The 115,343-nt window shown below is 66.0% G+C and carries 93 protein-coding genes and 4 pseudogenes (2 of these 97 running past the window's edge); 49 read left to right on the top strand and 48 right to left on the bottom strand.

From position 1 onward, the window contains the following. Nucleotides 1-3, bottom strand: partial view of a hypothetical protein gene (locus tag ACFPCV_RS37705; protein ID WP_378062221.1) — the beginning only. It extends 153 nt beyond the left edge of the window; the window shows 3 of its 156 coding nt (coding positions 1-3); the start codon lies at nt 1-3; its stop codon lies off the left edge, out of view. Between the two features lie 122 nt (nt 4-125). Between ACFPCV_RS37705 and ACFPCV_RS37700 the strand changes: the two genes are divergently transcribed. The 23 genes from ACFPCV_RS37700 to ACFPCV_RS37595 all read left to right on the top strand — a co-directional run bounded on the left by ACFPCV_RS37700 (nt 126) and on the right by ACFPCV_RS37595 (nt 24,272). Then, nucleotides 126-1,007: a hypothetical protein gene (locus ACFPCV_RS37700; protein WP_378062220.1), complete on the top strand. Its 882-nt coding sequence runs from the start codon at nt 126-128 to the stop codon at nt 1,005-1,007. A gap of 239 nt (nt 1,008-1,246) precedes the next feature. Then, nucleotides 1,247-1,696, top strand: a complete 450-nt coding sequence (locus ACFPCV_RS39050; RefSeq protein WP_465251585.1) for a deazapurine DNA modification protein DpdA family protein — start codon at nt 1,247-1,249, stop codon at nt 1,694-1,696. 275 nt (nt 1,697-1,971) lie between these two features. After that, nucleotides 1,972-2,202, top strand: a complete 231-nt coding sequence (locus ACFPCV_RS37695; protein ID WP_378062219.1) for a hypothetical protein — start codon at nt 1,972-1,974, stop codon at nt 2,200-2,202. A 120-nt stretch (nt 2,203-2,322) separates the two neighbouring features. Further along, a complete protein-coding gene (locus tag ACFPCV_RS37690) occupies nt 2,323-2,772 on the top strand; it encodes a DUF7715 family protein (RefSeq protein ID WP_378062218.1) in 450 nt (149 codons plus the stop codon). A 56-nt stretch (nt 2,773-2,828) separates the two neighbouring features. Beyond that, on the top strand, nt 2,829-3,320 hold the full coding sequence (locus ACFPCV_RS37685; protein WP_378062216.1) for a hypothetical protein: 492 nt from the start codon (nt 2,829-2,831) through the stop codon (nt 3,318-3,320). 340 nt (nt 3,321-3,660) lie between these two features. Beyond that, nucleotides 3,661-4,707 (top strand): DUF932 domain-containing protein, encoded by a 1,047-nt coding sequence (locus ACFPCV_RS37680; RefSeq protein ID WP_378062215.1) that lies wholly within the window; start codon nt 3,661-3,663, stop codon nt 4,705-4,707. Between the two features lie 263 nt (nt 4,708-4,970). Further along, nucleotides 4,971-5,594, top strand: coding sequence for a hypothetical protein (locus ACFPCV_RS37675; protein ID WP_378062214.1), 624 nt, complete (start codon nt 4,971-4,973; stop codon nt 5,592-5,594). Nucleotides 5,595-5,693: 99 nt separating this feature from the next. After that, the gene (locus ACFPCV_RS37670; RefSeq protein ID WP_378062213.1) at nt 5,694-6,215 is read left to right on the top strand and encodes a hypothetical protein; all 522 of its coding nucleotides are present in this window, start codon (nt 5,694-5,696) and stop codon (nt 6,213-6,215) included. A gap of 287 nt (nt 6,216-6,502) precedes the next feature. Next, nucleotides 6,503-6,847, top strand: a complete 345-nt coding sequence (locus ACFPCV_RS37665; protein ID WP_378062212.1) for a hypothetical protein — start codon at nt 6,503-6,505, stop codon at nt 6,845-6,847. A gap of 213 nt (nt 6,848-7,060) precedes the next feature. After that, nucleotides 7,061-8,122 (top strand): DUF4192 domain-containing protein, encoded by a 1,062-nt coding sequence (locus ACFPCV_RS37660; RefSeq protein WP_378062211.1) that lies wholly within the window; start codon nt 7,061-7,063, stop codon nt 8,120-8,122. Between the two features lie 63 nt (nt 8,123-8,185). Next, on the top strand, nt 8,186-8,371 hold the full coding sequence (locus ACFPCV_RS37655) for a hypothetical protein (protein ID WP_378062210.1): 186 nt from the start codon (nt 8,186-8,188) through the stop codon (nt 8,369-8,371). 14 nt (nt 8,372-8,385) lie between these two features. Beyond that, nucleotides 8,386-9,258 carry a hypothetical protein gene (locus tag ACFPCV_RS37650; protein WP_378062208.1) on the top strand — a complete coding sequence of 291 codons (873 nt, stop codon included), beginning with the start codon at nt 8,386-8,388 and terminating at the stop codon, nt 9,256-9,258. Nucleotides 9,259-10,772: 1,514 nt separating this feature from the next. Beyond that, nucleotides 10,773-11,078 (top strand): hypothetical protein, encoded by a 306-nt coding sequence (locus ACFPCV_RS37645; RefSeq protein ID WP_378062206.1) that lies wholly within the window; start codon nt 10,773-10,775, stop codon nt 11,076-11,078. Nucleotides 11,079-11,401: 323 nt separating this feature from the next. Further along, complete coding sequence (locus tag ACFPCV_RS37640) at nt 11,402-11,941, top strand: hypothetical protein (protein WP_378062204.1); 540 nt, start codon at nt 11,402-11,404, stop codon at nt 11,939-11,941. A gap of 164 nt (nt 11,942-12,105) precedes the next feature. Continuing rightward, the gene (locus tag ACFPCV_RS37635; RefSeq protein ID WP_378062203.1) at nt 12,106-12,795 is read left to right on the top strand and encodes a hypothetical protein; all 690 of its coding nucleotides are present in this window, start codon (nt 12,106-12,108) and stop codon (nt 12,793-12,795) included. Nucleotides 12,796-13,152: 357 nt separating this feature from the next. Beyond that, entirely contained in the window at nt 13,153-13,524 is a 372-nt protein-coding gene (locus ACFPCV_RS37630; protein ID WP_378062201.1) for a hypothetical protein, read from the top strand. A 165-nt stretch (nt 13,525-13,689) separates the two neighbouring features. Further along, nucleotides 13,690-14,133 (top strand): single-stranded DNA-binding protein, encoded by a 444-nt coding sequence (locus tag ACFPCV_RS37625; RefSeq protein ID WP_378062199.1) that lies wholly within the window; start codon nt 13,690-13,692, stop codon nt 14,131-14,133. A gap of 203 nt (nt 14,134-14,336) precedes the next feature. Continuing rightward, nucleotides 14,337-14,663, top strand: a complete 327-nt coding sequence (locus tag ACFPCV_RS37620; protein ID WP_378062197.1) for a hypothetical protein — start codon at nt 14,337-14,339, stop codon at nt 14,661-14,663. A 243-nt stretch (nt 14,664-14,906) separates the two neighbouring features. Beyond that, nucleotides 14,907-15,227 (top strand): hypothetical protein, encoded by a 321-nt coding sequence (locus ACFPCV_RS37615; protein ID WP_378062195.1) that lies wholly within the window; start codon nt 14,907-14,909, stop codon nt 15,225-15,227. A 730-nt stretch (nt 15,228-15,957) separates the two neighbouring features. Then, entirely contained in the window at nt 15,958-17,100 is a 1,143-nt protein-coding gene (locus ACFPCV_RS37610) for a hypothetical protein (RefSeq protein ID WP_378062193.1), read from the top strand. A gap of 197 nt (nt 17,101-17,297) precedes the next feature. Then, nucleotides 17,298-23,081, top strand: a complete 5,784-nt coding sequence (gene mobF, locus ACFPCV_RS37605) for a MobF family relaxase (RefSeq protein WP_378062192.1) — start codon at nt 17,298-17,300, stop codon at nt 23,079-23,081. Nucleotides 23,082-23,321: 240 nt separating this feature from the next. Then, nucleotides 23,322-24,056 (top strand): SAVMC3_10250 family protein, encoded by a 735-nt coding sequence (locus ACFPCV_RS37600; RefSeq protein ID WP_378062190.1) that lies wholly within the window; start codon nt 23,322-23,324, stop codon nt 24,054-24,056. A 99-nt stretch (nt 24,057-24,155) separates the two neighbouring features. Next, nucleotides 24,156-24,272 (top strand): S26 family signal peptidase, encoded by a 117-nt coding sequence (locus ACFPCV_RS37595; protein WP_378062188.1) that lies wholly within the window; start codon nt 24,156-24,158, stop codon nt 24,270-24,272. On the opposite strand, the gene ACFPCV_RS37590 is transcribed toward ACFPCV_RS37595, so the two are convergent. Next, nucleotides 24,253-24,753, bottom strand: coding sequence for a tetratricopeptide repeat protein (locus ACFPCV_RS37590; RefSeq protein WP_378062186.1), 501 nt, complete (start codon nt 24,751-24,753; stop codon nt 24,253-24,255). The genes ACFPCV_RS37595 and ACFPCV_RS37590 overlap by 20 nt on opposite strands. Nucleotides 24,754-24,976: 223 nt before the next feature. Here ACFPCV_RS37590 and ACFPCV_RS37585 point away from each other — a divergent pair, with 223 nt between their 5' ends. Next, nucleotides 24,977-26,251 carry a condensation domain-containing protein gene (locus tag ACFPCV_RS37585; protein ID WP_378062184.1) on the top strand — a complete coding sequence of 425 codons (1,275 nt, stop codon included), beginning with the start codon at nt 24,977-24,979 and terminating at the stop codon, nt 26,249-26,251. Continuing rightward, nucleotides 26,248-26,508 carry a phosphopantetheine-binding protein gene (locus ACFPCV_RS37580; protein ID WP_378062183.1) on the top strand — a complete coding sequence of 87 codons (261 nt, stop codon included), beginning with the start codon at nt 26,248-26,250 and terminating at the stop codon, nt 26,506-26,508. The genes ACFPCV_RS37585 and ACFPCV_RS37580 overlap by 4 nt, the downstream gene beginning before the upstream one ends. 51 nt (nt 26,509-26,559) lie before the next feature. Here ACFPCV_RS37580 and ACFPCV_RS39045 read toward each other — a convergent pair. Beyond that, nucleotides 26,560-26,715: pseudogene (locus tag ACFPCV_RS39045) on the bottom strand (IS701 family transposase); the annotation flags it as partial. A gap of 113 nt (nt 26,716-26,828) precedes the next feature. After that, nucleotides 26,829-28,337, bottom strand: coding sequence for a class I adenylate-forming enzyme family protein (locus ACFPCV_RS37575; RefSeq protein WP_378062182.1), 1,509 nt, complete (start codon nt 28,335-28,337; stop codon nt 26,829-26,831). A gap of 160 nt (nt 28,338-28,497) precedes the next feature. On the opposite strand from ACFPCV_RS37575, the gene ACFPCV_RS37570 reads away from it, so the two are divergent. After that, the gene (locus tag ACFPCV_RS37570; RefSeq protein ID WP_378062181.1) at nt 28,498-29,118 is read left to right on the top strand and encodes a cyclodeaminase/cyclohydrolase family protein; all 621 of its coding nucleotides are present in this window, start codon (nt 28,498-28,500) and stop codon (nt 29,116-29,118) included. Beyond that, nucleotides 29,115-29,966, top strand: coding sequence for a bifunctional 5,10-methylenetetrahydrofolate dehydrogenase/5,10-methenyltetrahydrofolate cyclohydrolase (locus ACFPCV_RS37565; protein ID WP_378062180.1), 852 nt, complete (start codon nt 29,115-29,117; stop codon nt 29,964-29,966). The genes ACFPCV_RS37570 and ACFPCV_RS37565 overlap by 4 nt, the downstream gene beginning before the upstream one ends. Nucleotides 29,967-29,990: 24 nt before the next feature. Here ACFPCV_RS37565 and ACFPCV_RS37560 read toward each other — a convergent pair whose 3' ends face one another. The 9 genes from ACFPCV_RS37560 to ACFPCV_RS39040 form a co-directional block, all read right to left on the bottom strand. After that, nucleotides 29,991-30,662 (bottom strand): NAD-dependent epimerase/dehydratase family protein, encoded by a 672-nt coding sequence (locus ACFPCV_RS37560; RefSeq protein ID WP_378062179.1) that lies wholly within the window; start codon nt 30,660-30,662, stop codon nt 29,991-29,993. A gap of 248 nt (nt 30,663-30,910) precedes the next feature. Continuing rightward, nucleotides 30,911-31,807: a phytanoyl-CoA dioxygenase family protein gene (locus ACFPCV_RS37555; protein ID WP_378062178.1), complete on the bottom strand. Its 897-nt coding sequence runs from the start codon at nt 31,805-31,807 to the stop codon at nt 30,911-30,913. A 6-nt stretch (nt 31,808-31,813) separates the two neighbouring features. Then, on the bottom strand, nt 31,814-33,031 hold the full coding sequence (locus tag ACFPCV_RS37550; RefSeq protein WP_378062176.1) for a condensation domain-containing protein: 1,218 nt from the start codon (nt 33,029-33,031) through the stop codon (nt 31,814-31,816). 38 nt (nt 33,032-33,069) lie between these two features. Next, nucleotides 33,070-34,242, bottom strand: coding sequence for a cytochrome P450 (locus ACFPCV_RS37545; RefSeq protein WP_378062174.1), 1,173 nt, complete (start codon nt 34,240-34,242; stop codon nt 33,070-33,072). Next, complete coding sequence (locus ACFPCV_RS37540) at nt 34,224-34,952, bottom strand: thioesterase II family protein (RefSeq protein ID WP_378062172.1); 729 nt, start codon at nt 34,950-34,952, stop codon at nt 34,224-34,226. Before ACFPCV_RS37540 ends, ACFPCV_RS37545 begins: the two co-directional genes overlap by 19 nt. Further along, a complete protein-coding gene (locus ACFPCV_RS37535) occupies nt 34,952-41,089 on the bottom strand; it encodes an SDR family NAD(P)-dependent oxidoreductase (protein WP_378062170.1) in 6,138 nt (2,045 codons plus the stop codon). Before ACFPCV_RS37535 ends, ACFPCV_RS37540 begins: the two co-directional genes overlap by 1 nt. Continuing rightward, complete coding sequence (locus ACFPCV_RS37530) at nt 41,064-46,523, bottom strand: amino acid adenylation domain-containing protein (RefSeq protein ID WP_378062168.1); 5,460 nt, start codon at nt 46,521-46,523, stop codon at nt 41,064-41,066. Before ACFPCV_RS37530 ends, ACFPCV_RS37535 begins: the two co-directional genes overlap by 26 nt. After that, nucleotides 46,520-48,244, bottom strand: coding sequence for a carbamoyltransferase family protein (locus ACFPCV_RS37525; protein WP_378062295.1), 1,725 nt, complete (start codon nt 48,242-48,244; stop codon nt 46,520-46,522). The genes ACFPCV_RS37530 and ACFPCV_RS37525 overlap by 4 nt, the downstream gene beginning before the upstream one ends. Nucleotides 48,245-48,880: 636 nt before the next feature. Further along, entirely contained in the window at nt 48,881-49,408 is a 528-nt protein-coding gene (locus tag ACFPCV_RS39040; RefSeq protein WP_465251584.1) for a hypothetical protein, read from the bottom strand. 679 nt (nt 49,409-50,087) lie between these two features. Between ACFPCV_RS39040 and ACFPCV_RS37515 the strand changes: the two genes are divergently transcribed. Further along, complete coding sequence (locus ACFPCV_RS37515; protein ID WP_378062165.1) at nt 50,088-51,032, top strand: multinuclear nonheme iron-dependent oxidase; 945 nt, start codon at nt 50,088-50,090, stop codon at nt 51,030-51,032. A 503-nt stretch (nt 51,033-51,535) separates the two neighbouring features. Continuing rightward, nucleotides 51,536-52,579 (top strand): Lrp/AsnC family transcriptional regulator, encoded by a 1,044-nt coding sequence (locus ACFPCV_RS37510; protein ID WP_378062164.1) that lies wholly within the window; start codon nt 51,536-51,538, stop codon nt 52,577-52,579. 215 nt (nt 52,580-52,794) lie between these two features. Here ACFPCV_RS37510 and ACFPCV_RS37505 read toward each other — a convergent pair whose 3' ends face one another. Then, a complete protein-coding gene (locus ACFPCV_RS37505; protein WP_378062162.1) occupies nt 52,795-52,962 on the bottom strand; it encodes a hypothetical protein in 168 nt (55 codons plus the stop codon). Between the two features lie 55 nt (nt 52,963-53,017). On the opposite strand from ACFPCV_RS37505, the gene ACFPCV_RS37500 reads away from it, so the two are divergent. Beyond that, nucleotides 53,018-53,326, top strand: a complete 309-nt coding sequence (locus ACFPCV_RS37500) for a transposase (protein WP_378062160.1) — start codon at nt 53,018-53,020, stop codon at nt 53,324-53,326. A 37-nt stretch (nt 53,327-53,363) separates the two neighbouring features. Next, nucleotides 53,364-53,636, top strand: coding sequence for a hypothetical protein (locus tag ACFPCV_RS37495; RefSeq protein WP_378062159.1), 273 nt, complete (start codon nt 53,364-53,366; stop codon nt 53,634-53,636). A 46-nt stretch (nt 53,637-53,682) separates the two neighbouring features. Here ACFPCV_RS37495 and ACFPCV_RS37490 read toward each other — a convergent pair whose 3' ends face one another. The 3 genes and pseudogenes from ACFPCV_RS37490 to istA all read right to left on the bottom strand — a co-directional run bounded on the left by ACFPCV_RS37490 (nt 53,683) and on the right by istA (nt 55,547). Next, nucleotides 53,683-53,910 (bottom strand): ATP-binding protein, encoded by a 228-nt coding sequence (locus ACFPCV_RS37490; RefSeq protein WP_378062294.1) that lies wholly within the window; start codon nt 53,908-53,910, stop codon nt 53,683-53,685. Next, nucleotides 53,879-54,301, bottom strand: a complete 423-nt coding sequence (locus tag ACFPCV_RS37485) for an ATP-binding protein (protein WP_378062157.1) — start codon at nt 54,299-54,301, stop codon at nt 53,879-53,881. The genes ACFPCV_RS37490 and ACFPCV_RS37485 overlap by 32 nt, the downstream gene beginning before the upstream one ends. Then, a pseudogene (gene istA, locus ACFPCV_RS37480) lies at nt 54,301-55,547 on the bottom strand (IS21 family transposase). The gene ACFPCV_RS37485 and the pseudogene istA overlap by 1 nt, the downstream one beginning before the upstream one ends. Nucleotides 55,548-55,598: 51 nt before the next feature. On the opposite strand from istA, the pseudogene ACFPCV_RS37475 reads away from it, so the two are divergent. Continuing rightward, nucleotides 55,599-56,194 (top strand): annotated as a pseudogene (locus ACFPCV_RS37475) (IS3 family transposase); the annotation flags it as partial. A 130-nt stretch (nt 56,195-56,324) separates the two neighbouring features. On the opposite strand, the gene ACFPCV_RS37470 reads toward ACFPCV_RS37475, so the two are convergent. Continuing rightward, the gene (locus ACFPCV_RS37470; RefSeq protein ID WP_378062156.1) at nt 56,325-56,804 is read right to left on the bottom strand and encodes a hypothetical protein; all 480 of its coding nucleotides are present in this window, start codon (nt 56,802-56,804) and stop codon (nt 56,325-56,327) included. Nucleotides 56,805-56,906: 102 nt separating this feature from the next. Here ACFPCV_RS37470 and ACFPCV_RS37465 point away from each other — a divergent pair. After that, nucleotides 56,907-57,703, top strand: a protein-coding gene (locus ACFPCV_RS37465) for an IS5 family transposase (RefSeq protein ID WP_378062292.1) whose coding sequence is annotated in 2 segments (ribosomal slippage) — nt 56,907-57,243 and nt 57,243-57,703 — 798 coding nt in all. Because the reading frame shifts where the segments join, the coding sequence is not laid out codon by codon here. Here ACFPCV_RS37465 and ACFPCV_RS37460 read toward each other — a convergent pair. From ACFPCV_RS37460 to ACFPCV_RS37450, 3 genes are all read right to left on the bottom strand, one after another. Beyond that, nucleotides 57,687-57,875, bottom strand: a complete 189-nt coding sequence (locus ACFPCV_RS37460) for an SEFIR domain-containing protein (RefSeq protein ID WP_378062154.1) — start codon at nt 57,873-57,875, stop codon at nt 57,687-57,689. The two genes, ACFPCV_RS37465 and ACFPCV_RS37460, sit on opposite strands and share 17 nt — an antisense overlap. A 14-nt stretch (nt 57,876-57,889) precedes the next feature. After that, a complete protein-coding gene (locus ACFPCV_RS37455) occupies nt 57,890-58,225 on the bottom strand; it encodes a hypothetical protein (RefSeq protein WP_378062153.1) in 336 nt (111 codons plus the stop codon). 152 nt (nt 58,226-58,377) lie between these two features. After that, nucleotides 58,378-61,473, bottom strand: coding sequence for an AfsR/SARP family transcriptional regulator (locus ACFPCV_RS37450; protein WP_378062151.1), 3,096 nt, complete (start codon nt 61,471-61,473; stop codon nt 58,378-58,380). A gap of 500 nt (nt 61,474-61,973) precedes the next feature. Here ACFPCV_RS37450 and ACFPCV_RS37445 point away from each other — a divergent pair, with 500 nt between their 5' ends. Both ACFPCV_RS37445 and ACFPCV_RS37440 read left to right on the top strand, forming a co-directional pair. Beyond that, nucleotides 61,974-63,095, top strand: a complete 1,122-nt coding sequence (locus ACFPCV_RS37445) for a hypothetical protein (protein WP_378062150.1) — start codon at nt 61,974-61,976, stop codon at nt 63,093-63,095. A gap of 6 nt (nt 63,096-63,101) precedes the next feature. Then, a complete protein-coding gene (locus ACFPCV_RS37440; RefSeq protein WP_378062148.1) occupies nt 63,102-63,551 on the top strand; it encodes a hypothetical protein in 450 nt (149 codons plus the stop codon). On the opposite strand, the gene ACFPCV_RS37435 is transcribed toward ACFPCV_RS37440, so the two are convergent. The 10 genes from ACFPCV_RS37435 to ACFPCV_RS37390 form a co-directional block, all read right to left on the bottom strand. After that, on the bottom strand, nt 63,516-65,366 hold the full coding sequence (locus ACFPCV_RS37435) for a tetratricopeptide repeat protein (protein ID WP_465251583.1): 1,851 nt from the start codon (nt 65,364-65,366) through the stop codon (nt 63,516-63,518). The genes ACFPCV_RS37440 and ACFPCV_RS37435 overlap by 36 nt on opposite strands. Nucleotides 65,367-66,449: 1,083 nt before the next feature. Beyond that, entirely contained in the window at nt 66,450-66,968 is a 519-nt protein-coding gene (locus ACFPCV_RS37430) for a hypothetical protein (protein ID WP_378062145.1), read from the bottom strand. Between the two features lie 398 nt (nt 66,969-67,366). Further along, the gene (locus ACFPCV_RS37425; RefSeq protein WP_378062143.1) at nt 67,367-67,582 is read right to left on the bottom strand and encodes a hypothetical protein; all 216 of its coding nucleotides are present in this window, start codon (nt 67,580-67,582) and stop codon (nt 67,367-67,369) included. 115 nt (nt 67,583-67,697) lie between these two features. Then, entirely contained in the window at nt 67,698-70,526 is a 2,829-nt protein-coding gene (locus ACFPCV_RS37420; RefSeq protein WP_378062141.1) for a helicase associated domain-containing protein, read from the bottom strand. A gap of 74 nt (nt 70,527-70,600) precedes the next feature. Next, the gene (locus ACFPCV_RS37415; RefSeq protein ID WP_378062139.1) at nt 70,601-72,787 is read right to left on the bottom strand and encodes a DEAD/DEAH box helicase; all 2,187 of its coding nucleotides are present in this window, start codon (nt 72,785-72,787) and stop codon (nt 70,601-70,603) included. A 284-nt stretch (nt 72,788-73,071) separates the two neighbouring features. Next, nucleotides 73,072-73,290 carry a hypothetical protein gene (locus ACFPCV_RS37410; protein ID WP_378062137.1) on the bottom strand — a complete coding sequence of 73 codons (219 nt, stop codon included), beginning with the start codon at nt 73,288-73,290 and terminating at the stop codon, nt 73,072-73,074. 247 nt (nt 73,291-73,537) lie between these two features. Next, nucleotides 73,538-73,771, bottom strand: a complete 234-nt coding sequence (locus ACFPCV_RS37405) for a hypothetical protein (RefSeq protein ID WP_378062135.1) — start codon at nt 73,769-73,771, stop codon at nt 73,538-73,540. 756 nt (nt 73,772-74,527) lie between these two features. Beyond that, nucleotides 74,528-75,154: an AAA family ATPase gene (locus tag ACFPCV_RS37400; protein WP_378062134.1), complete on the bottom strand. Its 627-nt coding sequence runs from the start codon at nt 75,152-75,154 to the stop codon at nt 74,528-74,530. After that, nucleotides 75,151-75,786 (bottom strand): 3'-5' exonuclease, encoded by a 636-nt coding sequence (locus ACFPCV_RS37395; protein ID WP_378062133.1) that lies wholly within the window; start codon nt 75,784-75,786, stop codon nt 75,151-75,153. The genes ACFPCV_RS37400 and ACFPCV_RS37395 overlap by 4 nt, the downstream gene beginning before the upstream one ends. Then, entirely contained in the window at nt 75,783-77,063 is a 1,281-nt protein-coding gene (locus ACFPCV_RS37390; RefSeq protein WP_378062132.1) for a radical SAM protein, read from the bottom strand. Before ACFPCV_RS37390 ends, ACFPCV_RS37395 begins: the two co-directional genes overlap by 4 nt. A 111-nt stretch (nt 77,064-77,174) precedes the next feature. On the opposite strand from ACFPCV_RS37390, the gene ACFPCV_RS37385 reads away from it, so the two are divergent. The 5 genes from ACFPCV_RS37385 (at nt 77,175) to ACFPCV_RS37365 (ending at nt 80,922) form a co-directional block, all read left to right on the top strand. Further along, a complete protein-coding gene (locus ACFPCV_RS37385; RefSeq protein ID WP_378062130.1) occupies nt 77,175-78,533 on the top strand; it encodes a helix-turn-helix transcriptional regulator in 1,359 nt (452 codons plus the stop codon). Nucleotides 78,534-78,539: 6 nt separating this feature from the next. Further along, entirely contained in the window at nt 78,540-79,103 is a 564-nt protein-coding gene (locus ACFPCV_RS37380; RefSeq protein WP_378062128.1) for a GNAT family N-acetyltransferase, read from the top strand. A gap of 111 nt (nt 79,104-79,214) precedes the next feature. Further along, a complete protein-coding gene (locus ACFPCV_RS37375) occupies nt 79,215-80,000 on the top strand; it encodes a hypothetical protein (RefSeq protein ID WP_378062126.1) in 786 nt (261 codons plus the stop codon). Next, on the top strand, nt 79,997-80,653 hold the full coding sequence (locus tag ACFPCV_RS37370) for a hypothetical protein (protein WP_378062124.1): 657 nt from the start codon (nt 79,997-79,999) through the stop codon (nt 80,651-80,653). The genes ACFPCV_RS37375 and ACFPCV_RS37370 overlap by 4 nt, the downstream gene beginning before the upstream one ends. Continuing rightward, entirely contained in the window at nt 80,644-80,922 is a 279-nt protein-coding gene (locus ACFPCV_RS37365; protein WP_378062123.1) for a hypothetical protein, read from the top strand. Before ACFPCV_RS37370 ends, ACFPCV_RS37365 begins: the two co-directional genes overlap by 10 nt. A gap of 20 nt (nt 80,923-80,942) precedes the next feature. Here the strand turns inward: ACFPCV_RS37365 and ACFPCV_RS37360 are convergent, their stop codons facing one another. After that, the gene (locus ACFPCV_RS37360) at nt 80,943-82,250 is read right to left on the bottom strand and encodes a hypothetical protein (RefSeq protein WP_378062122.1); all 1,308 of its coding nucleotides are present in this window, start codon (nt 82,248-82,250) and stop codon (nt 80,943-80,945) included. A gap of 378 nt (nt 82,251-82,628) precedes the next feature. On the opposite strand from ACFPCV_RS37360, the gene ACFPCV_RS37355 reads away from it, so the two are divergent. The 3 genes and pseudogenes from ACFPCV_RS37355 to ACFPCV_RS39035 all read left to right on the top strand — a co-directional run. Beyond that, nucleotides 82,629-82,826, top strand: a complete 198-nt coding sequence (locus ACFPCV_RS37355) for a hypothetical protein (protein WP_378062121.1) — start codon at nt 82,629-82,631, stop codon at nt 82,824-82,826. Nucleotides 82,827-82,909: 83 nt separating this feature from the next. Then, the gene (locus ACFPCV_RS37350; RefSeq protein ID WP_378062120.1) at nt 82,910-87,895 is read left to right on the top strand and encodes a hypothetical protein; all 4,986 of its coding nucleotides are present in this window, start codon (nt 82,910-82,912) and stop codon (nt 87,893-87,895) included. Between the two features lie 44 nt (nt 87,896-87,939). Beyond that, nucleotides 87,940-88,215 (top strand): annotated as a pseudogene (locus ACFPCV_RS39035) (IS701 family transposase); the annotation flags it as partial. Nucleotides 88,216-88,390: 175 nt separating this feature from the next. Here the strand turns inward: ACFPCV_RS39035 and ACFPCV_RS37345 are convergent. Further along, nucleotides 88,391-89,323 carry a hypothetical protein gene (locus ACFPCV_RS37345; RefSeq protein ID WP_378062119.1) on the bottom strand — a complete coding sequence of 311 codons (933 nt, stop codon included), beginning with the start codon at nt 89,321-89,323 and terminating at the stop codon, nt 88,391-88,393. An 8-nt stretch (nt 89,324-89,331) separates the two neighbouring features. Continuing rightward, entirely contained in the window at nt 89,332-89,898 is a 567-nt protein-coding gene (locus ACFPCV_RS37340; protein WP_378062117.1) for a hypothetical protein, read from the bottom strand. A 773-nt stretch (nt 89,899-90,671) separates the two neighbouring features. Here ACFPCV_RS37340 and ACFPCV_RS37335 point away from each other — a divergent pair. Then, on the top strand, nt 90,672-91,451 hold the full coding sequence (locus tag ACFPCV_RS37335) for a transposase family protein (RefSeq protein WP_378062115.1): 780 nt from the start codon (nt 90,672-90,674) through the stop codon (nt 91,449-91,451). Between the two features lie 226 nt (nt 91,452-91,677). On the opposite strand, the gene ACFPCV_RS37330 is transcribed toward ACFPCV_RS37335, so the two are convergent. The 11 genes from ACFPCV_RS37330 to ACFPCV_RS37280 form a co-directional block, all read right to left on the bottom strand. Beyond that, complete coding sequence (locus ACFPCV_RS37330; protein WP_378062113.1) at nt 91,678-92,244, bottom strand: hypothetical protein; 567 nt, start codon at nt 92,242-92,244, stop codon at nt 91,678-91,680. After that, on the bottom strand, nt 92,241-94,331 hold the full coding sequence (locus tag ACFPCV_RS37325) for a type IV secretory system conjugative DNA transfer family protein (protein WP_378062112.1): 2,091 nt from the start codon (nt 94,329-94,331) through the stop codon (nt 92,241-92,243). The genes ACFPCV_RS37330 and ACFPCV_RS37325 overlap by 4 nt, the downstream gene beginning before the upstream one ends. Nucleotides 94,332-94,336: 5 nt before the next feature. Beyond that, nucleotides 94,337-95,389 carry a hypothetical protein gene (locus tag ACFPCV_RS37320; protein ID WP_378062110.1) on the bottom strand — a complete coding sequence of 351 codons (1,053 nt, stop codon included), beginning with the start codon at nt 95,387-95,389 and terminating at the stop codon, nt 94,337-94,339. Nucleotides 95,390-95,465: 76 nt separating this feature from the next. Then, the gene (locus ACFPCV_RS37315) at nt 95,466-96,629 is read right to left on the bottom strand and encodes a C40 family peptidase (RefSeq protein ID WP_378062108.1); all 1,164 of its coding nucleotides are present in this window, start codon (nt 96,627-96,629) and stop codon (nt 95,466-95,468) included. Between the two features lie 6 nt (nt 96,630-96,635). Then, on the bottom strand, nt 96,636-97,853 hold the full coding sequence (locus ACFPCV_RS37310; RefSeq protein WP_378062107.1) for a hypothetical protein: 1,218 nt from the start codon (nt 97,851-97,853) through the stop codon (nt 96,636-96,638). Continuing rightward, nucleotides 97,846-99,729 (bottom strand): hypothetical protein, encoded by a 1,884-nt coding sequence (locus ACFPCV_RS37305; protein ID WP_378062105.1) that lies wholly within the window; start codon nt 99,727-99,729, stop codon nt 97,846-97,848. The genes ACFPCV_RS37310 and ACFPCV_RS37305 overlap by 8 nt, the downstream gene beginning before the upstream one ends. A gap of 646 nt (nt 99,730-100,375) precedes the next feature. Further along, the gene (locus tag ACFPCV_RS37300; RefSeq protein ID WP_378062104.1) at nt 100,376-103,003 is read right to left on the bottom strand and encodes an ATP-binding protein; all 2,628 of its coding nucleotides are present in this window, start codon (nt 103,001-103,003) and stop codon (nt 100,376-100,378) included. After that, entirely contained in the window at nt 102,969-103,469 is a 501-nt protein-coding gene (locus ACFPCV_RS37295; RefSeq protein ID WP_378062103.1) for a hypothetical protein, read from the bottom strand. The genes ACFPCV_RS37300 and ACFPCV_RS37295 overlap by 35 nt, the downstream gene beginning before the upstream one ends. Continuing rightward, a complete protein-coding gene (locus ACFPCV_RS37290) occupies nt 103,469-103,753 on the bottom strand; it encodes a hypothetical protein (protein ID WP_378062101.1) in 285 nt (94 codons plus the stop codon). Before ACFPCV_RS37290 ends, ACFPCV_RS37295 begins: the two co-directional genes overlap by 1 nt. Then, a complete protein-coding gene (locus ACFPCV_RS37285) occupies nt 103,750-104,670 on the bottom strand; it encodes a hypothetical protein (RefSeq protein ID WP_378062100.1) in 921 nt (306 codons plus the stop codon). Before ACFPCV_RS37285 ends, ACFPCV_RS37290 begins: the two co-directional genes overlap by 4 nt. 1,043 nt (nt 104,671-105,713) lie before the next feature. Next, complete coding sequence (locus ACFPCV_RS37280; protein ID WP_378062099.1) at nt 105,714-106,826, bottom strand: 3-oxoacyl-[acyl-carrier-protein] synthase III C-terminal domain-containing protein; 1,113 nt, start codon at nt 106,824-106,826, stop codon at nt 105,714-105,716. A gap of 719 nt (nt 106,827-107,545) precedes the next feature. Here ACFPCV_RS37280 and ACFPCV_RS37275 point away from each other — a divergent pair. Both ACFPCV_RS37275 and ACFPCV_RS37270 read left to right on the top strand, forming a co-directional pair. Continuing rightward, complete coding sequence (locus ACFPCV_RS37275) at nt 107,546-107,935, top strand: hypothetical protein (protein ID WP_378062098.1); 390 nt, start codon at nt 107,546-107,548, stop codon at nt 107,933-107,935. 87 nt (nt 107,936-108,022) lie between these two features. Further along, the gene (locus ACFPCV_RS37270) at nt 108,023-108,529 is read left to right on the top strand and encodes a hypothetical protein (protein WP_378062096.1); all 507 of its coding nucleotides are present in this window, start codon (nt 108,023-108,025) and stop codon (nt 108,527-108,529) included. 75 nt (nt 108,530-108,604) lie between these two features. On the opposite strand, the gene ACFPCV_RS37265 is transcribed toward ACFPCV_RS37270, so the two are convergent. After that, on the bottom strand, nt 108,605-110,665 hold the full coding sequence (locus tag ACFPCV_RS37265) for a helix-turn-helix domain-containing protein (RefSeq protein WP_378062290.1): 2,061 nt from the start codon (nt 110,663-110,665) through the stop codon (nt 108,605-108,607). A 749-nt stretch (nt 110,666-111,414) separates the two neighbouring features. Here ACFPCV_RS37265 and ACFPCV_RS37260 point away from each other — a divergent pair. Further along, a complete protein-coding gene (locus ACFPCV_RS37260) occupies nt 111,415-112,473 on the top strand; it encodes a hypothetical protein (protein WP_378062094.1) in 1,059 nt (352 codons plus the stop codon). Between the two features lie 379 nt (nt 112,474-112,852). Here ACFPCV_RS37260 and ACFPCV_RS37255 read toward each other — a convergent pair whose 3' ends face one another. Further along, a complete protein-coding gene (locus ACFPCV_RS37255; RefSeq protein WP_378062093.1) occupies nt 112,853-113,350 on the bottom strand; it encodes a hypothetical protein in 498 nt (165 codons plus the stop codon). Between the two features lie 858 nt (nt 113,351-114,208). Next, nucleotides 114,209-114,694, bottom strand: coding sequence for a hypothetical protein (locus ACFPCV_RS37250; protein ID WP_378062091.1), 486 nt, complete (start codon nt 114,692-114,694; stop codon nt 114,209-114,211). Nucleotides 114,695-114,743: 49 nt separating this feature from the next. Here ACFPCV_RS37250 and ACFPCV_RS37245 point away from each other — a divergent pair, with 49 nt between their 5' ends. Continuing rightward, the gene (locus tag ACFPCV_RS37245) at nt 114,744-114,866 is read left to right on the top strand and encodes a hypothetical protein (RefSeq protein ID WP_378062090.1); all 123 of its coding nucleotides are present in this window, start codon (nt 114,744-114,746) and stop codon (nt 114,864-114,866) included. A gap of 331 nt (nt 114,867-115,197) precedes the next feature. Then, on the top strand, nt 115,198-115,343 hold the beginning of the coding sequence (locus tag ACFPCV_RS37240; protein ID WP_378062089.1) for a hypothetical protein. The gene runs 559 nt beyond the window's last position; 146 of the gene's 705 nt are visible here — the first part of the coding sequence; the start codon lies at nt 115,198-115,200; its stop codon lies off the right edge, out of view.

The raw sequence follows: 115,343 nt of genomic DNA, 5'->3' as shown, positions 1-115,343 counted from the left end.
CATGGCCATCACCTCCTCTCTTCATCCGCATTGACCGCTATCTCGTAACAGTGTTGCACGCCGTGAACGGCCTGCGCGAGGCGTGGCACACGCCAGATTGATGTAATCTCCATAGAGTGCTGAACGTGACCGAACCAGGAACGATCACCGACCTGGTGGCCGACGCCGAGCGCGTGGGCGAGAGCGTGACGCCCCGGCTGATCCGTGCCTGGACTGCGGCGGGACTGCTCGACGCGCCGACCCGGCGGCCGGCTGGGAAGGGCCACGGCTCGTTGCCGGCGCTCTACTCGCCCGCCCAACGGGAGCTGTTCGTCAGCCTGCTGCACCACCGGCACAACAACGGGATCAGAAGCCTGGCCAGAATCCCCGTCTTCGTGTGGATGTACTGGGGTGAGGGCTACGTCCCGCTCCGTCAGGTGCGGATCGCGTTGATGACCTGGCTTGGTGACGCCACGACGAGCCAGAAGGTCGCACGGCAGACCGCGCAAGAACTCCTTGCCCAACTGGCCCACCCACAAGCAACACACGCTGCGCGTACACGTCTACGAGACGTTCTCGCCCAGATGGCCTACACGGGAGGGCGCAACGCCGACCTTGACCAGCTCGAACAAGCGGTTCGCGCCGTGTTCGAGCCAGGCCACGGCCAGGTGCGCAGGGCCATCGGCCACCCCGAGGCCGCGCTCATGGCCGAGACCACGGTCCATCTTCTCCGCGCCCGGCTGACCGCCGTCACCCTCCTGCGCGACAACGCCATCACCGACGACGACTTCCGCGACGCCCGCCACGCACACCTGGTCACCTTCGCCGAATACGCGGCGAAGCAGCCAACGCTCGCCGCCGTCGCTCCCGAGGATCAGCCGGGCCTGTACGCACCGCTGACCCCAGACCTGGCACTCGTGCAGTGCTGCGGCAACCTGCTCACTACGCTCGGACTACAGGCCATGCACCCGGACGTCGCAAACCGCGTCCGCCGAGCTCCCGCCCCACCAACCCAACCATGGCTGTGACGGGCTGGTGGGCAGCAGCGACATGAGATTCAGCTCGTTTAGACCGCGCGCGGTTGCTGAAATCGCAACGCCACTTCTGCTGCCAGGAGTGCGCTCGCGGAGGCGTTGGAACAGCGTCTCGCCACACGGTCGATCCACCGCCGCACACGCTGCCGCCGAAGAAATGCCACGTAATTGAGACCGATCTTGAGTGACATCGGGTGAGACAGCTCGGAACCAGCAGGTCGCAGAAGATCAATATGCCACTCGCGGCGAGACCCTACAGAACCGGTAGTAGGGCTGGAAAGCGTTGCCGACGTGCTGGCACCCGCGCGGTGGACGAGATCATCACCGTGCTGCACGGCATGGGCATCCGCTTGCACGGTTTCGGTGTGCACCGCAGCGTGCTCGCGCGTTGCGGCTACCTTCTCCGTTCCGCGGACTCCATGGCCTGGTCCCGGTCGGCGTCCTGGCGGGCGCGCGCGATGCCAGGTTGCGACCACGAGTGCCCGTGCACGACTGCGCCCAGTTCGCCTCCCGCTGGTATCACACGACACAAGCGCTCGTGCAACGATCACAGCCGCGTACCTACCCACCACACGGCAGACCGACGCGCATCCCTCATGCGGCATAACCACCCTGCCACGGCGAACTCGGGCGGCCGGTCCGGCCATCTCCCAGATTCGTTTGTGGACGGAACAACCGCGTGATTCGTTGATATACAGAGGCCTCATCCACTGTGGTCGGTGTCGGCCGGGACAAACTGAGGCAGCGCTGCGAGTGTCCACCCAGCCGATCGCGAGGAGTGTGCCATGCCGGCCAGAGTGGTGCAGTTCAGCGGTGGCATAGCCAGCTGGTGCGTCGCCCAGCGTGTGGCTGCCCGTCACGGCACCGATGACCTCGTTCTCCTGTTCGCCAATACCCAGATCGAGGACGACGACCTCTGCGCCTCGGCATCACCGCGGTCGGCCATCTCGATGAGCTCGTGTACGAGGCGCTCAACGCCGACGCCTCCGTGCGGGTGGACGAACGCGAACTGTCCGATCTGGACAACGCCTATGTATTTGACGAGGAGCACGACGCGGCCGACCGTCATGCGAGCCGAATCAACAACCTGAACATCTGCGCCCAGCTCTGTGTCCTGCGCGACCATCACGGCGAGACGGCGCTCACCGCGCTCCTGCACGACCTCGCCGACCTCAGCGCCGTAGCCTGACCACCCACCCCGGTGCGGCGACGGAACTGCAACCGCCCCATGTCGTCCTGCTCTCTGCGGGACTGCCGATCTCGTGAACCCGTAGCCATCCATCGAGGACCGCATGCTTCTGGAGGTTCGATGCCCTCACTTGCTGTGCTCGTCGCAACCACACGCACGCAAGGGAAACACGGGAGCGACTTCGCCCACGTCCCCGACGGTGAACTCGTCGACCTCGCGCCCGCTTGCTGCTGCGGGGAGTACGAAGCCGATCTTGACGGCCCGTGCGGCAATGCCCGCGCGTTCCAAGGACTCGACTCCTACCGGCCCACGACAACGGCCGAGGTGGCCGTGCGGGCCCTTACCGTCGTGCAGTATCGGAACCTCTTTCACCGCAGCCTCATCACGGCTGGCTACGAGGACGATCAAGAGCTGTGGCGAGAAGCGCAGGAAGACGCGGACGAGATGCTGGACTACGCCGCGAGCTGGCCGCCTGGCACCGTACTCGAGCGCCGCGGCCGCGTTCTGGTCGTCCGCGCCCGCCCGACGGTGCTCACCGGGATCCGCCGCGACCGACAACCAACGCGGTGACCATCGACCCTGTCGCATACACCGGCTGATAACCCGTTCCGAGCCAGGGGTCGATGATGAGCGTGAGAAAGGACCGCAAGAACTCTGTCCACAAGTGGCAGATTCCCAGATGCGACTACTATGTCTTGTTCACGGAGCCCGGCCGCGACAACAACAACAGCCTGCGCCAGGGCATGGGATGCGGTCTGAGAGCCACCCACCAGGTCACCTACCACCGCGCGGCCGGGCCGTATACCGAACACGCCTGCCAGGCGCACGTTGGCATTCTGTTGGACCGGATCGCCCGGTACCGTACGTGGGCGCGACGCGACGGTCACGACCTACCTGAACCCACCGTCGTCGAACTCGACTTTGTCGCCGACGCACGCGCTGCAGCGTACGGCCGCAAACGTTTCCTCCGAACCGAACGCATCGTCACCGGCCCGATCACCCAGACGCTGATCCCGTCCCAACTGCCGATAGCACCACCTCCTCCGCGCCGGCGCCAGGCCGACAAGCCCTCGGGGGAATCAATCAAACGTGCCGCGATACAAGAAGAACTCTTCTGAGGCCGTAACAGACACTCCGCATTGTTCCGGTCACCAGACCACGAACCAGCGGCGCACGCGGCCACCAGACCCGCATTGAATCGCCACCGCAGTCTCCTGCGGCATCAGAGGTATCCGGAACCACGGGTGGGTGGCCCGGTTACCGCGATCAGACCACGCCCGGCGCACCACAGAAGCGGCGTGCCGGGGCCTACAGGGCTGGGATGCCTTCCGCTCCCCTCGGCACGGCCATCGAGGCAACACCGACGCCGTGGTGCTCAACCTCGCCCAGCCCAGATCGCCAGTGATGACCACGAGGCGATGGCCAACTCCATGAACGTACCGACAAGTGAGGTCCGGAATGTCCCGTGAAACATCCGAGTGGCTGAACCAGAACGTGCTCGTCGGCTACACCGACCAGCGCGGGACCGCCTGGCACTACCGCCGCTCCGCCCAAGGCGTCGAGCCCAACCACTACCCCGGTCCCATCCCGGTCGAGGACGTGAAACGCAGGCTGTTCGGGTGGCAGCCGGTGTCGATCCCGATGGGCGGCAACCTCCAGGAGCTACTCGGTGCCGACAACCCCGCGTGGAAGACCTACACCGACCACCAGCTGATCATCCGGTCGGACACCCTCGATCTGCTCGGCAAGTTCAAGGACGGGTTCACCATCCACCACTACGACGAGTGGCTGCTGACCAAGGTCGCGAACCTGCTCGACACCGACCTGCACATCGGCTCGGCCGGGCTGCTCAAGAACGGCGCGGTCGCGTGGGTGTCGATCGAGATGACCGAGACCATCACCGCGGCCGGCGTGCGGTTCCGGCCGCACCTGCTCGCGGCCACCTCGGTCGACGGATCCCTCTCGTCGACGTACAAGCCGGTCGTGCAGCTCGTGGTGTGCGACAACACCATGGACATCGCCCTCGGCGAGGGCGGCGCCGCGGTGAAGATCAAGCACTCACGTCACTCGAAGTTCAAGGTCGCCGAGGTGCGCGACGCCTTGGGCATCGTCCACCAGGCCGCCGACGAGTTCAGCGCCGAGGTCGAGCGGCTGACCCGGATCGAGGTGCCTGACCGTGTCTGGTCGGCGTTCCTCGACGAGTACACCCCGGTCCCCGCGCAGAAGGGCCGCGCCCGCACGATCGCCGAGAACACCCGCACCGAGCTGGAGCGGCTGTGGAACCACGACCAGCGCGTGGCGCCGTGGCAGGGCACCGCGTTCGGGGTGCACCAGGCCACCAACACCTACCTGCACCACTACGCCACGATCCGCAACGTCGGGCGCGCGGAGCGGAACATGGACAACGTCCTGTCCACCAAACTCGGCGAGGTCGAGACCGCCACCCAGCGCGCCCTCGACAAGGCGCTCAACAGGGCGTCGGACAGGGCACTGATCCGCCTGTGAACCGGCAGCCGGAGGGGAGGCGGCCCTGGCCGCCTCCCCGAACCGGCAGGGCTGCTCGTCGAACCGGGCTGTGTCACGCACGTCCTGCCGGCCGGAGCACGGTCTACCGCAGGATCCCGGCAGTACCAGCGCTGGGGGTGTCCAGCCGCGGCTACCACTCAACCGGAACATCCGTGCCGCCAGCGCCGAGGCCTGTCCGCCACCACGTGAACAGCCCATCTGACCGTGCACTGCGCGGGTAGCCGCCGGGAGGACGTGAGGTCATGCAAGAGATCACGATCCAGCTGTTCGACTTCGACGAGCTGTCCGAAGCGGCCCAAGAACGTGCCGTCGACGCGATCCGGGAGCAGCTCGCTGGGCCCTGGTGGGACTCCGGCGACATCGACGACATCACGGCCGTCATGACGTCCACCCTCGCGGAGAAACTCGGCACACCCGGCTGGGACAGCTACGGCGTGGCAGATTTCCCCGGCATTCCCGACGTGCGTGTGGTCGGCTGGGACATCAGCCGCGGCGGCTCGATCGCGGTCACTGGCATCCTCACCCGCGACAACGCGCCCGCTCTTCCCTGGGACGAGGGCATCGACCGGGTCGAGCTGGCCGGATACCGCTCGGACACCACCACGGTCACCCCGCACGACATGGTTCTGGACTGCACATGCACGCCAGGTCACTACCTGCTGGCCCACGACGAGGATTGCGCCGCGCTGTCTTGTGCTCCTGTCACCGACGAGCAGCGCGACGACCTTGAGCACGCCGTCCGGGACGCCCTACACGACGCGTGGAGCGCAGGCGGAACCGAGCACGACTACAAGACCGGTGAGCAGTGGGCGCGGGAAGTCGCGGCCAACCACCAGTTCACCGAAGATGGCGCCTTCTACCAGTGACCCATCGAGGCGAACCGTCCATAAAGGCTCGCGCACCAAGCGCTCGTCAATACCCGCAACGGACATCGGTCCTCACATCGGCAGGAGGCAACGCGCACAATGCTGATCCGCATCCAACCCGGCCCGCAGCCAGATGTGCCATCGCCAATCTCCTACCACATCCTGGACAACGGTGACGTCTACGACCAAGGCCTGTGGCGAGGTGATCCCGCCGCACTGGTTGGCTTCCAGAACCGGCCAGACGTGCAGCACGTCGACCTGCTCCACGCGGACTGGTGGCGTGAACCGCAGACCGCGGTCGGCAAGTACCCGGTATTCGTCACCGATCACGGCACCACCTGGGTCCTCACGATCGCTGTCGCTGAGGTCACCACGTTCGAGTCACCGCACGAGAGCGTCGCGGCCTGGACTGTGACCGCCCGAACCCAACGCGGCGACTACAACGCCGCTATGGCCACGAGTGTCGTATCCGAACAGGCCACCGGCCGCCATCTCGTCACAGCGAACGTGTTCATCAGCCCGGCCGACGGCGCCGTCGACATCGTCGACGCCTCTGCAGGTATCCCTCTGCGCGTGAACATCAACGACGACACCATTCACAACGACACGATCCCGAGCTGACCGCTCCAGCCCGGAATGGTTCGCCCCAAGAAGCGGCCAATCACAATCCTCAGACATGCACGGTGCCACCACGTCGTGCAGCGGCGCGCAGCATCGGCCGCCTGGCAGTAGCCCGCACGAGGTATACGACGAATCCGATCGGATGCCTCCCGCAACCCGTCGCTGTTCCACCGGCACGGCCGCTCGGGGCATCGACCCGGTTTCCCATGCCGCATCGATCAGTCGCCTTGCCCGCCACCCGTTCTCGGCCGCCGCACCACGTTCAGCCGAGCGCCCCGGACACCGGCATGCGATCAACTATCCACCTCGACAAGGAGAACACGTTGAGCCTCAAGCGACGTATCGCGATCTGCCTGGCTGGTGCTGGGCTGGTCTTCGGCCTCACCGCGTGCGCCGGTACACCCGATGGCGAGATCTCGGAGATCGAGGGCGCCATCAACGGTGAGGTGCTGGAGGTGTGGAGCCAGTCCGCCGGAGATCATGTCGAGATCGCCGTCGCCGCCGATCACGACTGTCAGCTGGGCGAGATCTACTACGAATGTCTGGAGCCCGGCGAGGTACTCGGTCGAACCGACGTCCCGCGCTACCGCGGCGAGGGCTTCGAGGAGGAGCCCACGGAGGACGAGTTCTGATCCCGTGATCGTTTCCGCGAATGGACACGACAGGTACGTCGTCGAACAACCCATTGAGGCGGTGAATCGCGACATCGTCACCGACCCGCCGCCACGGCGGGTCTGGGTTGACATCCGCGCCCCATGCCCCGTCGGCCGTGTCCCCTCATCTGACCGGCACGGCCCGGGTGCCTCACCCCTTCACTTCGGACGTCTCACGGGAGTCACGCACGTATGACCGGCCACGCCAACTTTCCGGATGCCCGCCGTCGCGCAGGCGTCATCACCAGCACCGGGGAACTGATCGGTCTCGTACCGCTCATGCTCGGGTTCCGCCCGGTCAACTCGCTCGTTCTGGTCGCTCACTCCGGGGTCACAGTGTCTGGGCTCATCCGTACGGACCTCCCCGGTTCCGACGGCGTGCACGAGTTCGTCGCCCAGCTGCGCGATGCCCTCGTCACCGGTGGCGCGCGGTCCGTCACCGTCCTCATGGTGCGCGGAGACACCACAGCTCAGCAGGCCCGGCACAACAGCGTGCCGGCGCGGGCACTCATCGACGCCCTCAACGCCGTACTGCCCAGCGCGGAGATCACCATCCGGCACTGCGTATCAGCGCCGACAACCGAAACGGGCGCACCGTGGCACTGCCATGACCTGTGCCAGTGCCACGGCACTGTTCCCGCTCTCGACAGCTCACCGGTGGCCGCAAGCCTGATCGCCTCCGGCGCGACCGCCAGCGGCAGCCGTGAACAGCTCGCCGCCACCCTGGCCGCCGACCCCGACGAGCACCTCCAGCGACGCATCGCGATGCTCAACTGCGCGCAGTCGCCCGCCGCGCGTATGTCCACGGCAAGCCCGGAACGCGGGTACCGCACCGTCCGCGAGGCGGTCGCTGCGGCAGCTACCCATCCCGCCCTTCCTACGTTCACCGACGAGCAGATCGTCGACCTCGCCCTGGCGCTGTCCCACCCCGGTGTTCGGGACCGCTGCCTCACCGCCTCCCTCCCCACAAGTGACGCGGGTGCCGAAGCTGAACGCGCCGACGCGGCGCAACGGCTGTGGACAGTGCTGACCCGCGCTGTGCCCGGCCCGGCACGAGCCGAACCGGCCACGCTGCTCGCCGCGCACGCCTATCTCCGCGGCGACGGAGTGCTGGCCAGCATCGCACTCGAGATCGCACAGGACGCCAACCCCGCCCATGCGCTGGCCCACCTGCTGAACCTCGCGATCCAGAAGGGCATTCCACCAACCCAGCTCCGCCGACTGCTCGTCAGCGCTGTCACCACGCACCCGTGACACCCCGGCCGAGGTCAGATCGCCGTACTCGGCTCGCCGATCCACGACAGAGGGAAAACATCCATGGTCGCCACCGACGAGGTGATCGACGCCATCGCCTCCAGCATCAACATCCACAGTCGCGACGAGGCCGCGCGACTGGTTCACACCGTCACCACGCACCACCACGCTGACCGGTTGACCTGGGCGGCGCCCGGCGGATCTCCGCCCGCGCCGCCGGTTGCCGTGCCGCCGCCTGCCCAGTGCTGACGAACGGATCACCCATGGCTGTCCTGAATCCCGACCTGTCCATCGACACGAGCGCCGACCCAGATACACCGCCCGCCACCGGCCTGATCTGTCTCGGGTACCTCACCAGCAGCGTCCACCAACTGCGCGACCAGCTCGGCCCGTCCCAGCTTGGGCCCGCCCCGGACGGCGTGACCGAGACCTGGGTCCTGCACACCCCGGCCGGGGCTGCCCACCTGTGGGCCGGCACCACCGCCGTCGCCCAGGAACTCGACGTCGAACACCGGTGGCTGATCCTCGCCACCACCGACGACCTCCTGCCCGGGGTCTACGGCGTCCTGCCCTGGGTATACAAGGCCGTCCACGGCTCGACCGCGGCGTTTCCCACCGCCGCTCTCCCGCACTTCACCGATACTGCCCTGCACGGCTTCGGCCACGCCTACCTCGACTACCTCTACCTGCGGATGGACGCCGAAACCGGGCGCCGCGACCAGCTCGACCGGACCGCGCCGGTCTTCCTCACCCACCTGCGCCGGCCCCGGCAGATCAACACGATGCTGCTCCAGCTCGCCGAGGTCCTGCACCACTACGAGTGGGCGCACGCCAGCGAGGCCGAACGCGAGGAATGGGCGCGTATGCAGCGCCCCACGCCCAGCGAGGGACTGCGGTACTGGAAGGCTCGCAACCGCTGGCTGTACCCGCCGGGCACGGGCCCGCACCACGGCGATCCCGATCTGCCCGGCATGCTGCGCGCCCTGGCCGACACTGCGCGGGACAACCGCGATTCGCTGCTGACGGTGGCGCCCGAGATGGACCTCGCCCTGCACGACGAGCACGAGCAGACACTGCGCGCCCTGGCCGACGTCACGCTTCCGGGCCTGGATGCCCTCCAGTTCCCCCGCGGCTGAACCTCACCCGCCCGACGAGCCGCCGACCAACCCGGCTCGACCACGAGCTTGAGGTGGTGGCATGGGTGGGCGATTGCCGCGTGTACCGACTTGGCCACACCGGTGGCCTGGAGCAGGTCACCACCGATCACACCAGAGGAGAGCAGCTACGCCGCCTCGGCTTGCTTGCCCACGGCTGTTCGACCCGGCCCGTCCGCTGCCTTGGGTGACCCACGTCTCGCGCCATGACCCGCTGATCTTCCTTTCCGTCCCGGAGCAAGTCGATAAGGAGTGATCCCTCCATTTCCACCGAGAAGCCCTCCGACAGGAAGCCGCCTTACGTGTGGAACGGCACGATCCAGGTTGGAGACCTGCCACCGAGTCCGTCCATCGCGCAAGTCGATGAGGTCATGCGCGTGGTCTCTGAGCATTCCGGACAACGATGGTACGCGGTCAAGCTGTCCGGCTGGTGGCGTATCATCTGCAAGGAAGCTGCCGTGGGGTGGGTGCCGCCCCTGGGCAACGCACTCGCGACTTCACGCGCGCCCTCGCCGAAGCGACCAAGATGCCCGTCGTGCGGTTCGTTCCGATAGATCGACGGTGAGGCTTGCCTCGCCCACGCACTGGAACCGGGCCTCGAGTTCGAGCAGTTCGGACGCCGCCTCCATCATCACGGCGAGGTAGGCGACTGACTTCGACTCTGATCACGCGAAAGGAACAGCGCTGGCGGGGACGATCACCCTGTACACCACAGGCACCGCGGACGGCAGATATTCCGGAGCGAGCACACCAAGAGTCCTGTGGCCCGGAGAACCTCGTTCGGCCATAAGTGAATCGAGACAACGTCATGCACGGCTTCGGGATCAACGCTAGCCACGGGGCTGGCATGGTGTGCGATTGCCGGACAGCACTGCGCGGATCTGACCGCCTGGCATGAGCACACCGTGCGCACCTACAACGACCCGGACGAGCGAGCGATACGGCTACGCGTGAGCCGGGTGCACTCGGTGATTCCGGTTGAGCCACACAGCCGTGCCAGCGTTCGCGTGTGCGTCAGGTCGCGTGCGCCGCGCACGGCAACGGCCGGGAGTGCCGGACGCTGACGATCACGGGCAGTCCCGCGTCGGACACAGGTTCTGTCTTCTCTGGGTTGCCGTCGCGGCAGCTCGCTGAAGATCTCGCGGCGCGCGGCGGTGTTGTATCAGCCACCTATCAGGTCTCGACCTGCTGACGACGTTTCCCAGATACCACAAGCGAAAGACGTCCACCCGCCGACGCACCAGACGGCCCACCGCCTCGCGTTCCACTTGACTTCCGGCCATGACAGACACAGGAGTTTGGACGTCACCGCTGCATGTGCCGCTCACCGTGGTCGCCACCGTGCTCGGCGATGACCCACGCGTGATGGCGGTCCACGATCCGGTGGGCCGAAGCATCGGCAGTAGCCCACCGATTCCGTACTCCTACACCGTTTGATTGCTCTTCGCCTCGTTGCCAGTCACGTCGCTCGACGACACTTCCTTGGGGTGAGCGGGGTGAGCAACGGACCCCGCCACGTGTTCGTGACGTCGCAGGCCGGGGCGATGTTCGGAGTGCAGTGCCGGCCGGGGCATGTTCCGACCAGCCCGCACCGTGACGGGCCGATGGGGGTGTTCACGGTGTGCGCGGATGGCCGTGGGTGGCGCAGCGCGCTGCGGCAGGCCGCCGCGAACCACTTCGGCACCACCTACGGCCGCGTGTTCCCGGTCACCAGTGAGCACGGCGTCAACCTCGACGGCGTCCTTATGCGACGGACATGGTGGCTGAAACGGGTGCCTCCCAAGAAGATGAGCCGAGCATGATCAGCCAACCGAGGTCATGTCCGATGAGGTTGTGGTGTTCATCGCGAGCCGGCACACCACCACGCCCTAACAGCGGGTGCTGTGGCGGGCGTCCCGACCCGACGTCATGACGATCTGCAACAACCCGCGTACCGGCAACGCGCGGCACATGTTGGCTTGGACCGCGCGGGGCTTACGACTCGACGGCCACCGGTTCAGCGAGTTGCAGACCCGACGCGACCGTGCCGCCGGCGACAGGCGGCCGAAGCGCCACGCACCAACGGAACGACCCGCGTCCAGCACGTGACCGATACGGCGACACCCGGCGATTGATGGGAGCCGACATGAGCACCAGCAACAGCTTTCTCGCCCACCGCCGCACCGAGATCGGCGACGACGAGGCATTCATCCAGCGCTGCCTTGACGGCACCTACCGCGGCACCGTCCTGGACACCGCCGACGATGTCATCGCCCGCGAGCACAGCGGCGTTCCCGACGAACCCACCGCAGCCGACATCGCCGCGGCGATCATCGCCGAGTTCGACGAGCCCGAACCCGACCACCCCACCTATGGGGTCTTCCACGTCGTCCGAACCGTCCGTGATGGACAGCCGCTGCACCACCACCCCGCCGCCGCGCGCATCGACGCAACACTGTCCGACCACGACTCAGCTCTCCACCTCGCCACGGCGCTGCGTCTCACCCGGTACCGCGACGACACAACTGGGCAGGAACGGATCCTGTCCACCCAGCAGGTGCAGGGATGTGCGGAGGACAACCGGCCCCTGTACCTGTGGCTGCGCCGGGCGACACGCCTCGCCACCGTGTCGGACGCCACGGTCGTGGCAGACGCCGACCTGCACCGCGTCGTCCCGCCAGCGTAGGCGAAGCGGGTGACCGACACCGTGCCCCGTCGGAACGCACGTCCCATCCGGACCTCCGACCCGAGAGCGCCGCGCCGACACACGAGTCAGTCACTCACGCGTTCTCCCAGCGGCCACGCCGCATTCCGATCAACTTCCGTTACCCACACACAGAAGAGACGCGCATGACCACGACGGTTCGGGTGTTCCACAACAACAACCCGCGAGACGCGATGGTGTTCGGGTTCCAGCCAGCGCCCTACCAGGTCGGCGACACCGAGCAGCCCGCGCACACCGTGACCGAGGTGTTCTCGTACACGGCGCTGCCCGACGACCCATATCCGGTCCAGTTTGCTTACGACCTGTGCAACATCGGCGACGACCCCACGTTCTTCGACCGGCCGGACCCGCGCGCGGTCGAGTACCGCGACCGCGCGAACCGGTCACTGAGCGTCGGTGACGTCGTGGCCGTGCACGACAACCGCGGCGAGCGCGGTACCCGCTGGTACGCCTGCGCTCATGCCGGATTCGACCTTCTCGACCAGGGCCCGGTCATCGAGAACGCCGAACAGCATGGCACCACACCGATCGACGCGCCGCTGGTCGGATACGTCGTCACGTTCGCCAGCCCCCGCGAACTCGAACGCGAGCGTTGGGTCATCGAGGCCTACGCCCACAACCAGCTCACCCGCCGCATCCAGCAGCGGCTCATGACCCAGCTGAAGGTGGAGCGGGTGCGGCTACGGTTCACCAGCATCCACACCGGGTTCGCCCTCAGCGCAGCGGGTGCCGAGGTCGCCGAGTTCACCGCCGTGCCCGTGCCAGGCACAGCCGAGTTCCCCCGGTACAAAGCCGGGACGGAGCCCCTTTCGTGACGAGCGGGGGTACGAGCTGTTACCTCTCGCGCAGACCACGCCGACCAGCAGGCAACCACCACGACCGAGGTCTGCGTCACGAAACAAGCGACCCGGCGAACCACCCATCTACTAGCCCACGTGCCGCGCTCGCCGCGCAGTTCTCCCGGCCACACCGAACGGATCGAGACGGACGGCTCTCTCCGTCGAAGCACGCGGCCCACGCCTTCTCTTATACCGCCCCCCTTTACGCCGGGATCGGGTGCTGCTCACTCCGTTCCTACATACCGAGGCGACGTGATGACTACAGACTCACGGACCGAGCCGACTGCGCGACCCCGGATGTTCGGTCAGCGCGCCTATACGCTGCCGGACAGCTTGCGGACCAACATCCCCCGCGAGCACTACGACGGCACTCCCGGGCTGTGGGCCTACGCCCGCGGTCTGCTCATCGAGACCTGCTACGCCCTGCCCTGGACGCCACTCGCGCTGTTCGTAGGTGTCGAAACCGACAACGACGACAACACGACCGCGGTCGTGCTCACCATCGTCGCCAAGGACGAGAACACCGACCACAACAACGACATCGTCACCGTGGTCTGGCGGCAAGACCGAGACCCGGGAGACCGGGGGCACGACGTCTGGCAACTCACCATCAACGGCGCCGTGCGCCGCCACCCGGGCTCCACACACGTCCGTCCCTCACCACCGATCCTCGCGGGCATCATCCGCGACGCCATCAACGGCTAAGGCCGGACGGGACGACCCGAAAGACCCGCACCATCCCGCCCGGCACTCCGGGCGCGTCAGCACCTGGGCACGGCAAGCCGGTCACGGACACGTCGTGATCGACAGCCGGCGGCCGGCGAGGACCTCACCCCCGCGTGATCAGCAATCAATCCGAAGGAGACAATCATGGCTGGAGACACCATCATTACGGTCATTGGCAACCTCACCGCCGACCCCGAACTCAGGTTCGTCCCGAGCGGCGCAGCGGTCGCCAACTTCACCGTGGCCTCGACACCCCGCTACCTCGACCGCCAGAGTGGTGAGTGGAAGGACGGCGAAGCCACCTTCCTGCGCTGCAACATCTGGCGGCAGGCCGCGGAGAACGTGGCAGAGTCGCTCACCCGGGGCGCGCGGGTGATCGTCTCTGGTCGGCTCAAGCAGCGCACCTTCGAGACCCGCGAGGGTGAGAAGCGCACCGTCATGGAGCTGGACGTGGACGAGATCGGCCCGTCGCTGCGCTTCACCACCGCCAAGATCACGAAGGTCAAGCGTAGCGGCACCACCACCAAGACCGACGACCCCTGGTCCAACGCCGAGCCCGCCGCCACCATGGCCGACCTCGCCGCCTAATGGCTCGGTCCAAGACGATGGGCCCTGTCCCGGCTCGATGACCGCAGAGTCTCACGGGACCGGGCCCATCGTGTCGGCACCATCGCCTGGCGTTCTGCGGCCCCCACCACCGCTGGGCCATGCCCGGAGCCGGTCGGCCGTGTGGTGGCCCCGCACCGGGTTCGCAAACACACCAGCAACCTTTCTGCACCTATGGAGACCACATGTCCACATGCGACCAGGCCGTGTCCCTGCCATTCGCTGCGAGCACCCCGGTGCCGTTCGGCACCTTCTCGGGTGCCCTGGTGACTGTTCCGGTCAGCTCGACCGGTCTCAACGGTCAAGTGCCCGAAACCGAAGATGTGGCGTTCTGCCGGTCCGCGGCCGAGGACTGGGCAGCCGAGAGCGGTCTAACGATGCAGGAGTTCCAACGCACGTATGTCGAACAGCGTGTGGCCGAACTGATGGACCAGCACCCGGCTCTGCAGCGTCTCGACGCCGAGAGTCTCGCGCTCACCGAGACACCGTGGCTCGACGATCACGCAGCCTAGCCGACCGGTCTGCGGCCTGGTCTCGTCTGCGCTCCCGCTGCCCGAGACTCCCCCCGCCGATCCCGGTGCGGTCACACAGAACATGGCCTGCCGCGCGTCCCGCCCTGCCCGAGCGACGATCCGGCCGGTCCGGCCAACAACAGCGCGCAGGTACCCGCCTACCCGGACGGCCCGGCAACCCGAACCAACAACGGCCACGGCGGCGGAAAGCAGCCAGAGCAGCTACCGAGAAAGGGGACGCAGATGGACGCCGATGTTCGGCAGCAGATCAAGGAGGCGGCAGCGTCCGCGGCACGGGCGGTGTGGGACACCGCGCAGGCCCCCGATGGTCATTCCGGCGCAGTGTTCCTCGACCTGGACAGGGTCGAGGAACTCGCCCGCGAGAAGTACTGGCAAACCCTTCGGGACACGTGCGCCGAGTTCGGCGTCGACGAGCGTGACTACTGGCTGGCCAACCCCGTGGAGGCCATCACCTCCGAACCGGAGTGCCTCGCCGACGACCTACCGCGCATCGCCGAGGACCTCGCCTCCACGGCCAGCCTCTACACCGAACCGCCGTACTGACCGAGGGGTAGACACGGCGAGGGGTGCGCCCATCCCGAAGGCCGGACACACCCCTCGTGTCACGCGCGACAGCCCTCGAGGGGCAACCACCGAGATGGCCCAACCACGTATCGCGCGGACGTGCGCCAACACTCACGGGGCCACAAACAGCCCTTGCACGCCGACGCACACGCCAGTGTAGCCAGGGACCTGTGCCCCCGGATCCCTCTGGCCCTACTGGCCGATCGCGCTACCAGGTCACCGTCAACCGTGTCGAGGTCAACCGGTCGAGCGGTGCGACCAGTACCAGCCGGGGGCAGTACGCCTCGCCTTCGGCGTCGGCACTCATCGGGGGCCCTCAACCCGACGCCCGATCCTTGAACAGGGGCGCTGCCGCGTCAAGGCACGCTTCGCTCTTCGGCCTTGACCCGTCATCACCCCTGCTCAAGACGGCTTTGTGTCGGGAAGAGGGAGGTGAGGCAGTGCCCCGACCGGCACGGTCAGCCATCACCGGAAACGTAGAAATAATCTCGACATTCGACCGCCGCGCGACCGTGTGCACGCCAATTCGCGACCGTAAAACCGCAGGTCAGCAGCTGTGCACATTGCCCACAATTCACGATAAATCAGCATCGAAAACCCCACTTAAACCTTGCCTCCCGACCCCGAATCACGCTAAGATAAGCGTGCAAGAAACACCGGGAACAACCACCCCGGTACTCACAAAGATACAAACCACGAGGTTTATTTCATGCTGACCGCCGAAGCGTTGGAAGTCCTGTCCATCCTGGTTGACCTGCAAGAACTTGACTCGGCCAAGGAGGCAGCGCGCGGACTCCTCAACACCGCACCCATTTCCGACCTGTGGACGATCGCGCGATGCGCTGACATTCTCGACACCAACAACCGCGCCGTTGCTGTCGCCAAGCTGGACCAGTTCGCCCGCGAGCTGACCGACGAGCACCGCGCCGCCCTGGTCCACTTCTGCCGTGACGAGACCGGCGACCGGCCCCGCCTCACCGCAACCGACACCCCCGCCCAGCCGGACACCCTGTCCGTGTACTTCGACACCCGCCCCGGCTACGACGAGGAAGGCCCCCAGCCCGCAGGGCTCACCGTGCACCCCGCACCCTGGGAGCAGGCCAGGGCACGCCGCATGGCGGAGCTGTCGCGCCAGTTGCGCACCGCCAAGAACCAGCTCCCCGCGCACGTCCGTTCCGAGATGCGCGCCGTCCGCAGCACTGACCCGACATGCCGCCGCCCGGTCAAGTCCCGCGCCCAGCACAAGGCCGAACGACTCACGGACGACTACATGCGCACGCGGTTGGGCATCGAGGACCACAGCGCCCCACCGAACGCGCGACGCACCGTGTTCGACATCGACGACGACCAGCCCACCACCCCGGCCAGCGACCAGCCCGACGCCTACGCGCTGGACTACGACCGCGCCGCCCGCCCGCAACTGTGGGCCACCCCGTGCGTGTGGTGCTTTGTCGAGCGCCGCCCCCAGGACGACCGCGCCACCCGCAGCGCCACGAGGCATGACGACGGGTTGTGTGTCGAGTGCCGAGACGCCAACCGTCCCGGACTCCCACTCCGCACGCAGCCCACCCGCCGCCCGGTGCGCGCAGCGCGCACGGTGGCCTACATCAACCCGCAGGCCCGCGCCATCGCGGCCCGTTCCGCCGAGATCACCGCCCCGTGTGCCGCCGTGGCCGAGCACCTACCGCCCGCCGCCGCCCTGGTCTGGATGCGCGCCTACTACCGCATGTCCCCCGAAGCCCACCACCCGATCATCGAGCAGTGGGTGACCGCGTGGCGCGACGCGCAGCGCCCGCAGCCCCCGACCCCGATCACACCCGCCGCGCCCGTTCCCGCACTGGCCGCCGCCTAGCGCCAGCACCGCACGTAGCCCCCGGGGAGATCCCCGGGGGCTACGTCCGCGTGCCGCCACGCCCCACCCGCCGACGCCCGCGCCGCACCCGCCACACGAGACCCGCGCACGCGACCCGCCGCGCCCGTGCGTGGCGAGCGCGCGTTCAGGGCGGTCACACCTCTGGCATTGCAATGTACGGATGCAAACGAACACGTGTGCGAGGTATTCTGGAGGTCTGGGGGGAGGAGGATCACCGTGGCAACGCGGTGACGATGACGTGCCATGTGCTGCACGCCGGCGACGGGTATACGTACCTGACCCGGCAGGTGGCCAGCGGGGATACGACGCGTCCGGCGGGTGATCCGCTCGTCGACTACTACCAGGTCGCAGGTAATCCGTCTGGGCGCTGGGTGGGGTCCGGTTGCGCTGATCTCGAGGTGTCGGGTGAGGTCAGCGAAGATCAGATGCTCGCCTTGTTCGGCGAGGGTCTGCATCCGAACGCGAACGCGATCGTCGCCGAGCGGATGGCCCGCGGCGACAGCTACGACCAGGCCCTCGCCGCCGCGCGGCTGGGCCGCAAGTTCTACCAGTTCGACGCTGCGGTGCCGCTCGTCGCGGACTTGCGCACGGCGTACGTCAAGTTCGCGAAGCGGCACGGACGCCGCGCGACTGTCGCGGAGCGACGCGGAATCAAGCGGCACGTCGCCGCCGAACACCTGGCCGCAGCCAGCCACGGGACGACTCGTTTCCAGCAAACAAGCCAACACCACGCGGTTCTTGACGCGACGCCGGATCTCACGAGCTCGGCGAATCCCGCAGACGTCGACCAGTATCTCGTCGACCAGCTCGGCAAGGCACGCCAGCCCGTCGCTGGCTTCGATCTGGTGTTCTCGCCACCGAAATCGGTGTCCGTGCTGTGGGCGCTCGGTGGGCCCGAGGTCCGCCACATCGTGGAAGCGGTGCATGAACGAGCATGGCGTGGCGCGCTCGCGTATGGCGAGCGCGAGGCCGCGTTCACCCGCCTCGGCGCCTCGGGGATCGCGTTCGCACCCACGTCTGGGTTCGTCGCGACCGCGTTCCAGCACCGCGACTCCCGTGCCGGGGATCCGGATCTGCACACCCACGTCGCGGTCGCCAACCGCGTGCTCGCTGAGGACGGGAAGTGGCGCACGCTCGACTCCCGTCAGATGCACAAGGTCGCGGTCAGCATGTCCGAGACCTACAACTCGTTGACCGAACTGGGGTTGATCGACGAGCTCGGCGTGCGCTACACCGAAGTGCTCGCAGGCGCGGGGAAACGGCCGGTTCGGGAGATCGACGGCATCCCCCGGGAATGGACTATCGGGTTCTCCCGCCGCCGTACGCAGGTGGAGACGCACTACGACCGGTTGGTCGCCGGGTACGTGCGCGACCATGGGCACAGCCCGCCGCGCTCGGTGCAGCACAAGCTCGCGCAGCAGGCCGCTCTCACCGACCGGCCGGAGAAGATTGGGCTGCGGACGTTGGCCGCGCAGGTGGCGGACTGGACGAGTCGTGCCCAGGAGTTGTTGCCCGGGATGGACATTCGCGCCCGGATTCACTCCTGTCTACACCGGACAGTCCCGGGTGCCGGGCCTGATCTGGCTGAGGTCGCGGCGCGGGTGGTCGAGCGGATCGCGGACGACCGGGCGACGTGGGTGGTGTATCACGTGCGGGCGGAAGCCCATCGCCAGCTTCGACCAAACGCCGCGTTCTTCACCGGCCAGCACGCCGAGATGGACGGGGATGAGCGGCTGTTGGGGGCCGTGGAAACAGTCACTGCGCTGGCGTTGGACCGGCACTCGCTACGTCTCGGTGCTGTGGCGGGCGAGCCGCGGGAGAAGCTGCCGCGGGCGTTGCGGATGCCGGATGGCGAGTCGGTGTTCGTGCGGCGCGGGTCGGCCGTCTACACCAGCGAGAACATTCTGGCCGCCGAGCAGCGGCTGGTCGATGACGCCCACACCGTTCGCGGGCCGGTCGTTCCGGACGCCGTGCGCAACGTCGCGCTGTCCGCGTGGCAGCACGCCGATCCGGACCGGGTACGGCGGCTCGATGCCGGACAACGCGCGCTGGTTGAGCATTTCGTGTCCTGCGGGAAAGCCCTCGCTGTCGGTATCGGCCCACCAGGCGCAGGCAAGTCCACTGTCATGGCCGCTGTGCGCGCGGCATGGGAAACCACCGGCGGCCGGGTTCACGGCTACGCCCCGAGCGCGGCTGCCGCGAGTGTGCTCGGCGATGACCTCGGTGTCCGCGCGGACACCCTGCACAGCCTCCTCGAGGCCCGCCGCCACGGCGCCACGATCGATGTCCGGGCCGGGGACATGCTGCTCGTCGACGAGGCAGGTATGGCCGGCACCCGGCTGCTCGACGAGGTACGCGCGCTGGCCGCCGAACGCGGCGCCGTGGTGCGGCTCGTCGGCGACTACCGCCAGCTCTCCGCCGTCGAAGCCGGTGGCGTGCTGCGGTTGATCCACCACGACGCGGGCGGGGTGGAACTGTCCGAACTGCACCGCTTCACGCATCGCGCCGAAGCTCAGGCGATCCTGCGGTTCCGGGTCGGCGACGACCGCGCGATCGACTTCTACGCCGACAACGACCGCCTGGTCGGCGGGGTCGGGCCCGCGGTCCTGGACCGGCTGTACGCGGACTGGAAAGCCGACATCGACGCCGGTGCCACCGCGATCATGATCGGCGACACCGGCGAGGTCGCCCGCGAACTGTCCAGCCGCGCGCAGACCGAACGCCGCGCCACCGGCCTCGTCGAGAACGACGGCGTGCGGCTGCACGACGGCAGCATCGCCGGGGTCGGCGACCGGATCGTGACCCGCCTCAACCGCCGTGACCTCGCCCTGTTCGGCGGCCGCGACTACGTCAAAAACGGTGATCTCTGGGAAGTCGAGGCCCGCCACGACGACGGCCGACTGCGGGTGCGCCATGTTCGCCACGGCGGCACCGTGCTGCTGTCCGCCCAGTACGTCGCCCGGTTCGTCGAGCTCGGTTACGCCGCCACCATCCACCGCTCGCAAGGGCTCACAGTCGACGTGTCTCGTGCGTTCCTGTCCACCGCCGCCGCGCGAGAAGCCGCCCTCGTCGCTCTCTCACGGGGACGGGAGGCGAACTATGCCTACCTCGACACCCAAGAGATCGTGCACCCGGACGAACCCCCGGTGCTGCCGGGTGATCTGTTCTACCGGTACCGAGAACGCAGCCGCACCGAGGAAGCGCTTCGCGCGATCCTGCGGCGCGAGAGTGCCGAGCTGTCGGCGACCGAACAACTCCGCAACGCGATGGAGGAACCGCACCGGCTGTCCACACTGGTGCCGCAGTACCTCTACGCCCGTCACATCTACCGGGACCCCGGCGGGCAACAGGCCGAACAGTGGGTCCGCGAAGCGCTGCCCGACCATGCCGACGACATCGTCACCGACAACGCCTGGCCCGAACTCGCCCGCGTCCTGCACGAGGTCAACGACGCCCACCACGACCCCATCGACGTGCTCCGCCGCCGCGCCGCGCAACGACCACTCGACGACGACCCCATCGACCCGGCTGACTCGGTCGCGGAAGTGCTGCACTGGCGCATCACCAAGCACATGCCCACCCCGCCCTCCGACCGGGACCGCCCGGACTGGCTACCCGGCTGGGTTCCCACGCCACCGCACCCGGACGAAGACATCACGACCCCGGGCAACCTCGCCGACATCGCCGAACTCGGCACCTGGCTCCGCACCCACGTCGAGCAGATCGCCGACCGCACCCGCGAACTCGGCGAACGGGTCGCGCAGAAACCGCCCGCATGGGCCGCCGACCTCGGACCGGTGCCCGACGAACCGATCACGCGCGACCTGTGGATCCGCCGCGCAGGCCACGTCACCGCCTACCGAGAACGGTGGCAGATTCCCGACACCGTCACCGACCTCCTACCGTCACACGACCGCGGCGAACAAGGCAGAGCCCGCGCCTGGGTCGCCACCTATCTCCGCGCACATCCCCTCGACCGGGCCACCGAACTCCATCGCGCCCGTCAGACCCGAGAGCGAGACCGCTGGTGCCAGCACAACGCCCGCGTCACCGACCGCATCAGCACTCAACGCCGAGACCACGAGGACGCACAGCGGCGCCGTGACACGATCGCCGCGCTCCTGCGCGCAACATGGCGGCATGAACCGACCCTCGTCGAGGCAATCATCGCCTCCCGCGCGTTCGACACGGTCGCCCGACGACTACACGGGGCCAGCCAGGCCGGCTACGACCTCCACGGTGTGCTCGCCGAGCTCCCCCTCGACGCGATCGACGCACCGCACATCGAGGACCCCGCCGCCTACACCGCGGCCATGGTCGATGTCGCGGTCGAACGCATCCGCACCGGCGAAGCCGACCGCGACGCCGATCAGCGCGCCGAACAACGGCGGTTCGCCCAGATGCATGACCAGGCAGCCGACCTGCTGCGAGAAGCCTGGGCCACCCGACCCCAGCTCGCAGAAACCGTCATCCACTCCCCCGCGTTCGACGCCCTCGTTCGCGCACTGGACCGGCACACCGACACCGGACTCAACGCCCACGACCTTCTCGCCGCGATTCCCCTCGCCAAACTCGACGCACCTCACATCCGCCACAAGGACCGATACGCCGTCTACCTCACCGACCAAGTCGCCGAACGACAACTCGACGCCCTCGAACACACCCGCCGCGCCGCCAGCGAACGCGCCGAACGTCACGAACAGCGACAAGCAGCCGCCCAAATCCTCCGCCATGCCTGGGCTACCCACCCGGACCTCGCCGACCGCGTCGTCACCGGGCCGGCGTTCCGGTTCCTCGCCGAGCGAATGGCCGCCGCGGAGCAATCCGGCCATAACGTTCACGGCATCATCTGTGGGCTCGACCCGGTCGCGCTCACCGCGCCGCACGTTCGCAATCCCTCCGGCGTGACCACCTACGCCTTCGCCCGAGCACTCGAACAGCACGCCCTCGACACCCGCCCTGCACCCCCGGTCGCCGCTGCGGCCAGCGCGCCAGCGGCCGTGCCTGAGCAGCGTGCGACTGCCACGACACACTGGACCCGACGACCGCACGGCGCACTCACCGACGCCACACTCCGCGCCCGCATCACCGCCGCACAACACACCGCCGACCAGATCGGCCTCGCCCGTGACAATGCCCAACACAAGGCCCGACAAGCCTCCGCCGCCGCGAGCGCTGGACACGGCCCGAACGTACGCGCACTCGACAACACCCTCGCTCACCTACGCACCCAAACCGCCCTCATCCGTGAAACGGATCAACTCGAACAACGGTGGCACGCACTGCTCGAACGCGCAGCCGACGCCGCCGAACAGCGCGCACACGCCGAGCACGACCTGGACCGGCTCGGCCGGCTCGCCCGCACCCGACGTGCCGAACTCGCCGAACGCATCGAGCAACTACGCGGCGTCGAGCACGACGCCACCCGGGAAGCCGACACCCTCGCCGACCAGGCCGCCCAGCTCCGCCAACAGGCTGGACCGCGGGAACAACGCGAGCAGCTGACCGCACAGGCGATTCGGACCGAAGCTGAGTACCCCCTAGCCCGGGAAACCGCATACGCCCGCGATCTCGCCGCGGCCAACACCGCAGAACGCCACGCCGCCGACCTCACCGCACAACACAACAACCACATGCGCGAACTCGATCAACTCCGTTCCGAACACGAACTCCGTGACCAGCTCCCCACCGACGACCGGCAACGCGAAGACCTCGAACGCGGTCTTGCACAGGCCACGGCTGCCGACGCAGATCGACAGCCTCCAACCCCAGATCCACACATCACCGCACCCAGTTCTCCCGGCCTAGCCGTCCCGGTACTCACGCCGAACGAACTGAACAATTCGGCGGCAACGGAGCCACAGTTGGCTACGCCCGATGCCTTCATCTCAACCAATACAGAGGAACCCGGCATCGAGCAAACCGTCCCACCACCTGATCCCGACGACCTCGAACGCTGATCGGTCAACCGCGGCTGCGGCCCGCCCAGGTACACCGGCGACAGCACCAGTCGGAGGTACTGCCCAGGGCCGCCGCACGACTACGGCGCGGGCACGACCACACCGATCCGCACGTCCGCGAACTCATACGCGGGCAGACCGCCCTGGGCGAGGGGCGAGTTCGCCTCGACGTACACGCAAGACTGGGACTGGATGCAAAGAAGGCAGGGACCGCAGCCGGGCCGACCACGGGCATCATCAGTGCATGAGCGATCTGGTTTATCTGTCAACAGGAAAGCTCCGCCACTCAACATCGGTCGGCGACGCGGCTTCCTCGGCACAGTAAAAGCGACCGTCAACCTGCTCAACATCGGCAGCTTTTCCGGTGAGATAGGGACGCAGCGGAATATCGGCCTCGAATTGAACAGGGCGGTTGAGAACCTTGAGACGGTGTGGTTCACCGAGCAGGTTCGAGCGTATGAATGGGTCGAATTCGAAGCGCTAATGAGTTACACGACCATCGGCTCCGCGGTCGTGTTTCTCGATGTCGCCGGGTCGACTGGCGGTTGCCCGTCAGGAGGCGAGAGCCGGTTGCTGCTGCACGGTTCTTCCGGGAACCTTGTCGATGAGGGGCCTCACTCAAGCGTCACTGCGGAGGAGTTGAGTGAACTGGCGGCGGCTCGATCTGTCTACCATCCGGACGTGCTAGCGTCGGTCGTCAATCATTTCGTAGACCTCATCGAATACAGATCCGACGAGAGTTCCGATCAGACAGACACCGGCCCGGGAATACACGGGTCGTGGTTCAACAACCACATCGGCGGGGCAGGCTTGCACCACGTCGTTCCCGCGTTGGCTGATCGGCTGCGGTTGCCGTACACAGCGGGATGGGTGCGCGGTCACGCACGCGTCACCGGCGTCGCTCCGGCTACAGCAGAGCATCCATACACGCTGTTCGCGTCACCGTTGTATGTCCAGTTGGGCCGGCCGGAATAGTGTATCTACTGAGCGACGTCCACTCTGACCAGCGCGTTGTGGTCGGGATCGGCCGCTGTCGCGCTATTGACTCGTCCCTGTGCTGCCGGGCTGGCGACCGTGCCCGCCGGGTACGTGGCGGTCATCGGGGACAACCTGCGCTCACAGGACTCGCGTCAGCTCGACCTTGTCGCCTGCCACGACATCGTCGGAAGGGCTACTTTACGTCGGCGATGAGGGGGGCAACGCGGCTCCGCAGCGCGTCGATACGGGATGCAAGTTCGTCGGTCGGTCCGAGCTCGGAGAAAGCGCCGATCATGGCGCCTGCCTGCTCAGCGTACCGGGCCGCAGTCGCGTGTTCTCCGAGTTCAGCGGTCGCTTCACCCAGTCCGACCAGGGCCCACGTTGTGGTCAGAACGTCGCCGACAGACCCGCCGGTGTCTACCGCTGCTCGATAGTGCCCAATGGCGTTGGTGGGCCGTGCTAGCTGCTGGTAGACCTCGCCGATATCATAGTGGATCTTGGCGGCGACGGGCCGTTCGTCGATCTCTTCGCACAGGGTCAGCGCCTGGCCGTGGACCGCCAGCGCGTGGTCGGCCCGGTGTGCACACAGCAGCGCCTTGCGGACGTTGTTGAGGCAGAAATCTGGGCTTCTGCTACCAGTGGTCGAGCCGCTACAGCCCACTGCCAAGCCGATGCGGTGCAGCAGCGGGCACATGGACCACCACCTGTCGTCTGGCCAGCCCAACAACGCACCGGCGAGGCGTTGAACGCACGCAAAGGAGCGCTCGGCCGGCCAGGGCGACGCGTTCGCGTCGCTGTGCGGTCGAACACCCGCTGATGCCACCTGCCCCAAGCCCCTCCTGACTTCCGCGTGGTTTCGGAACAAGGTCGTCTCAGCTACCCTTTTGCACAGAGGACAGTCGCATCTAGGGAGCATCGTGGCAATCCGCTCGGGTCCACTCACCTTCGGTCAGCAGGGGTATTTTTTATATCACGAAATTGACGAGAAGACGCACCGTCGACGGTGGAATTTACATTGGGAATGGCCGGTGCCGCCAGGTGTAGAATTGAGTACCCTCGAGAACGTCATTCGCGTTCTCATAGCGCGACATGAGGCCCTTCGCACCACCTATTCTTACGATGAGAACGGTACGCCGACACAATATGTACAACCACCGGAAGCGTTGCCGACCGTGCTGTCACTCGACCGTGCAGGCGGAGCGCTCACTCAACACGCGCGAGCCGAATTCGACCTGGCCTCTGTGCCCCCCGTCCGGTTCGTCATCGTTGCAGAGGGGAACGCTGTTCGCAAGGTCGTCTGCACCGCTCACCACGTGGCGCTGGACGGCTGGTCAATCTCCGTGCTGTCCAGCGAATACGAATCGCTTGTCGCCGCCGCCAGCGAGGCCGCAGCGCCAGCACTCTCACCCGTCAGGAGACAACCTCTGGACATTGTCGTTGAGCAACTGGAACCAAAGGCTGTCCGCCGGAGTACGCGCGCTCTCGACTACTGGCAGGAAATCGTCAGTTCCACACAGTGCGCCCTCCCGGCCTCCGACAGTAGCTGGCGTACCCACTTCAGAGTCTCGCTCACCACCGGATCAGCTCTCCGTGCAACGCAGTTACTCGCGGAGCGCTGGAATCTCCCGGCCTCGGCAGTGGTGTTGGCTGCCTTCGGTATGCAGGTCCGCCGGTACACCACCCTTTCGCGTTTTGTCGTGTTGTCACCATGCGCGAACCGCTTCTCTCCGGCAGACGAGTCCCTGGTGACGTGCCTGCACCAGGTCGCTGCCATTCGCCTTGACACGTCCAAGTCGCCCACGCTTCCAGAGTTCGCCGCCCAGGCGGCCCGGGCGGCGATGGTCGCCGGTCTGCACGCCAGTTATGACTGCTTCGAGTGGTATCGGCTGCTGGCATCCCACGGCTACCTCGACAAGTTCCGGATCGACAGCTGGCTGGCGTACAACTACCTCTCGCACAAGATCCCGCGGACGGCTGCGTACGACGAATCCATACGGGAATGGCATTATCACGAGTTGAGAACGAGCGACCCGAAGCCATATCTGGGCCTGTATCTCCTTGTCACCTCAGGAAGGGGCGGATTGCAGCTGACGTTGAGCAGCAACAGCGCCATACTCAATCCCGCGGATGCCGAGCCATTTCTTACCGCCATCGAAAATCTGCTGAAACAGGCAGCAAAGGACAACACATGACCATCGAACCGTGGGACCCACACTTCGAAGCCATCCTCAGAACGTATCTGCCCGAGCTGCCACCTGCGGATCCCCTGCCAGAAAACGTCCGACTGGCCAATCTCGGACTGGACTCGTTGCGAACACTCGGATTGATCCTCGATATACAGGAGCAGTACCAGGTGACCTTTACCGATGACGAGCTCAACCCCGACACGTTCGCAACGAGTGCATCCCTCTGGGGCGCACTCGCGAAGCTGACGGCAGAGCCTCGATAGCTGGACCAGGGTGCGGTCGTCGGCAAGTCCTAGTAAGCCTCTATTAGTTCGTCACGGTGCTTTTGGGCTGGTGAGGCGGAGTTCGACGAGGAAGCGGGGGCGGCGGTGACCAGGGTCATGTGGCGGCGCCAGCCGAGCCAGCTGCGGGCCTTCGAAGTTGATGAGTCCGAGGCTGGTCTTGGGTTCGCGGTGGTCGTGCTCGATCCGCTAGCGACTGGCGCCGCCAGCATCAAGCACGTTCACGCTGGTTCCACAAACGCACCAGACTCGCTCGCAACATCGAGAACACCCAGGTCAGCTAGCGGATGACTGCTGCCGTACTAGGTCAAATCCTGAGAGTACGTCTTTCGCAGCACGTGCTTGAGCACCTTGCCCGTAGGCCCCGTGGGCATTGCTTCAAGGTGGACGAACCTGCTCGGTACCGCGTACGGGCTGAGTCGTTCCCGGCAGTGAACCATTAGTTCACGCTGGATATCTTCGGCATTCGCTGACCAGGATTGGTCAACCACGACCGCGGCGACCACCCTTTCGCCGAGAAGGCGGGAGGGTGTACCGAAGACGGCAGCCTCCACCACCAGTTCGTGGGCGCGCAAACACGTCTCGATCTCGATGCTGGCGATCTTCTGCCCGACACTGTTAATAATGTCCCTGGCGCGATCCACAAGGTACACATAACCGTCCGAGTCGACCCAGGCGATGTCTCCGGTGCGAACCCAATCGCCGCGGAACACCGCCGCGGTCGCAGCAGGATCGCCGACATAGAACCGGGCCTGGCCGCCGAGTCGACTGATCCAGAGATCACCCTTGTGCCCGCACGGCACTGGCGCACCGTCATCACCCCTGATGCTGACGCGGGTACCGGGCTCCGGGGTGCCCAGAGCCCCCGGGGGATTCGGATGGACACCTCGGATCCGCGCAGCTCCAGCCTCGGTCAGACCGTACATGTTCATCACTTGCGCGTTGGGGAAGACTTCGGTGAGCGAGTTGAGCACATCGTCGTCAGCAGGAGATGATCCCACGCTGACCCATTCGACGGATGGCAGAGCCGCGTTTGCACCGGTGCACGCTCGAACCAGACGCCGTGCCGTGAATGGAACCAGACCCACGAACGTGGCCGAGTATTTCTCGACCGCGGAACGAATAGCGTTCGGACTCGTGTTCGGCAGATAGACGTTCGTGAGTCGGCTGGCCCGCAGGGCTTCCCACAACACGCGCTGGGCCGCCTGTGTGCCCAGCGGGATGTGGTGCACCAGAACAGACCGGCGCGGCGAGTTCGAGACCGGGGAGCGGACTTCCTGCCGAAGGCCATCGACGAAGTCCGCTCGGGGGCAACCCACCGCCATCCGTCTTCCGGTGGTGCCCGACGTGAACAGGAGCTCCACGACCTCGGGGAGTTCGGCCTCCTCGGTCATCGCGGTACCGGAAACCGCCGTCCCGGTCACCGTGTCGGTCAACTCGAGGCGCCTACTGAGGCCCGACGTGACCTCGCGAGCACGCGCTCCGCTGAACACACACAGAGACGTGGCTGTCAGTTCCGCGGACCTCTCGAGCGAGGCCCGCCCCTCCTCAGGACGCGCGGTCACGACGGTCGCCCCAGCGGCCAGCACGGCGACATAGGCGATGGCGTACTCAAGCCACATCTCACGATCGACCACGATCATCACGCGGTCGTTCAACCGGACTCCACATTGCTCCCTCAGCACCCCGGCCAGCGCGCGCGACGAGCGCGCCCACTCCTCGTAACTGAGCGACTTGCCCGTCACGGACCGGAAAGGGATGTCGCCGGGTGTCCCCTCCGCACGGTCACAAAGGACATTCAGCACGGCCACTCCGGCGGTAGGATAACGATGGTCATCACAAACATATGCGGCGTGATGAGCGGTGTCAACGGTACACGGTCCCGATATGTTGATTAGATTTCCTTCATTCCATTTGACTCATTCGAAGAGTCGGAAATCGTTGCCGAAATGACCATGTTAGACTGCGCGCATGGATGATCTGTCAATCATTTCCTGGCTGGACTCGCTCGCCGAGCGAACTCCCGCCCCTGGTGGCGGCGCTGCCGCCGCGGTGAACGCGGCGATGTCCGCGGCCCTCATTGGCATGGTAGCCAGCTACACCACTGGCAAGAAGTGGGCCGATCGGGAAACGCGGATGCGCGAGTTGAATCAGGAAGCGGAGCAGCTGCGGAAGGAGGCGCTCCGGCTCGCCGAGGAAGACCAGCATGCATTCGCCAAAGTCGGCGCGGCGTATGGAATGCCGAGGGAGACCGACGAGCAGAAGAGCGACCGCCGCGAGGCTATCCAATCGGCGCTCATCGGGGCGGCCGAGCCGCCTGTCGCGATCGCGGTCCTCAGCAGGAGGCTGGTCGAGCTGGCGGGCGAACTGGTCGATGGCGGCAACCCCAACGTGGTCTCGGACGTCGCCGTGGCCGCGAGCAACGCCCACGCGGCGCTTCAGGCCGCCGTGGTGAACATCGAGATCAACGCGGCGAGCATCAAGGACGAGGACGTGGTGCGAGGGCTGCGGTCAACGGTGGAGGGATGCACGGCGACGTTCGCCGCCGCCGAGGACGTGGTGCGACGGGTGCGTGCGGTGATCAGCGCATGACCGAGACCAGGACGCTCAGCGGCAAGGATCTGGCCGCCGACATTCGCAGTCAGGTGGCCGCGGATGTCAAGGCGCTTCGCGAGCACGGCGTCGAGCCCACACTGGCGATCGTCTTCGCCACCAGCGATGGCGGGACCCGTTGGTACGTCAGCTCGATCGTTAAGGCGGCGGAGAAGGCCGGCCTCAGGGCCATCGAGCGGCAACTCCCAGACGACAGCACCACGGCGGATATCGCGGCAGAACTGCAGCGACTCGCCAACGACGACACCGTGCACGGCATCATCCTGCAGACGCCCCTGCCCGTCGGTGTCGACGGTGGTGCCCTCGCCGCCCTCATTCCTTTCGGCAAAGACATCGACGGCATCAACCCGCTCAGCGCGGGGCGCCTGGTGATCGGGGAAAGTGGTTTCGCACCCGCGACTGCGGCCGCCGTAATGGAACTGCTGCGCTTCCACCAAGTGCCGCTGGTTGGTCGGCACGCGGTGGTTGTCGGCCGCAGTGCCGTGGTCGGCAAGCCAGTGGCACAGCTCCTGCTCCGTGAGGACGCTACGGTGACGGTCTGCCACTCCAAGACCGCAGACCTTCCCGAGGTCACGAGAGAGGCCGACGTCCTGGTCGTGGCAATTGGGCGTGCGCGGTTCATCACCGGTCGCCACGTCGGTGCGGCCACCACGGTCATCGATGTCGGCACCAACACCGACGACGCGGGGAACCTCGTCGGTGACGTGGATGCCGGGAGCGTCGTCGGCGTGGCAGCGGCCTTGACACCGGTACCTGGCGGGGTCGGTCCGGTGACGACGGCGTTGCTGCTCCAGCACGTCATAGCAGCGGCTCGTGCCGTCGGGTGAGCCGGGTAAGCCGGGTAAGCCCGGTCATGCGCCGGCGAGCGCAGCCACCTGCGCGGGTGACAGCCAACCGCGTTGTTCCACGGCCGCGACGGCGCTCGGGCGGGTCAGCCAGTCCCAGGTATCTGCCGCGGTCTGCAGCCCGGTCCTACCGAGTCCCTCGGGTACCACGTCACCTTCTTGGGCGTAGATGTCGAAATCCATCCCGTTCTCCGGGATCCACAACGGAATGTCCGTCCATGGCGTGCAGTGCGGATGCAACACGTCGTCCGCCACCCAGGTGATCGGCCGGGAGCACCCCACTGCGGAAGCGCCCGCAGCCAACAACGCCCCGAAGGTGGCCGAGCCCGCAGGGGTGGAGGTGAGCGACCGGGTCCCCAAGCAGTCCTGGGCCGCCAGAGCCAGGATCGTCTCGGCCGCGTCCCGGACATCCACGTAGCGGATCGGCCGACCCGGTCGCCCCGGCGCCACGACCGGTAGCCCCGATGCCAGGTTCTGGAGCCAGTAGGGCAGGCGGCCGCAGTACTCGCGGGGGCCCAGTACGAGCCCCAGCCGGACGACCAGTCCTCGCTGCCCGCAACGGTGGACAAACCGCTCCGCGTCCCGCTTGCGCGCCGCGTAGTGGTCCCCGTCGCCGGTGGCGGTGCTTGCCACCACAGTGGAGACGTAGCAGTACCGACCGATGGCGTTGCCCAGCACTGACACGCTCCGTTCGACCACGGCCGGGTTTCCGGCCCACGTGTCGAGTACGAGGTCCCAATGCTCGTCAGCCAGTCCCTGGACATCGCGGTCCCGCTCGCGATCACCTCGGCGCCAGGCGACACCGGGAACATCCGGAGCCGCCGGATCTCGGTTGAAGACCGTGACTCGCCAACCAAGGCCCGAAGCCGTGCACACTAGGTGATGTCCGACGAACCTCCCACCGCCCAGGACCAACACACGCACCGTCATCCCGCTCCCCTGGCCGCCACCGGCCACGTCAACGGGCACAACCTGGCGTCGGTGTAGTCGGGGACGCCGTCTCGGCGGCGGACGAAGGCGTCATGCACGTACTCGTCGGTCGCCGACCGCTGCTCGTATCGGTTGTCACCCGGCTGGAGGTGGATGCTGATGCCATCCCGGGTCCGAGCGGACGTGTTGGCTCCGCTGCCATGCAGGGTCAGGCAGTGGTGGAAGGTGACCTGTCCGGCACGGATCGCGCCGGTGACAGGATCGTCGTGGATCCCGGACGCGGCCAACCACCGCCGCATTCGCTCCTGCCCGGTGGCCGTGAAGTTCTGCTCGTCGCGCAGGGCGCGGACCTCGGGATGGTCCGGCCAGCGATGGCTGGCGCTGTAGTAGCGGATCGGCCCCATGTCCACAGAGGTGTCCTGCAACGGCACCCACGCCGTCAACATCTGGCGGCTCGAGCATGTCCGCCAGTAGGCGGCGTCGCAGTGCACGCCCACAGTCGCATAGCGGGAGTGATCGCCTGGTGACTTCCTGATCATCGCCGTGTTGAAGATGCGCAGTGTCCGCGCTCCGCTCAGTTCGGCCGCGATCTCGTGAATGCGTGGCGTCATCACCAGGTCGTACACCGCCTGGTACTGGAGGGCGAAGTACTGGTTCAGGCGGGGTGGGCGCGGGAGTGAGCCGTCCCAGGCCAGGAACTCCCTCAGGACGTCTGGAAAGGGCCCGTCCCGCTCCGCGGTGTCCAACTGGTCGCACAGGCTCCGCACACGCCGCAATGCGTCCGGCGGCACGATGATGTCAGAGACCCACCAGCCGAAGCGCTGGTAGTGCTCGGCGGGTGTCGAGCCGTCGAGGGGGCGTAGGTAGTGGTCACCGTCGTGGTGCGTTGACAACGGCAGTCATCCCTTCGGTCCATCAACGAAGTCACTGGCAAAGCGCTCGATGAGGGCGCGCACGGGCCGCCGGGGCAAGGCCGCCGCGTTGAACTGCAGGTATCCGGTGCCGTCCAGCAGGTCGTCTACGACCAGCGAGGGCACGATCTGTCCGGACAGGACGCGGCGCTGTTCGGAGTCGGTCACTGGTAGCCGGTGACCCGGCGTGAGCGGGAGGACCGCAGTCCGCGTCCCGGGAAAGACCTCGGCCAGACCGGGGACACCGGCGAAGACGGGTCCCCGCGCCCATACGTCGTAAAGCTCCTGGGGACAAGTCATCGGGCCGACGAGGTCGGCCATCTCCGACCAGGACAGGGCCGGCGCGACAGGACACAGCGGAGAACGGTTCCCGGCGTCCGGCCGGTTGCTGGCGATGGCGAGCGACAGGTCGGAGAAGTAGCCGAGGGTGTCGTCTGTTGGCCGCAGGTCGAGGCGGCTGGTGGCGAAGGCGGTGATCAGCTGCGTCCGTCCGAACTGCGCCGCGGCGGCCGTGAGGTATGCCTCCAGGAATCGGAGGAACGGAGTCGACCCGTCCGAAGGCGCTCGCTGCCGCCAGCGGTCCATGGCGTCGCGGCCGATGACGAACGGTATGCACCGCGGGTCCAGCGCGGTCATTTCCGGCTCGAGTGTCTGCCGGGTGCGTACGGCGTCGGCCACCGCGGTCCGGATAGAGGGGGCCCAGGACACACCGCACCGGCTGGCGCGTTCGGCACGAGCCGCCTCGACGAATTCGATGTACTGGCCGGGGGGTCCGGTGCTCCCGGGTTCGGCGTACTCGCGCGCAAGCAGACTCAGGAACGTGCGCATCGACACGCCGTCCCAGATCAGGTGAGAGAAGGCGAAGGAAATGATGTGCGCGTCGGGACCCAGCGCGACCACGGAGACCCGCCACAGGGGCGCGCGGCCAAGGTCGAAGTGCTGCCATTCCTGCACTGTTAGGAGTGCATCCGGGTCGGGGCACCGCGGCACGAGATCGAGCGGTAGGTCAAGGTCGTCGCGCACGCGCATCGAGGCGGTCGTCGTAGTGTCCAGCTCAGCGCGGAGCACTCCATGCCGCTGGACGAGCAGGGCGAGGGCGGCGGCGAACCGGTCGATCTCGAACGGACCGTCCACCCGCAGTGCCAGGAACGGGTTGCGGAACGGCACCGCCCGGTCTGCGGTCTGAAACGCCAGGTTCGCGAGCATGTACTCCTGCTGCGGTGCCAGCGGCCATCGGGTTGTGGTCATACCAGCCTGACCGGTAACGCGTGCACGCCGTAGATCAGCACCTTTGTCCGGTACTCCATCTCGTCGTCGCCTGCCGCCAAGGACAGCTGCGGGAACGTGCGGACCAAGTGATCAAACGCCACCCGCATCTCCAGTTGCGCAAGTGCGGCGCCCAGGCACAGGTGCGGACCGTGTCCGAATGCGAGGTGCGGCCGCCGGGGACGCTCCATGTCGAACTCATTGGGCCGTTCGAAGATCCGCTCATCACGGTTGGCCACGGTGAGCAGCACCATCACCCCATCACCGGCGCGGATGTGGGCTCCGGCGAGATCAATGTCCACGGTGGCAACCCGGGACATCGTCTGCGCAACGGTGAGGAACCGCAATAGCTCCTCGACGGCGCGGTTGACGAGTTGTGGCCGTCGACAGAGCAGCTCCCACTGAGCCGGGTGCTTAAGCAGCGAGTACAGCCCGATGCCGATCGCGTTCACCGTGGTGACGTGACCGGCCACCAGCAGCAGCCGGCACAGGTCGACCAACGTCTCGGGGTCCATACCGTGGCTCTGGCTCGCCATGGCCAACCGGCCCACCACCGAGTCGGACGGCCGGCGCAGTTCTCGTTCGACGACCAACCGCATGTAGCTGCCGAGGTCATCAACGGCCGCGTCCACCTCGGCGTCGCTGGCCGTGGCGCTCAACGTGCGCGCGCCCATCGATTGCAGCAACTCGTGGTCCTCGTCAGGAACGGCCAGCAGACGGCAGATCACAGTCGATGGCAGCGGCATGGCGAAGGTCGACATGAACTCAGCAGTGCACTCACGCTCCATGGCGCCGCTGAGATCGCGGACGATCTGCTCCACGACCGGCCGCAGGCGCGCGATCGCCCTGCCACGGAACTCCTCGGCCAGAAAACGCCGTAGGAAGGTGTGCCGGGGCGGGTCATCGCGAATCAGCGAACTCGGCGAGCGGCGCACGGGGAAACCGGGTTTCCTGGCGTCTGAGCTGAACCGTGTGTCTGCCAGGACTCTCCTGGCCTCGTCGTACCTGGTGACGAGCCAGACCTGCCGACCGTCGGCGAGGCCCGCCCGGACGATCGGCCCCTCCTGCGCCATGGCGAAGTAGTCCGACGGTGGATGCAGGGGGTGTTCTCGTGTACCGGGGTAGGTGTAGGTCATGTCGAGCCACTGCATTCAGGGAGAAGGTCGAGATCCTTAAACCAGGTGAGCAGGTCACCGGCAACCTCGGTGACGGAGTCGGAGATCAGAAAGTGGCCGCCGTCCAGCCTGCGTACGACAACTGGCCGGGTGCTGTGGGCGGTCCATGCGAGCAGGTCGGCGTAGCGGACCGAGCGGTCCTGGAGTCCGCCCAGGACCAGCATGGGAACATCCACGGTACCGGGCGCCCGGTCACCGTAGTCCTCGAACGCCTCGATGTCAGCTCGTAGGACGGGGAGCACGAATTCACGCACCTCCGGATCGGTTGCCAGCGCGGACACCTGACCCGGATACCGCTCTCGCAAGGCAGTGGAGAACTCGTCGTCGGCCAGATGCGCGAACCTGCCGACGGATGCGATCCGGTTCGGCGCGGCCGCTGACAGGACAACCAGCGCGCTGGGTCGCCGGCCGATCGCGCTGGCCTGCCGGGAGAACTCAAAGGCCACCAACGCGCCGAGGCTCGCACCGAGCACGACGTATCCCGGTCGCAGTGCACACCCGATCCGGTACAGGCTCTCTCCGGCCAGATCGGGCACCGTGTTCAGCAGTGGCTCGCCAGACCGCAGGTGATGCCCTGGGTAGTCGACGAGCATCGGGTCCAAGCCCCGAAGCAGCGGAACGAGAGGAGTGAAGGCGTGCGAACTCCCGCCCGCGAAGGGAAACAGCACCATCTGCCGCGGCGGCATCAGTCCATCGCCCGCGCGGTACCGGCTTCCAGGGTCCTGGCCAGTTCGGCGAGAGTGGCGGTGCCCAGGACGACCGCGGGCGCGATTCGCTGACCGAACTCCTTGGAGACGCGGCCTACCACCTGGGTCGCGTACAGCGAGTCGCCGCCGAGGCCGACGAAGGTGTCGTCACGAGAAACAGTGTCCAAACGCAGCACGTTCGCCCAGATCTGTCCCAGGCGCCGTTCAACGTCTCCCTCTAGGCCGACAAGTTCGAGGGTCGCCGGTTGTCCGGGGTCCGTTTGTTCGTCGTCGAGCACATGGCCAGCGACGACGAGTCCCGTGCGGGCTTCCCGGACATCACGCGCCGTCACGAGAACGCACGGTTCGCCAAGTTGGACGGCCCGTTTGAGTGCCGACACCGCGAGGTCGTCGGTTATCCCACCGTCATCTACGGGATATCCGTCAGAGCAGGACCGCTCCTGGCTACCGTCCTTGACCACGACCACCTTGCCGATGTGCTCGGCACGGGACATGTACAGAAACGCCTCGGTAACCGACTCCTCCGGAAAGGTCCGGTACGGCAGTGGCCGGATCGCTGACTCACGCAACAGGTCACTCACCTCGTCCAAGGTGGACTCATAGCGAGGCGATTCGACGTCCGGGTAGTACGCGGCGAACGTGGTACCCCGGCTGAACAACTCCATGTCGAGCGGTCGGCCGGACAGGATGTCCCGCCGACCCATCTCCACGAACCGTCCGCCAGCACGCAGGCAACGCAGGCCCGCTTCGATGAACTCGCCACCCAACGAGTTGAGGACGATGTCCACGCCGCCTCGGTCGATCACCTCGCGTTCGAAGTCGAGGCTGCGGGAGTCGAAGACCTCTGCCACACCCATCGCTAGCGCGAGTTCTCGTTTCTCCGGCGTGCTCGCGGTTCCGAAGACCGTGAGGCCGAGGTGGCGGGCTATCTGCGCTGCTGCCGAACCCACGCCGCCGGTGACGGCGTGGACGAGGACAGTCTCCCCCGGGCGGGCTCTGGCCAGATCCACCATGCAGTCGTACGCGGTGGTGAAGGCGACCGGGATCGTGGCCGACTGCTCGAAGTTGAGCCCGCGCGGGATCTGCCGGACCAACCGCGCCGGCATAGTGACGAAGTCGTCGAAGCATGCCTCACCGAGTCCGAAGACGGCATCACCGACACGGAGCGACTCGACCTGTGCGCCCACCACGACCACGACGCCCGCGCATTCGAGGCCGAACCGATATCCTTCAGGATGGTCAAGTAGGCCCGCAGCGATGAGGGCCTCCTTGAAGTTCAGGCCGGTCGCCCGGACCTCGACGATCACTTCGCCGGGGGCGCACGTCGGCTGAGGCGCTGCCTCGAACCTCAGCGAGTTCACATCACCGGGGATCCGCTGGCGCAGGGTCCGGGACCGGCCGCCTGGCACGGCCGGGCCAGCAAGTCGGCCGGGCTCGATCCGTCGCAGTTGGTAACCCCGCACCTCGAGGAGCGGTTCTCCGATCGGCGTAAGGCACTCGACGTCCAGGCTGATTACGTCCGCCGCCGGGCTCCTCGTGCTGATGAGGCTGCGCACGTCACGGGGCAGTGGCCGCCACACGACTATGCGTTCATAGGACATCGGCACGTACTGGTCGTCGAGATCGGTGAGGCTGGCACCGAGGGCGTTGTCGAGCAGCGCTGGATGCAGCGGATGGGCCGGCAAATCCGCATCGAACGCCTCGGCGAGCACGGAGCGGGCCTCGATCCGGCCATCCTGTGCCGGTCGCGTGCCACCGGCGCAGTCCCAGCGCGGCCCGAACCGTACCAGCCGCGTGCCGGACGCGGTCGGCTCGTCCTGGCGGGCTTCATCGCCGTCCGGCCACGGAGATGGCGGTTGCCGCTCGACGGAGGCCAGTGGTTCCGCCATGGCGACAGTGCACGTCGCGGTCGTCAGGGGGGCCGAGCCGGCTTCTGCGCAGCGCACCGTCACCGCCCAGTCCGGCTTCCTGGCCACGAACTCGATGTCAATGGCGAGTTCCGCGTCCGCAGAACCACCGGTGGGGCGGAGCAGGTCGAGTCCGCGAAGTTCCACGAACTCCAGACCGAGGAGCTCCCGCGCCGCGCGGTAGACCAATTCGATGATCCCGGTGCCGGGCAGGATCGGCTGCCCGTCGACGACGTGCTCCTGTCGGCGCCAGTCGGCGGCGGGCATCGACGTGTGCCAGACCCTGAGCGAGCCGTCGTCAGTCGGCTTCGCCTTGCGCGCCGCGTTGACTGCCATGCCTGATTCGGTGAGCGCGTCGTAGCCGAGACTGACGACCCGCGGACCCCGGGCGGTCGCCTGCTCCGCCCAAGCGTCGAGGTAAGCGTTGGCCGAACTGTAGTCGGCGTGCCCTATTCCGCCGATCCGGGATGACATGGACGAGCACAGCGCAATCCAGCGGGTGGCGTCATCGGCGACAACGTGCTTCAACACTTGAGTTCCGTCCACCTTCGGGGACACGACCGAGGTCACGTGATCGGTGTCCAGTGCCGAGACAAGCATGCCGCTCGCGACACCGGCCGCGTGCACGATTCCGTCGAAGGGGCCGAAGCGGTCACGGAGTTCACGCATCCCGGCTTCGTCTCGAACATCCACGTCGACCACCTCCACCACCAGTCCCTGCCGGCGCAGCCTCCGCAATCGCTGCTCGAGCATGTCGTCGTCGCGTACGGAGCCTGCCGGTCGCGGTCGTCGCGTCAGCACCAGCCGGACTGCGGACGTGGCAGCCATGGCGTCGGCCAGGGCCAGTCCGATGCCCCCCGTGCCGCCGGTGATCAGGTATGTGCTCCCGCTGCGCCACGGCTCAGGACCGAGAGGAGCCTCGATCCGTTCGTAGGTTCGGCGGCAACGACGGCCGTTGACGTAGGCGATGTCCCCGTCGGCCTCGAACGCGCCCAACTCGTCCTCGACCAGTGACGCCGACGGTTCCCCGCGTACCAGGGAGACTTCCAGGTCCGGGTACTCCTGGGGCAGGACACGACAAGGGCCCACGACCAACTCCAGCTCCGGATCCGTCGTGCCCTCCTCCGCAGGCATGACAACCAGTAGCGGTGTGTGCCGCCCCGCCCGCATCTCGGCGACCGCGGCACCGGCCCGCAGCAACGGCCAGAAGTTGTCGGTCAGCACTGTCTCGGTTGGCCGGGAACCGGCGGGTACAGCACGCGCGACGAAGACCACCGCGTCGGCGGTCCGCACGGCGTCTTCTGCTGCTGTAAGCCGCTCTCTGACGGTGGCATCGTCGCAGGTGGGCACGTTGATTACCGTCACCTCGGCATCGAGGTCTTCCGCCCACGCGGCGGATCCCGTCGTGATCACCACGCACTTTTCCGGTGTGTTCGCGGTGGCTGTGACGGGTGCGACGGCCCAGCGCGGCGCCCATATCCAAGGCTGCTCGACCAGCCGCGGTAACGCGGGCTCGGGCGAGCGGCCGGTGGTGGTCCAGGGGGTGCTGCGCTGGTGCTTGCGCCCTGGCAGTCGTACCGATCTCGGGGACAGGGACGAGAGGCCGTGGCCCCAGTGCACCCGTGCTCCCAGTTCCCAGGCATGACCGACCACCTCGGCGATGCTGGCTGGCTCTGGATGTCCCTTGCGCCACAACGCCAGCACCGGCAAGTTGATCCCGTCGTCCAACTGGCGGAACATGCCTGTCGTGGCCCGGCCGGGGCCGACCTCCAAGACGACGGCGCGTCCCTGCGCGAGCACCGCCTCGGCCGCGGCCATGAACCGGACCGGCTGCCGCAAGTGTGCCGTCCAATACCCGGGCTCGGTGAGCGCATCCGAGCACTCGAAGGCGCCCAGCAGGGTGGACGCCATCGGGATAGTGGGCCGACCGAACCGAAGTCGTTCGACGACGGCGGTGAACTCGCCCAGGACACCGTCCACCAGCCGCGAGTGTGCGGCGACGGACGTACCCAGCACCCGGTTGAGCAGGTCGTCGGAGACGAGCTTCTCTTCGAACCGGGCGATCGCATCCACGGTTCCCGACACCACACACTGGCCCGGTGCGTTGATGGCGGCGAGGTCGAGGTCATCCGGGAGAACAGCGATCAGTTCTTCTTCGGCCAGTCCGACCGCCATCATCGCGCCGGCGGGAACCTCGTGCTCCATCAACCGTCCGCGGGTGGCCACCAGTCGACTCGCGTCGGCAAGGCTGAGGATGCCGGAGAGCACGGCGGCGGGGTACTCCCCCGCGCTGTGGCCGATCATGGCCGATGGCGACAGTCCCGCCTCGATCAGGGCGCGGCCGAGGCTGTACTCGAACACAAATAGGGCTTCCTGGGCACGTTGTGCCCGGTGGATGCGTGCGGCAGCCACTGGTAGCTCCCCGGGCGCCGGGAACATCACGGTTCTGATGTCGAACCCCGTGATGTCCTGGAGAGTCGCCGCACACTCGTCAACAGCGCCAGCGAAGACGGGGTCATTGTGGTAAAGGGCCTCCCCCGCTCCGGCGTACTGGTCACCCTGACCGGGAAAGGCCAGCACCACGGGTAGGTCCGGCGACTCCGGCAGCACGTCCTCCGCGCGGCTGTGCCGTAGCTGTGTGCTCAGATCGGCGACATCGGCGGCTGCCCAGGACGCGCGCAACCGCTCCGACACCCGGCCGAGGTTCAACGTGCGCGATACGTCCTCGATCCGCAGGGACGGGTTGCGGTCCAGATGGTCGGCGAGGCGACGCCGCAGCTCCCGCAGGCGTGCCGAGGTCTGCGCCGACAGCACCACGGGAAGCGGGCGGTCGGCAGCCTTGGCCGTCCGTTCCACCGTCGGCGCTTGCTCCAGCACAGCGTGCACGTTGGTGCCACCGACACCGAAGGCACTGACACCGGCACGGCGATGCCCCACCCAGGGGGTGTTCACCGTCGGCACGTAGAACGGCCCGTCGTGCCAGGAGATCCGAGAACTGGGCACCTCGAAGTTGACACACCGGGGGATCACGGCACGCTCGACGACCAGGGCGGCCCTGATTAGGCCGATGATCCCCGCGGCAGGTCCGAGGTGCCCGATCTGGGACTTCGCGGTGCCGAGCGCGCACGTGCGAGACCCACCGGGCAAGTTGAACGCCTGGTTCAGGGCCTGGATCTCGATCGGGTCGCCCAGCGGCGTGCCGGTGCCGTGTGCCTCCACGTATCCGATCGACGCAGGGTCGACGTCGGCTAGGTGCAGGGCGTCGGCGATCGCGGCGGCCTGCCCGGAAACACTCGGCGCGGTGTACGACACCTTGTCGTTGCCATCGTTGTTGCATGCCGTCGACCGGATGATCGCGATGATCCGGTCGCCGTCACGCGCCGCGGCATTGAGCGACTTGAGCAGCACCGCGCCGCCGCCATTGCCGAACACCGACCCATCGGCCCGCTCGTCGAACGGACGCAGCCGTCCCGCAGCGGAGCAGATCGATCCTTCCTCGTAGTGGTAACCACTCACCTGCGGGGTGTGCACGTTGACCGCCCCGGCGAGCGCGACCTCGACCTCGCCGGCCGCGATACCGCGGCATGCCAGGTGCACCGCCATGAGGCCGGTGGAACAGGCGGTCTGCACGTTCAAGCTCGGTCCGGTCAACCCAAGTCGGTAGGACACCCGGGTAGCCAGGAAGTCGCCGTAGTTGCCGATGTCCGACTGCAGTCCGTGGATGGAACCGTCGAGCCAATCCTCGTCCGCGAAGCCGCTTTCGACATAGCGCAGATAGCCGTGCCTGCCACCGCCGCCGAGGACCGCGATGTGTCCACCAGCGGCTTGGGGTGTGATGCCTGCGTCCTCCATCGCCGCCCAGCACAGCTCCAGGAAGACCCTGTGCTGCGGGTCCATCGCCGCAGCCTCGCTGGGTGAGATCCCGAAGAACTCGGCGTCAATGCCGCCTGGACAGTCCACGAGACTGGTCACGGGCCGATAGGAAGCCTGCCGGGCCAGCCCTTCGGGAACGCCGGCCAGCTTGAGGTCGGCCGGAAGCAGCCGGGTGAGCAGCTCATAACCACCGAGCATGTCCTGCCAGTGCGTGTCATAATCGTTTGCGCCGGGTAGACGGCACGCCATGCCGACGATGGCTACGGCACTTGTCCCTAGCCGGTTGGCTCTGTTCGGGGTCTGCTTGGCGTTAGTGGGCACTTCGGTCGATATCAACGGCGGTCCCTCCGGGACGGTTCAGCGAGCGGACGAACCCGGTGAACGAGGAGACGGTCGGGTACTGGAGCAGGTGGCGGAGATCGAACGGGACGGCGATCGACCCCCGCAGCTTGAGGAACAGGTCCAGCAGCAGCAGCGACGATCCACCCGCCGCGAAGAACGTCATGTCGACCGCGGTCTGGCGCCGGCCGAGAACCTCCGACCACGCCTGGAGCACCGTCCGCTCCAGCGGCGAGCGCCCGGCTGCGGATCGGCTGCGCACGGGCCGGACCGAGTTACCAGGACTGCTCGCCTTGCCGCGCCGGTCCGCCGCAATAGCCGGAACGATCTCGACAATGGCCGGGATCGCATACGCCGGCAGGTGGTTCGCGAGGTGGGCGCGAACCACCTGCTCGGCCAGCAGCGCGCCTGCCCGAGGTTGCACCACAGCGCGCAGCTGAATCCCTTGGTCGCCTTCGGCTGCGTGCACGACGCAATCGGCCACCGCGTCGAGGGCCCGGACCGCGCGTTCAATCTCCACCATGTCCACGCGGAATCCACGGACCTTAATCTGTGCATCGCCCCTGCCGTGGAACTCGATCCCGTCCACATGCAAACGGGCCAGGTCCCCCGTCCGGTACGTACGGATTCCATCCGCCGCCGTGAATCCATCGCTCGTCGTCACCTGAGTCGAACCGGGGTCAAGGTAGCCGAGTGCGACCGCCGGACCGAAGACGAGAAGCTCGCCCGCCGTGTCAGCGGACCGCGACGTTGACACGACCCGGACTGTGACGTTGTCAATGGGCAGGCCGATCCCGGGGGTGTCTGGCCACCGGTGTGGGTCGTCCCCGAGATCCGCCTCCGTCACCACGTGCGTCTCCGTGGGTCCGTATTGGTTGACAAGCCGGAAACCGGCCGCGGACCCGAACGCGCGAAGCGTGTCGTCCACGAGCAGCCGTTCACCGGCCGCGATGATCCACCGCAGCGCGGGGATCTCACCCAGTTCCCGCGAAGCCCGAGCGAGCTGCCGGAGGATCAGCGGTGGGGTGAACAGCACGTCGACGGACCGCATGCGCAGCAGCCGCAGCGTGGCCTGCGGATCCACTTTGACCTCCGAGGGCACGACCACCAGGCAACCGCCGCTGACCAGGCACGACAGGAACTCCTGCAGGGACACGTCAAAGCCGACGGCCGCGAACAGAGCCGTCCGACCGGATCCGTCCGGACCGAAGCGCCGCACCTGCCAGGCCACCAGGTTGGCGACGGCCTCGAAAGGCATCGCCACGCCCTTCGGGACTCCCGTGGTTCCCGAGGTGAACAACAGGTACGCTTCGCCGTGCGGATCGAGGCGGTCCGCAGCGCCTGGCGTCGAGCCACGTTTGGCGATGCGCGCCGGAGTCACGGTCACGTCGGTCCCGTTCACGGCGACGTGGGCGGTCGGCGCGGCAAGCTCAGACAGGAGATTCCTGCGTCGCGACGGCAGATCGGCGTCGACGGGCACGATGCTCGCGCCGCGCAGCCACGTAGCCAGTGCCACGGTGACCATGCCGATCCCCCGGTGGCACTCGACCACTACCCGCGTTCCCCGGCCAACGCCGACGTCAGCCAGACGGGCTGCCAGTTCGGTCGCTTCGTTCCAGAGCTGGGCGTAAGTCCGGCAGTCCGCGCCCTCGAGCACCGCCGCCCTGTCAGGATCGCGCTCGACGTGGTCGCGGATCGCGGCTAGGAGCGCATCCCAGTCGACCGACCGTCGTGCACCGCTCAGCTCGGTGACCGCGACCGGGGCCGGTGCGGTGCGCACCGCCTGCACGTCGACGCGCGCGTCAGCCGATGCACACAACGACCCGCACAGTGCGGTGAAGGCATGGGCGTACCGGTGCTCCAGCCCGTCCTCGACACCCGCCCGTGCCACCAGGACGAGTTCGGCGGCACCGTGCCCGACCTCGCGGTTGACCGTGACGAGGAGGGGAAACTCCGTTTGCTCTTCGTACCAGGCGCTCTGGACCGACACCCCGATCGATTCCAGCTCCGTGTAGGACCGGAAGTGGGTGTAGTTGAACGCGATGTCGACGATGTGGCCCCCCGCCAACGCATGCAGCTCCGAAATGGGGAACCTACGAAAGGGCGCAGTGACCGTCTCGTCGTCGAACGTGCGCTGGATCGCCTCGCGCCACGTCAGGCCGTCGAGATCGAGCCGTGCCGGCAGCGTGTTGAGAAACAGTCCCAGGGCCTCGGTACCACCCGGCACCTCGGGCCGGCCTCCGACAACCAGCCCGCTGATCGGCGTTCCCGGCACGGCGGCACGGGCCGCGGCGTGGTGCACCGCGGTGAACACCGAGCGAGTCGGCACGCCCAACTCCTTGGCGCAGCGTTCGAGGGCCGCGCAGATCGACCGGGACAGGGGTACGCCGAGGACCCGGGATCTCCCACCAGGGCCGGTGAGATCTGGCATTACTGGTCGCCCCAGTTCGGCCAGCCGCTGGGTCCAGAAGGTCCGTGTCCCCGGATCCCTAGCGGCCTGATCAACGAGCCGCTGGTATTCCCGCAGGACCATGTCGTCCCGTAGAGCCGGCCAGGGAACCGAGCGCCTGTCCGCCCACGTCGTCAGGAGTTCGGTCACGAACAGCGACGCACTCCACCCATCGAGGATGGCGTGGTGCACGGAGACCGACAGGACGCTCGCATCGCGGTCCACCCGGTGGACGGCGACCCTGGCCAGACCTGCGACCGCGACGTCGAACCCGCGGGCTCGTTCCCGCTCACCCCACTCTCGCAGCCGCTGCTCGAGACCATCCGCGTCGGAGCTGCCCGTGCGGGCGTCGTGGAAGGTCAACTCGAGCTGAGCCGTGTCGGCGATCCGTTGTTCCAGGCCACCCCCCGGAGCCGGCTCGAAGGCCGAGCGCAACGCCGGGTGGCGAGCGGTCACTACGTCGAGAGCAGCCCGGAGGCTCTCGTCGAGAACCGCGTCGACGCGGTAGTGCAACAAGTCGTGATAGTAGGCAGGCCCGTCCAGGAGATTGTGGTAGATCATCGCCTGCTGGAGCGGTGTGGCGGGAAGCCATGCCGGTTCTGGCGCCGGGTGCGGCGTCGTCGTGCGCATGCTCGCGACGTCGGCCAACGCCGACGCTGTCCGGTGCCGGTAAACGTCGGCCAAGGTGAGTTCGATGCCGTCGTCGCGCAGTGCTCCCACCAACCGGACGGCCGAGATCGAGTCGCCGCCGACGCGGAAGAAGTTGGCGTCGGGCGCGAGGCCATCGACAGCCAGTACGGTCGCCATCGCCCGGACGATCTCCCAGCACGTGTCGGACACCGGCTCCGTCGTCGCGGCTACGCGGGTGATCTCCCGCTGGTGGAGGTGCAGCAGTGCGTTCGTGTCGAGCTTGCCGTTCACCGTGGCGGGAAAGGCGTCGACCACGACGACGATGGCGGGAAGCATGTATTCGGGAAGCAGGGTGGTGAGGTACTTGGTCACCGAAGAGGGATCGACCCGTCCGGCTGACGCCCGCACGCAAAGGCACAGCATCGCGGAATTGTCAGGACCAGTCCGTGCGGTGCCGTCATCGCGCTGCCGTACCCACACCCTCGCAGCGTCGACCCCAGGGCACCGCAATGCCGCCGCCTCCACATCGGCCGCTTCGATCCGGTGACCACGAACCTTCAGTTGCCGGTCACGGCGGCCGAGGTACTCGAGCGTGCCGTCGCCAAGCCGCCGAGCCATGTCACCGGACCGATAGAGCCGACCGGCCGGGTTCGTACCGAACTGGTCGGGAACGAACCGCTTCTCCAGCGTCGCCCGATCCGGTCCCACGTAGCCCAACGCGACCCCATCACCACCGACCAGCAGTTCGCCCGGTACGCCGTCCGGCACCGGCCGGAGCCGGTCATCGACAACAAAGATCGGCGTGTCCGGCAACCCGGCCCCGATCCGGATCCGGTGTTCGCTCGTCATAGGACGCAGTCGCTCAACCGTGCTGTGAACGGTGCACTCGGTGATGCCGTACATGTTCAGCAAGGTGGGCTGTTCAGCGCCCCAACGCTCGAACCAGTTCTCCACCGAGGGCACGCTGAGCGGCTCGGCGCAGAGAATGATCCGGTTCAACCGCGGCACCACGGCCGGGCGGTCGGCCACCGCCCGGCCGAATCCCTCAAACGCCGTGGGCGAGATGGTGAGCGACGTGACGCGGTGACGTCCCATCAGGGCGACCTGCTGGGCAGGATCGCGCCGCTCCTCCTCGGAGGCGATGACCAACGTGCCCGCGTAGCAGAGGCAGCCGTAGATCTCCCAGACCGAAGCGTCGAAGGCGAAGCTGTGGATGGAGATCCAGACCTCATGCTCCGTCCGGTCTATCACCGTCTCCGTGGCCGCGAGCAGCGAGGAGAGACCACGCCGGGAAACCGCAACGCCCTTGGGATTCCCGGACGAGCCGGAGGTGAACAGCACGTAGCACGCCCGGTCGAGACCGGATCCGTTCAAGCCGGGGATATCGGCCGGCCCGGTGGCGGTCGCGGCCATCGCGTGCGCGATGACGCGGGATCCTTGCCGGACAAGATCGGCTGAGGGCCGTACCTGGTCGATGATCGCCCGCCGACGGAGAGCTGGCAGGCGATCATCGATCGGGACGTAGCAGACGCCCGATCCGAGCGCGGCCAGCATCGCCACCACCGTCCAGCGGTCAGGCGCGACCGGCACGGTCACCACGTCATCGGCTCCGACGCCGGCACCGATCATGCTGGCCACGGTCGAATCAATCTCGCGCATCAGTTCCCGGTAAGTCAGTTCGCCCGCAGCGTCGACGAGAGCGATCCGGTCCGGGTCGGACTGCGCGGCTCGACGGATCATGTCCGACGGGTCCGGCAGATCGCGAAGCCTTGGCCGGCGGTCCCGCGCGAGCATCCTCCGGCGCTCCTTCTCGGAGAGGATGTTCAGGTCGCGCACGAGCACTACGGCATCGCGGTGAAGATGGCCGGCCGCCAGCACGACCTGATCGAGCAACCGGGCGGCAGTGGGCTGATCGTAGAAGTCCGTGCTGTAGTCGAGGCGGACCTGGCCATGGCCCAGTACGAACCGGCACTCGATCGGCTGGACACCGGCCCCGCCACCGAACTCACCGACAACGACAACGGCTGGTTCCGGGACGCCTGCCTGATCGAGCAGGACCGCTGTCCATTTCCGGAAATCTTCCACCGTGGCATACGGGTCCGGCAGTAGGGTCACCGGGAGGGTTCGGTCGTGCGGCACCGTGGCCACGCCGATCCGCACCGGTCCGCTGTCGTTGTGCCGGCTGAGCACGAGGGCGACGGCCCCGACCAAGTCCACAGCGCCGACGGCGTTGACCTCACTGGTGACTGTGGCCCGCCGGAAGCTGGGAAACTCGACGCGTCGGCGAAGCGGGAACGAGGACACGACCTCTTCTTCGGTCTGAGCCGTCGAGCGGCTGACGTCCTCGCTCACCGTTCGGTCCGCTCGCGCCGGGTGAGCAGATTCCGCCCCATCACGACGGCGTCCAGTTCGGCCCGTCGAAATGTCTCCGCTGCCTCGGCCGGTGTGCACACGATCGGCTGCCCGGCCACGTTGAAAGAGGTGTTCAGCAAGATCGGGTAGCCACTCGCGCGTCCCATGGCGGCGAGCAATCGCCAGAAGCGTGGGTTCTCGTCCTCGAAGACCGTCTGCACCCGAGCGGTGCCGTCCACGTGCGTCACGGCCGGCAGTGCGGTGCGGTAATTGTCGCGGACGTGCGCTACCAGCAGCATCTCACGGAACTGACGTTCCACACCAGTCGGCACTTCGAAGAACTGGCCAGCCTGTTGGGCGAGTACCGCCGGCGCAAACGGCCGGAAGCTCTCCCGCTTTTTCACCAGCCGATTGATACGCTCACGCATGTCCGATCGTCGCGGGTCGGCAAGGATCGACCGGTTGCCTAACGCCCGCGGTCCGAACTCCATCCGCCCGTTGAACCATCCCACTACCGCTCCGGCGAGGATCAGGCGCACCACCTCATCGATGAGCACGGCCTCGTCAAGGTCCACCTCCGCCACGATGTCGTCCGCCACCGCGGCGCGCGCCGCAACGCGACACTCCTCGTCATCGAATTCGGGGCCCAGCAGCGCGGTCGAGTCCGGTGTCGGGCGTCCATAAGTGCGCTCGAACGCCACCAGTGCCGCGCCAAGGGCGGCACCATCGTCACCGGACGCCGGCTGGACATACACCTGCTCGAACAGCCCAGTGCGCAGCAGAGTTCCGTTGAACGCGCAGTTGAGCGCAACGCCACCGGCCATCGCGATGGCCCGCGAACCGGTCAGTTCGCGGAAGTGGGACAGGACATGCAGCTGCACTAGCTGTAGCACAGCCTGGACGCCCGCAGCGACGTCCCGGTGGCGCTGCTCAATCGGGTCCGCAGGCAGCCGTCGGGGGCCGAAGACCTCCTCTATCGCCGTGATCGTGCCACGGTGGCTTTCCTTCTCCAGTGCTGTCACATCGTGCAGCAGCAACGGAATCCGGTACTCGCCCTCTGGCTCCAACTCGACGAACCGGTCCATGATCTGCCTCGCTGTGCGGCTCGGGTCCCCCCATGGGGCCAAACCCATCACCTTGTACTCACCATCGGCGAAGCGAAAGCCGAGGTACATGGTGAAGATGCCGTACAGCAGACCGACCGAGTTGATCGCGCGGACCTCTCGGAGCCGGTCCGCCGTGCCGTCCTCGCTCCAGTGCCAGATGGTCGCGGAGTTGCGCTCACCGAGTCCATCCGATACCACGACCAGCGAATCCCGATGTCCACTCGGGTAGTACGCGCTCGCGGCGTGCGCCAAGTGATGCTCGACCGGGAGATACCTGCCTCCGAAGTCATCCCCCAGCACGCGTTCTGCCTCGCGTCGATTCACCTCGGGCGACAGCGCCTCGGTGTAGAACTTCTCGTAGAAGTCGTCGTCTTCAAAGGTGGCGCGAAGGTCTCCATAGGAAAAGGCGTGCGCGACGGTAGCCACATCCGCCATCGACGCACGAGCAGCTTGTAGACAGAACCTCACCGCGTCCAACGGAAAAGCACTCGAGTGCTTGACTCTGTCAAATCGCTCCTGCGCCGCCGCAGCCACCACTTGTCCACCACGAACCAAGGCCGCAGCGGCGTCAGCCCCCTGCGTCGCCGAATACTCGAATTCAGTTAACCCAGGCATAAGTCTGCGCTTTACCGGTTGCGCCAAAGAAATCCCACTATACCCCAGGAAGTATTGGTGCTTCATTCCCGAGTCACTCGCCAAAAGGCACCTCCGAAACTCCGGCAACTACTCGCAGATGACCGTCACCGACATCGGCAACACGAAGCCCTCGACGAGGTCCACCGGCGACCCGAGTTCGGTCATCTCGTTGACGAGCGCTTCGGCGAGGCCACCGATCCGGCTCGCAGACGGTTGATCCGCCTCACGGTGAAGGCGTGCGTCAACAACCCACGCAACCTGGCGTGCTCCGGTGGATCCATGGCCAGGATGCCTGTCGACATGTTCGCCGGACGCACCCGGCACGCCTCACGCTCGGCAGCCTTCGCGCAGCTGAACCGCGGGTCAACGAGCACCATGCAAGCATCGGTATAGCGGGTGACCAGCCATGCCGTTTTCCCTTACGGTAGTCGCCGCACTCTGATCATCCCGATGTCATCGCAGATCTTCGCAAAGAGGTGATTCAGTTGAACGTCTTCGGGTGCATTGACCACGCAGACGAGGTGTTCCGATCTGGACTTCGGCAGTTTCGCCTTCACGGCTACCTGCTCGCGCTGATCGCTCATGCCGACACTCCGAATCACAATTCCGTTGGAGTCATGCGGCGCCACCCTGCCGGGCGGCCGTCTTCATTTTCCGCCTACCCAACCGAATTCTTCTAATGTGCATATCCACAAGCCAAGGCAGGTGGACGCCGACCAACAGGTAGGACGGCCTTCGGATACGCGCGACAAGCATCTTGGGACGCCTGCGGACTACCTTGTCACCATTCGTTATTCCATAGCGCAGATCGAAGGCCATGGCCTGAACCTTCGCCGCGTCTGGCAGCCGCTTCAGACCGTCGAGGTACGTGGCGAAGAACCGCCCATCCACAAGCGATCCACCGACCGGCGGGTACGGTCGAACCTGAGCGTACTGCCTGAAAAGGACCGTGAAGTCGGCTGCCCCAAGGCCACGCGCGATACTCGCCCAAGCAAGCGAGCACGCCCAAGCCCGCTTCCTGAGCAGTGCGTCATGAGCCACGCCGACCCACTCGGTCACGAGCTGCGGACTGCCGGTTTGCGCGACGATCCCCCGGAGAGCCTTCGTTTGGTTCGCTGACACGCGTTCTCTTGCTGATGCCATTTAACCGTCCCCGTCGCCGTCATCGCCCTCTCAACGGGCGAATGAGGATCATGACACAGCGCGAAGGCGGTCGTACGCGACACTTCATGTGGGGTATGGAAATCCGACAATGATAGGAATTCTGTTTCCCCTAGATCATCTACGTTGAGTCGGCCGGCGCCGGCTGATCGACTACCGCGTGATCGTGCACCACTTGGAGCGGCGCGTACGACCAGATACTAGGGTCGCCTACACCTTCAGAGCTGCTTGGAACGCATCCTCCGTCACTTCGACTTCCGCTGGGGTGGACTCGGGCGCCTGAGGCCCGGACACGAGGCAGGTCTCGTGTGCCGTCACCCAGCTCCGCTCTTCTGCCATGTCAACACCATCCCTTACAGTTAACAACTCGTCACGCCGAGTAGGCGCACAACCGACGATAGCCCGAGTCGAGCGGCTTAGCAATCGTCGATCCGCTTGCGGCGCCTGCAGCTTGTACAGCATCGAGGCGGACGTTGACGGGCGAGCCGCAGTGGCGCGAGGCATCGAACTTGTTGACATGGCGCACAGATAGCTTGCTAAGTTGTCTACGGGCGGTCGATGACGACCGTCACACCGCAGCGTTCTCGGGCGTGTAGCGAGGCTCCACGATTCCCATCCCGAGGGGGACGCAGCGCGATGCCGCTTGCTGGCCCATGAGGCCATGTCCAGCATCGTCGTCACCGCGGCCGGACACAGCCGGTCGCGCACAGGCATTGCCGGAGGGGTAACGAGATTGCCATCAATGACCGGCCAGGGCAGTGTATCGATGTCCCACCGACCTCTGGTGGGGGCACTTTGGCGAGAGCACTCCGCTGAATACATCGAGCGGGTTTCCGACGTAACGTGCGTCGAAGTTATGTTCGAGGATCTAGCGGATCTCAACCAGCTTCCACACTCTTTGAAGCGGTTGAAGGCCAGGGGTGTCGAGATCCTTGTGCACGGAGCCACCTTGTCACTCGGCAGTGCCGAGCGTCCAGACCCTCGTCGGTTGGCCCGCATGGCTCGGGTGGCCGACCTCGTCGATGCTCCTCTCGTGAGCGAGCACGTCGCCTTCGTACGAGCGTCCGAGGTGGACTCCTGGCACGTGCTCCCTTTGCATCGGACACGCGACACGTTGGAGGTCTTTCTCGAAAACCTCGCCGAGGCAAAAGAGCTCATTGGCAGGCCGTTCGCAGTGGAGAACGTGGCGCATCTGTTCGACTGGTCTGATCACGAGATGGATCAAGGCACGTTCTTGCGAGAGGTACTAGTGCAGGGTGACGTCCAACTCCTGCTCGACGTGGAGAACCTACGCATAGACGAGGTCAATCTCGGCATGGACGCCACCCACGTCATCGACGCGATCCCATTGGAGCGTCTCGCCTACGTACACATGGCAGGCGGCGCAGAGAAGGACGGTGTCGCTTTCGATACTCATTCGGCACCGATATCCCGGGAGACGTACCACCTGCTCGAGTCGCTGGCAGAGCGGGTGGACGTCCCCCGCGTGACAATCGAGCGCGATGTCCAACTGACCAGCGCGGAGGAACTTCGAACCGAGCTGAACGGGATCAACGAGGCCCTCGCCCGCGGAACCGCTCGTCGGTTGGAGCGCGCGCCTGGGTAAGCCCAGCATGCCCTCCGGCTGAGTGCCGGGTGTAGGCCAGCAGCATCGCTGTCACGGTGGCGGGGCATAGGGCAACCAGCCTCGTTCGTAGTGCGCAGCCCTACCGCAGAACACGGTCGAATCCCACTGCCGGCCTTCGGGCATCTGCTCTCCATGAAATCATGGTTGGCTGCCCGCAACCTTCCCGTCCTGTCAGTTTTCGGCTGCCGCTGACGTTGCCATGGTCTACCTAGGAACGATATCGTCCAGCGTTCTTGGGCGACATTCCCGTTCGACAGGATGCGCCAATCGCGCTATTCAGCGATGAATCGATAGCTCCCGCACGGAGCGCTTGCCAGCTCCCGCCTGCTGCCACACTGCGGGCAGTCTGCCGGCCATCAGCCCGGACCTGCTTCGGACGTAGGCCTGGACATGAAGCGTTAAGATCCAATCGTCACGAGCGGCCACAGATCGCGGCACCGCTGACGACGATGGCAGTCTCACGATGAACGAGGAGCCGCGACTTGGGTAGCAGGAAACCGGCGGACGGTCAGCCGGACACGACAGCGTTCGCACCGGTCGACGACCTGAGTCGCCGGATCCTCGCCGTGCTCCAGGATGACGGACGTGCCGACCTGACAGCAGTCGCGAAGGCATGTGGAACGTCGTTACCCACAGTCGCGCGACGGGTCGAACGCCTGATCGCCGACGACTTGCTGAGAGTCGCCGTGATTCCCGAGCTGGGCAGCCACGGACCTGTTGAGACACTTATGGCTCAGATTGTCTGTCAACCCGGGACGCAGGTGTCGGTCGCACAGAAGCTCGTCGTCCGGCAAGACGTCCGGTTCGCGGCACTGGTCGCCGGTTCCTATGACATTGTCCTCGAGCTGGTGGTGGAGGCCGAATTGTCTGGCTATCCGCGGGCGATGCTCGAGATCCAGTCGATACCAGGAATAGAACGCTGGCACAGCGACCTGGTCCTGCACGTCTACAAGATCTCCCACCACTGGAAGAAGCCCGATCGAGGAACAACCGACGACGCGGATTATCCGTTCGCACGCACGATGTGCGACCCGTCCCATCTTGACGGTACCGACTTGGCGATCCTCGACGTTCTTCAGAAGGATGGCCGCGCCAGCTTCAAGTCGATCGCCGCGGGGCTTGGCGTCAACGAAAGCACTGTGCGGCGTCGGTTCGAACGGATGACGAACAACGGCTGCGCTCTCGTGGTCACCATCGTGCCACCCGCAGCTCTCGGCCTCAGGGCCCTCACTTTGATGACCGTCAACGTGGAGCCCCGCAAGCTCGACGATGTCGCGGGTACCCTGGCCAGGCACCCATCCGTGCGCTATCTGGCGGCGACGCTGGGCGGCAGCACCCTGATGTGCGAGGTTGTCGCGGAGTCGACGAAAGGCTTGTTCGAGTTCTCGAAGTCGACCCTGGCAACACTCGACGGCGTTGTCGACTGGGCTGGGTCACTCGAGCTGGTGACATTGAAACGTGCATTCGTTGAGACACCCTGGTGGCGAACCCGACTAGCCACGAGCAAGGCACCGCTGACACCATGACGTCCAGGACGGGTTGAGGCTCACCACCGGTTGGCAGCAGGAGATCGGCAAAGCTCGCTGTCTAGCCCGGACCGGCAAAGGTCCCGGCGGCCGACCCCGACTTCCGCAGTTGGTAGTCACACGTGCTCGCGGATTTGTGGTCTGAGCTTAGGAAACGTGTGCAGGGGCGGAAGAGGGCGTGTGTCTACGCCCGTGCGGTGTTCGCTGGGCTCGGTTCAGCTCGGGTCGAACGCGGAGATCCGGGGCGGCGGCTGGATCGATAGTGCCTGGTAGATGGCCTGCTGGTCGGCGCGCAGCGGGGTGGTCTGGGTGATCGTGCCGGCCTGGCCGGCGAGGGTGACCTGCTTGAGACGGGCGGTTTCGCGGCGGAGGGTCTGCTGCACCGATAGGTGACATCTGAGATGGCTTGCCCGGGTGGTGAGCTGGGAGGATGTGGCTGTGCCCAAGCCCTATCCCCGTGAGTTCCGCGACGATGTCGTGCGGGTGGCCCGCGACCGTGAGCCTGGTGTGACGGTCGAGCAGATCGCGAAGGACTTCGGGGTCCATCCGATGACGTTGTTCAAGTGGCTGCGCCAGGCCGCCGTCGAGGAAGGCGTCAAGCCTGGTGTGAGCGGCAGTGACTCGGCCGAGCTGCGTGAGGCGCGTAAGCGGATCAAGTTGCTGGAGCAGGAGAACGAGGTCCTGCGCCGAGCTGCGGCGTATCTGTCGCAGGCGAACCTGCCGGGAAAAGGCTCTACCCGCTCGTGAACGAGCTGGCCGCCGACGGCATCCCCGTCGCGGTGACGTGCGGGTCCTGGACATCGCTCGACAGCCCTACTACCGGTGGCTTGCCTGTCCGGTCACCAACACCGAACTGGTCGATGGGTATCGGGCGGACGCGTTGTACAACGCCCACCGCGACGACCCGGAGTTCGGTTACCGGTTCCTGGCCGACGAGGCCCATGCCGCCGGAGAACCGATGACCGAGCGCACCGCCTGGAAGATCTGTTCCGGCATGGGCTGGTGGAGCGCGTTCAGCAAGAACAAGCGTCGGGTGTCAACGGCGCGCGAATTTTGACCCTCAGGCGACGGTTGAACGCGGACCCCCTGGTGGCTGTTGATCTCTAGTCGTTGGTCTTCGTCGCCGGTGGGACTCGGCCGAGGTCGCGGTCTTTGAGGCGGTAGCTGTCTCCCTTCATGGAGATGACCTCGGCGTGGTGGACGAGGCGGTCGATCATCGCTGCGGCGACGACGTCGTCGCCGAAGACCTCGCCCCAGCGGCCGAAGGGCTTGTTGCTGGTGACGATCAGGCTGGCCCGCTCATAGCGGGACGAGACGAGTTGGAAGAACAGGTTCGCGGCCTCGGCCTCGAACGGGATGTAGCCGACGAGGGCCGAGAAAGACCACGTTCTCTATGCCCGCAATGAAGTCCAGCGTGCCGAGGTGCGTGATGGCGTCGCGCTTGAGCGAGCGCTGGTGGTCGAAGTCAAACTCCTCCAACGACTTGCGCGACGGGAACCGGGCGCCGCGGATGCGTCCCTCGCCGCCGTGGGACTCGCGGGCGGCGACCTCGCGCTGCAAGCAGGCCGCCAGGAACTCCTCGTGCGTCCAGGACTCCGAGCGGGCCCGCTCGGCCAGCCGCTCGACCGCGCCGGCCAGCGAGGGTGCTTTGAGTGCCCGGGTGAGGTAGGCGATCTCGCTGGAAACGTTGCTGCCCTTGGTGTTTGTGGTCTTGGCGGTCATCAGGCGATCTCCTCGCTGCCAGGCAGGATCTCGTTGCCGAGGTCGAACATGCGGTCGTAGTCGGCCAGGCTGCGGTGCTCGACGTCGGTGTCGATGGCCGGGACCGCGACCAGACGACGTGCCTGCCGCAGCTCGCTGGCGGCGGCCGCGTGGGCCGGGTCGGTGGTGCTTTGGTGATCGGCCCAGCAGCGCTCGTGCCGAGCCACCTCATTGCCCTGCAAGGTCACGACCACCTGCTCGAGATCAGCGACGATCTCGACTCGGCGGCCAACCGCGGCCGGGTGCACCGAGTAGTCGTTGGAGTCGAGCCGAACGTAGTGATCGCGCGGCAGCCGAGTGGTTGACCGCCAGCCGGTCACCGGGGCGACCGGCGGCAGCTTGAGCATCGCAGCCTTGTCCGCTTCCCACCGCTCGATCGGACGGCAGCCGAGCCGTCGGTGCTGACGCTGGTTGGCGCGGACCAGCCACTCGGTGAGCTGGGCGTTGAAGTCGGCCGGGCTGGTGAAACTGCGGCCGGGCAGGAACGAGGTCTCCAGATAGCCGTTGGCCCGCTCGACCAGGCCCTTGGCCTCCGGATCGGCCGGGGGGCACTGGATGACCTTGATACCGAGCATTCCGCGGAAGGCGTTCATCGCCTCGGTCAGCTGCGGCCGACCGGCCCGCCACTGCCCGACCGCGGACTCGTTGTCCCACACGAGTGCCCGCGGCACCCGGCCCCAGCCGCTGATCAGCGCCCAATGTCCGGCAGCAGATCCGGGCTCTGACGTGACGGGATCATTCGCGCGGTGATCACCCGCGAGTAGCCCGACACCATGACCAGCACCGGTGGCCGCCCGGCCTGCTCGAAACCGAGCGGAACGTCGACCGGCGGGAACCACAGGTCGCACTGCGCAAGCTCACCGAGCTGGTAGTCGGTCCGGCTGGCCGGGTCTGGCGGGGTGAACAGCGGCCGCAGCTCCCGCACCCGGTCCTTGAGCACGGTCACCGACCTGGACCAGCCGATCCGTTCCGCGATCACCGTCGTGGGCATGGTCGGCCACTGCGCCAGCAGCGCCCGGATCTGCGGCTCGGCCGCGTCCACGATCGAGCCCTTGGCCGGCCGCTGATACTGCGGCGGCGCATCGGCGGCCAGCGCCCGCCGCACGGTGTTCCTGCTGATACCGAGCTGACGGACGATCGCCTTGATCGGCATCCCCTCAGCCCGGTGAAGACGGCGGATCTCCGCCCAGTCCTCCACGTTGAGCACTCCCTACTGTCAACGGGGGTCCGTTTTCACCCGCCGGCAGGGGGTCAGTTTTCACGCGTCGCCGACAGTCGGGGCAAGGGCGGCAAAGTCGGACCGCCGGTGTACGACGATCTGGTGCGCCGCACTTTCAGTGCCGATGGCCCGAACCGGTTGTGGCTGGCCGATATCACCGAACATCGCACCGGCGAGGGCAAGCTTTATCTGTGCGCGATCAAGGACGCCTGGTCGAGGCGGATCGTCGGCTACTCCATCGACTCGAGAATGAAATCGCGGCTGGCGGTCAACGCCCTGCGCAACGCCGTCGCCCGGCGCGGTGACGTGGCAGGCTGCGTTCTGCACACCCGACCGCGGGTCGCAATTTCGATCAAGAAAGTTCGTTCGCTCCCTGAACCAGCACCACCTGGTCGGATCGATGGGCAGAGTCGGCGCCGCCGACGACAACGCCGCCATGGAGTCCTTCTTCGGCCTGCTGCAGAACAACGTCCTCGACCGCCGAACCTGGCCCACCCGCCAACACCTGAGAACCGCGATCGTGACCCGGATCGAACGGACCTACCACCGCCGCCGACGCCAACGATCCCCTGTCCCGATTGACCCCAATCGAGTACGAGACCATCATGACCCCACCGGCCAGCCAGGCCGCGTGACTACAACTGTCACCTATCGGTGCAGCAGACCCGTCTGTTGAGTGGTCGGGTTGGTAGGGGCTTGGCTAACGACCTCGCGATGGGCGGTTGTGGAGGTTGTCACCCGGTTGGCTCATTGTGGTCGGGTTGTTCAGAGCGTGATGTTGCCGTTGATGGTGTCGGCCTGGACGACGGTGCCGGTGACGGTGCCGTTGACCTGGTTGATCACACGGTCTCGTGATGTTGTTGCCTGACCGGTTGTCTGGTGGCTAGGTCCGTCGGCGTGGGGCGGGAACCGCGGGCGCTCGGTGTTGACGTCAGGTGCGATATAGCTCGGCTGGCGGAGAACCACTCTGAGTAGCTCGTGGGCGCCGGTCATGTCGAAGGATGTCACGGGATAGTGGCTCGCTGTGTGCGGCTGCAGGAACAGAGGGACGTGGTTGGTGGTGTGGCCGGGCAGTAAGACGGGGAGGACCTTGGGAAGCCATGCAGCCCGGTCGGTGTAGACGAGCTCCCGGAGGAGCGAGGCTTCGGACTGGACGCCGCGGTTCTCGGTGTTCGAACCGTTGCCGTCGCCGGTGACCCGATACCGCTTGGAAGCCACGACGAGGACAAAGTCGGCGTCGGTCATCTCTCTAAGAGTTCCTAACAAAGTTGATCTTGGCGTCTTCCGTCCCGTGTGGATGTTGATCTACGATGTTCGGTCGTGAGGCGTGGTGAGCAGCCGCCGTGGATCGTGCCGGACGGGTTGTGGCAGCGCATTGAACCGTTGCTGCCGAAGCCTGCGCCGCGTAATCCGCGGTATCCAGGGCGGAAGAGGATCCCGGATCGGCAGGTGTTGTGTGGAATCTTGTTCGTGCTGCATACCGGGATCCAGTGGGAGTTCCTGCCCCAGGAGTTGGGGTTCGGGTCGGGTATGACCTGCTGGCGGCGTCTGGAGGAGTGGAACCGGGCCGGGGTCTGGCAGCGATTGCACGAGGTGTTGCTGGCCGAGTTGCACGGGGCCGGGAAGCTGAACTGGTCCCGGGCGGCCATCGACTCCTCGCACGTGAGGGCCGCCAGACGCGGCCCAAAAGCGGTCCGAGCCCGGTTGACCGCGCCCGCCCGGGCTCGAAACACCACGTCCTGACCGAGGGCGCCGGAATCCCGCTGTCGGCCTCGTTGACCGGCGGCAACCGCAACGACGTCACCGAACTCGAAGCGTTGATCGACGCGATACCACCGGTTCGAGGCCGGCGTGGCCGACCACGCCGACGACCCGACGAACTCTACGGCGACCGCGCCTACGACCACGACAAGTACCGCAAGAAGGTCCGCGCCAAAGGCATCCGCCCGCGCATCGCCCGCCGCGGCCACCCCCACGGCTCCGGCCTGGGCAAACACCGGTGGGTGGTCGAGCGCACCATCGCCTGGTACCACGGCATGAAACGACTACGCATCCGCTGGGAACGCCGCGACGACATCCACGAAGCCCTCCTCGGCCTCGCCACCTGCATCATCACCTGGCCACACGTCACACGACTTTGTTAGGACCTCTAAGGATCCAGGAGTACCAGTCCTGCCTGGCGTCTGTGAACCACAGGTCAAGTACGGCGTCGATGCCGACCTGTCGGAGGAATGTGGCAAACGCGAGCACCTGCTCCTTGTGTTCGTCGGACTCGTGCGCGTACGTGACGAACACCCTTGGTACGTCGACTGCCATGCTCACCACACCGTTCAGAACTTGACATCGCCGTCGATGTCGCGTGCCTGCACGACCTTGCCGGACACGTTGCCGGTGATCTGATTGACCACGCCACCGTGACTTGCTGTGGTCTGCTGCCACGTGTGTCGCAGCTCCTCACCGAACTCAGGATCGTTGGTCTTCTCGATCTCGAGTTGAGCGGCGAGGTCCGCCACCTCGGGGGAGCCCGGCGACGCGCCGCCGGCGGCTTCGAGCGCAGCCGCCGCTTCCTCGCGGCTGGCGAACTTCCCCTTCACCAATTCGTAGAGTGACGTCGCCGTCTTCGCTGCGAGCGCGGCGGCGATGGACACCAAGATCGGTTCGGGCACGGCATCATCCTTTCCAGGGCACAGCCTACGAGAGATGAAGCGGTTCGGCGACGGAACACGGTGTCCGCGTCGACTTCGTCTCGGGCGCCGAGCGCCTCCCAACCTCAGCAGGACGAGTCACATCTGTGAGCGGGAGCGAGGATGCGACGAGTTCAGATCTCGGACGACTCGGGGTGTGGCTGGCTGATGTCTCGTTGGTGGGCTAGGTCGTCATTCGACGCGATCACGTCTGGGGGTTGACCTCCACCGTTGTCCATGGTCGTGGTGTCGAGGTGTTCGCGCGGTCGCGTCGTCGGGAGGGTGATGTGTTGAGAGGCGTGAGTGTTGGCCTTATTCAGAGTTTGGTCGCCACGGTGCCTGTTGCCCGTGCGGTGATAGAGGGCCGCCGCTGTGTGCCAGTGGGGGATCGCTTGGTCGATTCTGCCGTCGGCGTGGAGCGCGGTTGCCATTGTGCTGTGCGCACGTGCTTCGGTGGTGGTGTTGTGGGTGCGTTCGCAGATCTCCAGCGCGTGCTCGATATGGGTGATGGCCCGAGGGTTGTCGCGGGTAGCGAGACTGATGTCGGCGAGGTCGAGATGGATGGCTGCGGTGACGGCGAGGTCGGGGACGGACTGGGCGAGTTGGAGGGCTTGCGTGCAGTAGGTGGTGGCGGTGTCAGGGTTGCCGCGGTCGAGATAGATTCCAGCGAGTCCCGCCAGGCTGCAGGCGTGGGCGGAGCGGTCGTCGATGGATTCGGCCTGCGCGGCGGCCCGGTGAAGGTGGATCATTGCTGTGTCGGGTTGGTCGAGGATGCGAAGGACGTGCCCGATCCGGCAGTCGGTCCACGTCTGGATCTCGACGTCCTTGTTGCGGACGGCGATGTCGAGGCTGCGCCGGTATAGGCGCAGTGCCGCGCTGTTGTTGTCTTGCAGCGCCTCGAGGCGGCCGAGTTGGTGCAGGACTGCTGCCTGGCCACGGTCGTCATCGTGCTGTTCGACCAGTCGTAGGGCGGTGGTGAAGTTGTCGCGAGCCTGGGGGTGGTCGGCTGTGATCATGTGGCTTATGCCGAGGCCGATGAGGGTTGATGCTTCGGCGAGGGCGTGGTTGTCGCGCCGCGCGGATGTCACGGCGTGTTCGCGGACGGTGCGGCTGTCGTGGAGATAGCCGCAGCGGTCGAAGTCAGTGGCGATGGGGTCAGCGAGGCGCCAGGCGATGGGGTGGTGGTCGTATTCGGTGGCCATGGTGACTGCGGCAACGAGTGAGGTGCGTTCTAGGTTGAACCATTGCCGGGCCTGGTCACGGTTAGTGAGTAGTGCTGGGAGGATGTTGTCGGGCTGTTCGGGTTCGTTGGTGAGGGGTGGCGCTGCGGGCACGCTGGGGTAGAGGAGTTGAGCCGCGTGTAGCGCGGTGCGTAGGTAGAAGGTGAGGATTCGTCGTTCGGTGTCGCGGCGGGATATCTCGGTCTCATCGGTGTCGACTCGATGCGCGGCGAACTCCGCTAGTAGGTCGTGGTAGTGGTAGCGACCATTGTGGTCAGGCCCGTCGAGCAGGTGAGCACCGACGAGGATGCCGAGGCTACGCTCGGTTTCATCGGGAGTGCGGCCGTCGCAGGCACAGGTTGTCGCGGCGTGGAAATCGGGGCCAGGGCAGAGAGCGAGGAGTCTGAACAGCCGTCGTTCCGGTGGTGCAAGAGCTAGGTAGGACTGGTGGAACAGAGCTGCGGCGGTGTCTGCTCCGTCGCCGGTCTCTCCGATGTTCGTGATGAGTCGGTGCCGATTGATGTGGTCGAGAACGCTGGCGGGGTCCTGATCAGCGTGTCGCGTGAGATGGTCGGCGAGGAGCCGCAGGGCGAGCGGCAGGCCAGCACTCAAGGTGTGCATGCGGTGGGCGGTGGGTGCGTCGAGCATGTCGGGTGCGAAATGGTGCGCGAGGAGTGCGGCCGATTCCGTTGGCTCCATCGGCGTGACGTGCAGACGCCGTGCACCGGTCATCGTGGCAAGTTTGGTCAGTTGTTGGCGGCTTGTCACAACTACGAACGAGTCCGCGAACGAGAGCAGAAGGTCCTGCACCTGGCTGGTGTTGCGTGCGTTGTCCAACACCACCAGAGTTCGGCGGTTGGCCAGTAGTTTGCTGAGTTGCATTTGACGGTGCCGGAAGCTGCTGTCGACGTGCGGCGGCCGGTCGAGTGCGATCAAGAAGTCGTCGACCACTGTCGCTGGGCTGACCGGGTCCCGGTTGGAGAAGCCATCGAGGTTGACGTAGAGGGCGCCGTCGGGGAATCGGTCGCGGACGCGGTGACCCCAGCGGAGGACCAACGCGGTCTTGCCGACACCAGCCATGCCGTCCATGCTGACGATGCCGCGGATCGGGTGGTCATTACCTGTAGTGGCCATGTCCACTGCGGTGTCGAGTTCGTCCAGAAGCCGCTCCCGGCCGGCGAAGCCAGCGATGGCGGGCGGTAACAGGCGCGGTGGAGTGGAGGCACTGTTGGTCCAGGTCCCTGTTGCCGCCGGAGGCGTCAGTGTCGCGGCGAGCGTGTCCTGGTGCCGGCGGAGGAACAAGGCCCCGTGTTCATCGCCGTCGGCACGAAGCCGGCGTGCTGTACCGAGGTACAGATCGGTTGCTTCGTCGCCACGTCCCAGGCCATGAAGAGCTGACATTCGCAGCGCGGTCAGCCGCATCTCCTGGGGATGGTTATCTCGAAGATTGTCGAGAAGAGACAGAGCTTGGTCAAATTCACGGTCACGGAGGTGGTTTTCGATCAACAAAATATTCGCTGGAAGCCAGTCATTGTGCACGAGGCTGATGCGCCATGCATTTGCACGTTCGGATGCAGCATCAGCTAGCGGCTCTCCGCGCCACAGGTCGAGTGCTGTTGCGCACGTGGCAGCGGCCTTTCGGTGATCACCGAGTCGGCTGAGTTCCCGAACCTGGCTCATCAACGTGCGAAACATGTAGTAATCGATCGCGTCCTTGTCGACCACGAGCCGGTAGGAGCCGTTGTGGGCCTGCAGGTCCGCGTCGACGGCGAGCCCGTTGAGCGCTCCGCGGATCCGTGACACGTATGTTGCCAGTGTCGCGCCAGGATGTTGAGGCAGGTCGTCCTCATCCCACACCCAGTCGGCGAGTTCCCCGCTCGAGATCGGCGTGTTGGGGCGGGCGAGCATCGCCGCAAGAACCGTCCGCTCCCTGCGGCGGCCCCATCTGTGGACTGCGTGACCTTCCACGAATATCTCGGTGGAGCCCAGAATTCCGAAGTATGTGTCCACCAGCTTTCACCCCCAGCTGGACACCCCCGACTTGGGGTGCGTGTGAGCTTCTCCCTCATCGGATAGTACGGAGAAGCGGCTGCTGAGGATATCTCGTGGCTGACTCGTTACCCACATGACAGCGGTGCGAGGATGCGGTGACATTGCCCTGAAAACCCCATGATGCGCCAATCTGCGATATATACATGGCCAGTTTGAAGACGTTGGTTCTGTATGCCCGAGATTCGTCCTAGCTGTTGCATGCAGCAGGTTGCAGACACGGCCGTGACAAATAGTTGACAAGCCTTTGCCGAACGGGTGGCGGACGCTCGGTCTGCCGGTTCTACACGGGGAAGGACCCTGATGCGGAGTTGATTTGCAAGTCACCGGTACACACGGAGGCGACGATGATTGGCTCAGGACACACCGGAGGGCTGTGGGTGCGGGGGCCTGTTGGCCGCAGGGCGGCATCGATTGTCACTCGCGCGGGTTGTCGGACGGTTCTGTTGATGGTCCCGACCATGGCTGCGGGAGCCCGGCTTCTCGACCTTGTCCCGCTCCTAGAGGCCGACTGCCGAGTCCAGGTGGTGGTCACCGTTCCGCATGAGGGACAAGCGTGGCATGGCCTCGAGGAGTTCGTGCGTGCGTCCGGGATACTCGCCATGCCGTGGCAGCAGGCAGTTCACCACGACTGGGATCTCGTTCTCACGGCGAGCCACCGCCACATCGACCAGGTCCACGGGAAGGTGCTTGTCCTGCCACACGGTGCCGGCGCGGCGCGGTCGCGAACCTTGAGCCGGAAGGGTGGAGCGGTCAGGCCTACCACGGGACTCGACCGGGACCTGCTCACCTACCGCGGGCGGCTCATCCCCAGCGTGCTGGCTCTCAGCCACCACGCTGAACTGGACATCCTGCGCCAAACATGCCCGGAGGCCGAGGCAGTCGCCGTCATCGCTGGAGACATCTGCCTGGACCGCATGATGCAGAGCCTCCGATTCCGTGATCAGTACCGCGCGGCTCTCGGGCTCGAGGACGGTCAACAGCTCGTCACCGTTAGCTCAACCTGGTCCACCGACTCGACCTTCGGGACACACACCGGTCTCTATACCCGGCTTCTCGACGAGATCGCCCAGCGCGAGACAGTAGGTCCCTCAGGCGATCGCGTGGCCGCCGTCATCCATCCTGCGGTATGGGCCGCACACGGCAGATGGCAGGTAAGGTCCTGGCTAGCCCCCGCCAGACGTGCCGGACTACTGCTCGTGCCACCCGATGCGGGATGGCGCGCCGTTATGATCGCCTCTGATGTGGTGGTCGGCGATCACGGTTCGACCACCGCCTACGCCGCGGCGATTGGCCGCCCTGTCTGCCTGGCGGCTGTTCCGCACGATGTTCTCCGGCCCAATAGCATCGCTGACACGTTGGCAGGTCGGGCGCCACGCCTCGATCACAGTCAGCCCTTGCTGCCGCAGCTACGCGATGCGGTCCACTGCGCCGCCGAGGTGAGCAGTGCGATTTCCAGCCGAATGGGGTACGCCGCGGACGAGCTCCGCGCTGCCATGTACCGGTTGCTCGAACTCGATCTCCCACCGTGGCCGCCTCACACCGCACCCGTTCCGCTGCCTCGGCCGAGTGAATGGCGGTGACGGTGGATGTCAACGACGGTATTCACCACGGCGATTCTCGAGACTGGCGTCATCAAGTTCACGTGGCGGGACGCGCATGGATGTGGCGACGGACTGCTCGTCGACGCCGACACTGCGCCCTCACAGTGGCGAGATATGGCGGACATTCTATTGTGTACCGCTTCTGTCGGCCCGACCACGCGTGCAGAGAGAACCGCAGGACCGCATGCCCTGCTTGCTGAGATCGTGCGGAAATCGGCCGGTTCGCTCCATATTAACCTTTACCTCACCGCGGCGCCCACAGGGCTGCCGGCGGAGGCGCAGCGCCTGGGCCACACGCAAGTGACCGTGGGCCCGGCGGCGTTGGTGGCAATGCTGCTCGGGCACTATCGAGAACTCGTGGCGCGCATGGCGGCGGTGCGACCCGACCGGAGAGCCACCTCACCCCTGCTGCTGGGCGCACGCTTCGCTGAGTAAGTCCGCACGAGACCGCATCAGGTCGGCGTGTGGATCCTCCACAAGCTCGTAGAGTTCTTCGGCCTTCCGGTAGGCATCGCGCGCGATAGCGCGGTCTCCACGCTGTTCTGCCATCTCACCGACCTGGGCTAACACCTCGGCACGGTAGTAGGGCGAGTCGAGCTCGGCAACAACGGTCCAAGCCTCCTGCACCGCCGCGTCGGCGAGATCATGGCGGCCAGCAAGTTGATGCGCCGTACCGAGAAACTGGAGACTCCGCACGTACTGGTGCTGGTCACCCAGCGAGGACATCGCATCAGCCGATGCCCGCAACTCGACGACGGCAGCGTCCAGGTCGCCCATCCTCGTCAGGACGTTGCCGATGCGTCGACGGTTGAGCGCGACTCCTCGTGGTCTGCCCAGTTCTTCATGAACGTCCCGCGCCTGTTGGAAGTACCGGAGCGCATCAGGCAGCTGTTGGGTGCCCAGTGCCGCCCTGCCGAGCTGGGACAGAGCGGTGGCCCGGCCCTGGTTGTCGCCGATGGCGTCAGCGAGCTCCAGAGCGCGCATGTTCTCGGCGACAGCTTCGTCGTACCGGGACAGTTTCGCGTAGGCGAAGCCCAGTTGGGACCGCAATCGCGCTTCGGCACGCTGATTGCCGCATCGCTCAGCACTGGCAATACCGATGGTCTGCATTGCGATCCAGTCGCTGTAGCGCCGCGTACGCAGGAACAGACCCCACAGCGCTTCACACATCTGCCAGGCGAGGTCATACAGCGCGTGTTCCCATGCGTGATCCACGACAGCACGCAAGTTGGCACGTTCCCGTTCCAGCCAGAACATCGCATCCTGCTCATTGGAGAACACAGCGTCACGTTGGTGGTCGGCTGCATAGAGCGGGCCGACATGCGGACGTAGCGGATGGATGACCAGGTCTGCGGCCACAGCACGCGTCACATACCAGTTCACCATCCGGACCGTCGCGTCGACTGATGTCAGCCCTACGGTCTGCATATCGGCGTGATGGCGGGCGTGCACGCGCACCAAGTCGTGGTAGGAGTAGCGCTGGTCGTCGACCTCTATCACCAGGTTCAGATCCGCGAGTTCGGCGAGCGCATCACTCGTCCGCGTCTCGTCCCAGCCGAGCGTCGCAGCCAACACCGGGGCTCCGAACTCCCTGCCGGGGTGGACTGCGCCTACCCGATAGAGCAGCCGCGTCCGTTCGGCAAGCCCGGCGTAGGCGGCGGCCAGTATCGCGCCAACAGACTTCTCGCCTCCAGCGACGTTCAACGTCAGGACTCTTGTCCTGTCGACAAGCGTTGCGGCTTCATCAGCTATACGTCTGTGAGGACGCGATGCGAGCCTCGCGCCCACAATGGACACCACCAACGGAAGTCCACCGCACAAGTCCACGAGTCGATGGGCGGCATCGCGCTCAGCAGAAACCCTGGCCGTGCCGACCATGTCCCGCAGCACCACCAACGCCTCCGTCGTTGACATTGGGGCGATCTCAAGAAACAGGGCGCCATCCAAGGCGAGGCCGGACAGGTGAGAGCGGCTTGTCACGATGACGATGTTGCCTGGCCCCGCAGGCAACAGGCTGCGGACCTGTGCAGCGGATACCGCGTTGTCAAGAAAGATCGCGAGCTGACGATCGGCAGTCACTGACCGGAAGAGCGCGGCGCGCTGCCCGGTGTCGGCGGGAATCTGTTTGCCGGGCACGCCCAGGGATTCCAGAAGCCAGGCCAAGGCTTGCCCTGGCGGAACCGGCACGCTGTCGCCGCCGAGGTCTACGAACAATCGTCCATGAGGGAACTCCTCGCTGATCTCGTGCAACCAACGAATGGCGAGCGCTGTCTTACCGACGCCCCCGGTCCCGCTCAAAACCACAACCATCGGCCTGTCAGCCCGTTCACCATGCCACTGCCGCAATGTCGCCAACTCACGCTCTCGGCCAGCGAAACGTGGCGGCCTCATGGGGAGTTGCTCAGGTACCTCAGCGTGGCGGTCTCGTCGATGTGTCCCAGGCAGGTGCAAATGCACCTGGCCGATCGACCCAGCTTGCACCGCTTGACCTGAGACCGCCCCGGCAAGCACATTCCTCGCAGGCCCTGCCTCTGGTGCCAGCCTGCCTCTCTCTGCTCCATCCATGACCGCCCCCGTCCGCACCACGCTTCTATCTCTGTATAGTCGCCAGGGGTGACAACGAGGTAACGCTAGGCTACTTGCGGTACCCCCCTTAGCACTGCTTACGCCAGGTGGCTGAGTTCTACGCCGAGCGACCAGAGGTCATGGCGCTTCACCTTATTCACGGTGCGTTGAATTCAAGATCGCCCATGTGCTTGGACCTGCGCAAAGGTTCGGTCCCGGCTATGCCAGGGACCTCAACACCGTGCGCACCCCCGGATGCGATGCCTGCTGGATGCGGCGCCGTTCAATCGGGTGAACTTGACATCGATCGAGTGAACGCGACTCTCGAGGCGGCTGTCCTGTGGCGCATCCGCCCACAGTGTGCACGAGGTTGACCAGCGCCTACAGGCCAGCGCGAGGGCTCCTCGCGAGTAGTCCATATCCCCTCGTACAGGTGTCCAGATCGTTGACTAGGGTGGCGGCGATGGATGAAAGTGGTGCCCTGCGCGGACCGGCGACCCCAGCACGCGCTGCACTGCCAGATCTGCCCGGGGGAGTTGAGACTCAATGCACTCGAAAGGATTCACCCCCAAGTGAAAACCCGCGCGAAGGCGGTTCTCGCCGCCGCCGCAGTCGGTGTCGCTCTGGGCGGCTGTGCCGCCCCGGCCGACCACACCGACGCTCGGTTGAGCAACGCCGCGCACGTGAATTTCGTGCCATCGGTGAGCGAGATTGCGTCAACACGCCAGGTGTTCGTGGTAGCGCTGAGTTCCACGAGCTCGACCATCGTTAGGCAGGAGTGGATGCCCGTCCACTGACCTGCGCAAAGGACGCCGTGTTCTCCAGGTGTTGCACTAGATCGGGGAGCTGCACTCTGAGCAGAACCGCCCACTCCCTGATCACCGAGTGGTGAACCCGCACCACGCTACCTGAACTCTGTTTGGTCGAGAGCTTGTTCTCCGCCCACGTGCGTAGAACCTCATACCGCGGATTCGCGTCCTCACGCAGTCGGCGGAGATCAAGCTCGACCACCAGTGACTGGATCGACTCGATACGTTCCACGGCGCCGCTGAGGAGATCAGGTGCGCTTCGATGCAACGTCCGGCCTATTTCGACCAATTTGGCGTAAGAAATGGCTCGTTTGCCGGTTTCCCAGTTCATCAGCGTTTGCGTGGTTGTGGCAAAAGGAAGTTGATCTACCAGGTCCGGACGCGTGAGTCCGGCAGCTTCACGCGCTGCGCGCACCTCGGCGCCGAGCGCGGCGTTGACCTCCGCATCCGTGAGAAGCCAGTCGGCGTTACCGTCCATGTCGCTGCACCCCAGTGGCATCGCGACAACATGTGGTGGTCAAGTTTCCCCAGTGTCGCATTGGCCCCACCCCTCCGCGTTCACTCCCGAGTCGCACCACTCGGCTTCCATGCCTACCTAGCCAACGTCGTATGGGCAAGCTCACGTTGAGGGCTGCCTTCTGCCTACGTCGCCCAGGAACACCATCATCCGAACAGGCACATCCGTTACCGATGCGATGAGCTATGCCTGCTGAGCAGGCAATATCGCGGGACCCGGCGTTGGAACGGACCGTCCGAGAGCTCTCGCGGAGCTCCGTCTCCTCTAGCGAACCGAGTACAAAACGAGACTTAAGCAACTTTGAGTGTCTCCTCACTCACCTGACCTGGTGCATACGGGTCAGATCTTCGCGTCGGTAATCACTTCGGGTAGCGATGTCCGCGCCACCGGTATTCGTCGGAACGTGTCGTGGTCCATGTGACGTACTGGGCTACAAGTCCTGTCGAACGCCTGATCTGGTGAGCGATGTACTGGAGCGTGACGCCGGCCTCGTACCGCTCGGCCGGCAGCGTCGCCAGCGTGCGGCGCGCAGCGAGGATTCGCTCAGTGCGAGCAGGTTTGATCATCAACTCCATGCTCGGGTCCGTAGGAGAGGTCGGTCCGGCTTGTCGGAGCGGACGCGGTGTGCGATGTGGGCACAGGTAGAGCCCCTTCGTGTATGCCTCTGTGCGTGAACAGGCAGCCAGCTCGTCATTTCTGTTCGTCTACTTGAGCGTGGGCGAGGTATGGTTCGGGGACATCGATCCCGATGGCGGTCAATTTTGCTCGTCGATCTTTCCGGAGTGTTCCGCGTCGGGCATAGACGAGTTGATCGTTGAGCCAGGCTGCGACCTTCTTCAGTTCCGCACGCTCCACGTCGTCTGTGATCCGGGCCAGGTGTGCGTACATGTGGGTGTGTCCGTGGGTGCGGCGGTAGGTGTCGACCTGCTGTAGCAGGTGGTCCCAGTGGTGTTCGCGGCCGGGGCGCTCAACCCACGGCATACCGAGGCGGTTGAGCAATTCGACGCGCGTGTCGGTGAGGCGCCGCGCGGCCCGCAGCCTGACCTGGGCGCGCAGCCAGGTGAGCAACGGTGTCCATTCGTGGTTCTTACGGGTGTGCGGTTTGGTGACGGCGAGGTGGCCGTGCTCCTGGTGAAACCGGCTAGCAAGCCGGTACTTCGCCATCCATTCCGCCTCTTCGGCATTCCAGATGAACCCGACCGAGTCCAGCCTGTTCTTCTGTTCATTGGTAGTCCGGCCCGCTTCTAGGCGAGGCCGTTGGTTGTTCAGCCAGGGGCGAACTAGCGTGCCTGGACCGCCCCCCGGCGGCACTGCGCGCAGATCGTCGGGGACGTCGAGGTGGCCGTGCTGGCCATGGAACTGCTTGACGACCGCGAACACCACATCCCAGTCGGTGAACCGCGGCCCGGTGTCACGTCCGGCCGGCAGACCGGTCCGCACCGTCGCATTTCCTGTGGACACCTGTTGTGGTCGGGGCACTGGTTGCGCGCTCACGGGCTTGCCGGTGGGGTGCGTCAGCCGGGGTTCTGGTCGAGTCGACTGGGTGCGTATGGTGCCCCACAAGGGATCCAGCGCGGTAAGGCTGGCCGCCCGGTCAGGGGCGAACGACCGTCCCCACAGGCGAACCCGGCAGGTTCGCAGGATCGTGCACAGGCACTCCCCTGCCGCCGTGTGCACGGTGCCAGGGGCGACATCGAGATCGCCGTGGAGTTCGTGATGCCGACGGGCTGTGGTGATCAGGTCCTGCCACCATGCCTCGTCTGGGTCGAAGACGAAACCCGCCTCCTGCAGGACGCGTCGCACGTCCGGGTCGAGCGTGTCCAGGCGGTGTTCGTCCCGGAACACGTTCACCCAGGGCGCCAGCCGGGTGTGCTCGCCGCGGACTTGCACCACGCAGCCGTCGGGGATGTGCAGGTTGCCGTGGCGAGCACCGTAGTCGGCGAAGGCGGCCGCGACGGCCTTGCGGCGGAGCAGCAGCGGTGAGTCCCACAGCATTCCCAGTGCATCAAGCCTGGCGCGCTCAGCATCGGTCACCGGCCAGTGGCCACGGCGGACGTTCGACACCCAGGCTCGAAACTCCTTCGGGGCTTCGGTGCTGGGCAGGTCGACATCGAGATGGCCGTACCGTGCGTGGAACGCGGTGGCGGTGGCGATGTGCCGCTCCCACCGGCGTTGCCGCTCAAGGTCATGCTGAGTGCCAGTCGTTGCCCCCAACGCGCGGAACGCGTTGTATCGGGCCAGAGGCAGCCCCTCGTGCGCGTACGTGGTGCGGGTGGTCACGAGCCACGACCCCAGCGGATAGCCATCGACTTCGTGTTTGATCGGGACGATCGCGGTGCCGGTTCGGGCGTGGTGGGCGGCGAGGTGGCCGTACCCGACCCACCAGTCGTCGGCTCCGGCCGCCGCCAGGGCGGCCAGCACATCCTCGACGCCTGAGCCGGGTGTGGGCGGCTCGATGTCGATCCAGTGCAACAGCACTTTATGGTGGTCGGCCCCGTGGGAGCGGGCCGCGTCAAGCGCATGGCCGAACGCGGGGTCCCATTCGCGCAGGGCACGCAGGACGTGCCCCACACCAGCGTGCGTCCGCAGGGCATCCACCCAGTCGTCCTCAATCACCGCGGACACCCACCCGGATGCGATCGTGATCGTGATGGCACTGTCCGGATCGGACACCACAGGGAGGGCGACCGTGACCGTGACCCCGTCGGTGCAGTCGCTGCGGCACGACAGCTCGTCACCAGCCAGTGCGCTGCCGCCAGGCATCAGTGCCTCACCGGTCGCTGCCGCGGCGGTCATCGCCGCGGCGAGGCTGACCTTGATGGTGCGCCGAGACCGGTGGACGCAGAAGACTCGACCGCTAACCGGTTCCCCTGCTGAGCGGGTGATCCGAAGGCGGAAGGCGGCCGCGACGCCGTCGGTCAGCGCCTGCTCGGCTGAGTACTCGTGCAGGACCGATCCGAACACCGCTTCTTCGTCCATGCTCAGCGCGACCCCGTCCGGGTCGGTGGACGGGACCTCAGCTCTGCGAAAGACGCGGGGACTGGCTGTGGTGTAGAGGCGGGCAGCTGCAGGCAGCATCCTGTCGTCGTGTACGGCCGCGCGACGCTTGGCAGGTCCTGCGGTGTGCTGTGCGTCGTGAACAATCACCAGGTCGGCCCACCCGCCGGCCTTCAACAAGCCTTCCCCGACAAGGTCGGCATGTCGGTGCTGGCTCACGAGCACCCGTAGCCCCGCCGTGTCCGCAGCTGCCCACGCGGCGATGACATCCGGACTGGAGGCGTACAGCACCGAGCGAGGAAGGTTGCCCGATCGGCGGCCGGTCACCAGGTAGGCCGCATCGGGGTGCGTCCGGTTCCACCCAGCGACGACGTGATCAACGAGGTCCTGGTTGCCGGTCAGCACCACGATCAGGCCGCTGCGCAGTAGACGGCCGACCACATCGATGGCCACGGTGATCTCGCTGATGCAACGAGGCAGCCGCAGTTGACCACGGTCCACGTGGATCAGGCCGGTGGCCACTGCCTCGACTGCGGACTCGTGCTGTGCGCGGCGGAGGTCGGCGGCAGGTGTGCGTGCCACAGCATTCACAACAGTCACTGGGCTTCCTGTGCGGCGAACCTCCGCACCGGTTTGGGTGCCCGGTTCCAGTCCATGCCCATCTCGTCCAACCGCTGCCGGACCTCGTCCTCGAGGACCCCTTTGCGCCACGCGAGCCGCTGTTCCACGAGCCACTGCCCGAGGTACCCGTCATCGGAGACCGCGTCCGCGTCGATGTCGATGTGTCCGTGCTGCTGGTGATAGGCGGCCACCGCATCCAGGTACTCCCGCGTCGTGCGGGGCCGGCTGGTCCAGCGCATGCCGATCGCTTCCAGCCGCCGCCACCGCAGACTCGACAACACACCCTCGGCATGGAGATCACGCTGCTGCTCCTGCCAAGCCTGGACGTGCACGCCGTCGATGACCAACCCCTCGGGTGCTTCCAGATGCCCGTACCGGTCCCGGAACGCACATGAGGCGTGGAAGCCTTTCGTCCAACTCACCGCATCGCCCTCGGGATCGAACCCGACCGCACGCAGCGCGGCGTCGCGGTCCTCGGGCATCCGCCCGCGGCGGTAGGTATCGCGGGCGGTGGCCGACCACTGAGACAGGTCCACCTCGTTGACGATGGTGCCCGCGACGACGTCGGTGTGCCCGTGCTCGGCATGGAACTGGCGCAGCGCCTCCATACCGTCCCACCACACGCTCCGGGTAGTGGCGACCACCCGGACAGCCAGCTGCTGGAGGAACTCCATCGGCTTCCACCCCTTGGGGAGGTAGATCTCGATCTTGCCTCCGGGTGGATGGGCGACACCGGTGTTGCCGCTGCCACCGGTGCTCAGGTGGTCGATCTCACGGGAGAGCATCGCGTCGTGTTGACGCAACCCCCGCAGCACATCCCACAGCACCCGGTACCGCCCAACGGTCAAGCTGTCCTGATCGACGTCATGGTCGGCGGCGTCTGGCACCGCGATCGGCAGAATGATCGTGGAGATGCCACTACCAGACGGGTTCCGACGCGTCGCACGGCCCACTGCCTGCACGATCTCCACCGGCGACTGCTTGGGATAGGTGAACATGACCCCGTCCACGGCGGGCACATCGATACCCTCGCCCAAACAGCGCATATTCGACAGTGACACCCAGCCGTCCCCGGGCGGCTCCCGCAGCAGGTCCAGCTCACGGTTGCGTTCCCGGATCTTCATCTCGCCATAGACGAACGACGACGTCAACGGCCGGTCCGGACGGTCCTCGGCCATCATCTCCACGGTCGCGGGCAAGGTCTCGGCAAAGTGGATCGCATCATCAACAGATCGATCGAACACAATCACCCGGCGCAGATCGAACCGCTCGGCGGTCTTCGCCAACACGATCTGACACATCGCCGTGTGCAGATCGATCAGACTGCCCTTCCCCGCAGGGGTCGCACGGCGACGTTCCAACAGACGGCGGGCCTCGCCGTCGCTCACGCCGACCACCACGAGACGGTAGTCATCCAGGTAGGTGTCCGCGATCGCCCGAGCAAGGGGGTAGGTGTAAAAGACCGGACCGAACGACGCCTCGTCGTCCATGTGCACCGTCACCGCACGACGGCCCGACTCCGCGAGCTGAACCGGTGTAGCCGTCCCATACAGACGCCGAGCCGCAGGGAACAACACGTTGTCATGGACAAAGGCGACCATCTTGTCCGCCCGACCTGCCGAATGATGAGCCTCATCGACGATCAGCAGATCCGCGGCGAGCCCAGCGCGGTAAAGCGCCTGCCCGACGACTCGCGCTGACCTGTGCGTGGCCACCACAAGACGAGTGACGGCCGCGGATCGGTTACCGGTGAGCCACTTGGCAACCTCACGCTGACTGGTAGTGACCGGAACGGCAATGCCATAGCCCGCCGGGTCGTCCGCCACGGTCAAGTCATGGCAGACCGCCATCGCCACATGCTCAAGCCCGAAGTCTGCGCGCCAATCCTTGATGATCTGACCGAGCAACCACACCGACGGCGCCAGCACCACCACCAGCCCACCCGCGCATTCGCGGACGGCGACCCGCATGTACACACGGGTCTTCCCGGTACCGCAGGCCATATGCAGCTGTCCACGATCGACAGTTGTGTAGCCCTTGTGAACTGCGTTCACCGCATCGGTTTGGTAGTAACGATCCGCAGATGACGTCTTCACGGGGACGGCAGTGAGCTGCTGTTCCTGGCTGACAGCAGAGGCTTCAACGTGGTTGACGGGAGTCACGGTCTTTCGCTTGGTTGCTTGTGGAGGATCAGGTGAAGCCTGAGCAAGGTCGCGTGCTGTACGGCGCCACTCGCCGCTCTCGAACGCGGGCCGGTCTGTGTACGAGGTTGATTAGCCACCTGGAACAGGGCCTGGTGAACACAGCGTCATGCCAGCTGCGGATGGCCTTCCCGTTCGGGGGCGACCTCCCCCGTAGCGTGCATTCATCGTGTACACACGCAGACGATCACGCGTAGTCCATGCGCCTGGCGGGTTTGGCAGCGTTGCACTCTTGAGATCGATTTTTAGCCACTCGAGGCGTGCAACCTATGACGGCCTTCGCTCACGTTGGCGGGGATTTGTCGCGCCAGCAGCTCAGTGGCGACCTGGACGAAGCGTTCCAAGGCCGGGCGCTGGATTTGCATCTCCACGCCGTCTCGAAGGCCACCGAACACGATGTGCGCGTCGTAGTCTGCAGTGATCTCACCGGATACGCGGCAGTCCTCGGGGATGTCGAGCCACACGGCCGCTCCTGGCTTGGAGGTCATAGCTAACGCTCCACGTGCTCGTAGCAAAGCGAAATAACTTCCGACATTTCGGTCTCCTAATCGTGATCCTGCGGCCGTCGTCGGTGCCGTACCCGTTCGTGCTACTCATCAACGACAAGCCGTGCCGGTCGGCTCCAGGCAGGGTCCGGGCCGGGAGCCGACCGACTAGGCGAGGGTCCGGTGGACGTGGCTGGTCGGGGGTCAGCGCACGTCCACCGAAGCTTCAGAGGTGTTTGATCCGGTCGAGGACTCGATCGAGCATCGCCATGGTCTCGGCCCCACTGGACAGATCGCTGTCGTCGAGGTACTGGCCCATGACCTTCCTGGTCCTCTCGATCTTGATCAGGTCTTGGTCCTCGGCCGGCCACTCGATGCCTTGACCGAACCAGCCGTCATCTGGAGGCGCGGCGAGCTTCTTCAGGCTCGCGCCTGGAACGCGTTTCGGAAAGTCGGTCATGACCTTGTCATCTCAGCTATACGAAGTTCAGGTCTATGGCAGGCGTCGGCCTGCCAGCCAGACCAGCCCGCACAGCAACGCAACCACGCCGACCAGTCCAAGCCAGGGGGGCCAGGAGCCACCACTGCACATCGGAACCCGCCATCAGTCGGTCTCCGTGGCGGAGCCGAGCGAGTGGACCAGGTTCGGATCGTGGCCACTCACAGGATCTTCGGCGTCTGGCGGCCGCTCCCGGGCCGCGACCCGTGCGTATCCCTGCGGAGCTGGCTGGGCGAGGGTCGCGGTCACTACCGCTGACCACCCTCCCCGCTCAGGCCCCCACACTGGACGACCCGTGGGTCCTTCTCGTACTGCGAGTGCCCCACCGTGGATGTCGAGGGTGATCGCGTCCACTATGACGACGTCGTCCCCTGGCCCTTGCCAGGCACGCTGCATCGAAACGACACCCTCCACGAATGTGGAATTGAACCCGAACCCGGCGTGCACCAAGGCCTGCACGGATTGGGCCAGGGTGGCGCGTTGCTCGCCGCTGATGTCTTCCAGCGGTGGAACGGTTTCCGGCGCGCCTTCGGTGGCGGGTGGGCGTTCGCTGGGCCGAGGGCGCTGCTGGAACGCGTTGTGTGTCACTGGTTCGGACGGTCGTGCGGTGGTAGCCATGTGAGTTCTCCCGAACGGATAAAGGGTCTTGGGGCGCGTTCGGCCGCGCCGTCGACCGGTCCGGTCGACAGTGGAGGGTGAGCGGCTGTGCGGTTGCTCTTAGATCGCGTTCTTCACGTGCTCCAGCACGAGGTTGATCGCGTGATCCAGTGCGTGGTCGTGGCCGTCCGCAGGAAGTAATTCGTGCGGCACGTCGAGGTCGTCGAGCACGCGGGCGATGTGCTGGTCGGCGAGTCTGCGGAACGTGGCGTTGTCGTCCCGGGCTTTGTTGTCGCCCAACGGGATCGTCGGGTCCAGCGTGGTGCGGAAGATGAGGTCGTAGCGTCGGCTGTGGCCGCGGACGAGACTGTTGAGATGGGCCAGTTCGTCGGCGTCAGCCCGGTGGCCACGGTGTTCGAGGGCGGCGTGGTAGTAGCCCAGTGCGTCGGGGACCGGCCGGTCGACCAGGACCACATCGGCGTGGAGCCAGGCTTCGAGTTCGCTGCTGATGCCCCGGGTGATGATCCACAGGGTGGAGGCCCAGGTGTGGTTGAACAGGATCGGAATGCCCATCTTCTTGGCCTCCTCACCCAGGTCGGCGACGGTGGAGACCTCGACGTGCCGCAGCCGAAGCTCGTGGGCCAGCCGCGCCAGGAAGGTGCTCTTGCCGGTGGAGTGGGTTCCGGTGACACCGACCGTCACCGGCCTGTCCACCCGGTCCGCGACCAGGTCACCGTGTGCGGTCACCACAAGCCTCCCTCCGGCTCTGTGGACGCAGTCGAGCCGGGCAGGGTGGCGACCTTGACCAGCCCTGGCCAATCCAGGGCACCGTCGTTGATCAGCGTCACCAGCAGTTGCCAAGCGCACCACGTGTCGTAACCGGCGCGGTGCGGCCGCTGCCCCGTGACCGCGGTCAGATCGAGGCGAGCGTGCTCGACGAGCTTGTCCAGGCTGTAGCTCGCCGCGTCGGACCAAACGTGTTTGGCCAGGCGCAGGGTGTCCAGGACCAACGGCGGACGCCAAGCCGGCAGATGCGCACCCAGAACCCGGTACTCGACGTGCGCGCCGTGCGCGACCAGAATCCGGCTGCCGAGCAGTTCGGCGATCTCCAGAGCGACCTGCGACCACGGCGGGCACCCATCGACGTCGGCGTTGCTGATCCCGTGCACCCTGCGGGTGACCATCGACGCGATCGGCTTCTGTGGCCGGATGAGCCAGGAGCGCATGTCCTCGATGCGGACAGCGCCATCGGCACCATTGCTGCCGTCGATGAGCAGGCCGGCGAACTCGATGATCTCCGGTGGGGTCTGCCCGTTGCCCTCGACGTCCACAACGATCAGCTCGCGCTCGGCCAGAGCAGCCGGAACCGGCGTGGTCATGCCGTCTCCCGGACAGTCGTATCGACAGCGGCGGCATCGGCAGTTGTCGCCTTCACCATCGTGTCGGCGGCGGGCCAGCCAATGTCGGCGCGGCCGTGTTGACGCTGGTGGTGAGGCTTGCTGACGTCGTGGACCTGGTAGCCCAGCCCGTGCTGCATGAAGTAGCGCGGCGGCTCGTCCAAACCCTCGACCACCACGGCCCGGTCGTTGACCTCGACCAGCCTGCCACCCTGACTATCCGCCAGCGCGGTGGCCTCCCCGCGATCGGGGCGCTGCCACGCCTCGGCGCATCGCTGGAGCTGGGCTTCCGGGCAGATATCGCACAGCTCGCGGATGCCGTAGTGGCCGTTGTAGTCAGCGACACCGTGGGCGTAGGTCACCGCACAGGAGGTCTTGCGGAACAGCGGCGACCCCGCGTTGCGGGCACGCGCCCCGGCCAGGATGCGCTGCTCAAGCCGCTCCGGGAACACCTTGCGGCGAGCACCCTGGTCATACGGCTCGGGCAGGCCGTGGGCCTGGTAGTAGTCACGGATCTGGTCCTTGAAGAACAGCCCTGTGAACACGGTGGCGTGCGCGTGCCGGCTGAGCTGGTACGCCTGGTCCAGGTGCTCGTCGCTGTCATTCAGGCCCGGCACGATCGGGCGCCAATACAACACCACCCGATACTGCTCCGCGCGCTCGAACGCCGTCTTCAGCGAGGTGGCCGCGATAGTCGAATCGACCGGCTCGACCCGGGAGTCGGTAATGCCCGAGTGGGTGACCAGCAGCGTGACCTTGATGTTGGCGAACGAGTTCAGCACCGCGCAGTCCTCCGGCTCGACCCGCCACCGCGTGATCACCAGCACGTGGTTGGTCAGACCGCGCTCATCGAGCCGTCTCAGCATGTCGAACGTGTGCGGCTTCACCACCGGAAGCATCGGATCAGTCGCCCTGTTCAGCAACTGCACCGGCGTCACATGCGGACGGAAATAACGGTGCCCGACCAGCCGCTCAAACGCCTCAGCGTCACTGACCAGCGCCCGCGGGACCTTCATCCCGAAGTTGTCGAACAAGTGCCGCACACAGTAACCACAGTCCAGCGGGCAACCGACGATCCAGTTCACACTCAGCCCCGACTTGCGGTACTCAATCACATCCAGCAACTCCGGACGCATCGAGCTGCGCTGCGCCTCCGTCAGCAGCGGCAGCTTCCGCCGGAGCGTACGGCCGTCAGCTACTTCCGCAGTTGTCGCCGTCAGACCGTATCGGTCACTCACGGTGAGATCGTCGTTCGTCACCTCTTGATATGACCAGGACCAGCTACGATCACGGCAGTACTCTCTAATGACTACAGCACGTGTTGACAGACGTCGACCGGCGTCGCGAGCCAGTATCCGGCGAGGTGGGGCATGACTGAGGACTATGCGCCGAACAGCGACGTTGGCAACTCTGTACGCAAGCAGTTGGGCGCCGAGATCAGGCGCGTACGCAAGGCCGCCGGCCTGAGCCAGCCCCAGCTCGCCCAGGCGGTTGGCTATAGCCGCCAGTACATCTCCAGCGCGGAAAACCCACACCACCCGTTGCCATCCGGTGAACTGGTACAGGCCATCGATCGTCGCCTCGACGCGGGCAACGCGCTAATTGAACTCCGGAAAGCTGCCCAGCTGGAGGCCTACGCGATCCGCAACGGTCTCACGGGGCTGGTCAGCGGCGGAACTACTGACGGACCTGTCGGGAAGGAGGACGACGACGTGAAGCGGCGAACCATGCTGGGCCTGATCGGACAAGCGGCGGTGGTTCCTCCCTTGGTCGAGCGGCTCGAAGGTGTCCGTCACGGCATCGACAGCATGCTCGCGGCAGAGCCGACAGATCACGACGCCGATGACTGGGAGCAGGCTGCGGCGACCTACGCATCAGAGGTTGGCACGGTGCAAGCAGACCGTCTGCTGACCGAGCTTCTAGCTGACTTCGAGGAGATCAAGCGGCGGATCATGGACGCCAGCGGACTCGTGCGAACCAGGCTCGTTCATACGGGCGGTCAACTGGCAGCTCTAACGGCCATCAGTTTGGTGAATCTTCGAGAGCCGCGCTCGGCGGAGCGTTGGTGGAGGACGGCATCCCGAGCTGCGGCCGGGGCGGGTGATCCGATGCTGTCGGCCCTGGTGGCAGGGCGACACGCGGTCTACTCCCTCCACACCGCGCCCTCCGCTCGAGTGCTGGCACTCGCCGATGCCGCGGTCGCACAAGGGCGAAATGTGCCATGTGTGGGGGTGATAAGCGGTCTCGCGGCGCGCGCACAGATCCACGCAGGAGATGGCCGACAGGCTGACGCTGACATAGCACTTGGACAAGTCAAGGACATGTTCGAACGCTTGTCGGAGACAGCGCGAGGCAAAGAGCATGGTCAGTGGCACTGGGGCGAGCAACGACTCCGCCACGTCGAAAGTTTCGTACACGCCCACGCTGGGCGACTACACGAAGCACAAGCCGCGTATGACGCGGCTCTGGGTTGTTACCAGTCCGATAGCTTCCAAGGCCCCACTCAGGTGGCCCTATACCAGGCAATCGCGCTAATCCGCTCGGGCGACGTTCTTGGTGGAGTTGATTACGTCGTCTCCACCTTCAACAATTTGGAGCCTTGGCAACGTTCGGACGGCCTGGTGTTGCGCAGCGGCGAAGCAGCACTTGACGCAGTTCCCGATCAGCAACAGTCACATCCGCAGGTCGTAGCCTCGCGAGAAATGCTTCGAACCATCGGCAACAAGTAAGAGAAAATGTCAATCAAATTCACACATCATGACGCCAGCAACACGGAACAGATCCTGGAATCCGTGATCGGCCCAGTTTACGAAGAAAGTCACCAAGACGTGATCGCGGACCCTTTCTATTCCACCACGCGGTTCATCGAGCGAGTTCGCGGATACATTCAGTCGCCAGGCTTTGCGCTGGTTGCAGCATATGATGCCGATTCCGCAGTTGGCTTCGCGTTTGGCTACACACTGCCGGCCAACGCGCGCTGGTGGCATGGACTAACGACACCGACTCCAGATGACCTTACAACCGAGACTGGAAACCGCACCTTTGCTCTCAACGAACTAATGGTAACGCCTGATTTTCAACGGCGAGGCATCGCACACGCTCTCCACGACGAACTGCTCCGCAAGCGGCCCGAGGAGCGAGCGACCCTCCTCGTCAGAGAAGACAACGAGACCGCCCAAACTGCATACAAACGTTGGGGATGGAAGAAGATCGGCAAACTCCAACCATTTGCCGATTCACCGAACTTTGATGCGATGATTCTTCCTCTTTCCAACCAACAACTAGGCAGCGGCACCTGAGGGCACATCACTCACAATCGTCCATGTTACCGCTTCTCTAACACGCTTTCCACATAACGTCACTCGCCGCTTGAATTGAAGACAATAGGAGACCTAGGGAGACAACAGGACGTGGCAGATCCTGTGAAGTTAATGCTTGACGACCTCGCGGACCAGTACGCAAAAGAGCCCGGCAAGGACGAAGCGGTGGCGGAAACGACCTGCAGGGTAAACCCTAGCGTGTCCAGTCGGCGGCGTCTGTGGGGTGACTCCGGTGGCTATTGCGGTAACCCGGCGTGCCGGGAGTACCTCTTCCCCGATGACCTCGACGTGGATTTCGGTGAGCTGGCCCACGTCATCCCAGCGTCTCCCGACGGTCCCCGCGGCGTTCCTCTCGACGAGGTCGTCGCCGAAGACCGAGCTCATCACAGCAACCTGGTTCTGTTGTGCGCTAACTGCCATACGACGATCGACAAGGCTCCGGCGGCGTATCCGGTCGAGATGCTGCATGGGTGGAAGCAGAAGCGGATCGACGAGATCCAGATCGCTGTCTCGACACCCACTTTTCAGACCCGGGCCGAGGCCCGAGCGCATCTCCAGGGGGAGTTGGAGACCAACCGCGCGATCCATACGAGGTACGGGCCGGTGGGTGACCCATATCGGCACGGGAATCCTGCTCTCTGGCGCCGGCACGCTCGCGCAACCATTGTTCCCAACAATCGCAAGATCCTGCGTGTACTGGAGGCCAATCGGCACCTTCTGACCCGGGATGAGCAGGAAATCCTGGCCGTCTACCGGCTACACGTCGATCAGTTCGAGGGCCGGCACGTCCTTGAGGATTTCACCACAGGTACGGAGCGATTCCCCGAAGCCATTGAGAGGATCCTCCTGGATGAGAAGGAGACGGACCGCGCATGAAGGACGTGCGGGGCTGGATCGAGAAGAAGTTGCAGGAGAACGGTTACACCTCAACGAGGCTCCCGCCTTTCCAACTGGCGATAGAGCGGACCTCTCGCCCAGGCGCTCGGGTGCTGTGCATCGGACTCGAGGAAGGAGAGGCGTTCGACGCCCAGGATGTCGATGTCGCCATTGAGGAGGTCGCCGGCACGGGGTTCGTCGTGGTGGTGCCCACTCGAATCACACACGCCGCGTATGAGCGGGCCGAGGACCTCGGCATCTGTGTGACAGGCTTTGGTGAGCTAGTCGACGCGCTGGACCACGACGAGGACATAGCTCAGCACATCGACAGCCAGGAGAGGTACGAACGCCGCCGGCTAACCCGCCACAAGGCTGTTAAATCGCTCAAACGCAAGGGACACCACGCCTACGAAATCCTGCGCGACAAGTTCCGGCCGCTCACGATCATCACAATCAATGAATACGAGTTCACCGCTGACCGGATGTACATCCTGCTGGAGAGTTATGAGGGAATCGACCCAGACCTGATAGTCGTCACCAACCCAAACTGTCACGGCTTCTCGACCGATTCATGGCGGGCCGCGGAGCAGGCGGGAATCCCGCTCATCCTCTTCGACGATCTCCTTGATGGCCTGGGCACACAATGGACCTGAACCGCTGGCCACATCTGGAGCTCCTCCTGGAGACGGCACGCAGACTGCCGTCCCTGCAAGTCTGGTTATTCGGCTCGGCCGCCCGGTCCAAGACCCCAGCGGATTTGGACATCCTGCTGGTGTATGAGGACCGCTCCTCCGTAGTCGCGCTCCGCGCGATGCAGCCGTGGGAAGACTTTTGCCCGCCATGCCACCTCATCGCGATGACGCCACTGGAGGTCGCCGAATACGACTTCATCGTGACCACAGAGGCAACACGCCTGCTGTAGCGACTGCTTATCGCCGCCCTCTACGCACCCCATCTCGGCAGCGGTGACGGAACACGAACGTCATCAAAGTGCTGCGGCTGGACATTAACACCCGCTGCATCGAGGAGGTCCACGGCGTCCTGCCACGGGCCACTGCTGATCGATTCAACGGCGCAACCCTCGCACGGACCCGTGCCGGCGCAGTCAGGGCGGGCGGCGACGAGCTGTCGAACGTGGTTGTAGGCGCTCACCGGATCGTCGGCGCGGACGACATACCACACGCCGTCCCGGTCCTCGCCAGTTAATCCTGCGGCGACTCCTGGTCGTCTCGGGGGCTCGACGCGGTCCGCGTGGTGTCGGATGAGGAAGTGACGATCGAGATGGTCGACGTCGTCCTCCGCTGGCTCTTGATCCTTGTACCAGGTAAGGGCATCGGCCGGGGGTCCGGGACCCCACAGCAGGTCAGTGGGGTACCTGGTGGTCTCGAACTGAGCATCGAACTGCCAAAGGTCCCCGAGATAGTCGGGAACGGCTCGCACCAGAATGCAGGTGGCATCCGCACTGACACGCGTGGGCGACAGGCTGGTGATGTCGCAGATCTCGAACCGGTCGGCATCCCAGGCAATGGCGAGCACGGCTCGATGAACGGGCGCTGGATGGAGACGCCCACCAGGCGTGCGGCTACCCCAGAGACAATTGATGATCTCCGCCACGTCACGGATGACTCGGGCCGCTTCAACGGGGCTGCTGAGGTGGTAACCGGACGGGTGCGCGACGGTGTTACGCAGGAAGACCTGCGGTCGCTGCAATCTGCGTGCCCACTGGCCAGGAAGCAGACCCTCTGCCCGAGCCCACGTCCACAAGTTCGCCAACATGCCGTTGAACTCCATCGTGGAGCCGGACTTGGGCAGTTTAAGGAGCCACTCGGCGGGACGTCCCCTGCGTGATCTCATGCGTGGCCGCTTGAGAACGTTCATGACGTGTTCATATGAAGCGACCATTTCCGCGCGCTCCTCGCCGCGACCGTTCACGAAGAGGACACTGTGGTTGTAGTAGTCGAGGAAACGGTCGCGAAGTGCGTGCTCCGTCTCAAGGCGAGCCAGACTCTCCGCGATGGCGAACATGTCATAGTTGAGCGCGCCGTAGACGAACGCGGTCCGGACGCGTTCGAAACTGAGCCGGGTGCCCTCAGGCACAACGTCCACCAGATCTGTACCCGACAAGACGTCGTGCTGATAAGCCACCGTCGCCTCGGGCGTCAGCATGTGAGCCATGCTCAGGCCGAACGGGGTGAAGCGCTGCGTGCGCTCGTCCGGCGCCTGCAACTCCCGAAGCGTCCGGATGATCATGACCTTATCCCCTCGATCAGTAGCTCGCGCTGCATGGATCGTTCCTCTCGGCAACCTGCGTCCGCCGACTCTGCTCGAGGCGAACTGGTTAGGATGCCACGGACGCGCCATTGCTGCACCCCCAAGTTTGTAGGGGAACGCGGCCCTGCGGTGGCGACCTTCCGATCCCCCGCCACCGCGGCCGTCGCGTGTCGATGTACTCGCAATGCCCTCGAGCTATCCTCCCGCCCTGGGCCGATCATGTGTGTTTCCCGTGCACTCCGTCGACGACGCGCCCGAGACGGCGCGGGAGGTGCTGGCCGCCTTACACCTGCATCCAGCGGGCCATCGCCGAGCACGGCAGTTTTCGACGTCCGCACGCGGGAGGCCATCGCGCCCGTGGTTGGCGCGGTCGACACCTGCACCTACTGCCAGTCGGCGCACACCGTCGCCGGCCAGGCAGCCGGCTGGAGTCTGGAGCACACGATCGCCCTGCGCGACGGCAAGCAGATCAACAGCGAGGACGAGCTCGGTGCGTTGCTGATCGACCTGCAGCGGCACGAGGTGGCCGATCCACACCGTGGCCGCTACCGCTGATAGCAGTGCCGTCCAGCACGTAGTAGGAGTGCCCCGCGGGTCGCGGAGTTCGTTGCGGCGCGCGTGTACGTAGTCTTTGCGACATGTCCATCGGCGACGCGAGGTCGCACGTGGCGGCATCGCCGTACTCGACGGGTGGCGGCGGGACGGTCTTCGAGCACCGGTATGCCGCCACGGTTCTGGGCTGCCTGCTGACCGGCGACCCCGTAACGGGGTTGGGCGATGACGCCAGGCCGATCCTGGTGCGGTTCCAGGCCAGCGCAGTCAGCCCGGTCGACGACGTACTGGTCGAAGGCCAGACGGCGGACGGCGGCGTCCGGCGGATGTCCGTCGGTGTCCGCCGGGCACCGACGTTCGTAGCGAGCGAGACACCATCCGAACAATTGTTCGTGTCCTATCTCCAGGTGGTGGCCGAGCATTGGGAGGAGGTTGCGGCAGGGCGGTGGCGGCTGGCCCTGGCCGTGGCCAGCCCCAATTCAGCAGTTCGGCAACTCCGTGCGCTGTGTGTGATCGCTGAGGCCACCGACGACGAGGCGGCATTTCGCGCCAAGGTCACAGAACCAGGGCAGGCCAGCCAACCGGTCGTCGCCCGGCTCGGGCACATCGACACGCTCGTGCAAGCGGCTGCGGCGAGGGCAAACATCGACTCGACGGTGATCGCACCCCATGTGCTCACCTGGCGGTTGCTGTCGACCCTGAGGCCGCTGGAGGTGCGCCTGGAAGGTCCGGACCAGTTCGATCGCACGATCGCGGTTCGTCAGCTGCGCCCGGCCACTCACGAGGGGACGGCGGTCGCGGCGGACCGGCTGTTCACGCGCTTGGCGGAACTTACCGGCCGGTACGCGCCTGCGGGCGCCGAGGTGACCGAACGACTGCTGCGCCGTGACCTGGCCGGGATCACCCTGGCCCGATCGTCATCGTTCTCGCAGGCGTGGAGCCTCCTTGACCGGCTCGCCGAACGGTTGCGCGATCGGACCCGCTTCCAGCTCATCGGGGACCAGGTGACCCTCGAGTTACCGCGCACCGAGGCGCGGAGCGGATTGGCGACCGCGATGAAAGCAGCGGCGGTGGGACCGGCAATCTTGATCGTTCGCGGTGAACCTGATGTCGGGAAGTCGGCGCTCACCTTGCGGGCAGCCGAGGACATGTCGGCGGCGAGTGCCGCAGTGACCTCGGTGAGCTTGCAGGACCTGCCCGCCGACACGCTCACCCTGGAAACGGCGCTGGGTGGACAGCTGGTCGAGGTACTCTGCGCGACCGCGACCGCCGAGACGAGGCTGTTAGTCCTCGACGGTGCTGAATCCGTGCTCGAGGGGCGCAGCACCCTGCTGACCGAGCTCACCATCGCGGCTTTGCGAGCCGGGTTCGGCGTCGTCGCCGTCACCCGCGACGATGCCGCTGCCGCAGTGGCCAGCGCGATGAGAAGCGCACAAACAGCCGCGGGCGCCGCAGATCTGCGTGAGCACCAGGTTCCACGCATGCTGTCGGGCGAGGCCGAACAGATCGCGACTGTCTTCCCCATCCTCTCCCGGATCGGCCAGGACCTGCGGACCTCATGGCTGCTGGGAAGACCCGGCCTGGTGGAGCTGCTGCTCCGTGCAGGTGTCGCCTGGCAACTGCTGGACGGGCCGCTCTCTGAAGCAGACCTGTTCGCGGCCATCTGGGACCAGCTCGTCCGCCGCGGGGGCGAGCACCCGCCGGGCGGCCCGTCACCCGAGGCCCGGGAGCGTGCGCTGACGTCGCTGGCTCGAACGCTCCTGCTGCCTGGCGGCAACTACGCACTTCCGGATCCGAATGTGCTGCCGTCGTTGAGGTCGGACGGTTTGCTCCTCGCCTCCGGTCCGACCAGCGCCTGGCACTCGGGGGATTCCTTCGCCAGTGATGTGGTCCAGGATCTCGCCCTTACTCGGCTCCTGATCACCGAAGGCTGGCAGCTACTTCACGAGGCTGGCGCACCACGGTCCGCGCTGCGCGCTGCACGGGCTGCCTGCCAGGCCACACTCAGCAGGGCAGGTGAGGACACCGAGCCGCCGCGTGCCCGGCTGCAAGCGGTGTTCGACCAGCTGGCCAATCAACATGGCGCGCGGTGGGCAGAAGTGCCACTGGAGGCGATGTTGACGCACGGTCACGCTGAAGCCGTGCTGCAGCGAGCGTGGCCGAGCCTGCTCGCCGAGCGGCGAGCTGGCCTGCGCACGCTGCTGCGCTTGGCACTGCACCGCTACAGCGACCGCGGCTGGGGTGACCCGGCTGCGCTGGGTCCGCTCGTCGCGCTGACCTATTGCGGTGAGGCCGAGGTCGGACAACATGATCGGTACGACCGAGACACCGGCGAGCAGGTCCGCAAGCTGGTGCTGGCCTGGCTGCGGGGGCTCATCGAGAGCAAAGCTGTTCCGCTGCCCCTGCGGCAGCAGGTGCGTGATCGCCTGCTCGCCTCCTCGCCGGAGGAGCATGACGAGTTCGTCGCGGAAGTACTGGCCATGCTCGGCCCCGATCTGGATCAGTACGCCGAGGCGTTCCTGCGGCAACGTGCCGACGATGGCGGCGGGTACCTCGCACCGGCGGTGGAGTCCGTGGGCGCCGTGATTGCCCTGTCCGAGTACCAGCCCCAGTTGCTACTCACGCTGACTGAGGCGTACTACATCCGGCCGCATGACGCGGAGCACTTCGAATCGTGGGGGCTGCTCGGCGAGGGCATCCGCCGCCACGTGCGTGCGGGCGGCGCGGGTCCTCCCTTCGCGGGGTGGTATTTCGGACCGTTCTACCGGCTGCTCCACGCCCGCCCCATGGATGCGCTCGCTCTGATCAACAGGATGCTTGACCGCGCTGCCACCGTGCATGTCGGCCCGAGCCCCGATCAACCAGCGGATGCCGATGAGCCCGAGCCTTCCCCGCTCGGGCTCGAGCTGGACCTTCCTGGGGTGGGAGTCCGGCGTTGCGTGGGCGACGAGCAGGTGTGGTCGTGGTACCGCGGCTCGTCGGTCGGCCCGTACCCGTGCATCAGCGCGCTGCTGGCCGTCGAACGTTTCGCCGATGAGCTCATCGACACCCTCGGTGTGCCCTTGGCGCACGTCGCCGCGATCCTGCTGCGCGACTGCCACAACCTGGCCATGCCTGCCCTGGTGGTCGGTCTGCTGGTCCGCCACCTCGACCGCGCCGATGACCTGCTCGATCGCTGGCTGGTCTGCCCCGAGCTATGGCATCTGGAGGTCTCCCGCGTCGTCGGGGAACACTTTCATGCCCAAGGCCCAGACCCCACCGACCTGGTCGGTCAGCAGAGGCGCAGGGCCAGCTTCCAGAACGTGGTCGGCGAAATGATCGTGACGGCCATGCTCGCCGGTGATCAGGATCGGCTCGCCGTCCTCGCTGCCCGAGGGGACGAACTGGTCGAGCGGGCCCGTGAGCTGGTCGCGGGAACCGATGACGAAGCCGCCGACCTGCTTATGGTCCAAGGGTGGGCGGCTCAGCTCCGTGCGGAGAACTACCGCCTCAGCCGCACAGAGGATGGCCACATCCGGTTCGAGTGGGCGGTCCCGGAGGACATCGCCGCTGGTCTCACCCACACACAAGAGGAGTTCGCTCGCGGCGACACGGCACTGCGCTTGCACCAGACCTACGCGAGTTCGGAAGACCGTGTCGCCCCGGTCGATACGCTCGTTGCCGATCTGCTGCTCGCCCGCGACCTTGCCGAGAACCCGGCCGTCCGCGGTCCAGCGCACCCGGATGACCCAGTCGCCGCCGTCGCCGCCGCAGCGGTCATCGCCCACGCCCAAGGACGCGCCCATCTTCTCGATGAAGATCTGCAGTGGGCGGCCAACGTCCTGATCGATGTGGCGACGCGACCGCGGGTCGGCGAGCTGAGCCGCAGCGTGACCATCGGCCCGGACGGCGCCGACCGCTCCGCCGCCGCCGCGCTCCCCGCCCTGCTCCTACCCGTGTTCGACCATGTCCCGCTGAACTGGCAGGGCGTCGAGGACGCCTTGCTCGCCAGCGCGACCAGCCTCTTCGACGAGGTCCGGGCAGCGTTTGCGGTCGGTGTCGAGCCCATCTGGTCAGCACCGTGCACCCCGAGCCCGCCGGCGCAGACCTGCCGACACCAGCTCGCATGGGCCGCAGTCCAGCAGGGCCTGCGCGACTGCCGACTCGGCGGTTGGGACCAAGCGACGCAACAGCGGCTCACGAATCCGCTTGAGCCGCCCTACGAGGCGACCCTGCCGACAGTGCCCACCGACGTCCTCCTCGTGAATCGGCTCACCGCTCCCCTTGTTGCGGCCGCAGCCGCAGCGCGAAATGGGAATTGCGTTGCTGACGAGGCCACACGACTGCGCGACGTGTTGTTTGACGTCCACCGGAGGGGAACCGACCACTGGGCCACGAAGGGTTACGACCGTCTCCACAACCGCCACCGCGATCGTGTGGTCCGGGTGCTGGTCGAGACCGTGATCGGCGGGGACCCGACGCCGCTGGCTTCCTACGTGGGAGCCTTCACCACGAACGCTCCAGCGCTCGATGCGCTTCTCCACGACCTTCGCGAGCTCTTCACCTACGACGACACGCTTCGCACATCGCTGCTTCCCGTCTGGCGCCTGGTCATGACCACCGCCCTCGATGCCCTTGAAAGCGGCGCCACCCTCCCCGGCCGCCACCACTGGCGCGACAGCGCACTCGCCGAACTTCTGCCGACCCCCCAGTTCGCCATCAGCGACGCCAACCCCATGGCCACTCTGGACCGGGCTCGAGCCGACTGGTTGGATCCGGACGACATCGCTGATCTCGCCACTAGGTGGCTGAAACTCGCACGCGGCGAACCAAAAGCTGTCGACGCCGTCACAGACCTCGCGAACTGCGCCACACCCGCGTGGCAGGCAACAACCGGGCTCGCCTGGGCGGAAGACGCCATCAACGGCAACTACGCCGCCATCGCAGGACGGTGCTGGCACCTGCCCGAGTGGCTGGAACATGTAGCAGGACAACTCGACGTCCAGGGCGTCGCCCGCTGGCACCGGTTAGTTGATGGACTAGCGACCCACGGCGATTACCGCGCCGTGAAGCTTCAGCAGACAGTGGAATGAGCGCGGTGAGGCATTCCCAAAGCCCATTTGGCGCCGCCGAAGTTGGCCCGCAGCGTGTTGACCAACTGGTCGCGCGGCTACCCACACGTGCTTGGCAACGTCTCTCCGCGGGCCGGGGCGCGAAGGGACACCGCTTCTACGACTGGGCCTGGATCACCCTCACCGACCCCACTCCCGAAGCGCCGGCCGGGTCCCGGTGGCTGCTGGTCCGACGCAACCGCCGCACCGGCGAACTGGCCTACTACCGCTGCTACGCACCCCGCCCGATACCCCTAGCCACACTCGTGCGGGTGGCTGGCCGGCGGTGGACCGTCGAGGAATGAAGATCACGATCTACAGCTGGAGTACTAGATCGAGGCGCTCCGCAAGTGCGAATGTGTCGTCAATTCTGTTGGCCGATCGGGCTCAATTTGCAAGATCTGGCGACAAGTCCGAGACAATGGCGCGGGTGGTAGCGACATAGATCGCAGTAGGTCGCGCATTATTTCGTTCGACTTAACTATCGACTCGCTTGTTGGCCCCATCGCCGAGTCTTTCAATGATTGACGACGTTTCGATAAAGCCAGGGCAGGGCTCAAGGCAGCATGTGCAGCGGAGCTTCTTTCCCGCGGGGTCTTGACCCAGCGTTTCTATTAGTGAGCTCGTTGCGATCTCAACTGCATCAAGACGCGCGAGCGGATCTCTAGGTCGTGGGGTGACCGTCACTTCTCTTAACGCGGGCCCGGATAGCACCGGCTGTGAATAAATTTCCACAATGCTGCCTGTCTCATGTGCACATTCAATTCGACCGCAAGCGCCGCATTTCCCCTCTACGGTTTTTGTGACTTCAGTCGGATATGTCCTACCGAGGAAGTGTTTGCAATCATCGATATCTTCGTGGCACACAGAACATAGAACGTCGTGGCTCATGCCTACCGAGAAACCATAACGACGATGCGCCAGGCTTACTGCGCATCTGTTCCAGTACACGCCTTCTTTGTCGGCCTCGAGTTCGCATCCGAACATTCCGCCAACGTAAGCGCCGATCTCATGAAATAAATCATGCGCCGCCATAGAAAGGATGTCATCTTCGAGAAAATTGAACGCACTGATGGAGACGTCCAACGCCTGTCGAGCGAGACGCTCCGCTAGGTTTCGATCGTCATCCTGGACGAGAACTTTGTCTTGAAAATCGCGATAACTGAACAGTAGTCGTTCGACTATCGTTTGACTCGCGCTACTTCGTGAGAGAAATTCAATATACGTAGGAGGGAGATCTAGAAGACCTCGGTCTGCGCGCACGGTAATTGCCCGGAGCGACTGGCCATAAAGCTTTCGCGCTCTCTTGAGCGCAGAGGTTCCTTCCTGGAACAAATACAAACGTCTCAGTTCGCCGCCGGCTGGCGGCAACGGTACGCCTGTTGTTAATATTCTTGCATGGAATCTCATGCTAAACTCTAGTCTTCGATCGTCCGATTTGGTGGAGCTATCTCAATCTTGCCCAGTGCTTGCCCCAGGATGTCCACTACCGAGTCGTCACTCTGATCGAAGTATTTAACCGGTATCTCGATCTCGATGCCGCTTGCTTTTCGAGTTGTCTCGGTAACTTCAATTTCGGTGAGTGAGATCCGGATCTTGTCATTACTTCGACTCATTGGAAGGCCGGCCAGAACTGATAGTATACGTACGCGCGTGGCAATGGCGATCATCTTAAGGTAGTCGGTAGAGAGATTACCCGTTACGCCAAGCAGGATTTGAGCGATTACCTCGCCCGCGCTGTATTCGCTCAGGTATCGACTGTTTTCCTTGTCTGTTGCCATCGACAGGCTAACACCCTCGGCGCGGGCGGACTTGACAAAGCCTGCGTCCTGGTCGAGGTACAGGGCTACGTTATTATCTTCGATCTTCGCCGGCAACAAGAGGATGTCACCGCTCGTCAACCGCGAATACGGGATCAGGTTGATCACTCTGTCGGGCACCAACCACTGCGTGACCTCAACGTCACTCTCTGGATCTGTCGTCACGCCTATCTCCGCTCGCTCCGAAGTTATGTGCGCAGCATCTTGTCGTGCTCGCCGATCAACTGCGCTCTTCTGTCGTATGACGCTGCTTGCCGACCGATACTGTATAGCGGGACATCCCAACTGCTCGCATGGCAGCAAGTTCGCAACCTGATGACAGCCAAGGGCGGCAGTGGGGATCGGGGACGGGCGGGGTGTACTGGCCTCGCGAGCTGCGGGGATCGGGTGCGATCAGACCTCACGAACATAAGCCTCCCCAGCGAACCGGGTGCGGTCGGTTGTCGCGGAGAAACGCGGTCGCATCCGGCCGACAAAACCAGCGTGCCAAATCCGCCGTCGAGCAGGTTGGCCGTGTGACGGTGGTGGGGTTCGTCTTGATTATGGGTGTCGAAACCGACACTTTGCCGGTAAGTGCCCACCCCTCCGTGCAGTCGAGCATCCAGATCGGGCAAACCTGCCCCGAGTGCCGGGTTGGGTGATTGTGAGCGAATCAGCAGAGGTAAAGCAACCACTTGGCCGTCGACGAGGTGCAGCCCGGTGGGGGCGTGTGCGGTGGCGGCTGGTCGATCGCGCGCTGGCGCGTTACACAGCTGAGTCGGTACTGGCGCTGTTGAGTGCAGCCATCGACTCCCCTGGATGTCGGGTATGGGAGCCGCAACTCGCTGTGCTGTGGGGGCGTACGTTGCGTCAACCGCCGCGTGGCGCAGTCGTGGCTAAGGGCTGTCACGTAACCCCGATGTCGGGCTGCTCAGCCGATAGTTGATCATGTTGTTGTGGTGCAGGTGATCACAGCGTCGAGGTCGGAGTGGATTGCCCCGTTCGCCGGGTTGGAGCCAGGCCAGTTCCGCAAGCTGGTGCGGGTGGTGGCCAGGCGTGGCGGGGATGAGATCGCCGATGGACGGCCGGGGCGGCAGTGGGCGTTGCCGCTGGCTGACCGGGTGCTGCTGGTGGCGGTGTACTGGCGAACGAACCTGACCATGCGCCAGATCGGACCGCTGTTCGGCGTCTCGCACGCCGCGGCCCACCGGGTGATCGATAAGGTCGGGCCCCTGTTGGCGCTGGCGCCGGTGCGGAAACGCCGGGTCGACTCGGTGGCGATCGTGGACGGCGCTCTGGTGCCGACCCGGGATCACCGGCTCGCGGCACCCAGCAAGAACTACCGCTACTCCACGAACGTGCAGATCGCGATCGACGCCGACACCCGCCTGGTCATCGCCACCGGCGACCCGCAACCGGGTAACCGCAACGACTGCACGGTCTATCGCGACTCCGGCATCAAAGACCAGATCGATGACCGGCCGGTCATGACCGACGGCGGCTATCAAGGCAACCCCGAGGTGATCATGCCCTACCGCAAACCTCGCGACGGCAGCGATCTTCCGGAGTGGAAGGAAGAGTTGAACGCTGTCCACCGCACCGTCCGTGCCAGGGTCGAGCACACCCTGGCACGCATGAAGTGCTGGAAGATCCTGCGGGACTACCGCCGCGCCGCGAGCACACTCGGCGACGCGGTGTCCGGCATCGCCCACATACACAACATCACACTCGCTGGCTAATCGAACACCGTTGGCCCCAAGAAGAAGATCAGTTACGTGACAGCCCTTAGTTGTTGACGTTGGGTGCTCCTTGGGTGCTCCGCAGCGGCGACCCGCACCGGCACACCCCGACCCCCACCGACAGCGAGGAACGCCAACTACCTGCATGAATGACACGCCGCGATACGCCACAACACCTGGCGGTACGGCGAGCAGCTGGCTCTTAACCAGCGGGGTCTACTCGCTGTCATAACGGCAACTGTTCCGCCTCGCCACCGTCCTCATGTTCTGGAGGAAAGCCGAAGTGCAGCTCACCGAGTTGGTGGACGTGGTCGTCGACGGTTACGCCGAGCGGCGTTGTGTAGGCCGCCATCTGGGTCTCGGTGTCGCTGCGCCAGGTGGTGGGGTGCTCGCCGCGGCGGCACTCTGGTGGTGACGCGCCGAGCATCTGATCGATTCGGGATCGGAACCCGGGCAGGTGGCGTAGGTAGTAGTCCCCGGCGATCAGTGGTGTGGTTTGGGGGTGGATGTGTGCGGCGTACCAGAGCCAGACCTGCACGGCGAGTTCGGTGGCGAGTCCGGGGTGATGTCGCCAGCAGGGTGGTATGAGGTCGCTGGGGCTGGTGGCGTGGACGTAGTTGTAGGTGTCGATCCAGACGTCGATCATGCGGGCGAGTGCGGTGCGCTCGCGGTGGCGCAGGGCGGGCCAGGTCCAGGGCGGTCGTCGGGGGCTGGTGCTGTTGGCGGGCGTGTTGTACAACGCGAGCAGCAGTTCGAGGTCTTCGTCGTCGAATGCAGTTGCCTCTCCAGTCATCGCCTGTCTCCCGTGGCTCTGGTGAATCCGGCACCGGTGCCGGTGGCGTGACGGGATGGCCCGTCCAGTGCGTTGTGACGACTACGCACCACGGCAACTTGACGTGCAACGATGTCGGCTTCGCGGGTGATGGTGCGGTTGAGTACCCGGTTGTCTCGGTAGGACGGGATCGCGGCGAAGAACGGTGGGAGCCCGCGGGCTGTCACGACTGCCTGACCGTCGCCGAGGCGTTGCTGGTCGGCGACGGTCAGCGTGTGCTGGTGTTGGAGTTGCTCGCTGAGTCGGACGCCTCGGCCATCGTCGGGTCGGCCGCCACGGGTCGGGGTGACGACTGGTGTGGTCCCGGCGCGGTCGGATAGTTCGCGGGCGCTGTCGATGTCGATGCCACCGGTGATCGACACGCCTGCCGCGGCGCGGAGGGCTGGGGCGTCCGGGCCGTAGACGGCGTCTTCCTGGCTGGCGGTTTGCACGCCGTAGACGTAGCCGATGCCGTATTTGCGTTGGGCGCTGGCGATGTAGGGCAGGTTGGGGACGGTGATGCCGTAGCGCAGTTCGTCGATGACACCGATGAATGGTTGTGTGAGCCGACGGTGGCGGGTGCGTAGTGCGACACCTTCCGCTGCGTAGAACATCTCGGCGGCGAACAAGCTGAGCAGCGGCTTGACGCGGTGCAGGCGGCTGCTGTCGGCCAGCAGATACACCGTGCCGCCTGCCGAGATCATCTGTTCCATGTCGAACTGCGGATCGATGTCGCGGTGTCCACACAATCGGCGGCCGTCGGCGGTGGTGAGGCTGTTGAGCGCGAGAGTCAGGTATCGCAGGACGCCGCTGGTGGTGCGCCCGGCGGCTGGGTCGAGGTGGCGGCGGACGTTCACCGCGGCGGACGGTTCCGCGGTGAGGTCGTCGCGCAGGATCCGGATCGCGGTGGGGTCGTCGGGTCGGCGGAGCCAGTCAGCGAGGTCGTCGATGTCCTTGGTGGCGAGGTCGGCGGCGTGGAGCCAGGCCGCGAGGACTTCGCAGGCGCTGTCGCGGAAGAACCGGTCGTTGTCACTGCCTCCGCCCTGCGGGGTGTCGATTCCCGATACCAGCGCGATTGCGCGGCGGTAGGCGATGTGATAGTCGGCGCATCCGATGATCGGTGACCAGTACACCTGTGGGTAGCCGGCGGCGTACCGGCGGTCCGGTGCGGACACATCCACCACAGCAACCGGGTACTCCACGATCGGACGGTAGCGGCGCAGAAGTAGCGACAGCCACCGCCAACGCACGGCGGGCCGTCGACACTGGCGGGCGAGGACGGTGCGTTCGAAGATCCCCGGTTCGATCGATGCAACGAGGGCGGGCCCGGGAAGGGCTCGGATGATGGGCACCAACAGGCGGTCGGTCTTGCCCCAGCCGGTGCGGGCGACGATCCGGATCCGCTGCTCCCAATCTGCCCAGATCTTCGGTCCGCGACCGCGAGCAGCGGAATGCCTGGGTGACCTCCCTCGACCGTGTAGACGGTTGTCGTGGCGTCCAAGGTGATAGCCAAACGCTCGCGCGGGCATGACGGTTCGTTTCCAGCGGGAAGTACCTGGCAGGGTGTAGCGGCCTGCCCGGCGGGCCACGCGAGCGCCTAGGACAAGTCTGGTCTCCCGTGCTGTCGCCAGTCCTCGAGATCGAGCCGGGTAGTGCACCCTGTTCCACAACGGCAGTACGAGAAAACGCATCCATACCAGCCACAGGGGAAGACCAATCAGCGCGGTCCAACCGGCCGGAGCCGGCCAGGCCAGCATGACGGGGAACTGCATGCCGTTCGGCGCACCTTGTTCGTCAGGGCGAGCGCCTGTATCGGGTGCAGTGACGTCAGCATCCGGCTCGACACGCGGCAATCCCAGCAGGCCGCCCTGCCTGTCACCGGTTACCAGCCGCCGAAATTGCAACGAAGGCCAGGCCATGTCACCAGTGAACAGCCATGTCACCACCCCGGCGGCAAGCCATGCCGTGCTCGCAGCGCCAACGACGGCGAGCAGTAGTACGGCGACTCGACGGCGTCGCTCCCGGCGGGTGTCGAGGCGCGTGCGGCCCTGCTCGAACGTCGAGGTCACCTGACTCAGCCCCACCCTGAACCGGCCGCGTCGCCGCGGACATCCGGGGCGCGGCCGCCGCTCCCACGACCCTGCCCACCTCCGCGTCGTCGTCCGCGCTGCCGGTCAGGGAAATGCGGGTCGTTCCCAGCGGAGACACGCAGGGCGTCAGCGACCAGGAGCAACGAGTTCGGTTCGCCCATGCGCCGTTTGAGGGTGCCGAGTAGGCGGCGTGTCCATTCCGGATTCGTGTGGCCACGCGCAAGCAGCCACACCTGCGGATCGCGGTAATGACAGCGCCGCGTGGCGTAGATCTCGCCGGTGGCGGGGATGTAGCCGAGCTGCCACGGCCCCAGCACGGCGGGTTCGTCGGTGTAGGGGTCGTCGTCATCCCCGTCCCGGCGCCAGCCCACACCGAACACCTCACCCGCTACCAGCGTTCCATCAGACACGTTCATCCCGTTGTCGAGAGCGCGCGCGGCACCCACAACACGTCGTCGCGGTTTGGCGGCCACGAACACCTCCTCACTCGCGTACGTGGACACCTGCCGGGGAGTCGCCGGGTCACGGCGCCATCCCGACTGGGCGCCCGCCAACAGCCCGGCAGGCGCGTCCACGCCCGGCAGGTCGAGGTTGAGGACAAACGCGCGGATCGCCCGCACGCGGTCATGAGCTGCGGACAGGACCTCGCAGCTGGCCACGAACTGATTCAGTGCTGTCCGCAGCAACGTTGGTGGACGGGCGGGGTCCATCGCCTGCTCGAGAAGCTCGTCAGTGAAGTCGGTTTGCGTGGGCGGATAGCCGAGCACGTCGGAGACCTCGCTCAACGCCATCGTGTACAGCTGCGCGGTGGTGTTCTCGATGTGCGCGGCCTTCAGGCGGCATCGGCTCTCCGCGCGGATCAGGTCTGCGGCTGGATCGTCGGTGACGTCGACTCGGCCGTCGTCGGTCAACGCTTCCATGACGTCGAATGGAACCGTACGGGCGAAGGAGAAATTGTCACTGGAAGCGTCTACCTGCAATAGCAGATGGCCATTGGTGCATGAACGCCACATCAGCCACACATTGGAAAATGACATTGTGAACTCCAAATAGACATGCGTAGAATAGATGGACTTCTGGGGCGCGGATGGATTTAGGTGCTATGTCGACATTTCAGTCCCAAGGTCGCACGACGTCGGTGCGGTACTGCCCGACGATGGGAGTCATTGAGACTTTGACTACCGAACCGGACTGCGGCGCCTCGACCACATAGTCTCGTCCGTAGATTCGTCCTAGGTAGATCGCGACGTGGTGGATCGTGGCGGGCGTGTTCCCGGAGAAAAGCAGATCTCCGGGAAGTGCTTCTCTGAATGGATGGCGTGTGCCGCCGCTGGCGTATTGGGTGCGGCTGTCTCCGCCGATCGCGATCCCGGCTTGTGCGTAGGCGTATTCGGTGAGTCCTGAGCAGTCGAAACCGGTTTTCTTGTAGTCGCCGTGGCGGTCAGCGACCCCGCCGTCGCGGATGCCCTGGGTTGGGCCGGTGGGGCCGCCGCCGCCCCAGGCGTATGGGGTGCCGAGGTGGGACAGGGCGGCGGCCGCGGCGATAGCTGCGGCTTCACTGGGGAACCGGACGATTACGTCGCTGCCGGATCCGTCGATACCTGCCTGTTTGGGCAGGATCACGTCCAATCCGGCCTGGCGGATGGGGAGCTGCCCGGATCCGCCGCCGTCCTCGCAGGTCACCGGCGACGTCTCAGCAGCCGGTGAGGGGCCCTGGGGTTCGCCGAGAAGTTGTGCGGCGAGCGCGGTTGCCCATCGTTGCCAGACCGCGTACTTGCCGGCACCGGCGCCGGACCGCTGGACTGCCTGTGCGATCGCGGCGAATGTGCCCGCCGCCGGGTCAGCGTAGGTCGGCACCCTGCTCACGAGCTGGGTGTAGAAAGCGCGGGATGCAGCGGCCGCGTCGGTCCGGTCGACGTCGGCGTACAGCGTGCCCTGCTGCTGGAACAGGCCGATCGATCGCCCGTTCACCGCAGCCGGGTTCATGGTGGATTCCTGCATCGCGGTGCCCAGCGCGATCGCGATCCCCCGCGCAGCGATCCGCATCCCGGTACCGACGCCGACGACCGTACGGGCCGCGGCCATCTGGTTCGCGTTAAGCTCCGCCGACTTCTGTGTGCCTGACGCTCCGGCGCCTGTCGCATCTATGGTGACGGTGCAGCCGCCGGCGGGCGGCTGTTCTTCAGTGGCGACAGGTGTACCGCTGATGACTGAGAGGCCGAGTACGAACGCCACCAGTACCGTGACCGCCGCGCCCATGATCTTCCTGCCGTTCACCTAGGGTCACCCGCCCTCGGTGGGGAGGTCGATCCGCCACAGCCCGTCCGTGCCGCGGCGGACAACCCGGACCTCCGACAGCTGCTCGACATACGGCGAGGCGGCCGTTGACTCTCTGGTGCGGCCGGTGGAGGTGATTACGCGGGTTGCGCCTCCGATCACGATCACGGAGATCGTCGTCCGGGGCGCTTCCGCAGAGATCTGGGCTACCGGCTGGGTGCATCGTCCGGACTCGCGCGCAGCGACGGTCTTGTCCCAGGAAACACGGGCCCGCTGGTCCGCGACGTCCTCGTTGCTGCCCCCGTTGAGGGGGTTGAGAGTGGACCATCCGTTGTCGGTCATCGCCGGGCGTGCGCGTTGCTCGGCTGTCCCGAAGGGGTCGGTGTAGGTGAATGGGCACAGCCTGGCCAGCCACGCCCGCATCGCCGCTTCCGGTGTAGCCAGATCGGTGCGTGTCGGTGGGCCGGTCGGTATTGGCACGACCTGCACCGAGTTCGGGTCCACGGTCGTATCGGGTCCTGGTGTCAGTGGGGTAACGCCGCCGGGTGGAATGGGTGGCCGAGCAGGCAGCGATCCCGCATCGGTACCACCAGTTTTGGAGACGGCGGTGCTGGTGGAGAACGTGCCCGTGCCGGAGCTCTGAGGAGACTGGCTGACGGCGGTCGACGGGTCCACAGGTTCGGGTGAACTCCACAACAACGCCGCGAGTGCCACCGCGACCACCACCGCGGTCAGGCCGAAGACGACACGCAGCCGACTGCGGCGTTCCACCGTCCTCCGTACCGTGGGGCTTCCCGCTGCGCGCGGATTTTCGACGAGGTTGGCGGCGGTGAGACGGAGCTGGGCACGGCGACGTCGCGCCTCGTCTGTGACAGCTTGGTTGCGTGCGCGCCGGTCACGCGCCCGGCGCCCGAACGGCAGCAGGCCCGGACCGGAATGGAGCAAGTCTGTGCTGAGGTAGGCGTCGAGTACGGCGCGGATGCCCTCCCGGCCGGACGCGGATAATGCTTGGGCTGACCGTGCCGGGGACACTTGTTCCGGAGCAGACACGGCCTCCAGTCCGCGTCCAGCCTTCGCCGGGTCGGCAGAGCAGCCATCCTCGTGGCCGCTCGTGCTCTCCGCCGCGGCAGTGGACTCGCAGCTCGGATCGTTGTTTGCATCGTTGTTCGGTTCGTCGCCGTCGTGCGCGTCGCTGTAACCGCGATCGAGGTGGTGGTCAGTCATGGTCACGTCCTGGTGTGGATGGCGGCACGATTCGTCGTTCGCCGGGTGCTTGTTGGTGGCGCCACAGGCGGCGTCCGCTGGTGTGTTCGCGGGGTGTGATGGGGTCGACCGGTGCGATGCCGACGCCTTTCTTGTGCACCCACACGCGGGTGTGACGTCCGGTCTCCTGCTGGATCCGGCCGAGGTTCCGCTGGAGCCGGGCATCCCGGAATCGTCGATCGGGGAACTCCCGCCTGTGTGGCTTCGTGGGGACAACGGTTCCTTCGACGACCGTCGGATGGTCCGTGCTGGGTGGCCGGTAGCCGGCGGTGCGGGTCATCACGTTCGGCGGTCGCCGCACGAGCGCGGTGCCGGGCGGAGATACGCGTGTGGCGGTGGCGTTGACCGGTGGTCCATCGTCCAGGCCGGCGTTCTTGTCTTTGGGAAATCGTGAGTTGAGCCAGGTTCCGGCGTTCTTGAACCCGGGCAATGCTGTGCCGCCAGACCGGTTCACGGGCATGGCGCCGACGCTGCGGCGCGCGAGCGACCATGTCCCCTGGGTGGCTGCGGAACCGGCGCGGCCTGCGGTGCGTGCTGCCGACCGCATCAGCAGCACGAAGGCATATCCCATTGCCCCGGCGCCGCCCATGGTTGTCAGCAGTTCCAGCCAGGTGCGGGCTCTCACCGCCGCTGAGAACAGTCCGAGGTTCAGCAAGGCCACCACGAGAAACCCGTACTTGCCGGTGTGCGTGGAGATGATCACCGACACAACGGTGGATCCGGAGATCACCACTGTGATGAACAATCCCTGGAACTCCAGGCCGATGGTGTAGACCCAGTACCGGGTGCCGAGTTGTCTGAACCAGCCGGGGATCGGCCACAGCACGAGGAACAGCAGGCCGACCATCAGCATGAGGAGGAACCCGGCGACCGCGACGAGCCCGGAAACGACCAGGCGCAGTAGGATCAGTCCCATCGGGATGGTGATCAGTGCGAGCACGAGCAAGTAGCCGGTGCGGGTGATGTCCTGCCCGCGGATCCAGTGCGTGTGGTCACCGAACTCTGGTGGTGCCCCGCCGTTGTCGATGGTGTCCATCCATTGCCGCCACTGCTCGTCCCCGGCCAGGGCGTGATGACCGGCGACCTTGCACACGTCCAGGCTGCGGAACTCGGCGAAACACCATGGTGTGGCACCGAAGGTGTTCCAGACACTGTCGACCAAACGCCGAGTGCCGGCCTTTTGGGCGTCGCCGGAGATCTCCGGTGTCGGGAAGCCGGTCGGATTTCCGGCGGTGTCGGTGTAGTTGGCGGACCCGCTCATGACCCCGGTGGCGAGGTCTTGGCGGACGCTGTCGACGGTGTTCATGATCTGTGAGGGGCCGGCGGCGAAGCCCACGGCGAGCGTGCCTGCGGCCACCACCCAGCCGAAGTCAGACAGGAAACCGTGGCCGTCGCCACGCCACCGCGCGTAAGTGATGAACGCCCCCACCGCGACCGTCGCCGCGATCAACGGCCAGAACACCTCGTCGGCGAGCATCCGTGTCGCGGTGTCGATCTCTGGTGCGGAGTCCCGGTACAGCGTGAGGTTGAGAAACCATTCCAGAAGGGACAATGCGCCGTTGAGCATGCCCAGGCACGCCCAGAGGATCATGTTGTTGATGAAGCCGACGACTTGCAGCACCGTGTCCTCGATGCCGAACCAGTCGCTGTGTTCCTCGTCCGGCTTGACGGTGAGTTTGTAGTCGGCGAAGTCGTAGGTCTCGTACAGGGTTTTCGGCGCCCCTTGGGCCAGGTCCGGGCCGACGAGGATGTCCGCCGACGCCGTTCTCGCGGTCCCGACCACGAGCACCCCGACCAGCCACGCGACGGTCAGCAACCGTTGCGGGTTCTCGAGCAACCACCGCACCGGCCTCGGCGCCGTGTGCCGCACTGCCACGACCATCGCGGTGATCCAGTCGGCCGTCGCTCGCACTTTCCGGGCCTTTCGCGTGCAGCGTGACACCCAGGTACGTTCCCGCCCAGTGCTTGGGTCGCGCGGTCGACGCGTATCCGTGTTCACCGCCGGTCACCTGGCTTCGGGGGCCCATCGCCACCCAGCGGCGACGGGCCCCCGTGGCCACCGGGTATCTCCCTACCTCTGGGTGTCCAGTGCTCGACGCTCTCGTTCGTACGAGGAGCGGCGTGTGCTGGTTGGCTCTGGCGACGCTTGTGGACGGCGCGCACGGCGGAGGCGTGCTGGACCAGTTTGCCCACGGACTCCCCCGCCCAGGCCGCGAGCATGCCCGCGACTACCAACCACCACCACCCGGCCATGAGATCCGCCGCGTCGGTGGCGATCAACACGACGGCGAACGGTGCGCACACCACCACCGTGAGTCCCTCGATCACAATGAGCGGCCAATCCCACCCGGACTCTCCGGGGCGCGATGACAGATAACGCGGCACCGTTGTCCAGGGTCGCGACGTGTACGGGACCGGTGGGTGTGACCGCTGCGGTTCCGATTCACCATCGTTGTGTGGCTGGGGATCCGTGCGAGGGGGCGTCATGATCGGTCACCCCCGCCCACGTCCACAGCAGCAGCCTGTTCAAACAGTTCACCAGTTCCAGGCGCAACGCCGTCCGGGCCGCCGTCCTCGGCTGCGGAATCGCTTGGGTCACTGCGCACAGCGTCTTGACCGTGTTCGGCGTCTTCCGTGTCTTTTGCGGTGTCGGTGTCTTCGGTGGCGTCGGTGGACAGCGCGTCGCGGATCCACGCGGTCATCAGGTCCCAGTGAATGGGGGCGATGCGTCCTGAGCGGTCGAGCATGATGCAGTCGCCGGTGCTCAGGCTGGCTTGCATGGTCCGCAACCGCGATCCGGGTTCTGGTCGGTGCAGCAGGACGGCTTGGGCGTCCTGTTCGGCTTTGCCGTTGGCCTGGAAGGCGAAGGACATCACGATCTGTTCGATCAGGCCGGTGAGGACGGCCAAGTCGGCGGCGGCCTGGGTGTCCAGGAGCAGCCAGGTCTGCAACGCGCGCCCGGTGCGGGCCAGCCACTCGACGAACGCTTTGCCTTCCGGGTAGCCGGTGATCAGGTGCAGCTCGGTCAGCGCCACCAGTTTCTTGAGGTGGCGGACGTTGCGGGACTGCTGCAGCGCGTAGTGCAGGGCGACGCGGAAGGTGGTCATCGAGCATCGTTCGGCCACGGTCCACTTGTCGGGGTCGGGGTTGTGGCGCGGCAGCTCCAGTCCCGCGAGTCCCAGGTAGACGAGACCGCGGCCGGTCATCAGTGGCTGCGTGGTGGGCGTGGCCGGGCCGAGTACGGCACGCATGTGCGCCTGACGGGCCCGCACCGTCAGCGTCTCGCCGAGTTCCCGGGCGAGGTCGGCGTCGGGACGATCCGCGGGTATGCTGACCAGTTCGTTGATCACCCGCTGGGCGGACCAGGCATCGCGGGGCCAGCGCAGCACGGTGTCGATCGCGTGCTCCAGGATGGTTTCGCCGCGCCGCCGGTCATCGGCATTCAGCGCGCCGAGCAGCGCGTCGAGGGTGAGGGAGCGGGCGAGGTCTGCGGTGGGACAGAACCGCATCGGGTCCATGGTTCCGGTCGCGGTGTCGTCGAGGACGTCGACGAGCTGGACCGGAACACCAAGCAGGTCATGGGCGACGGTCACGATCCCCCGCAAGTCGCCCTTCGGGTCGGCGAGCAGAGCCCAGGCACCCTCGAGCAGCGCCCCCAGGACGGCGAGCATGGCCGCGGTGCTCTTGCCCGCGCCGGACCGTCCGGTGAAGGTGATCGTCGTCGGCCGGCTGCGGTCTGGTTCGGCGCGGGACACGATGTGAGCCTGAACGGGCTGTGGCGTGGAGCCGAGGTTGGCGCCGATGTAGGGGCCGCTCGAGTCCCCGACCGTGCTGCCGCCGTGGAACCAGCTCCCGGCCAATGTGCGCATCGGCTGGTGCTGGGCGAACTCCGGCACCCGGACGCGGTCACCGGGCAGCAGCTCCCGCCACAACAGGTCCTGGACGTGGGGCACGACCTCCAGCCGAACCACGCCGGTGTAGCGCTCCTGCACCCGCGCCACGAGATCCGCCAGCTCCTCGGCGGTGGCGGCGTGGACAACCCACCGGGCATGGTTGGTCGTCATCACGTCCTGACGCCGCTGGATCTCCTGGCGCCGGATGTTGAGTGTGTCGTCGGCGTCGATAACGTCGAGGGGAACCTGAGCGCCCTGTACCGACGCCTCCCGTGTCTGGGAGCGCGTGGTTTTGCGGCCGTGGTCGATGAGCGCGATCGATCCCGCCTGCCCGTGGTTGACGCCCCGCACCGACGCCTCCACCCCGGGCAGGTCGGTCAGGATCTCCAGCCACTCACCCCCGGGTAGCTCCAACTCGTGCGGGGGAAACCCGTTAGTGGCCGGCACGAGGATGGACACGTAGCGGCGATCTGCGGTCTTGCTGTCGGTCACCGCGACATGGGTGGGTGAATCGGCGGGGTCGACCTCGCCGTGCATCAGATCCACCAGCGCGGGACCGCTCAGCACGTCGTCGTCGGGGGTTTCGAACGCGGTGCGGCGGATCTCCCGGGCGTAGGCCCACGCGATCACACTCGCCGGCGCCCGCCGACCGCGAAGCACACCTCTGCTGGCCTGGTCGAACCAGCGGTTGATCTGCGGCCGCACCATCTCCAGATGCTCGTGCGCCTCCTGGTAGGTGGTGGCCTGTGTCCGCAGGCCGCGGCGGGCGATCTTCCCCGCACGGCGCAGCGTCGATTCCTCGTCCTCGCCCGTCCACTTCACGCCAAGCAGGACGACTCGTCGACGGAAGTACCCTTCCTCGCTGTTACGGGTGATCCGCTGCGCGCCCATGTCGATGTAGTCCGAGGCCCCGGGGGCCATCACGCTGTGCAGGCGGTCCCAGCCAGCCCGGTACTCCTCGGCGGTGTGCGTAGACCACAGGACCTTGAGGTGGTAGTCCGCGCCCGTTGGCAACAGTGCCTGCAGAGCTCCTGCCGCCTCCGCGGTTGCCCGGCCGAGGTCGTCATCCTCCAGCAGATACGTGGACGATCCAGGAATCTGCATCCAGGACCACACGGTGTCGTCCGTGACGAGCGCCCCGTCTGTGATGACGCGCGGTGCCGCGATCGGTGTCGTGATCCGTTCAAACGCCTGCGATGTCTGCCGTACTCGCTTCATCTATTGTCTCCCCCGAGATTCGTTTCCGTGTCCGCCTGCCAAGCAGTGGCGTCAGCGGCGTGCCTATGTTGTGCGGATGCAGTTCGGTCATGTGCCGATCGATGCGCAGCGGCAGTCGCTGGCCAGCAGCGGCAGTGAGCAGCGGGTTGCGGATCGGTGTGCGCCGTCGACGCGAGCGGGCGAGCACGGCGTCGTACCACCGCATCGCGGCCATGCGCCCGTCATCCCCTGTCCGGGTTCCCATGTAGACAAACGCGAACGGCGGAACGCCGTACAGCAGCGGACCCAGCCGTGACAACGGGTTCAGTCCGATCAGCAACAGCAGGCCACACCACGCCCCGAACACCGCCACACCGATATATAGGCGCCGCCGCACGATTCCTTGCCCCAGCGGCCGGTTGAACAGTTCGTACTGGCGCGTCTCCAGCCGCAAATGCTGCGTATCCGTCGGAAGCTGGAACCCCATCAGCCCACACCCGACGTGAACAGACCTTTGATGATGCTCACGGACAGATCCGGGAAGTAGGCGAATCCGATCACCGGGATCGCCCCGAGCACCAGCCAGAGGAGCTTGCCGTACCGCTCGTCAGCGAGCGCCCCGGCCGCCCGGCCAGCGAGGATCACGATCGTGAACGTGCCGATGATCGCCAACGCGATGTCACGCAGCCCGGTACCGCTGCTGGTACTCAACTGGGCCACCACGTCCGGCGCTGCCGTCGCGACGAAGACTTCGAGCATGGGCGGCATCACGTCACCACCTCAGTAGGAACGTCGACCGAGGCCAGATACCAACGGCCGCCAGCCCCACCGCCGCCGTTGGTGCCGGGCGTGCCGTCGTGACGCAGTTCCACGCGGTAGGTGCAGCGGAGTGTGCCCGCGTCGCCGGACAGCGCCCAGGTGACCGTCACGTCACCGACCCGTACCCGCTCGCCCGACCTGCCTGTCTCGTCGGCGCTGTTCCCGGATCGGGTGCGCCAGACATCGACGTCGGTCAACTCGACAGCGTTGTCCAGGCCACGGAACGATGTCCCAGCCGCGCGTGCGTACTGCAGGTCTCCCGTCGCGTAGGCCCGCAGGAGAGTTGTGACCGCCTCACGGGTGTTCCGCGCGAACTCGCTGTCCTCCGACGTCGAGTCCCACGGCACAGCGGGCTCGGGAGCCGAGGTTTGTGGCGAGCCAACCAGCGCGGGCGTAGCAGTCACCACAACCCGGCCTCCTGACAGGCCCACCGGCACCGCGAGATTCACCCACCGTGGCTGTCCCGCGACCCACCCCGACTCGTCGAGAACCGGCCCAGACGCCGCATTGGGTGCGCTGCGAGGTGATTCGGCTGTCGGCGTGGGGCCGGACGATTGCTCGCGCTCAGGGGACGAGGCAGACGGAGGTGGGGCGCCGGTGTCCTCAGCGGTGAACGGGGTCACGCGCACCCGGACCGTGACCACCGCGCGGTCGAAGTCTGTGGACGGGTTCCCCTTGGCGACCTTGCCGCCACTGTCTGGCCGGTTGTTCCGGGTGATCCCGAGGGTTGTCGGGCTGTCAGCCCATTGTCGACCGGTGCCGCCCCAGCCGTCGACATCAGAATCGGGCATGGTCGAGCGCCTCAAGGCGAACTGCCGAGTCTCGCGATCAGACCATGACAGATAGTCCACGGCGAACGGCTCAGCCACTGCGGTGAGATCCGTGTCCGTGGCTTGTTCGGGTTCTTCCGGGGAGCCGGTGCCTGCAACCCATGTCCAGACCTGACCCACAACGGATGCGCTACCTGCCGCCACAACTACGGCGAGCAGGACAATCAGGCCAGCGCGCCGGAGGCGAACCCACAGTGACTCTCGGCGCGGCGCGGCAAGCACTTCGAACGGTTGCTGCGACCTCAACGTCATGGCGATGCCACGACGATCTACGTGCCGCGCATCTCCGGAAGCCGCCGGCCATGACGCACGACCCGGTCCAGACGGTCCGTCGATACAGCCGGTGGACCGATACGCCTGCGTCGGCGTCCTGGGCGGCACCTGAGGAAACGCCATCCGCGACGGCTCGCTGGAGGGGCCGCGGTGGTACGCGGGTCGGCTATGCGGCCGCACATCAGCAATGCCACTTCTCGGTGCGACTTCCCGAGCGTTGAGACGCTGAGCCTTCCTCGAATGGTGTCGCTGACGTCGCGCCGCGAATCGTGCGCTGATGTCGTCTATGCCTAATGCCCGCAGCAGCGTGTTCCCGCTCTTGGCCACGTTTCCCTACCCCCGGTCAGGTCTGCGTGGACCGACTGACGTCCGCGACGCACGACTCACGTGCGTCGGGACTGTCCAAGTCGGACTGATTATGTGATCACTTCGGTCAGTTGTTCGGCAATGCCGATGTGGGTGCCCTCGACCAGGCGCGTAAGATCACGCCGATGGCGATCGCCGCGGAGCCTCCGCTGACCCGCACCACCAGCCGCGGCACGCGCCGCGGTTGTCGTGGACGACGGGCCGCCGGTGACGGCACCACCTTCGGGTGCCGCTGCCCCGCTGGAGTCTTCGGGTTGGCAGCCCCTGCCCACCACGCACACTTTGGTCGCGTCGGCGATGTGCAGTCGCGGTCACTCATGACGATTCACCTCCTGTCCTGGTCGAGGGCAGCTCGAAAGGGGCGGACGGTGCGACCGTGGATGACAGGTCTTCATCGCGTTCCCCTACTTCTCACTCGCTCTCATGGCTCAGTCCGGCTGCAGCTATGGGGATCGCGCGACCCCGCGGCTCGCGTGGTCGGCGATCTGCAACACCACAGTGGTCCAGGTCATCCCGGCTCCGCTGGAGGCCAACACGACGAAGTCCCCGGGTGAGACCGAACCGGTCGAGATCAGGTGCCGCAGTCCGACGACGTGGTCCGCCGCACCCAGATGCCCCAGATGTAAACCCAGCATGGTCAATGTGTCCGTGGCGCGTTCCTCGCCGATGCCCAGCGGCCGATACCAACGCGCACGCACCGCTTCGTAACCCAGAAAGGGCAACAGGATCCACCGCGCATCCTCAAGGGAGATCCCCGCATCGGCCAGCGCGACCCGAGTCGCCTTCCTGACACCAGCCCGGTTGCGGCGCAGCGCCTCGCCCAGGCCGCCGTGTTCGCGCAGCCAAACGCGTTGCCGCGCAAGCACATCGATCACACCGCCGTCCGCAGTAGACCTCGACGTAACAACGCCATCAGCGCCAGAGGTTCCCGACCTGTGAGATCCGGTCACGGTCGTGGGCGGCGTTCCTCGAGTCAGCCCTTCCAACACCGGGTCGGTACAGGTAGCTGCCGACACCACCCGCGCGAGACCCGGATCCCGGCCGAGCATCAGCGCAGCGCCCGCATCGCCATACTGCACGCCGTAATCAGCGCGGTACCGCGCGAACCGATTCCCGGTGAACCGGTCCCCCACGGTGATCAGCGCGGTGTCCAAGTCCCGTCGCGCGCTGAGCAGACTCGCACCGATCTCCACTCCGAGTACGGCACCGTTGGACATCGCACCGATCTCACACGTCACACCACATCCGGTGACCCCGAGCTGGTCGAGCACGTAACACGCAGCCGACCAGAAATCCGGCTTGTCGAACATCTGCGCATGCAGGTGCGCACCGATCACCGGCGGCTGCCCGGTCATGCGCTCGTGCCCGGACACGGCCTCCCGCGCGGCCGACACCGCCAATTCCGGGCCGCTGTCTTCCGACACGCACACCGACCGTTGACGAGTCCTGCGCGCATCCGCCGTACTGACCGCACCCCGCCGCACCATCGCTGAAGTCGCCACCGCAAGCCCCAGCTCCGCACCGACCCCGGTCACATGAATGTCCTCGAACCGCATGAGTCCCCCTCATCAGCAGTACCCCAGCTGCGCCTCCGCACAGCCCCGGCGCACGACGTCTCGTGTGACGACCTCCACGACGAACTCCACAAAGGCCTCCGTGTGGTGCTCAGTGGGACACCTCCCCCAGGCATCCCACTGAGCAACCATCCGGAATCGTCACCTCCCCCCGGACCGACACCGCGCCCACTACGGGCCGCGGCCGAAGCGACGACCAGTGACCTCCGCGCTCGACCCGCGCATCCTTGGTTCGTGCCTTGGCTCGCGCCTTGGCCGATTCCTTGTCGGGCACGGTGGCCACATCTCCACTTTGCGCAGGTCACAGCCATGACGCCAGCGCGAAGCGCGCTGTGGCGACTGTGGCGCGACGTGGTTTCCGCCCGCCACACGGCCCGAGCAGGACACCCACTGCCGATCGACCACTGTGGCCTTCGTGTGGCCTATCGCCGAACCACACAGCCCCCGGGCACGAGCAAGTCCGGTCGAATCACGCGAGGAATCGGACAACGACAGCCGGGAGGTTCACGGCGCGCCGACTTGCCCTCACCGACCAACTCGACGATGCTCACCGACGGTGGCCTCAGCCGCCTCGTCGGTACCGCGCCCGGTAGCGGCACCATCGGACGAAACGGCCTCGCCGACTGAGCAACACCAAGCAGCACACGAGCATGCGCTGTTGTCTGCCGTGGCACAAGACCGGGTGCGTGCCAGGGAGATCCATGATCGACACCCGCAAGCACCGGCGTTACTTCCAACGTCGACGCGCCCTGACAGGCGAAACTCACGCGCAAGCCGTCGAGTGCGTACTCGCCGACGGCGCCGACATCCCCCTGATCCCCGACGCCGCGTCAATCGCCCAAGCCGGATTCGAGGCCCGCGTGCTGCTGGCACTGGGGAAGTCGATGTTGTCCGGCGCCCCTACTGGCGAACCTGCCGATCCTGCCGTGGACCGCGGACCATTCGGGATCATGGCTGGCTTGCCCACCCGCACCACCCTGACCCTGCTACCGAGCAGGCACTCGGCAACGTTCTCCGAACTCGTCCTCAGGCTGGTCACCTTCCACAATCAGGAATCCGGTGACGCCATGGTGTCACCGGACTACGGCTGATATTCACACTCGACCACGATCCTGCTCGACACGATCCACGGTGGACGCATCACCCTGTCCGGTGTCCGCGAGCACGACTGGACCGCAGTGATCAACGAGCAACTCGACGAGCTGGGGCCATCGTGGCAGGCCCTGACCCGCCCCGATGATCCCTTCGTCAGCACCTACAGCGACTCCGGGCTGCTGCTCAACGTCGACGACAAGCGGGACCAGGTCACGGGAAGGCTCCTCAGCGCGATCCTCCGCCGGCCCCGGCTCTTCCACACCACGGACACATTGAACTTCGTGGACCTGTGGAACAGCAGCACACGCGACAGCACCCGGATCGAGGTCGAGTGGTCCGGCGAACTGCCACACAGCCATGTCGTAAACCGTGTCACCGATCCACTGTTCGGACTACCGTTGCGCTTTGACCGCGACGAGTTCTATGACTGCGTGTGCGACGCATGCCTGTACCTGCACTACTTCGTGCCTCTTCAGCACACCGACGCCGACACCGACGCCCTCGTACACCTGCGTCGCAGCAGCCTCTATGACGACGAGCGGGATCGCAACCGGGTGTGCAACCCGAAAGCGCAGACCTTCGGGCGATAGGCGGACCAGGATGGTGGTCGGCGTCTGCGCGAGCACGGCGCCGACCACCATGCCACCGCCTGGTCTGCCGTCGCGTTAGGACCGAGGGGTCGGAATCGACAAACCCTCGGGTGTTGATTGGCGCACCGCCTTGATCTGGCGACCTCGCCGATCAACCCCGTCCGGGAGCTGACCGTCGCCGCGGCGCTGGCAACATAAGTCAAGACCGCCATGTTCTCCCCGGCTGCCCTGATCAGACCGCGGACCGTGCAGCGAGAAGCCCGGCGGAGGATCCTCCTCGTCGCGACATTCCGCCACATCCGTGTCACCGTCGTGGCCACGTTGACGGCAACCCTTTCCGACCGGCGCCTCGTGCGTGCCGCAGCAGCAGTCGAGATTCCTGCAGTGATCGTGGATATCGGCCCCGGTTCCGGACGCTGCCGGGCCCGCCTGCCTGGCGGTCGGTGGTTCCTCCTTCGCGCAGCTCTGGTTATTGCTTCCCGAGGAGTTGGTGACACCCTGGTCCCCACGCAGAACACCTATGTCCGGACTCAAGGATCCTGGACTCCGTTCGCCGCCTACCCCTGTTACAGCCGTGCACTCCTGGGACGTTGTGTCGCTACCCTGTATTCCCAGTTTTGCCAGCGACGTGCCGAGGAGGTGTACCGCCGGAGAGGGCCCGTATTCCGTCGCCAATGCGATCACCGCACCGAAATTGGTCTTCTCGGCGTCAAGCCACGCAAGTGCCGCCTCGCGGTCGCGAAAGTCCCGTACGAACACGTCGCGAGCGGCTTGCGGCCATCCGTCCTTGATCTCGGTTCCGGCGTCTACTCGTCCTGTGATTACCCGGTGGGCCGCAGCGGCATTGTGGACGTACCAGGTGACGAGACGTTGCGCAGCAGCGCGACGCTCGCTGTCCGTCGCCTCGGTCGCGGCGAGTTCGCGGGCATAGGCGCGTACCGGTGCCAGCAGGCGCACCATACCGCCGCTGTCGACGGCGACAAGATGGACAGTGGCGAGCGCATGCAGCGACCGGCGCGCAAACGGCACAGTAATTCCCGCCAGGGCAGCGAGCGCGGTCACGCTCAAGTATTCGCCGCCGTGCAGCCCCAGAAGCCGGAACACCCGCACCGCATCGGGCTCAAGGTCGCGCCAAGACCACGAGAACACCGCCGCGAGATTCGCGGTCTCGCCGACGTGAAGCGTGTGGACCTCCTCGGAAAGTTCGTTCACCAGCTCGACGACCGGCCGGTGAGGATAGACAGCGATCTGTTCCGCCGCCGCGTGCAACGCCAGCGGCAAATGACCACAATGGCGTGCCAGCGTTGTCACCGCCGCGAACTCGGCATCGGTGCGGGCCGAGCCGATCAAGCTCCTGACAAGGTCAACCGCATCGGATTCCGCCAATGGCGCCAACGTGACTCGTGTCGCCCCGAGTTGGCCTGCTAACCGTGCGAGAGCGCGGCGGCTGGTGACCACCACGCCGCAGCCCGGCGACGCAGGCAACAGAGGCGCGATCTCCTCCATACTGGCGACGTTGTCCAGGACAACGAGCAGGCGCCGGTTCGCTGTGAGGGACCGGAACAGGCGGGCGCGCTGTTCTGTGGTGGCCGGGACGGCGTGCACGCCAAGAGCGGTCAGGAACTCTTCCAGGATCCCGTCGACAGACACCGCCGCCCGGAGGCCATCTGGCGCGAAGGCCCGCAGGTCGGCATACAGCTGTCCATCACGGTACTGGCTGGCGATGTCATGAGCCCACCGCAGCGCAAGCGCGGTCTTCCCCACCCCGGCAGGCCCATCGATCGCCACCACGGTCGGCGTGCCATGCGGCCGGACACGCGTCCCCGCTGTCAACACGGCAAGTTCTTCATCGCGACCCACCAACCGCGCCAGCGCGGCAGGCAACTGCGCCGGTTTGATCACCTCCTGCGCGTCAGCGACCGCCGCGGCCAGAGCGCCCCCGGTGTCGAGGGCTGTGTCGCACAGTTCGGCCACCTCGTGGGTCATCGGCAGACGGTTGTTCTCGATCTTCCACACTCGACTGTGGTCACAGTGCAGAATCTTCCCCATCGCGCGTAAGGAGACATTGCGCAACTCCCGCCACTTCCGCAGCTCGCCGCCAAGGTCAATGACCCGGCGCACCCCGACGCCGTCCATCACCGGGCCCCACCTTCGCACCAACGCCACCGAAACGATGGCCGTGTTCCCGGCAGAACACTCCACGAGAACCGCGACGTGTGTCCGTGCCGCGTTCCCGCGCGAACACCTGACTGTCCTCGGGTATCAGCGTTGGTGCGGTTGTCAACAGGGCCCCGGCCATGGCGCATGCCGGTCACACCCGCCTGCGTCCGGTGACGTTCTCGTTCTACTGGCTCGTTGTGTTGTGGTCGCCGCTCGGCGACACGGTTGTCGACCCACATTTGGCCGCTTCCCCCTTAGCTGATCCGATTCGCTGTCCAGCGGCTCGCGCAGCCAAAGGGCGACAACCACGCCCGTGATTCCTACAGCCGATCACCAGCATGGCAGGGGAGGACTCGCCCTCGCGTGCTTGTCCGCGAGCGGGCCGCGACATCCCGCGCCGGCTCAACGCGCGGGATCACGCCCCTGGGCCACGCCCTCATACGTTCCGGGATCGGGCCTGGTGACAACGTCACCGTAGGGTCACGTTTATACACGACTGTCCACTATTTGTCCCCACTTTCTACGTAACGCCGCCGCCCACACAGACGAGCACGTGACCCTGCGTGACCATTCAGGGTGAGCGTAGGCGCGAACCCCGGCAAATCGGCCTAAGGTTACGGCCCGTGATGACCGAGCCATGTCTCCAGCTCCAGCTGCGACCACACGCTGCCCACATCACCTGCACCAGCCCCATCGACAACGGTCACTCTTTGTAGTCATCACGCATGAACAAACGCGCGCCACAACGGTCCCGGCACCACACCCACCGACATCAAGGCAAGTGGATCCTGGTCGACGCCGACCTGCAGCACCTCTGGGCCATCGGGACAAACCTCTACCCCGCCCACTCCGCCAGCGGATCCCTGGACACAATCGGCCGCCGCGGTCTACTCCCGGCCCTCCGGGCCGCGGTCACCACCCGCCATCCGATCGACAGAACCATCCCTCTCCTGGGGTCGACATGGCGAGTACGGGCCATTCCGCTTCTCGGCGTCGTGTCGAACACCCCGATCGGAGTCCTCGGCACCTACGACACAGAGACCACCGAGCTGTCCGAACCTCCAGTGGTGGGCACCTGGGAAATGCCCATCACCCCACCCGGGCCAGGCCAGCAGCTCCACTCCCACGTCTCACCCCAGATGTACGAGGCCTACGGCGTGCCCGCCAACAAGCCGCGCATCGCGACCTCACAGCGCATCGACACCTCACAGTGGAAAGACGACCTGCTAGCCCTGGCTGACCGGCCGCGATCGCGCGCGTTCTTCACCATGCTCCTGACCGACGTCGAGCCGGAACTGAAGTTCTTCGACTTCACCGCGGCCCCGCCCGGCACAAGCGAGCGATACGCGCTGCGCTGCACCGGCCGTCGTTTCGACGACAACGGCCGGATCTGGCTACGCGGGCTGACCTTCCGTCGCCCCAGCACGCCAGTCCCCGACGCCCCCCGGCACCTGGAAGCCGTGCTCGCACTGTCACGCGATCCGATCTGGATGATCGACTCCCTCTACGAGGTCGTCTACTTGTCCACCGACAACCTCAACACCCACGACCTGAAAAAGTTCCCAACCCGAGCACTCGCCGACATGTGCCACGCCGACGACCTCCCCGCCCTGCGTGCACAACTGCGCTGGGCCTCAACGCACCTCGGCCGCCCCAGCCAACCTGTACTCGTCCGCTTCGCACTCGAGCCCGGAGGATGGCGGCAGCTCGAACTGCAGCTAGCAGGCGTCCGCATCGCAGGCAATATCACCGGCGTCTGGTGCCGTGTCAGCGCCGCACCATGACACAACACGGGCCTGGTGTGCACGGTCGCAGCCGGCTCGAATGGTCGCGGTTTACTACTCGGCTGATGGAGTCGCTGACCTGAGGTGGCAACACGATTGAGCACGCCGACGAGGCCGTCGTACCTTGCTGGGCTTCGGTTCAGGACTGGCGATGACCACGAGGTTCTCTTCGCTGGCCTCGTGGATCTCCTCTCGCGCGCCGCTGGTTACCTCAGGTCGGCGACGGAGTTGGGCGAGTAACTGCTTCACGAGCTGGCAAGTTCCTCGTACCCGGCGGTGGACTGGTTGCGTTGGGTCCTGGGTGAAGTTGCTGCCGTGGAGGGTGTGCAGGCTGCAGAGTTGCCGACACGCTGATCAGGCATGAGTAGAGCGGCGGCGTTCATGCGTCTCCTGCGTCTAGGGTTCCGCGCGTGGTTCCCGGTTTGGCGACGTTCCACAGGTCCTGATCGGTGAGGGCGAGAAGGACGGTGCGTTCAAGGGACAAGGCCGCTGTCCGGTCGGGTGTGGTAGCCCAGCGGACGGCCAGCGCGGTGTGGGTTAGGGCGGCGGCTGCCCAACCTCGGGCAGTGCGGGCCCGCCCGGCGGCGAGGTCGTCGAGGCGTGCTTGGACGAACGTGGGGTCGGCCAGGGCTCGGTTGAGGGCTGCTTCGCCGAGGCCACTGGTGGCTGCCTTGCCCGACCGGTAAACGGCCAGGCGTCCACGCAGCCCGCGACCGCGTCGCTCACCGGCCATCCCGACGTAGACCAGCGGGCCATTGACGACCCGGACCAGGTACACCCCGGATGCGGTGGGAGCAGACACAACAGCCTCAGTGAATGGCGCCCATGCCGACCAACTCGCCAGGTCCGCGATCGCCGGAGGCAGCAGGTCGGTCACACAGGTCAGGCTAGCCTCGTCCCGTTTGTTCTGTCCTGGCAGCTCCGACGACTGCCAGTCCCTGGCGCTCCGTGTCGTCCCTGCGGCTTTAGCGAAATCCCATGCCTCACGCTCGTCACTGCCAGCACACAACAGTGAGCGAGCGGCGGGACAGGCGCGGGCGATACGCACGGCCGGCAACTCCCGCACTGGTCGGTCATTGGAGCAGGCCGAAGCCCAGGTATTCGACTCGGGCGCGGTAGCCGCTGCTGGCGGGTCTGCGGTTGCGCAGGAACCGAAGGGCCATCGCCCCGGCGGGCGGGGTATTGAGGTAGTCCGCCATCAGCAGCCTGCCAGGCGCGGGCAGCTGTCGATCTGGGCGTTGCAGTTGCGGCACGGTGGTGGTGGTCGACCACCACCGCTAGCCCACGTCGGCAGGCGTAGCAGCCGCCGCCGAGCTGTTCAGCCAGTTGGATACGGATGCGACCTCGTGGGTGGCCGGGTTGTCGTGCGCCGGCCAGTTCATGCGGGTTCCGCCGCATGGGCAGCTGCTCGCCCGGTGGCACGAGTTGAGGCGCGGTGACGGTGTGGGTCAGCACGAACGTCCACCGCACCGTTCGTGTGTGCGAGCCCGACGACACCGCGAGGTCGGCGCCCAGCGGCGGCTGGACACGGTAGCCGCTGTCATCGGACCACCAGTAGCACCACTGCGCGTCGGCCAGCCCGTCCGGTGTGCCGGGGTAGCGCCATCCGCACGGCTGCTGGGCCAGCTCAAGCACCAGGTCCTCGAGCGTCGCCGGGTCGCCGCTCCCGCACAAGAGCGAACAGGCTGCCGCTGGTCGATGTGACCGGCGGCAACCTAGCGCAATCGGGTCAATGTCAGGGACGCGGGTCGCGCAACGCGCCGCGAAGATCGGCCAGACGGCGATCGCCGTGGACGGAGACCACGACCTGCCACGCAGTCGCGGTGACGTCCTGCAGCCACAGCCTGCCGGCGGTCTGGGTTGGCAACAGGGTCCCGATGCTGCGGGCGACTTCAAGATCCATCGGTTCGAAGGTGTCCAGGACGCGCATCGCCAAGATGAACGCGGCCTCCGGGGTCGCAGCGGCATCGGCGGTGATCAGCTTCTTGAGCTCGGTCCCGACGTTGGTCAACGACATCCACCGGCCGTCCACATCGGCGAGGGAGGTGGGCATTGAGCGGGCGTCGACGCCGAGCCACCGGCGTCGTAGCGCATCTGGGGGAAACAGCCCGCCTGCGGCGTCGTGCTGCCAAGGTAGAAGGGCCAGCAGCGCGAGAAGAGCGTGCGTGTCATCTGCTGGCGCGGCCAGGTCGGTGTCCAGCCCCACCTGTTCATTCATCATGCCGGAATCCTGGCAGCAAGCACCGACATGAACCCAGACAACACGCCTGATGGTCCAGTTCGTCTGCCCCGACCTCCCACCCAGGGGAGGCGGTGAGCAGAGCAGGGCTTTCTCGCTCGGACAAGCGATCGTCGCCGAGTTCGAGCAGGGGCTGGTGGTCGCGGTGCACTGACCTCGCGTGATGACGCCGTCATCACGCGCTAGGCGCGGCCCAGTGACGGGCACCCTGCCAGATGGCCGCGCCAGCGAACGATCGGGCCTAGTGGCTCGTCTCAGTACGTTGACCCGGTAACTGGTCTTGTTGGAGGCTGAGCCAGGCTGATCCCACGGTTCCGTCGTGGGAGGTGGTTGTGGCTCGTCACTCGTCCAGGAGGAACCCTGGTAAGGCCGATTGAGGATGCTCTCCCTGAAGGCGCGACGATGTGGGTCTACAACCAGACGGGGCAGTTGGTCGGCAAGTTCCGCGGCAATGCGCACTAGGTACCGGGGTAGCGTTTGAGCCCATGGACGAGTTGCTCTCGATCGACGTCGGCAGCGTCAGGGCCTTCGTGCGTCGATGGTACGGGCCATGGATGGAGAGCGGTGGCCCGCGCGCCGACGCGTGGCGGCATCTCCCGGACGCGCTCGCCGACTGGCATGCCGTTGCCGC

It is taken from the genome of Actinophytocola glycyrrhizae, from assembly GCF_042653545.1.
GTDB lineage: Bacteria > Actinomycetota > Actinomycetes > Mycobacteriales > Pseudonocardiaceae > Actinophytocola > Actinophytocola glycyrrhizae.
This window is presented reverse-complemented; position numbering and strand designations above follow the sequence as displayed.

Coding starts and splice junctions, on each gene's coding strand:
- ACFPCV_RS39050 (WP_465251585.1), top strand. CDS start 1,247: ATGCCACTCGCGGCGAGACCCTACAGAACCGGTAGTAGGGCTGGAAAG.
- ACFPCV_RS37690 (WP_378062218.1), top strand. CDS start 2,323: ATGCCCTCACTTGCTGTGCTCGTCGCAACCACACGCACGCAAGGGAAA.
- ACFPCV_RS37685 (WP_378062216.1), top strand. CDS start 2,829: ATGAGCGTGAGAAAGGACCGCAAGAACTCTGTCCACAAGTGGCAGATT.
- ACFPCV_RS37680 (WP_378062215.1), top strand. CDS start 3,661: ATGTCCCGTGAAACATCCGAGTGGCTGAACCAGAACGTGCTCGTCGGC.
- ACFPCV_RS37675 (WP_378062214.1), top strand. CDS start 4,971: ATGCAAGAGATCACGATCCAGCTGTTCGACTTCGACGAGCTGTCCGAA.
- ACFPCV_RS37670 (WP_378062213.1), top strand. CDS start 5,694: ATGCTGATCCGCATCCAACCCGGCCCGCAGCCAGATGTGCCATCGCCA.
- ACFPCV_RS37665 (WP_378062212.1), top strand. CDS start 6,503: ATGCGATCAACTATCCACCTCGACAAGGAGAACACGTTGAGCCTCAAG.
- ACFPCV_RS37660 (WP_378062211.1), top strand. CDS start 7,061: ATGACCGGCCACGCCAACTTTCCGGATGCCCGCCGTCGCGCAGGCGTC.
- ACFPCV_RS37655 (WP_378062210.1), top strand. CDS start 8,186: ATGGTCGCCACCGACGAGGTGATCGACGCCATCGCCTCCAGCATCAAC.
- ACFPCV_RS37650 (WP_378062208.1), top strand. CDS start 8,386: ATGGCTGTCCTGAATCCCGACCTGTCCATCGACACGAGCGCCGACCCA.
- ACFPCV_RS37640 (WP_378062204.1), top strand. CDS start 11,402: ATGAGCACCAGCAACAGCTTTCTCGCCCACCGCCGCACCGAGATCGGC.
- ACFPCV_RS37635 (WP_378062203.1), top strand. CDS start 12,106: ATGACCACGACGGTTCGGGTGTTCCACAACAACAACCCGCGAGACGCG.
- ACFPCV_RS37625 (WP_378062199.1), top strand. CDS start 13,690: ATGGCTGGAGACACCATCATTACGGTCATTGGCAACCTCACCGCCGAC.
- ACFPCV_RS37620 (WP_378062197.1), top strand. CDS start 14,337: ATGTCCACATGCGACCAGGCCGTGTCCCTGCCATTCGCTGCGAGCACC.
- ACFPCV_RS37615 (WP_378062195.1), top strand. CDS start 14,907: ATGGACGCCGATGTTCGGCAGCAGATCAAGGAGGCGGCAGCGTCCGCG.
- ACFPCV_RS37610 (WP_378062193.1), top strand. CDS start 15,958: ATGCTGACCGCCGAAGCGTTGGAAGTCCTGTCCATCCTGGTTGACCTG.
- ACFPCV_RS37590 (WP_378062186.1), bottom strand. CDS start 24,753: ATGTGCCCGCTGCTGCACCGCATCGGCTTGGCAGTGGGCTGTAGCGGC.
- ACFPCV_RS37580 (WP_378062183.1), top strand. CDS start 26,248: ATGACCATCGAACCGTGGGACCCACACTTCGAAGCCATCCTCAGAACG.
- ACFPCV_RS37570 (WP_378062181.1), top strand. CDS start 28,498: ATGGATGATCTGTCAATCATTTCCTGGCTGGACTCGCTCGCCGAGCGA.
- ACFPCV_RS37565 (WP_378062180.1), top strand. CDS start 29,115: ATGACCGAGACCAGGACGCTCAGCGGCAAGGATCTGGCCGCCGACATT.
- ACFPCV_RS37550 (WP_378062176.1), bottom strand. CDS start 33,031: ATGCTCGCGAACCTGGCGTTTCAGACCGCAGACCGGGCGGTGCCGTTC.
- ACFPCV_RS37545 (WP_378062174.1), bottom strand. CDS start 34,242: ATGCAGTGGCTCGACATGACCTACACCTACCCCGGTACACGAGAACAC.
- ACFPCV_RS37540 (WP_378062172.1), bottom strand. CDS start 34,952: ATGCCGCCGCGGCAGATGGTGCTGTTTCCCTTCGCGGGCGGGAGTTCG.
- ACFPCV_RS37525 (WP_378062295.1), bottom strand. CDS start 48,244: ATGCCTGGGTTAACTGAATTCGAGTATTCGGCGACGCAGGGGGCTGAC.
- ACFPCV_RS39040 (WP_465251584.1), bottom strand. CDS start 49,408: ATGGCATCAGCAAGAGAACGCGTGTCAGCGAACCAAACGAAGGCTCTC.
- ACFPCV_RS37515 (WP_378062165.1), top strand. CDS start 50,088: ATGTCCAGCATCGTCGTCACCGCGGCCGGACACAGCCGGTCGCGCACA.
- ACFPCV_RS37485 (WP_378062157.1), bottom strand. CDS start 54,301: ATGACCGCCAAGACCACAAACACCAAGGGCAGCAACGTTTCCAGCGAG.
- ACFPCV_RS37470 (WP_378062156.1), bottom strand. CDS start 56,804: ATGACCGACGCCGACTTTGTCCTCGTCGTGGCTTCCAAGCGGTATCGG.
- ACFPCV_RS37460 (WP_378062154.1), bottom strand. CDS start 57,875: ATGGCAGTCGACGTACCAAGGGTGTTCGTCACGTACGCGCACGAGTCC.
- ACFPCV_RS37445 (WP_378062150.1), top strand. CDS start 61,974: ATGGCTGCGGGAGCCCGGCTTCTCGACCTTGTCCCGCTCCTAGAGGCC.
- ACFPCV_RS37440 (WP_378062148.1), top strand. CDS start 63,102: ATGTCAACGACGGTATTCACCACGGCGATTCTCGAGACTGGCGTCATC.
- ACFPCV_RS37430 (WP_378062145.1), bottom strand. CDS start 66,968: ATGGACGGTAACGCCGACTGGCTTCTCACGGATGCGGAGGTCAACGCC.
- ACFPCV_RS37425 (WP_378062143.1), bottom strand. CDS start 67,582: ATGGAGTTGATGATCAAACCTGCTCGCACTGAGCGAATCCTCGCTGCG.
- ACFPCV_RS37405 (WP_378062135.1), bottom strand. CDS start 73,771: ATGACCGACTTTCCGAAACGCGTTCCAGGCGCGAGCCTGAAGAAGCTC.
- ACFPCV_RS37395 (WP_378062133.1), bottom strand. CDS start 75,786: ATGACCACGCCGGTTCCGGCTGCTCTGGCCGAGCGCGAGCTGATCGTT.
- ACFPCV_RS37385 (WP_378062130.1), top strand. CDS start 77,175: ATGACTGAGGACTATGCGCCGAACAGCGACGTTGGCAACTCTGTACGC.
- ACFPCV_RS37380 (WP_378062128.1), top strand. CDS start 78,540: ATGTCAATCAAATTCACACATCATGACGCCAGCAACACGGAACAGATC.
- ACFPCV_RS37370 (WP_378062124.1), top strand. CDS start 79,997: ATGAAGGACGTGCGGGGCTGGATCGAGAAGAAGTTGCAGGAGAACGGT.
- ACFPCV_RS37365 (WP_378062123.1), top strand. CDS start 80,644: ATGGACCTGAACCGCTGGCCACATCTGGAGCTCCTCCTGGAGACGGCA.
- ACFPCV_RS37360 (WP_378062122.1), bottom strand. CDS start 82,250: ATGATCATCCGGACGCTTCGGGAGTTGCAGGCGCCGGACGAGCGCACG.
- ACFPCV_RS37350 (WP_378062120.1), top strand. CDS start 82,910: ATGTCCATCGGCGACGCGAGGTCGCACGTGGCGGCATCGCCGTACTCG.
- ACFPCV_RS37345 (WP_378062119.1), bottom strand. CDS start 89,323: ATGAGATTCCATGCAAGAATATTAACAACAGGCGTACCGTTGCCGCCA.
- ACFPCV_RS37330 (WP_378062113.1), bottom strand. CDS start 92,244: ATGACTGGAGAGGCAACTGCATTCGACGACGAAGACCTCGAACTGCTG.
- ACFPCV_RS37320 (WP_378062110.1), bottom strand. CDS start 95,389: ATGTCATTTTCCAATGTGTGGCTGATGTGGCGTTCATGCACCAATGGC.
- ACFPCV_RS37310 (WP_378062107.1), bottom strand. CDS start 97,853: ATGACTGACCACCACCTCGATCGCGGTTACAGCGACGCGCACGACGGC.
- ACFPCV_RS37300 (WP_378062104.1), bottom strand. CDS start 103,003: ATGAAGCGAGTACGGCAGACATCGCAGGCGTTTGAACGGATCACGACA.
- ACFPCV_RS37295 (WP_378062103.1), bottom strand. CDS start 103,469: ATGGGGTTCCAGCTTCCGACGGATACGCAGCATTTGCGGCTGGAGACG.
- ACFPCV_RS37280 (WP_378062099.1), bottom strand. CDS start 106,826: ATGCGGTTCGAGGACATTCATGTGACCGGGGTCGGTGCGGAGCTGGGG.
- ACFPCV_RS37275 (WP_378062098.1), top strand. CDS start 107,546: ATGATCGACACCCGCAAGCACCGGCGTTACTTCCAACGTCGACGCGCC.
- ACFPCV_RS37265 (WP_378062290.1), bottom strand. CDS start 110,665: ATGGACGGCGTCGGGGTGCGCCGGGTCATTGACCTTGGCGGCGAGCTG.
- ACFPCV_RS37260 (WP_378062094.1), top strand. CDS start 111,415: ATGAACAAACGCGCGCCACAACGGTCCCGGCACCACACCCACCGACAT.
- ACFPCV_RS37250 (WP_378062091.1), bottom strand. CDS start 114,694: ATGATGAATGAACAGGTGGGGCTGGACACCGACCTGGCCGCGCCAGCA.
- ACFPCV_RS37245 (WP_378062090.1), top strand. CDS start 114,744: ATGGTCCAGTTCGTCTGCCCCGACCTCCCACCCAGGGGAGGCGGTGAG.